Source organism: Acinetobacter sp. LUNF3 (assembly GCF_022699605.1).
Lineage (GTDB): Bacteria > Pseudomonadota > Gammaproteobacteria > Pseudomonadales > Moraxellaceae > Acinetobacter > Acinetobacter johnsonii.
Window position 1 is genome coordinate 2,650,943 of sequence record NZ_CP093968.1, and the last position, 115,343, is coordinate 2,766,285.

98 protein-coding genes, 6 tRNA genes, 3 rRNA genes, 4 pseudogenes and 1 riboswitch (2 of these 112 running past the window's edge) are annotated in these 115,343 nt (G+C 41.9%); of the genes and pseudogenes, 57 read left to right on the forward strand and 54 right to left on the reverse strand.

Going from position 1 to position 115,343, the window contains the following annotated elements; translation table 11 throughout:
• On the forward strand, positions 1 to 630 hold the 3' portion of the coding sequence (locus MN200_RS12895) for a tetratricopeptide repeat protein (protein WP_242759589.1). It extends 177 nt beyond the left edge of the window; the window shows 630 of its 807 coding nt (coding positions 178-807); its start codon lies off the left edge, out of view; it ends in the stop codon at positions 628 to 630.
• A gap of 40 nt (positions 631 to 670) precedes the next feature.
• Here the strand turns inward: MN200_RS12895 and MN200_RS12900 are convergent, their stop codons facing one another.
• The 3 genes from MN200_RS12900 to MN200_RS12910 all read right to left on the reverse strand — a co-directional run bounded on the left by MN200_RS12900 (position 671) and on the right by MN200_RS12910 (position 4,199).
• Positions 671 to 1,594, reverse strand: a complete 924-nt coding sequence (locus MN200_RS12900; RefSeq protein WP_183174358.1) for an AEC family transporter — start codon at positions 1,592 to 1,594, stop codon at positions 671 to 673.
• A 100-nt stretch (positions 1,595 to 1,694) separates the two neighbouring features.
• Positions 1,695 to 2,810 carry an NADH:flavin oxidoreductase/NADH oxidase gene (locus tag MN200_RS12905; RefSeq protein ID WP_148825560.1) on the reverse strand — a complete coding sequence of 372 codons (1,116 nt, stop codon included), beginning with the start codon at positions 2,808 to 2,810 and terminating at the stop codon, positions 1,695 to 1,697.
• A 108-nt stretch (positions 2,811 to 2,918) separates the two neighbouring features.
• Positions 2,919 to 4,199, reverse strand: coding sequence for a carbohydrate porin (locus MN200_RS12910; protein WP_242759590.1), 1,281 nt, complete (start codon positions 4,197 to 4,199; stop codon positions 2,919 to 2,921).
• Between the two features lie 344 nt (positions 4,200 to 4,543).
• Here MN200_RS12910 and mutM point away from each other — a divergent pair, with 344 nt between their 5' ends.
• The gene (gene mutM, locus MN200_RS12915) at positions 4,544 to 5,398 is read left to right on the forward strand and encodes a bifunctional DNA-formamidopyrimidine glycosylase/DNA-(apurinic or apyrimidinic site) lyase (protein ID WP_058870211.1); all 855 of its coding nucleotides are present in this window, start codon (positions 4,544 to 4,546) and stop codon (positions 5,396 to 5,398) included.
• Positions 5,395 to 5,679: a peptidylprolyl isomerase gene (locus MN200_RS12920; RefSeq protein WP_058870212.1), complete on the forward strand. Its 285-nt coding sequence runs from the start codon at positions 5,395 to 5,397 to the stop codon at positions 5,677 to 5,679. The genes mutM and MN200_RS12920 overlap by 4 nt, the downstream gene beginning before the upstream one ends.
• A gap of 58 nt (positions 5,680 to 5,737) precedes the next feature.
• Here the strand turns inward: MN200_RS12920 and MN200_RS12925 are convergent, their stop codons facing one another.
• The 3 genes from MN200_RS12925 to typA form a co-directional block, all read right to left on the reverse strand.
• Entirely contained in the window at positions 5,738 to 6,067 is a 330-nt protein-coding gene (locus MN200_RS12925) for a gamma-glutamylcyclotransferase family protein (RefSeq protein WP_004983113.1), read from the reverse strand.
• Between the two features lie 127 nt (positions 6,068 to 6,194).
• On the reverse strand, positions 6,195 to 6,629 hold the full coding sequence (mscL, locus tag MN200_RS12930; RefSeq protein WP_058870213.1) for a large conductance mechanosensitive channel protein MscL: 435 nt from the start codon (positions 6,627 to 6,629) through the stop codon (positions 6,195 to 6,197).
• Positions 6,630 to 6,831: 202 nt separating this feature from the next.
• Positions 6,832 to 8,670 carry a translational GTPase TypA gene (gene typA, locus MN200_RS12935; RefSeq protein ID WP_010327435.1) on the reverse strand — a complete coding sequence of 613 codons (1,839 nt, stop codon included), beginning with the start codon at positions 8,668 to 8,670 and terminating at the stop codon, positions 6,832 to 6,834.
• A gap of 171 nt (positions 8,671 to 8,841) precedes the next feature.
• On the opposite strand from typA, the gene MN200_RS12940 reads away from it, so the two are divergent.
• The 3 genes from MN200_RS12940 (at position 8,842) to MN200_RS12950 (ending at position 12,778) form a co-directional block, all read left to right on the forward strand.
• Positions 8,842 to 10,212: a uracil-xanthine permease family protein gene (locus MN200_RS12940; protein ID WP_148825557.1), complete on the forward strand. Its 1,371-nt coding sequence runs from the start codon at positions 8,842 to 8,844 to the stop codon at positions 10,210 to 10,212.
• A gap of 67 nt (positions 10,213 to 10,279) precedes the next feature.
• On the forward strand, positions 10,280 to 11,305 hold the full coding sequence (locus tag MN200_RS12945; protein ID WP_159153311.1) for a class I SAM-dependent methyltransferase: 1,026 nt from the start codon (positions 10,280 to 10,282) through the stop codon (positions 11,303 to 11,305).
• A 9-nt stretch (positions 11,306 to 11,314) separates the two neighbouring features.
• Positions 11,315 to 12,778 carry an amino acid permease gene (locus MN200_RS12950; protein ID WP_242759591.1) on the forward strand — a complete coding sequence of 488 codons (1,464 nt, stop codon included), beginning with the start codon at positions 11,315 to 11,317 and terminating at the stop codon, positions 12,776 to 12,778.
• Positions 12,779 to 13,428: 650 nt separating this feature from the next.
• Here the strand turns inward: MN200_RS12950 and omp38 are convergent.
• Positions 13,429 to 14,451, reverse strand: coding sequence for an outer membrane protein Omp38 (omp38, locus tag MN200_RS12955; RefSeq protein WP_058870218.1), 1,023 nt, complete (start codon positions 14,449 to 14,451; stop codon positions 13,429 to 13,431).
• A gap of 373 nt (positions 14,452 to 14,824) precedes the next feature.
• Here omp38 and MN200_RS12960 point away from each other — a divergent pair, with 373 nt between their 5' ends.
• The 3 genes from MN200_RS12960 to MN200_RS12970 all read left to right on the forward strand — a co-directional run bounded on the left by MN200_RS12960 (position 14,825) and on the right by MN200_RS12970 (position 17,261).
• Entirely contained in the window at positions 14,825 to 15,349 is a 525-nt protein-coding gene (locus tag MN200_RS12960) for a GspH/FimT family protein (protein ID WP_178904699.1), read from the forward strand.
• A gap of 100 nt (positions 15,350 to 15,449) precedes the next feature.
• Positions 15,450 to 16,625 carry an acetyl-CoA C-acyltransferase gene (locus MN200_RS12965; protein WP_242759592.1) on the forward strand — a complete coding sequence of 392 codons (1,176 nt, stop codon included), beginning with the start codon at positions 15,450 to 15,452 and terminating at the stop codon, positions 16,623 to 16,625.
• A 183-nt stretch (positions 16,626 to 16,808) separates the two neighbouring features.
• Positions 16,809 to 17,261, forward strand: coding sequence for a VOC family protein (locus MN200_RS12970; RefSeq protein WP_058870221.1), 453 nt, complete (start codon positions 16,809 to 16,811; stop codon positions 17,259 to 17,261).
• A gap of 14 nt (positions 17,262 to 17,275) precedes the next feature.
• On the opposite strand, the gene MN200_RS12975 is transcribed toward MN200_RS12970, so the two are convergent.
• The 6 genes from MN200_RS12975 to MN200_RS13000 all read right to left on the reverse strand — a co-directional run bounded on the left by MN200_RS12975 (position 17,276) and on the right by MN200_RS13000 (position 25,340).
• A complete protein-coding gene (locus tag MN200_RS12975) occupies positions 17,276 to 17,629 on the reverse strand; it encodes an SMR family transporter (RefSeq protein ID WP_058870222.1) in 354 nt (117 codons plus the stop codon).
• A gap of 106 nt (positions 17,630 to 17,735) precedes the next feature.
• Positions 17,736 to 18,221, reverse strand: coding sequence for a DUF934 domain-containing protein (locus MN200_RS12980; protein ID WP_058870223.1), 486 nt, complete (start codon positions 18,219 to 18,221; stop codon positions 17,736 to 17,738).
• On the reverse strand, positions 18,214 to 19,857 hold the full coding sequence (locus tag MN200_RS12985; RefSeq protein WP_058870224.1) for a nitrite/sulfite reductase: 1,644 nt from the start codon (positions 19,855 to 19,857) through the stop codon (positions 18,214 to 18,216). The genes MN200_RS12980 and MN200_RS12985 overlap by 8 nt, the downstream gene beginning before the upstream one ends.
• 380 nt (positions 19,858 to 20,237) lie before the next feature.
• Positions 20,238 to 22,640: a glucose/quinate/shikimate family membrane-bound PQQ-dependent dehydrogenase gene (locus MN200_RS12990; protein WP_058870225.1), complete on the reverse strand. Its 2,403-nt coding sequence runs from the start codon at positions 22,638 to 22,640 to the stop codon at positions 20,238 to 20,240.
• A 184-nt stretch (positions 22,641 to 22,824) separates the two neighbouring features.
• On the reverse strand, positions 22,825 to 24,102 hold the full coding sequence (locus MN200_RS12995) for a carbohydrate porin (protein ID WP_058870226.1): 1,278 nt from the start codon (positions 24,100 to 24,102) through the stop codon (positions 22,825 to 22,827).
• A 119-nt stretch (positions 24,103 to 24,221) separates the two neighbouring features.
• A complete protein-coding gene (locus tag MN200_RS13000; protein WP_058870227.1) occupies positions 24,222 to 25,340 on the reverse strand; it encodes a CaiB/BaiF CoA-transferase family protein in 1,119 nt (372 codons plus the stop codon).
• A 209-nt stretch (positions 25,341 to 25,549) separates the two neighbouring features.
• Here MN200_RS13000 and MN200_RS13005 point away from each other — a divergent pair, with 209 nt between their 5' ends.
• The 4 genes from MN200_RS13005 to MN200_RS13020 all read left to right on the forward strand — a co-directional run bounded on the left by MN200_RS13005 (position 25,550) and on the right by MN200_RS13020 (position 30,631).
• Positions 25,550 to 26,560, forward strand: coding sequence for an AraC family transcriptional regulator (locus MN200_RS13005; RefSeq protein ID WP_004695134.1), 1,011 nt, complete (start codon positions 25,550 to 25,552; stop codon positions 26,558 to 26,560).
• A 191-nt stretch (positions 26,561 to 26,751) separates the two neighbouring features.
• The gene (locus MN200_RS13010) at positions 26,752 to 27,957 is read left to right on the forward strand and encodes an acetyl-CoA C-acetyltransferase (RefSeq protein WP_058870228.1); all 1,206 of its coding nucleotides are present in this window, start codon (positions 26,752 to 26,754) and stop codon (positions 27,955 to 27,957) included.
• A gap of 11 nt (positions 27,958 to 27,968) precedes the next feature.
• Entirely contained in the window at positions 27,969 to 30,101 is a 2,133-nt protein-coding gene (locus MN200_RS13015; protein ID WP_242759593.1) for a 3-hydroxyacyl-CoA dehydrogenase NAD-binding domain-containing protein, read from the forward strand.
• A 188-nt stretch (positions 30,102 to 30,289) separates the two neighbouring features.
• On the forward strand, positions 30,290 to 30,631 hold the full coding sequence (locus MN200_RS13020; protein WP_094148221.1) for a hypothetical protein: 342 nt from the start codon (positions 30,290 to 30,292) through the stop codon (positions 30,629 to 30,631).
• 31 nt (positions 30,632 to 30,662) lie between these two features.
• Here the strand turns inward: MN200_RS13020 and MN200_RS13025 are convergent, their stop codons facing one another.
• A complete protein-coding gene (locus tag MN200_RS13025) occupies positions 30,663 to 31,097 on the reverse strand; it encodes a GNAT family N-acetyltransferase (protein WP_201702543.1) in 435 nt (144 codons plus the stop codon).
• A 59-nt stretch (positions 31,098 to 31,156) separates the two neighbouring features.
• The gene (locus tag MN200_RS13030) at positions 31,157 to 32,371 is read right to left on the reverse strand and encodes an SAM-dependent methyltransferase (RefSeq protein ID WP_058870231.1); all 1,215 of its coding nucleotides are present in this window, start codon (positions 32,369 to 32,371) and stop codon (positions 31,157 to 31,159) included.
• A gap of 106 nt (positions 32,372 to 32,477) precedes the next feature.
• Between MN200_RS13030 and MN200_RS13035 the strand changes: the two genes are divergently transcribed.
• The 3 genes from MN200_RS13035 to MN200_RS13045 all read left to right on the forward strand — a co-directional run bounded on the left by MN200_RS13035 (position 32,478) and on the right by MN200_RS13045 (position 35,140).
• Entirely contained in the window at positions 32,478 to 33,119 is a 642-nt protein-coding gene (locus MN200_RS13035; RefSeq protein WP_058870232.1) for a hemolysin III family protein, read from the forward strand.
• Between the two features lie 143 nt (positions 33,120 to 33,262).
• Positions 33,263 to 34,576, forward strand: a complete 1,314-nt coding sequence (locus MN200_RS13040; RefSeq protein ID WP_242759594.1) for an MFS transporter — start codon at positions 33,263 to 33,265, stop codon at positions 34,574 to 34,576.
• A 141-nt stretch (positions 34,577 to 34,717) separates the two neighbouring features.
• On the forward strand, positions 34,718 to 35,140 hold the full coding sequence (locus MN200_RS13045; protein WP_004695123.1) for a hypothetical protein: 423 nt from the start codon (positions 34,718 to 34,720) through the stop codon (positions 35,138 to 35,140).
• A 7-nt stretch (positions 35,141 to 35,147) separates the two neighbouring features.
• Here MN200_RS13045 and MN200_RS13050 read toward each other — a convergent pair whose 3' ends face one another.
• Positions 35,148 to 36,158 (reverse strand): metallophosphoesterase, encoded by a 1,011-nt coding sequence (locus MN200_RS13050; protein WP_078389021.1) that lies wholly within the window; start codon positions 36,156 to 36,158, stop codon positions 35,148 to 35,150.
• A gap of 101 nt (positions 36,159 to 36,259) precedes the next feature.
• On the opposite strand from MN200_RS13050, the gene MN200_RS13055 reads away from it, so the two are divergent.
• Positions 36,260 to 37,888 carry a phospholipase D family protein gene (locus tag MN200_RS13055; RefSeq protein ID WP_081313264.1) on the forward strand — a complete coding sequence of 543 codons (1,629 nt, stop codon included), beginning with the start codon at positions 36,260 to 36,262 and terminating at the stop codon, positions 37,886 to 37,888.
• Positions 37,889 to 37,892: 4 nt separating this feature from the next.
• Here MN200_RS13055 and MN200_RS13060 read toward each other — a convergent pair whose 3' ends face one another.
• Positions 37,893 to 38,717: a lysophospholipid acyltransferase family protein gene (locus MN200_RS13060; RefSeq protein WP_029575103.1), complete on the reverse strand. Its 825-nt coding sequence runs from the start codon at positions 38,715 to 38,717 to the stop codon at positions 37,893 to 37,895.
• Positions 38,718 to 39,104: 387 nt separating this feature from the next.
• Here MN200_RS13060 and hflX point away from each other — a divergent pair, with 387 nt between their 5' ends.
• The 5 genes from hflX (at position 39,105) to MN200_RS13085 (ending at position 42,797) form a co-directional block, all read left to right on the forward strand.
• Positions 39,105 to 40,436 carry a ribosome rescue GTPase HflX gene (gene hflX / locus MN200_RS13065; RefSeq protein ID WP_058870234.1) on the forward strand — a complete coding sequence of 444 codons (1,332 nt, stop codon included), beginning with the start codon at positions 39,105 to 39,107 and terminating at the stop codon, positions 40,434 to 40,436.
• Between the two features lie 43 nt (positions 40,437 to 40,479).
• Complete coding sequence (locus tag MN200_RS13070) at positions 40,480 to 40,851, forward strand: hypothetical protein (RefSeq protein ID WP_004695106.1); 372 nt, start codon at positions 40,480 to 40,482, stop codon at positions 40,849 to 40,851.
• Positions 40,852 to 40,861: 10 nt separating this feature from the next.
• Entirely contained in the window at positions 40,862 to 41,536 is a 675-nt protein-coding gene (locus tag MN200_RS13075) for an LrgB family protein (protein WP_004695104.1), read from the forward strand.
• Between the two features lie 87 nt (positions 41,537 to 41,623).
• Positions 41,624 to 42,067: a DUF2147 domain-containing protein gene (locus MN200_RS13080; RefSeq protein WP_058870235.1), complete on the forward strand. Its 444-nt coding sequence runs from the start codon at positions 41,624 to 41,626 to the stop codon at positions 42,065 to 42,067.
• 280 nt (positions 42,068 to 42,347) lie between these two features.
• Positions 42,348 to 42,797 (forward strand): DUF2147 domain-containing protein, encoded by a 450-nt coding sequence (locus MN200_RS13085; protein ID WP_004695101.1) that lies wholly within the window; start codon positions 42,348 to 42,350, stop codon positions 42,795 to 42,797.
• Between the two features lie 43 nt (positions 42,798 to 42,840).
• On the opposite strand, the gene MN200_RS13090 is transcribed toward MN200_RS13085, so the two are convergent.
• Genes MN200_RS13090 through pdxA form a run of 3 tightly spaced genes read right to left on the reverse strand, consistent with a single transcriptional unit; the run spans position 42,841 to position 45,504 of the window.
• Positions 42,841 to 43,689, reverse strand: coding sequence for a symmetrical bis(5'-nucleosyl)-tetraphosphatase (locus MN200_RS13090; RefSeq protein ID WP_242759595.1), 849 nt, complete (start codon positions 43,687 to 43,689; stop codon positions 42,841 to 42,843).
• 1 nt (position 43,690) lies between these two features.
• Entirely contained in the window at positions 43,691 to 44,503 is an 813-nt protein-coding gene (gene rsmA, locus MN200_RS13095; RefSeq protein ID WP_004695098.1) for a 16S rRNA (adenine(1518)-N(6)/adenine(1519)-N(6))-dimethyltransferase RsmA, read from the reverse strand.
• Positions 44,504 to 44,535: 32 nt separating this feature from the next.
• The gene (gene pdxA, locus MN200_RS13100; RefSeq protein WP_242759598.1) at positions 44,536 to 45,504 is read right to left on the reverse strand and encodes a 4-hydroxythreonine-4-phosphate dehydrogenase PdxA; all 969 of its coding nucleotides are present in this window, start codon (positions 45,502 to 45,504) and stop codon (positions 44,536 to 44,538) included.
• 490 nt (positions 45,505 to 45,994) lie between these two features.
• Between pdxA and rplM the strand changes: the two genes are divergently transcribed.
• Together rplM and rpsI are read left to right on the forward strand one after the other, a co-directional pair.
• Positions 45,995 to 46,423 carry a 50S ribosomal protein L13 gene (gene rplM / locus MN200_RS13105; RefSeq protein ID WP_004695096.1) on the forward strand — a complete coding sequence of 143 codons (429 nt, stop codon included), beginning with the start codon at positions 45,995 to 45,997 and terminating at the stop codon, positions 46,421 to 46,423.
• Between the two features lie 12 nt (positions 46,424 to 46,435).
• Positions 46,436 to 46,822 (forward strand): 30S ribosomal protein S9, encoded by a 387-nt coding sequence (rpsI, locus tag MN200_RS13110; RefSeq protein ID WP_004695095.1) that lies wholly within the window; start codon positions 46,436 to 46,438, stop codon positions 46,820 to 46,822.
• 125 nt (positions 46,823 to 46,947) lie between these two features.
• Here the strand turns inward: rpsI and MN200_RS13115 are convergent.
• Positions 46,948 to 47,228 (reverse strand): annotated as a pseudogene (locus MN200_RS13115) (hypothetical protein).
• Between the two features lie 171 nt (positions 47,229 to 47,399).
• Here MN200_RS13115 and MN200_RS13120 point away from each other — a divergent pair.
• The 7 genes and pseudogenes from MN200_RS13120 (at position 47,400) to MN200_RS13150 (ending at position 51,955) form a co-directional block, all read left to right on the forward strand.
• Entirely contained in the window at positions 47,400 to 48,053 is a 654-nt protein-coding gene (locus MN200_RS13120; RefSeq protein ID WP_114837878.1) for a glutathione S-transferase N-terminal domain-containing protein, read from the forward strand.
• 8 nt (positions 48,054 to 48,061) lie between these two features.
• On the forward strand, positions 48,062 to 48,493 hold the full coding sequence (locus MN200_RS13125) for a ClpXP protease specificity-enhancing factor (RefSeq protein ID WP_058870240.1): 432 nt from the start codon (positions 48,062 to 48,064) through the stop codon (positions 48,491 to 48,493).
• A 17-nt stretch (positions 48,494 to 48,510) separates the two neighbouring features.
• The gene (locus tag MN200_RS13130) at positions 48,511 to 49,170 is read left to right on the forward strand and encodes a hypothetical protein (protein WP_058870241.1); all 660 of its coding nucleotides are present in this window, start codon (positions 48,511 to 48,513) and stop codon (positions 49,168 to 49,170) included.
• A gap of 394 nt (positions 49,171 to 49,564) precedes the next feature.
• Positions 49,565 to 49,924 (forward strand): annotated as a pseudogene (locus tag MN200_RS13135) (roadblock/LC7 domain-containing protein).
• Between the two features lie 489 nt (positions 49,925 to 50,413).
• On the forward strand, positions 50,414 to 50,971 hold the full coding sequence (locus MN200_RS13140; protein ID WP_227509230.1) for a hypothetical protein: 558 nt from the start codon (positions 50,414 to 50,416) through the stop codon (positions 50,969 to 50,971).
• Positions 50,972 to 50,980: 9 nt separating this feature from the next.
• Complete coding sequence (locus tag MN200_RS13145; RefSeq protein ID WP_058870242.1) at positions 50,981 to 51,529, forward strand: ATP/GTP-binding protein; 549 nt, start codon at positions 50,981 to 50,983, stop codon at positions 51,527 to 51,529.
• 18 nt (positions 51,530 to 51,547) lie between these two features.
• Positions 51,548 to 51,955, forward strand: coding sequence for a roadblock/LC7 domain-containing protein (locus MN200_RS13150; protein ID WP_058870243.1), 408 nt, complete (start codon positions 51,548 to 51,550; stop codon positions 51,953 to 51,955).
• Between the two features lie 154 nt (positions 51,956 to 52,109).
• On the opposite strand, the gene rrf is transcribed toward MN200_RS13150, so the two are convergent.
• The 5 genes from rrf to MN200_RS13175 form a co-directional block, all read right to left on the reverse strand.
• A 5S ribosomal RNA gene (gene rrf / locus MN200_RS13155) occupies positions 52,110 to 52,224 on the reverse strand.
• Positions 52,225 to 52,399: 175 nt separating this feature from the next.
• A 23S ribosomal RNA gene (locus MN200_RS13160) occupies positions 52,400 to 55,293 on the reverse strand.
• A gap of 435 nt (positions 55,294 to 55,728) precedes the next feature.
• Positions 55,729 to 55,804 (reverse strand) — tRNA-Ala (locus MN200_RS13165).
• A 68-nt stretch (positions 55,805 to 55,872) separates the two neighbouring features.
• Positions 55,873 to 55,949, reverse strand: a tRNA-Ile gene (locus tag MN200_RS13170).
• 61 nt (positions 55,950 to 56,010) lie between these two features.
• Positions 56,011 to 57,548: ribosomal RNA gene (locus MN200_RS13175) — 16S ribosomal RNA — on the reverse strand.
• Together the 16S, 23S and 5S rRNA genes with 2 tRNA genes alongside form the textbook arrangement of a ribosomal RNA operon.
• Positions 57,549 to 58,054: 506 nt before the next feature.
• Here MN200_RS13175 and MN200_RS13180 point away from each other — a divergent pair.
• The 3 genes and pseudogenes from MN200_RS13180 to MN200_RS13190 all read left to right on the forward strand — a co-directional run bounded on the left by MN200_RS13180 (position 58,055) and on the right by MN200_RS13190 (position 60,270).
• Positions 58,055 to 58,555 (forward strand): YfiR family protein, encoded by a 501-nt coding sequence (locus tag MN200_RS13180; RefSeq protein WP_058870247.1) that lies wholly within the window; start codon positions 58,055 to 58,057, stop codon positions 58,553 to 58,555.
• A gap of 4 nt (positions 58,556 to 58,559) precedes the next feature.
• A complete protein-coding gene (locus MN200_RS13185; protein WP_058870248.1) occupies positions 58,560 to 59,798 on the forward strand; it encodes a sensor domain-containing diguanylate cyclase in 1,239 nt (412 codons plus the stop codon).
• Positions 59,792 to 60,270, forward strand: a pseudogene (locus MN200_RS13190) (OmpA family protein). The gene MN200_RS13185 and the pseudogene MN200_RS13190 overlap by 7 nt, the downstream one beginning before the upstream one ends.
• 115 nt (positions 60,271 to 60,385) lie before the next feature.
• Here MN200_RS13190 and MN200_RS13195 read toward each other — a convergent pair.
• The 9 genes from MN200_RS13195 to MN200_RS13235 form a co-directional block, all read right to left on the reverse strand.
• Positions 60,386 to 60,462, reverse strand: a tRNA-Pro gene (locus MN200_RS13195).
• Positions 60,463 to 60,480: 18 nt separating this feature from the next.
• Positions 60,481 to 60,556, reverse strand: a tRNA-His gene (locus MN200_RS13200).
• 35 nt (positions 60,557 to 60,591) lie between these two features.
• A tRNA-Arg gene (locus tag MN200_RS13205) sits at positions 60,592 to 60,668 on the reverse strand.
• Positions 60,669 to 60,714: 46 nt separating this feature from the next.
• Positions 60,715 to 60,791: transfer RNA gene (locus MN200_RS13210), tRNA-Pro, on the reverse strand.
• Between the two features lie 153 nt (positions 60,792 to 60,944).
• A complete protein-coding gene (gene nadA / locus MN200_RS13215; protein WP_058870264.1) occupies positions 60,945 to 62,012 on the reverse strand; it encodes a quinolinate synthase NadA in 1,068 nt (355 codons plus the stop codon).
• Positions 62,013 to 62,157: 145 nt separating this feature from the next.
• Positions 62,158 to 63,378, reverse strand: a complete 1,221-nt coding sequence (gene argJ, locus MN200_RS13220) for a bifunctional glutamate N-acetyltransferase/amino-acid acetyltransferase ArgJ (RefSeq protein ID WP_058870249.1) — start codon at positions 63,376 to 63,378, stop codon at positions 62,158 to 62,160.
• 157 nt (positions 63,379 to 63,535) lie between these two features.
• Entirely contained in the window at positions 63,536 to 63,883 is a 348-nt protein-coding gene (locus tag MN200_RS13225; protein ID WP_058870250.1) for a hypothetical protein, read from the reverse strand.
• Positions 63,884 to 64,075: 192 nt separating this feature from the next.
• Positions 64,076 to 66,799, reverse strand: coding sequence for a preprotein translocase subunit SecA (gene secA / locus MN200_RS13230; RefSeq protein ID WP_058870251.1), 2,724 nt, complete (start codon positions 66,797 to 66,799; stop codon positions 64,076 to 64,078).
• 213 nt (positions 66,800 to 67,012) lie between these two features.
• Positions 67,013 to 67,432 carry a hypothetical protein gene (locus MN200_RS13235; RefSeq protein WP_058870252.1) on the reverse strand — a complete coding sequence of 140 codons (420 nt, stop codon included), beginning with the start codon at positions 67,430 to 67,432 and terminating at the stop codon, positions 67,013 to 67,015.
• Positions 67,433 to 67,776: 344 nt separating this feature from the next.
• Between MN200_RS13235 and MN200_RS13240 the strand changes: the two genes are divergently transcribed.
• The 3 genes from MN200_RS13240 (at position 67,777) to MN200_RS13250 (ending at position 70,123) form a co-directional block, all read left to right on the forward strand.
• On the forward strand, positions 67,777 to 68,418 hold the full coding sequence (locus tag MN200_RS13240) for a peroxiredoxin (RefSeq protein ID WP_058870253.1): 642 nt from the start codon (positions 67,777 to 67,779) through the stop codon (positions 68,416 to 68,418).
• A gap of 308 nt (positions 68,419 to 68,726) precedes the next feature.
• On the forward strand, positions 68,727 to 69,551 hold the full coding sequence (locus MN200_RS13245; protein ID WP_058870254.1) for an MBL fold metallo-hydrolase: 825 nt from the start codon (positions 68,727 to 68,729) through the stop codon (positions 69,549 to 69,551).
• Positions 69,548 to 70,123, forward strand: coding sequence for a dual specificity protein phosphatase family protein (locus MN200_RS13250; RefSeq protein ID WP_058870255.1), 576 nt, complete (start codon positions 69,548 to 69,550; stop codon positions 70,121 to 70,123). The genes MN200_RS13245 and MN200_RS13250 overlap by 4 nt, the downstream gene beginning before the upstream one ends.
• Positions 70,124 to 70,149: 26 nt before the next feature.
• On the opposite strand, the gene MN200_RS13255 is transcribed toward MN200_RS13250, so the two are convergent.
• Genes MN200_RS13255 through trpA form a run of 4 tightly spaced genes read right to left on the reverse strand, consistent with a single transcriptional unit; the run spans position 70,150 to position 74,130 of the window.
• A complete protein-coding gene (locus MN200_RS13255) occupies positions 70,150 to 71,157 on the reverse strand; it encodes an SPOR domain-containing protein (RefSeq protein ID WP_058870256.1) in 1,008 nt (335 codons plus the stop codon).
• A complete protein-coding gene (gene folC / locus MN200_RS13260) occupies positions 71,154 to 72,437 on the reverse strand; it encodes a bifunctional tetrahydrofolate synthase/dihydrofolate synthase (RefSeq protein WP_058870257.1) in 1,284 nt (427 codons plus the stop codon). The genes MN200_RS13255 and folC overlap by 4 nt, the downstream gene beginning before the upstream one ends.
• Positions 72,434 to 73,330 (reverse strand): acetyl-CoA carboxylase, carboxyltransferase subunit beta, encoded by an 897-nt coding sequence (accD, locus tag MN200_RS13265; protein ID WP_005401957.1) that lies wholly within the window; start codon positions 73,328 to 73,330, stop codon positions 72,434 to 72,436. The genes folC and accD overlap by 4 nt, the downstream gene beginning before the upstream one ends.
• Complete coding sequence (gene trpA, locus MN200_RS13270; RefSeq protein WP_005401958.1) at positions 73,327 to 74,130, reverse strand: tryptophan synthase subunit alpha; 804 nt, start codon at positions 74,128 to 74,130, stop codon at positions 73,327 to 73,329. The genes accD and trpA overlap by 4 nt, the downstream gene beginning before the upstream one ends.
• 372 nt (positions 74,131 to 74,502) lie before the next feature.
• Here trpA and MN200_RS13275 point away from each other — a divergent pair, with 372 nt between their 5' ends.
• Positions 74,503 to 75,834, forward strand: coding sequence for a Na+/H+ antiporter NhaC family protein (locus tag MN200_RS13275; RefSeq protein WP_058870260.1), 1,332 nt, complete (start codon positions 74,503 to 74,505; stop codon positions 75,832 to 75,834).
• Positions 75,835 to 75,886: 52 nt separating this feature from the next.
• On the opposite strand, the gene MN200_RS13280 is transcribed toward MN200_RS13275, so the two are convergent.
• Positions 75,887 to 76,909 (reverse strand): AraC family transcriptional regulator, encoded by a 1,023-nt coding sequence (locus tag MN200_RS13280; RefSeq protein WP_114392712.1) that lies wholly within the window; start codon positions 76,907 to 76,909, stop codon positions 75,887 to 75,889.
• 135 nt (positions 76,910 to 77,044) lie between these two features.
• Between MN200_RS13280 and MN200_RS13285 the strand changes: the two genes are divergently transcribed.
• Complete coding sequence (locus tag MN200_RS13285) at positions 77,045 to 77,920, forward strand: metal-dependent hydrolase (RefSeq protein ID WP_058870262.1); 876 nt, start codon at positions 77,045 to 77,047, stop codon at positions 77,918 to 77,920.
• A 60-nt stretch (positions 77,921 to 77,980) separates the two neighbouring features.
• On the opposite strand, the gene MN200_RS13290 is transcribed toward MN200_RS13285, so the two are convergent.
• The 4 genes from MN200_RS13290 to MN200_RS13305 all read right to left on the reverse strand — a co-directional run bounded on the left by MN200_RS13290 (position 77,981) and on the right by MN200_RS13305 (position 82,018).
• Complete coding sequence (locus MN200_RS13290) at positions 77,981 to 78,973, reverse strand: DUF2804 domain-containing protein (protein ID WP_058870263.1); 993 nt, start codon at positions 78,971 to 78,973, stop codon at positions 77,981 to 77,983.
• 161 nt (positions 78,974 to 79,134) lie between these two features.
• Positions 79,135 to 79,647 (reverse strand): DUF1543 domain-containing protein, encoded by a 513-nt coding sequence (locus MN200_RS13295; RefSeq protein ID WP_242759601.1) that lies wholly within the window; start codon positions 79,645 to 79,647, stop codon positions 79,135 to 79,137.
• Positions 79,648 to 80,163: 516 nt separating this feature from the next.
• Positions 80,164 to 81,393, reverse strand: coding sequence for a tryptophan synthase subunit beta (gene trpB, locus MN200_RS13300; protein WP_086210407.1), 1,230 nt, complete (start codon positions 81,391 to 81,393; stop codon positions 80,164 to 80,166).
• Positions 81,377 to 82,018 (reverse strand): phosphoribosylanthranilate isomerase, encoded by a 642-nt coding sequence (locus tag MN200_RS13305; protein WP_242759604.1) that lies wholly within the window; start codon positions 82,016 to 82,018, stop codon positions 81,377 to 81,379. The genes trpB and MN200_RS13305 overlap by 17 nt, the downstream gene beginning before the upstream one ends.
• A 144-nt stretch (positions 82,019 to 82,162) precedes the next feature.
• Positions 82,163 to 82,387, forward strand: a riboswitch (cobalamin riboswitch).
• 35 nt (positions 82,388 to 82,422) lie between these two features.
• Here MN200_RS13305 and MN200_RS13310 point away from each other — a divergent pair.
• The 7 genes from MN200_RS13310 (at position 82,423) to MN200_RS13340 (ending at position 89,785) form a co-directional block, all read left to right on the forward strand.
• A complete protein-coding gene (locus tag MN200_RS13310) occupies positions 82,423 to 84,264 on the forward strand; it encodes a TonB-dependent receptor (protein WP_242759607.1) in 1,842 nt (613 codons plus the stop codon).
• A 100-nt stretch (positions 84,265 to 84,364) separates the two neighbouring features.
• The gene (locus tag MN200_RS13315) at positions 84,365 to 84,943 is read left to right on the forward strand and encodes a cob(I)yrinic acid a,c-diamide adenosyltransferase (RefSeq protein ID WP_078388464.1); all 579 of its coding nucleotides are present in this window, start codon (positions 84,365 to 84,367) and stop codon (positions 84,941 to 84,943) included.
• Between the two features lie 306 nt (positions 84,944 to 85,249).
• Complete coding sequence (locus MN200_RS13320) at positions 85,250 to 85,972, forward strand: glycerophosphodiester phosphodiesterase (RefSeq protein WP_058951656.1); 723 nt, start codon at positions 85,250 to 85,252, stop codon at positions 85,970 to 85,972.
• Positions 85,973 to 86,248: 276 nt separating this feature from the next.
• Complete coding sequence (locus tag MN200_RS13325; protein WP_058951655.1) at positions 86,249 to 87,415, forward strand: acyl-CoA desaturase; 1,167 nt, start codon at positions 86,249 to 86,251, stop codon at positions 87,413 to 87,415.
• Positions 87,416 to 87,489: 74 nt separating this feature from the next.
• A complete protein-coding gene (locus MN200_RS13330) occupies positions 87,490 to 87,819 on the forward strand; it encodes a DHCW motif cupin fold protein (RefSeq protein ID WP_242759609.1) in 330 nt (109 codons plus the stop codon).
• A gap of 78 nt (positions 87,820 to 87,897) precedes the next feature.
• Positions 87,898 to 89,343: a protein adenylyltransferase SelO family protein gene (locus MN200_RS13335; protein WP_242759611.1), complete on the forward strand. Its 1,446-nt coding sequence runs from the start codon at positions 87,898 to 87,900 to the stop codon at positions 89,341 to 89,343.
• 70 nt (positions 89,344 to 89,413) lie between these two features.
• Positions 89,414 to 89,785, forward strand: a complete 372-nt coding sequence (locus tag MN200_RS13340) for an MmcQ/YjbR family DNA-binding protein (protein WP_183175166.1) — start codon at positions 89,414 to 89,416, stop codon at positions 89,783 to 89,785.
• 954 nt (positions 89,786 to 90,739) lie between these two features.
• Here MN200_RS13340 and MN200_RS13345 read toward each other — a convergent pair.
• From MN200_RS13345 to baeS, 3 genes are all read right to left on the reverse strand, one after another.
• Positions 90,740 to 92,095: an amino acid permease gene (locus tag MN200_RS13345; protein WP_242759613.1), complete on the reverse strand. Its 1,356-nt coding sequence runs from the start codon at positions 92,093 to 92,095 to the stop codon at positions 90,740 to 90,742.
• 210 nt (positions 92,096 to 92,305) lie between these two features.
• A complete protein-coding gene (locus tag MN200_RS13350; protein ID WP_004697755.1) occupies positions 92,306 to 92,992 on the reverse strand; it encodes a response regulator in 687 nt (228 codons plus the stop codon).
• 19 nt (positions 92,993 to 93,011) lie between these two features.
• The gene (gene baeS / locus MN200_RS13355) at positions 93,012 to 94,664 is read right to left on the reverse strand and encodes a sensor histidine kinase efflux regulator BaeS (RefSeq protein ID WP_242759615.1); all 1,653 of its coding nucleotides are present in this window, start codon (positions 94,662 to 94,664) and stop codon (positions 93,012 to 93,014) included.
• Positions 94,665 to 94,801: 137 nt separating this feature from the next.
• On the opposite strand from baeS, the gene MN200_RS13360 reads away from it, so the two are divergent.
• From MN200_RS13360 to MN200_RS13375, 4 genes are all read left to right on the forward strand, one after another.
• On the forward strand, positions 94,802 to 95,419 hold the full coding sequence (locus MN200_RS13360; RefSeq protein WP_242759618.1) for a hypothetical protein: 618 nt from the start codon (positions 94,802 to 94,804) through the stop codon (positions 95,417 to 95,419).
• 305 nt (positions 95,420 to 95,724) lie between these two features.
• Complete coding sequence (locus MN200_RS13365) at positions 95,725 to 97,527, forward strand: acyl-CoA dehydrogenase C-terminal domain-containing protein (protein WP_242759621.1); 1,803 nt, start codon at positions 95,725 to 95,727, stop codon at positions 97,525 to 97,527.
• Between the two features lie 197 nt (positions 97,528 to 97,724).
• Complete coding sequence (locus MN200_RS13370; protein WP_242759624.1) at positions 97,725 to 99,506, forward strand: acyl-CoA dehydrogenase C-terminal domain-containing protein; 1,782 nt, start codon at positions 97,725 to 97,727, stop codon at positions 99,504 to 99,506.
• A 140-nt stretch (positions 99,507 to 99,646) separates the two neighbouring features.
• A complete protein-coding gene (locus tag MN200_RS13375) occupies positions 99,647 to 100,144 on the forward strand; it encodes a phosphate-starvation-inducible PsiE family protein (RefSeq protein WP_242759626.1) in 498 nt (165 codons plus the stop codon).
• Between the two features lie 70 nt (positions 100,145 to 100,214).
• On the opposite strand, the gene MN200_RS13380 is transcribed toward MN200_RS13375, so the two are convergent.
• A complete protein-coding gene (locus MN200_RS13380; RefSeq protein WP_004697742.1) occupies positions 100,215 to 100,667 on the reverse strand; it encodes an RcnB family protein in 453 nt (150 codons plus the stop codon).
• 196 nt (positions 100,668 to 100,863) lie between these two features.
• Between MN200_RS13380 and MN200_RS13385 the strand changes: the two genes are divergently transcribed.
• Complete coding sequence (locus MN200_RS13385) at positions 100,864 to 101,313, forward strand: hypothetical protein (protein ID WP_242759629.1); 450 nt, start codon at positions 100,864 to 100,866, stop codon at positions 101,311 to 101,313.
• A 135-nt stretch (positions 101,314 to 101,448) separates the two neighbouring features.
• Here the strand turns inward: MN200_RS13385 and MN200_RS13390 are convergent, their stop codons facing one another.
• Both MN200_RS13390 and znuD read right to left on the reverse strand, forming a co-directional pair.
• The gene (locus tag MN200_RS13390; protein WP_242759632.1) at positions 101,449 to 102,912 is read right to left on the reverse strand and encodes a phospholipase D family protein; all 1,464 of its coding nucleotides are present in this window, start codon (positions 102,910 to 102,912) and stop codon (positions 101,449 to 101,451) included.
• Between the two features lie 165 nt (positions 102,913 to 103,077).
• On the reverse strand, positions 103,078 to 105,111 hold the full coding sequence (znuD, locus tag MN200_RS13395) for a zinc piracy TonB-dependent receptor ZnuD (protein WP_242759634.1): 2,034 nt from the start codon (positions 105,109 to 105,111) through the stop codon (positions 103,078 to 103,080).
• 138 nt (positions 105,112 to 105,249) lie between these two features.
• Here znuD and MN200_RS13400 point away from each other — a divergent pair, with 138 nt between their 5' ends.
• The 5 genes and pseudogenes from MN200_RS13400 to MN200_RS13420 all read left to right on the forward strand — a co-directional run bounded on the left by MN200_RS13400 (position 105,250) and on the right by MN200_RS13420 (position 110,420).
• Complete coding sequence (locus MN200_RS13400; RefSeq protein ID WP_242759635.1) at positions 105,250 to 106,014, forward strand: DUF4184 family protein; 765 nt, start codon at positions 105,250 to 105,252, stop codon at positions 106,012 to 106,014.
• Between the two features lie 151 nt (positions 106,015 to 106,165).
• Complete coding sequence (gene aspS / locus MN200_RS13405; RefSeq protein WP_242759636.1) at positions 106,166 to 107,950, forward strand: aspartate--tRNA ligase; 1,785 nt, start codon at positions 106,166 to 106,168, stop codon at positions 107,948 to 107,950.
• A 319-nt stretch (positions 107,951 to 108,269) separates the two neighbouring features.
• Complete coding sequence (locus tag MN200_RS13410; RefSeq protein ID WP_242759637.1) at positions 108,270 to 109,154, forward strand: lysophospholipid acyltransferase family protein; 885 nt, start codon at positions 108,270 to 108,272, stop codon at positions 109,152 to 109,154.
• Between the two features lie 152 nt (positions 109,155 to 109,306).
• Complete coding sequence (locus tag MN200_RS13415) at positions 109,307 to 109,528, forward strand: hypothetical protein (protein ID WP_114837775.1); 222 nt, start codon at positions 109,307 to 109,309, stop codon at positions 109,526 to 109,528.
• Positions 109,529 to 109,546: 18 nt separating this feature from the next.
• Positions 109,547 to 110,420: pseudogene (locus MN200_RS13420) on the forward strand (lysophospholipid acyltransferase family protein).
• On the opposite strand, the gene MN200_RS13425 reads toward MN200_RS13420, so the two are convergent.
• Genes MN200_RS13425 through MN200_RS13440 form a run of 4 tightly spaced genes read right to left on the reverse strand, consistent with a single transcriptional unit; the run spans position 110,417 to position 115,081 of the window.
• Positions 110,417 to 111,244, reverse strand: a complete 828-nt coding sequence (locus tag MN200_RS13425) for a glycosyltransferase (RefSeq protein WP_242759638.1) — start codon at positions 111,242 to 111,244, stop codon at positions 110,417 to 110,419. The pseudogene MN200_RS13420 and the gene MN200_RS13425 overlap by 4 nt on opposite strands.
• A gap of 3 nt (positions 111,245 to 111,247) precedes the next feature.
• Entirely contained in the window at positions 111,248 to 112,660 is a 1,413-nt protein-coding gene (locus MN200_RS13430) for a mannose-1-phosphate guanylyltransferase/mannose-6-phosphate isomerase (RefSeq protein ID WP_242759639.1), read from the reverse strand.
• A gap of 23 nt (positions 112,661 to 112,683) precedes the next feature.
• A complete protein-coding gene (locus MN200_RS13435) occupies positions 112,684 to 114,306 on the reverse strand; it encodes a glycosyltransferase family 2 protein (protein ID WP_242760541.1) in 1,623 nt (540 codons plus the stop codon).
• Positions 114,307 to 114,310: 4 nt separating this feature from the next.
• Complete coding sequence (locus MN200_RS13440) at positions 114,311 to 115,081, reverse strand: glycosyltransferase (RefSeq protein ID WP_242759640.1); 771 nt, start codon at positions 115,079 to 115,081, stop codon at positions 114,311 to 114,313.
• A gap of 174 nt (positions 115,082 to 115,255) precedes the next feature.
• Here MN200_RS13440 and MN200_RS13445 point away from each other — a divergent pair, with 174 nt between their 5' ends.
• Positions 115,256 to 115,343 carry the 5' end (the start) of a nucleotide sugar dehydrogenase gene (locus tag MN200_RS13445; RefSeq protein WP_242759643.1) on the forward strand. 1,082 nt of this gene lie beyond the right edge of the window, so only the first 88 of its 1,170 coding nucleotides appear in the window; it begins with the start codon at positions 115,256 to 115,258; its stop codon lies off the right edge, out of view.

The following is a 115,343-nucleotide window of genomic DNA, read 5'->3' on the forward strand; positions in this document are numbered from 1 at the left end:
GCCATGTATAACTTGGCTTATTTGACTCAGACTGGCCAAGGCACAGCGAAGAATGAGAAGAAAGCCATTCAGCTCTATCAAGATGCTGCAAACAAAGGCTACCCTGTTGCGCATTATGTGCTTGCGAAAAACTATGTCACGGGTACTTTAGGCTTGCCTCAAGACATTAACAAAGCCAAACAACACTTTGAAGCCGCATCTAAACTAGGCTTTGATGATGCAACCGTTGAATATGCCGTGCTGTTATTTTCTGAAAATAAGCCAGAGTCTGAAAAGTTAGCCCTTAAGAAACTTGAGCCTTTGGTGAAAAAAGGCAACTATCAAGCCATTCATGCACAAGCCCTGTACGACATCAGCACAGGCTTTAAAAATAAACAAGAAGCACCCATTCAAAAAGGCCTCAACAGCATTCAAGACTTAGCCAAAAAAGGTTACATTCCTGCCCTGATGGCCGTAGGCAATATGTTTGCCAATGGCAATATCATTCCGCAGAACTTACCTGAAGCGAAGAAAATTTTTACCGCTTTAGCTAAAGAAAATGTGCCACAAGCGAAAGAATCATTAGCGCAGGTTGAAACCATGATGGCGAATCAAGCTAAGTCCCCTGCAACAGCAGCAGTCAAAAAATAAATTGCTTCTTCAAAAAATACTCTCCTCGGAGAGTATTTTTTTACCACCAAAGACCAATCAAGACACTGACCACCACAAAACTCAATAGCGTGCTGATCATCAGTGGAGTGAGTGCTTTTTCATTCAAACCATACACTTGCCCAAAAATTCCAAACAAAGACGGCATCGGCAAAGCCGCAATCAAGGTCCCTGCATAAATCATCTTTAGGTCCAACTCAGTCAAATAGGTCAGCCCTAAATAGACCAAGAGTGGCATACAAATATTTTTAGACACCACCAGATAAACCGTTTGCAGGTTAAAAGACTGAATAGTGAGCCCCACCATTCCCCCACCAATAATAAAGAGCGCTAAAGGTGCAGCAGTCTGGCCTAACATCGCAAACACTTGGTCGATTAAATGTGGAATTTGAATTTCGAAGATCGCACAACTCATACCAAGCATCACCGACAAGAACAGTGGATTTTTAAGTAGCGTAAGAAATGTAGTTTTTAAAATGGAGGCTAAATTGGCTTGTCTTTGTCGCCCTATTTCTGCCAGAGTGAGCATCAGCGGTACAAGAAATACACTTTCAATGATCACCACCAATGAAATATAAATCATCGCTTCACTTCCCATCAGCAGCGTCAAAATTGCTGCTCCCAATAACCCCGTATTGGACATGGATGCACCCAGTGAAAAAACTGCAGCATGGGTAAAGTGATTCTTAAACAGCTTTTGACCTAAAATAAAAGCCGTAATAAATAAGCCAAAGGTCACAGCTGCATAAACATAAAAATAAGAGGGATACCAAATTTCATGCAAATCTTTTGAAGCTAAGGCATGTAACAATAAAGCAGGTAACGCAATTTTGATGACAAAAGCACTGATTGCAGTCATTTGCTCTTTAGCGAGCAACTGGATTTTGACAGAGGCAAAACCGAGAAAGAGCAGGAAAAAAACTGGAAAAATTACCGAAAAAATCATTCAAGCTGTTCCTTTTCCAGATGATGTAAGTAAAGACCTATCCTAGGATACACCTTTACTCAGTTGAAATATTTTAAAAGACCAATGGGCGAATATATGATTAAAACGCAGAAAACAAATCTTTGATCCCATGTGGCTGACACCGTAAATACTGCGGTGCGATAGAGACTTTCCCACCCAGTTCTGCAGCGGCATGCCACGGCCATCGTGGGTCATACAACATGGCACGCGCCAGACCAATTGCATCGGCTTCTTGCGCTTCTAAAATATGTTCAGCCTGCTTAGCTTCTGTAATCAAGCCCACCGCAATGACTGGAATTTTCACCGCTTGTTTCACTGCATGGGCAAAAGGCACTTGATATTTGGGCTTAATCTGAATGTCTTGTTCCACATGCAAGCCACCACTTGAAACATGAATATAAGCCGCACCGAGTTGTTCCAACGCTTTCGACAGCCCAACCGTTGAATCAATATCCCAACTTTCTGTTGCGGTCGACTCCATCCAATCAGTTGCAGATAAACGTATACCTACGGGATAATTTTCAGGAACAGCTTGTTTAATGGCTTGGAATACTTCTAAGGTAAATCGAATGCGGTTTTCAAAACTTCCACCATATTCATCGGTACGTCGGTTCGAAAGGGGTGACATGAATTGATGCAACAAATAGCCATGAGCTGCATGTAATTCGATCAGCTCAAAACCTGCATCTACTGCGCGTACTGCAGCACTGGCAAAGTCTTCGATGATGTCTTGCATCTCCGTCACACTTAAAGCATGTGGTGCATGCTCTTCGGGCTTAAAGGGGACATCACTGGCAGAAACCGTTTGCCAACCATGCGGTTCATTCGGTTTGATCTGACCTTTTCCTGACCAAGGTCGGTCGGTCGATGCTTTACGCCCCGCATGTGCCAGTTGAATGGCAAAAGGCATTGGTGAAAGTGTTTTGACTTTTTGAAGCAAGGCCTTCATTTGTGCACGTTGCAAATCATTCCACAGCCCTAAATCCGCAAAACTGATCCGTCCTACCGCTTGTACGGCTGTCGCTTCAACAATACATAAGCCCGCACCTGACAATGCATAATTGGCCCATTGTTGCTCATGCCAATAGCTCAACTCACCCGCATCATTGGCTGAATATTGGCACATCGGCGCAATCACGATTTTATTTGTTAAGTTTAGATCCCCAAATTGAATGGGTTGAAATAATAATGGCATCACAGCTCTCCCTGTACTCACTATGATCTATAACAAATAAAGTGCCTTGCATTCAACGCTAAAAGTGCAAATCCGCTGTCAAACCTTTGCACTTTTATGGCTATCCATTTAGAAAATAATGCGGCTTCCGAGCCCCAAGACCAGTGCATTATCCACCACATGGCTTGAACCTGAGTTGACCACATACTGAATGTTGGGACGTAACATTAACCACGGCGTAGCGTTATAGCTGTAGTTCAGTTCAATATTGTATTCTGCGCTCGCATCATACTGTGCTTTACCCGCAGTGAATCGATCATTTAGATGTACTCGATTCACACCCAAACCTAGAATATCCGTCGGATGCTGCTCAAATACCCCAATATATTTCAGCCCCACTTGTTGTGAGTTATCTACTTTATTAGTAATGCGGTCATGCCATGTAAAGTTGGCAAAACTATGCAAACCTTGGCGCCCTGCACCCGTTGAAGTCAGTTGCTGTTCGATGGCAAGCCATCCTGCAAATGTCCGGTCTTCGCCAACCACACCTTTGCCATAAGCCACGTCATATTGGTTATTCGGATCATCTGCGGTGTTATAAATCCCACCAACCCGATAGCTCCCCGCCAAACCATTGAACAGTGCTTTCGGTGTCCAAATCACTTCCACAGGAATAGTCACACCATCGGCATGCTCTGTGTCTAGGCTCCAACCTTGTCCTTCGGCTTTTCCATTGCCATTATCTGGATTGAATTCATAAACACCCACTTGAGTTGTCACTTCAGGGGTCAGTTGGTACTTAATACGACCACCCCATTGTGAAACCGGCGTATTCATCCAGATATTACCCTGCCATTTCCCCATTTGCGCGGCACAAAAGGCATTACTGACAAAATCACACGCCATCACATCAAAATCAGAACCCAAACCCAGTCGCCCAACTTTGACACTGAGCCCTTGTTCTTTAAATCGCTTTTCAATCGAAAGCTCAGATAAACGGCTGTCTTGGTTTCCACGGCCATAGGTGGCTTGCACATTGGCTAATTGCGGTGCAGAAGGATCTTGCAAATCTCGAATTGAGGTACTTTGTCCTTGACGCGCAGTCGCAACAAAACGAATGGTGACCCCTTCCCAGCCCGCTAGCTTTTCTAAATCAAATTGTGTACCTAACCAAAACTGCGAAGCGGTACTTGGGCTTGCACCTGCATTATGCCCGCCATCCGCCAAATAGTTGGTATCTGTTAAAGCATTGGCTTCAAACTTAATGCCTTTTTGCGCCAATTCAGTTCGTTTTCCCTGCCAGTCACCAAACAAATACTGACCCTGTACATCTAACATCTGCTCCGCATGACTCACTGTCGCCCAGGCACACATTGCTGTTGCAAATAAAGAGAAAGAAAACTGTCGCATAAAACCTAAGCCCCAAACTAAAATGAAGAACAATCCATTTCATTTAAATGAAAAATTTAATGAAAAGTACATAATTTTTAAACAAAGATCTCAGCAAAATTTTTATCATTAAGTCAAAAAAAAGTTATCAATATCGTCCACAGCTATAAATAGAAGATTGGATTTGGGTGATTCATAGCAGTTTTCACTCAATTCAAGAATGCTATTTAAAGAGGATGATTCCTGATCACACTTGCACTCTAGCTCCGTACAAATGTGCTAAAGGCAAGCCTCTCGTTGAAATCACTTGCAATCTTGCGTGTACACCGCAATATTAGCCTCAAGTTTTATCATCTCATGTTGCCATGCCAGAATTACCCGAAGTTGAAACCACCAAAGCCAGTCTAGCGCCGTTATTAGATCAACAAGTACTCAGTGTTGAAGCTCGCCAGTCGAGCCTGCGCTGGCCGATTCCCGCCGATCTCAGCAAACTGGTGGGTCAGCGTTTAATTCAACTCAAACGCCGTTCTAAATACATTTTGGCCATTTTTGAACAAGACACGATGCTTTGGCATTTGGGTATGTCTGGTAGTTTCCGTATTTGTGAGGTGGGTGAAACCCTGCGTAAACACGATCATTTGATTATTCGTTTTGAAGATGTCGAGCTACGCTACCATGATCCGCGCCGCTTCGGCTGTATTTTATGGTTGGATAAATATTCGCAAACCAAGTTAATCGATACCCTTGGGCCTGAACCACTGAGTGCTGATTTTAACGCTAAATATTTAAGCCAAAAGTTAAAAAGCAAACAGGTCGGCATAAAAGTTGCAATCATGGATAACCATGTGGTGGTTGGTGTCGGAAATATCTATGCCACAGAGAGTTTGTTTAATTTAAGAATACACCCTGCGCAAGTGGCGTCTAGTTTAACACCCAGCCAAATTGAAAAATTGGTGGTCGAGATTAAACGTATTTTGCAGCAGGCCATCGATTTAGGTGGGTCTACCCTGCGGGACTATTCCAACGCAATGGGTGAAAATGGTTACTTTCAACAAACTTTATTGGCTTATGGTCGAGCAGGTGAAATGTGTGTGAACTGCGAGACTACGCTTGAAAACATCAAACTAGGACAGCGTGCTTCTGTGTTTTGTCCCGAATGCCAACCGCTGAAAAAAGTGCAACCTAAGCCCAAAGCCACAGCTCGAGGAAAAACCAAATGAAAACTGCCATTGTTCGTCATATTTTGGTCAAAGACAAAGACCTCGCTGAACAACTGAAAAAGAAAATCCACGATGGCGCCGATTTCGCCAAAATTGCTAAGCAATACTCCACCTGTAATTCAGCTAAACGCGGTGGTGAACTAGGTGAAGTCAAAAAAGGCCAATTGGTGCCTGTGATTGATAAATTGGTTTTTAGTGCAGCTGAAAAAGTACTACATGGCCCCATCAAGAGCCAATTTGGTTTTCATTTAGTAGAAATTAAATTCCGTATGGATTTTTAAAAGGATGCGCGGTATGTGATGTGTTTATGTCTAAGCACATCACAAACACAGTATTTGATTAAGCCTCTTTCATCTCATATGTCCAAGCATCAACGTGTTCGCCAGATTCCAACGTCCCTTGTACCCTCACCCGTTGATACTGTATCCCTTCAAACTCATCCAACGCATCCCAATGTTCGGTTAATTTTTCACTGCTAAAAAAATATCCTTCAACTGCTGCTGCTTGCGGATCTAAAACAATGGCGAATAAGCCTTTGTCGGGTCCCCAATCCAAAATATGCACCACGCCATGCACATAGCCTTTTTGCCATGTCCCACCTATACGCTCTAAAAGATGGGCATTTTCATGATTTGGACGGAGCGTCCCATAGACAAATAATTGGTTCATTCGACATCACCACAGCTATTCAATCATCGCGCATCATAAAACCAAAACTGTACAAAAACCAGTCTTCGGATAAGTCTCAGACATAAAAAAACGGCACTTGATGTGCCGTTTTATTTTAACTGTTCGATTACTGACGTTTTTTCAATTCATCACGAATTTCACGTAGCAACGCGATATCTTCTGGCGTTGCTGCTGGTTCTGGCGCTACTTCTTCTTGTTTACGGCGCATACGATTAATCATTTTCACCATTAAGAACACCACCCATGCCAAAATGATGAAATTAATTAAAATCGTAAGGAAGTTACCATAAGTCAGGACATTTACACCTGCTTTGGTTAACTCATCTAAAGACTGTAAATTGTTTGGGTTATCGCCCAAAACAAAGAACTTTTGTGTGAAATCCACACCACCGCCAGTGATCACAGTAATCAATGGCATGATGATATCTTTCACTAATGAGTCAACAATTTTACCAAATGCCCCACCAATAATCACACCGACAGCCAAGTCGATCATGTTGCCTTTTACCGCAAATTCGCGGAACTCTTGAATAATACTCATTTAAATCTCCAGTTTTTTTTGACTTTAATTTATGTGACGAAGTATACATTTAATTTTATAGCTTCATTTCCACGTAATTTACTCGGAAATCATCTGCTTTTATATATTGGTTTGCTAATTTTAAACAAAAAAATGCCATCAATAAATTGATGGCATTTTTAAATTTTGCTGCCCCGCATGAGGACAACATCATTTTTAAAACTTATTTACCAGAACGGTTACGTTTACGTTCGTTTTCAGTCAAGTAACGCTTACGGATACGGATTGACTTAGGTGTTACTTCAACTAATTCATCATCTTCAATGAATTCAAGCGCTTGTTCAAGCGTATATTCAACAGCAGGAACAAGAGTCAACGCATCATCAGTACCAGAAGCACGTACGTTTGTTAACTGTTTTGCTTTAGTTGGGTTAACTGTCATGTCATCTGAACGAGAGTTAATACCAATGATCATACCTTCGTAAACTTCTAACTGAGGTTTAGCAAATAGACGACCACGGTCTTGCAATGTGAACAATGCATAGCCAAGGCAAGTACCCTGAACCATAGAAATCAACACACCGTTTTGACGTTTCGCAACAGTACCTTGTTTCATTGGACCGTAATGCGAGAAGCTTGAAGTCATGATTCCTGTACCAGAAGTCATGGTCAAGAATTCTGAACGGAAACCAATTAAGCCACGTGAAGGAACAGTTGCTTCAATACGGATACGGCCTTTACCGTCAACTTCCATATTCGTCATTTCGCCTTTACGGTGACCCATTTGTTCCATTACAGAACCTTGGTGCTGTTCTTCAACGTCAAATGTTACGTTTTCGTATGGCTCTTGCTTTTCGCCATCAACTTCTTTCAAGATTACTTGTGGGCGAGATACGCCCATCTCGAAGCCTTCACGACGCATGTTTTCAATAAGAACTGAAAGGTGAAGTTCACCACGACCTGATACTTTAAAGCTATCAGGACTATCAGTATCTTCAACACGAAGCGCAACGTTGTGAATTAATTCGCGGTCTAAACGTTCACGGATATTACGTGAAGTAACAAATTTACCTTCTTTACCCGCAAACGGAGAGTTGTTTACTTGGAAAGTCATGGTTACTGTAGGTTCATCTACAGACAATGCTGGTAAAGCTTCAACATTTTTCGGATCACAAATGGTGTCAGAAATATGAAGTTCATCAATACCTGTGATACACACGATATCGCCTGCTTGAGCAGATTCAACATCAACACGCTCTAAACCATGGTAACCCATGATTTTTAAGATACGACCGTTACGTGTCTTACCGTCTTTATCAATCACAGTTACTGGTGTGTTTAATTTTACAGAACCACGTTGAATACGACCAACACCGATAACACCAACGAAGCTGTTATAGTCAAGTGATGAAATCTGCATTTGGAATGGACCATCAACATCGACTGCTGGTGGTTCAACAATGTCTACAATTGTTTGGAACAACGGCGTCATATCTTCCGCTAATTCTTCTGGAGATGGACCAGCAACACCACGAAGACCTGAAGCGTAAACAACTGGGAAGTCTAACTGTTCGTCAGAACCACCAAGGTTATCAAACAAATCAAATACTTGATCAATAACCCAATCTGGACGCGCGCTTGGCTTGTCGACTTTGTTGATAATTACGATTGGCTTCAAACCACGTGCGAACGCTTTTTGCGTTACGAAACGAGTTTGTGGCATTGGGCCTTCTTGAGAGTCAACAAGAAGAAGTACACAGTCAACCATCGACATTACACGTTCAACTTCACCACCGAAGTCTGCGTGTCCTGGGGTGTCGACGATGTTAATACGGTATTCTGTATTGGTACGTGCATCTAACCATTTGATTGCAGTGTTTTTTGCAAGAATGGTAATACCACGTTCACTTTCAATCGCGCCTGAATCCATGACACGCTCAATCTCGCCTGCACGATCGCCAAGTGCACCTGATTGCTGTAAAAGTTTGTCTACTAGAGTGGTTTTACCGTGGTCAACGTGCGCAATGATGGCAATGTTGCGGAGAGTTTTGATATCTGACATGTAAATTCGATACGCCTAAAGTTTGAGGGCAAATTATACAGAAAAATAATAGGATTTAGTAGTGACAGTTTATTGACAGACTCATTTTTTTTGATAAGTGGTGTGTAATTAATTTTGTAAAGCTGTGTAAAGCGATTAGAATAGCGCCACCTTGCTAACACCCTTTGACATATGTCTGATCAAAATCTCTCTCCCAATCAAACAGATCAACTCGATTTGGTCTATGGTTTAAACGACCGCCCTCGCCCAATCATTGCTTTTCTTGCTGCATTTCAACATCTCCTTGCAATTATTGTCCCAATTGTTACTCCAGGCTTACTCATCTGTCTAGCGCTTGGTGTGTCGAAAGAAGACACCAACATGATTTTATCCATGTCTTTGGTCATTTCAGGGATTGCAACCTTCTTACAATGTAAAAAAGTTGGACCTTTTGGTGCAGGCTTATTGATTGTTCAGGGCACCAGTTTTAACTTTATCGGCCCGATTATTGGAATCGGCTCTGCCATGGTTGCTGCAGGTACTCCAGTAGAATCCGTCATGGCTGCAATTTTTGGTGTGGTAATCGCAGGTTCATTTATTGAAATGGGCGTGTCACGTATTCTGCCTTGGGTTAAAATGCTCATTACCCCATTGGTAACAGGCATTGTGGTGTTATTGATTGGTTTGACTCTTATTAAAGAAGGGCTGATCAGCATGGGTGGTGGCTATCAAGCCATGTCGAACAATACGTTTGCCAATAGCGATAACTTAATTATGTCGTGTACAGTGCTCGGCTTGATTATCTTGTTGAACCGTATCCGTATTACTTGGGTAAAAAGTTCAGCAATCCTGATTGCCTTGGTTGCGGGATATGCCCTTGCTGGCTTTATGGGACATCTGGATTTTTCTGGTCTTAAAGACGCACCTTTAATCCAAGTCCCGACGCCAATGCATTTTGGACTCAGCTTCTCTTGGAGCTTGTTTATTCCAATGGCCTTCATCTATTTAGTGACGTCTTTAGAAGCAATTGGTGATATTACAGCAACCTCTAAACTCTCTAACCAACCTGTCGATGGTGCAACATGGATGGAGCGTATTAAAGGCGGTGTCTTGGTGAATGGTGCAAACTCTTTCCTTGCTGGTATTTTCAATACCTTTCCTAGTTCGGTCTTTGCACAAAATAATGGCGTGATTCAGCTTACTGGCGTTGCGAGCCGTTATGTCGGCATTTGGATTGCTGCTTTATTGGTGATTCTAGGTTTACTCCCTGCTGTTGCAGGTGTGATTCAGGCAGTGCCTCAAGCTGTTTTAGGCGGCGCTGTGATGGTGATGTTTGGAGCTGTAGCAGCCTCTGGAATTAACATTCTGTCAGGTATTCATCTTGACCGCCGCGCACTACTGATTATTGCCATTTCATTGGCACTCGGTTTAGGTGTTGCACAAGTTCCACAAATTTTGGAACACTTACCTGAATTATTCCGTAACATCTTTAGCTCTGGTGTTGCGACAGGTGGTATTGCAGCCTTGTTATTAAATATTATTCTTCCTGAAACGAAGAAATAATTGTTCATTTCAGTATGCACTTTGCCCAGCACTGTCTGGGCATCGTTTTTACAATGGAGTATATAAAATGGATCCACGAAGTGAAGTTGTTCTTCGCCAGCAGGAATTTCTCTCTGGTTCAGTTTTACTGGTCAATGCACCGTGTGACGAATTAAACACACAGCTAATTGGTACTGTAGAACCACATTTTTGGACATGGAATCTTAACGAATTACAATATTTTGAGGCTCAACAAAGCTCGGTACATTTTGGCACAGATTTGCCTGATGCCGCTTTTGATCAAGCCATTGTTTTTGTTCCAAAATCAAAAGAACTACTTAACTATGTGCTACACCAACTGGTCAGTCGTTTGGCCGTAGGCGCATCGATCTTTTTAGTTGGTGAAAAGAAAGGTGGTGTAGAACGCGCGTCTAAACAGCTACAACCTTTTGGTAAAACCCTCAAATTAGACAGTGCTCGACATTGTCAAATGTGGCAACTGGTCACCGAAAAAACCGTAACGGCAAAACCTTTGGCCGATTGGGCACAACACTACACTGTACCAACCCCGAAAGGTGAATTACAGATTTGCGCATTACCGGGTGTATTTAGTCAAAATCGTCTGGACGTGGGTACAGCCGTGTTATTGCCTCATCTTTCACAGGTCACTTCTGGAAAAATTGCAGACTTTGGCTGTGGTGCAGGCGTGATCAGTGCTTATTTAGCCAAGTTAAATCCGAAAAATCGCATTTTTGCACTCGATGTCGATGCCTTTGCATTAGCTTCAACAAAAATGACTTTTGAGAAAAATAACCTTTTACCAGAACAACTTGAGATTAAAGCGGTACACGGAATTGAGGATGCTCCTCTGTTTTTACACGCAATCGTCAGTAACCCCCCATTCCATCAAGGCATTCATACAGATTACAATGCCAGCGAAAATTTATGCAAAACATCCCGTCGCCATCTTAAATCGGATGGCGAGTTGTGGATTGTTGCCAACCGCTTTCTGAATTATCCATTACTCATTGAGCAAAGTTTTGGCCAATGTACAACCAAAGCCGATCAACAAGGCTTTAAAGTGCTGTTTGCCAGCACACAAAAGAAATCTTAAGGAACAATGATGAGCGAAATGACTCAACCAGCTCAACTCAAGCGGAAGCTTGGAGCTCGCCATCTGAATATGATCGCCATTGGTGGTTCAATTGGTACAGGTTTATTCCTTGCCTCAGGTGCAACCATTGCAAATGCTGGCCCTGGCGGGGCGTTATTGGCCTACTGCTTAATTGGTGTGATGATTTACTTTCTCATGACCAGTCTGGGTGAGTTGGCAACACATAACCCAACATCCGGTGCATTTTTTACCTATGGCACCAAGTATGTTGAAGGTGGTTTTGGTTTCGCCCTTGGCTGGAACTATTGGTATAACTGGGCCATTACGGTTGCATTTGAATTGGTTGCAGTCCAATTCATCATGAAATTCTGGTTTCCCGACCTGCCCGGTTTCTACTGGAGTGCTCTCTTCTTAGCCGTTGTCTTTGGGATCAATGCACTGACAGTCAAAGGCTTTGGTGAAAGTGAATTCTTCTTCTCCTTAGTCAAAGTCCTTGCCATCATTGTGTTTATCATCATTGGAATTTTCATGATTGCTAAAATCATGATGACGCCTGGTGTCGCAACTTTTGCCAACTGGACCAAAGGTGAAGCGCCCTTCGTTGGTGGCTTATCTGCACTGATTGGTGTAGCGATGATTGCAGGGTTCTCGTTTCAAGGTACCGAAATGGTCGGTGTTGCTGCAGGTGAATCGAAAGATCCGCAAAAGACGATTCCGATTGCCATCAAACAGATTTTTTGGCGTATTCTACTGTTTTATGTGGTGTGTATTTTCATTATCGGCACGCTCATTTCATATGATGATCCACTTCTGCTACAAGCAGCTTCATCAGAGAATATTGCACTCTCTCCATTTACCTTACTCTATGAAAAAGCGGGGTTTGCCTTTGCAGCCAGCGTGATGAATGCCGTGATTTTAACCGCGATTCTATCGGCAGGTAACTCGGGGATGTATTCATCAACGCGTATGCTGTTCAATATGGCTCAAAATGGCAGTGCACCTAAAGCATTTGCCAAATTAGACCCTCGCGGCGTACCTATGAATGCGCTTTATGCGACAACAGCAATTGCTGCACTTTGCTTCTTAACCACTTTCATTGGTGAAGAACAAGTTTTCAACTGGCTGCTTAACATGTCGGGTATGTGTGGCTTTATTGTTTGGTTAGGGATTGCTGTTTCACATTATCGTTTCCGTAAAGGCTATGTTGCCCAAGGTCATAAGGTTGAAGACTTAGCTTATCGTGCGAAATTCTTTCCCTTTGCACCGTGGTTTGCCTTTATCCTGTGTGCAATTGTTGTTTTAGGTCAAAACTACCAAGCAGTACTTGATGGCGAATGGCTCTCTGTTTTATCGACCTATATCGGTATTTTCTTATTCTTGGCGATTTGGCTAGGCTATAAATGGAAATACAAAACCAAACTGGTTTCTTACCAAGAAATGGATGTCAGTCCAATGAGTCCTGATCGCGAATAAAATCCTTTCATCATAAAAGACAGCCTTCGGGCTGTTTTTTTATTATCATTTATCCATTTGCTAAAGCCGTAAAGCATAAATTAATAACGCAATTTTCAATAAGATAGTTTAATTATTGAAGTTACATAGAATCGATAGTTATGACTCGGATCCATCCTAAACTTAGTTAATATTCTGCAACCAGCATCCGCTCACTTATACGATTAACAATTTACATATCTAGGTTGTAAAAATTTAGCCTCTCAATTCGCACCGCCATAACTAAATGTTACGGTTCATTGAGTACTGATCTCTATCTAATTCCTAGCCCCTAAATATCAAGCCAGAAATATTATCTCGCTGGCAAACAAATCTTTATAAAAATAAATAATTAGAAATATCCATTCATTCTAAAGGCAAAAGTTATGATCGATGTCGTGAAGCATGAGTGACTAAAATCCAATTTTCATTCTTCTTATATTCATCCTCTAAAATGAAATACTTCTAACAGTGTCTTATATCCTATGCGTAAATAAACATGACCACCGTAAGCCTTAAAGGCTCTTGTATTGAGCTTGAGTTTATTTTCAACGATTTGAGTTAACATAAATTTCATTATTTTAGACATAAAAAAACGACTCCGAAGAGTCGTTTTTTAGTTAAAACTCAGATTATTGAGCTTGAACTGTACGGCTGCCGGAAATTGTCGCGAATACACGACGGTTCATAGCACGGCCTTCTTTAGTGTTGTTGTCAGCAATCGGTTGGTCCCAAGCGAAACCTTGAGTAGACAAACGAGCTGGGTCAACGTTGTATTCGTTTACTAGAGACGATTTAACAGAGTTAGCACGAGCTAAAGATAAACGTTCGTTCAATGCACGTGGACCAGTGTTGTCTGTGTGACCTTCGATGCGAGCAGTAGCATTTGGATATTCAACTAACTTCTCAGCAACTTTAGCGATTTCTGGCTTGTATTGATCTTTGATGTTTGATTTGTTTGTATCAAAGAACACACGAAGTTCCATGTTAAGGTCTTCAGTTAACTCTTGTGGTTGAACTGGAGCAACTGGCTCAACTGGAGCAACTTCTACTACTGGAGCAGCAGGTTTCAAGTGACCACCAAGAACTACGTTAAGACCAGCAAGCGCTGTGTAGTTCCAGAAATCTTCATCGATGTTGTAAGTAGCACGAGCTTCAGTACGTAGAGACAAAGCATCGTTCAAGCGCCAGAAAGCACCTAAACCAGCATTACCTAAAGTACCTTCTTCTTTAAGGCCACGACCAGCACGACCTAGATCGTTATCAAACTCGTATTTGTAGTGACCAGCACCTAAAAGTACATATGGCTTGATTTTGCTGTCGTAGTTTTTAGTGATCAAATCAGAAGTAGCATAGAAATTACCGTTGATTTGCGTTTGCTTGTATTCAGCATTCGCTTGGTCAACCATGTCACCTTTAACTTGGTTGTATTCCGCTTCAAAACCTAACCAAGGAGTAAGCTCTACACCAAGTGCAGCACCAACAAATAGGTCATCATCCATTTGAGCTGAATCAGTCAAATGATCACCACCATTATTATGTTTAGTGTCTTGGAAAGTGTAACCAAGCATTAATGGAGTAACAGTTACGCCCGCGTTTGCAGCAGCTAAAGGAGCAGCTACGAGCATTGCTAATGCAATACGACTCATTTTCATGGATTTATCCTCCAGAGATAACAATTGTTTTTCAAGCTAAGCTTAAAATTATTTAACCATTCTGAGATAGGCTTTTTTATACCCCAGTTTTATTTTTAAGCTATTCGCAATGAATCATACAAACACTTTATTTTTTTTCCAAGTGCTTGATAACTTTAATCAAGTAAATTATTGACAAAATTACTTACAATTTCCGTTGTAATTCGGTAATTTTTTACTCAATTTTTACTTGCGAATAGCTTATTTTCACTTGTGCTGCATTTTAACAGCTTTTTAAACAAGTTGAGTACTACTAATTATGTATAAAATTTGTTTGATAAACAAAGCTTTAATAAATAAAAAATAACTCTACAACAAAAAATTGGATAACCATATGTTTTTTATAAATAAAAAAGGGTTCACATTATTTGAACTCCTGATCACTATTAGCATTATTCTGATCATTTGTACAATCGCACTTCCTCATTTTCATCAGTACATGGCCTCGCAAGAGCGAATCAAAACATTGAATACATTAAGGAATAGTATTCAGACAGCCAAAAATATGGCCAACTTACAACGTCAAAATATCACCATTTGCCCAAGTCAAGACCTCGTTCAATGTCAGAATCATCAATGGAACACTGGCTTTATTGTATTTATCGATAATAATAAAAACCGACGAGTAGATACCAGTGAAACGATTATTCGGACAGAACAACAGCAGCTCAAATATGGCAATCTTGATTGGCGTGGCACACTCAGTCTTCCATCATTAAGCTTCAAAGCTGAAAATGGCTTGCCCCTTGGCTCAAATGGAACATTCTATTACTGCTCCTTAGAAAGTCAGGATCACTTTAAACTGGTCATGAGCAGAATGGGACAAGTCCGCCCCGAACCACTCAACACCTGTAACTAGACCCATGAGTCCATAATCACGTTTTCAGCTTTTCTATCTAGCAGATTTGCATATACTGCTTAAGTTTCCAACAAAACGTATAAGTAATTCGGAGTAGAAAATGACAGACATCGTGATTGTGAATGGTGCTCGTACGGCAATGGGCGGTTTTCAAGGCAGTTTAGCAAGTGTGACCGCTCCAGAACTCGGTGCTGTGACGATTAAAGAAGCGATTGCTCGTGCTGGCCTACACGCAAATGATGTAGAAGAAGTAATCATGGGCTGTGTTCTACCTGCGGGATTAAAGCAAGGTCCAGCGCGTCAAGCTATGCGCCAAGCAGGTTTACCTGATTCAACAGGTGCCGTGACCATCAATAAATTATGTGGTTCTGGCATGAAAGCGGTAATGCAAGCTGCAGATATGATCAAAGCAGGTTCAGCAAATATCGTGGTTGCAGGTGGCATGGAGTCGATGACCAATGCACCTTATATTTTAACCAAAGCACGCGCAGGCTACCGTATGGGGCATGGCGATGTTAAAGACCACATGTTCCTTGACGGTTTAGAGGATGCTGAAACAGGTCGTTTGATGGGTTCTTTTGCACAAGATATGGCCAATACCCGTGGCTATACGCGTGAGCAAATGGATGCCTTCGCGATTCGCTCTTTGGAACGTGCACAAACAGCGGTCAACGAAGGTTACTTTGCCGATGAAATTGTGCCTGTGACAGTATCCACACGTAAAGGTGATGTGGTTGTAGATAAAGATGAACAACCGTTCAATGCCAATATTGCAAAAATTCCAAGCCTTCGCCCTGCTTTTGCTAAAGACGGCACCATCACTGCGGCAAATGCAAGCTCAATTTCGGATGGTGCATCCGCACTGGTTTTAACGTCAGCAGAAAATGCATCGAACAAAGGTTTAGCACCATTAGCCAAAATTGTGGCTTATGCATCGAACTCACAACATCCATCAGAGTTCACCATTGCACCAGTCGGTGCAATTGAAAAAGTCCTTAGAAAAACAGGTTGGAATGCACAGGATGTAGATCTTTGGGAAATCAATGAAGCTTTTGCGATGGTAACTATGTGTCCAATCGATGACTTCAAACTTGATCCAGCAAAAGTGAACATCAATGGTGGAGCTTGCGCATTGGGTCACCCTGTCGGTTCAACTGGTTCACGTATTATCCTGACTTTGATTCATGCGCTTAAACGCACAGGTGGTAAAAAAGGGATTGCGGCACTATGCATCGGCGGCGGTGAAGCAACTGCTGTAGCGATTGAATTACTTTAAGATTCAAGCAACCCTCTTTTATTGACATATTTTATACAATAAAACATTGGATAATTAGCTGATATAAAAGCGACATTTATGAAAATCCCTCGACTGCGAGGGATTTTTTATTACAAGATTGTATTAGGGCCGATCTCAACGACTTGTTAAAATAATGACGAAAAAAACAACAAGGATAAGACAATGCAACTGAATCACTACCTCAACTTTGATGGTCAAACTGAAGCCGCTTTTAATTTTTACAAATCTGTCTTTGGTGGAGAGTTTGCAACGTTCATGCGTTATGGAGACTTACCTTCAGATGAAAGTTCAGTTACCCTTTCCGACGCTGACCAACAAAAAATCATGCATGTTTCGCTTCCCATCAATGCCAGCACGATTCTGATGGCTTCGGATACCAATGATCAGTTTTGTGCTCAGAGCAATACTGTTTTTACTGTAGGCAACAACCACTATATTTCGATTAACTTAGATGCCCATGAACAAGCCGATGCAAAACGCTTATTTGATGCACTTTCAGCCAATGGAAAAATAGAGATGCCTCTAGAGAAAACATTTTGGGGCGCACTCTATGGTGCATTTACCGATCAATTTGGAGTGAAGTGGATGGTGAATTGCCAATTAGAAGAAGGATAAAATGCATCTTCTTTTTAAACATCAATATTTGAGAATTGCGCAATAATAGTGAGCCCCAAGGTAATAAAACCGATACCGAGCCATCCAGCCAAATCGATGTTCTGCCCTAAAAATGCTTTAGCAAGGAGTGCTGTAGCGATGACACCAATGCCAGACCACAGCACATATAAAATTCCCGCTTGCATAAATTTCAAGGCATAGGCTGCACACGCAAAAGAAATCATATAAAGCACCAGTGCAATACCTTGATCCAACTTATTGACCAAGCCATTACCTTTGGCGGAATAAAAAGTCGAAAGGACATCTGTAGCAATAGCAATAAGTAACCAAATGACACCGGGATTAATTTTTGCAAAAAGTGCCATCATGTCCAATTTACCTGCTTCTTTTGCTTCAATTTGTTCATCAAAAATGCTGCATATAAATACAAAAAAGCTGAACCGAAGTCCAGCTTTTCATTGCTTGCTTAAAAAATTAAGCGCCCGTTTGATAACTGGCTTGTGCAACGGCTGTTGATGCTTGATATGGATTTCTAAAATCATTTAAACCCACTGCAGCCTCAAGAATGTCTTTACCTTCTTTAATGACAAAGGTATCAAAGCCTGAACGTTTCATGTAGTTCAAGACATCTTTAAACACATCACCTGTTGCACGTAGTTCACCTTGGAAACCTTGGCGACGTAATAGCGCTGCAAATGAATAGCCACGACCATCGTTAAAACCGGCAAAATCAATAAAGATGGCATCTAGCTGATCTAAAGGGAACTCATGCGTTTCAGGAGAAGCATCGACTGTAACCAGTAGTGCTTTTTTACCCGAAACTTCAGCTAATTGATCTAACTGCTCAACCGTTAAAACCACATCACCTTGCGGTAAAACACCATCTTCACCAATCACTTGGTAAGTATTGTCTGCAATCGAACCATCTTTAGAGAGGACTTGTAGTGCTGTATTAAGCATATGCACGCTCCTTAAAAGGTTGAATGCCTACACGGCGATAAGTATCAATGAATTCTTCACCCTCAGCACGAAGGTCAAGATAAGTATTTAAAATTTCTTCAACGATGTCTGGCACAACTTCAGCTGCAAATGAAGGGCCTAAAATGTCACCAATTGAAGCATCATGATCGGCATTACCACCCAAAGTGATTTGGTAGAATTCAGCGCCTTTTTTGTCTACACCTAAAATACCAATGTTGCCCACATGGTGATGACCACATGCATTCATACAACCTGAAATATTCAGATCCAGTTTGCCAAGGTTATAAATGGTATCTAAGTCATCAAAACGGCGTGAAATCGCTTCTGAAATAGGAATCGATTTCGCATTTGCCAGTGAACAGAAGTCACCGCCTGGGCAGCAGATAATGTCGGTTAAGAAACCAATGTGTGCACGCGCTAGATTGTTTTTCTCAAGAATAGTCCACAGTTCAAATAAATCCTTCTGTGGCACATCTACCAAAGAAATATTTTGCTCATGCGTGGTCCGCAGTTCACCAAAGGTGTATTTGTCTGCAAGATCTGCAATCAAATTCATCTCTTCCGTGGTCACGTCACCCGGTGCAATACCCGTACGCTTCAACGAAATCGTTACAATACGGTAGCCCTTCACTTTATGCGCACTGGTATTGATATTGAACCACTGTTTAAATTTCGGATGTGCAGCAAACTGTTCAGAAAAATCTTCATCTGCATAATCTTGATAATCAAACGGTATAAATTCTTCGTCTAATTTCTGCAAAATTTCAGGCTTAATTTTTAAAGTTTTAATGGTGTGCGCAAACTCAGCTTCGACTTTCTCAGCAAAAACTTGAGGCGTCAACGCTTTCACCAAAATCTTAATACGTGCTTTGTATTTGTTATCACGGCGACCGTGTAAGTTATAAACACGCAGTACGGCTTCTAAGTAAGCAATCAGGTCTTCACGTGGCAAGAACTCACGAATGAAACTACCAATCACAGGGGTACGACCTAAGCCACCACCGACTTTAATTTTATAGCCAATTTCGCCCGCTTCATTTTTAACGATATACACCCCAATATCATGGAATGATGTCGCTGCACGATCAGTTTCTTCAAGTGCTGATACAGCAATCTTGAACTTACGTGGCAAGAAGGCAAATTCTGGGTGGAAGGTTGACCATTGACGGATCAATTCACACGTTGGACGTGGGTCAGCCACTTCACCTGCAACCACACCCGCATATTGGTCTGTAGTCGTGTTACGAATACAGTTACCCGAAGTTTGGATCGCATGCATTTGTACAGAAGCTAGCTCTTGAAGCATGTCTGGAACATTTTCTAGCGCAGGCCAGTTAAACTGAATATTCTGACGCGTTGAAACGTGTGCATAACCACGGTCAAACTCAGTTGCAAGTTCTGCAACTTTGCGCAATTGCGTTGAGTTCATTAAGCCATAAGGCACAGCAATACGTAACATTGGCGCATAGCGTTGTACATAGAGACCGTTTTGAAGACGTAATGGGCGGTACTCATCTTCAGTGAGTTTTCCAGCTAAATAACGTTCCGTTTGGTCACGGAACTGTGCAACACGTTCATTGATCAGTTGCTGATCGAAATCAGTATATAAATACATGGCGTACAGCTAGTAGTTTCATTATAACGGCTGACAGCATAACGAGATTTAAACTATCAACAAAATGCGTTTTTTACATATTTCATAGCTGTTTTATTGATAAGGATAAGTAGATGTACTGTTTGTCCCTAATCCTAAAGGTTTTTTCTGATTAAAGTATTTTTTATTAGATACTTATACATTATTCAGCTAACTCCGTTCAGCCTATCACATACACACTAACCCATCCATTGCTACCGCATAAATTTTAAACCTGGCTTTCTGGGCAGATCTCAATTTTTCTATTGCTTCCTCGTTCTCACTTTACACTTTTAAACCGATTGCACATAAAAATAGCCTGACGAATCAGGCTATTTGAAAGTTTAAATGACTACAAAAGATTATTTTGCATCGGGTAAGGCATATGCCACCAAAGCATCTCCCATCTTGGTGCCAAATGAACCATGACCACCCGCCATAATGACCACATACTGTTTGCCATTGGCTTCATAGGTCATTGGTGTTGCTTGACCACCTGCTGGTAGACGACCTTTCCAAAGTTCATCACCATTGGTCACGTTGATGGCACGGATATAATTATCCTGCGTACCACCGACAAACATCACATTACCCGCAGTTGAGATTGAACCACCAAGCATAGGAACCCCCATTTTAAATGGTGGTAATTGAATCCCCGGTAAGCTGTCACGGATCGTACCAATACGACGTTTCCATGCAACTTCGTGAGTATTTAAATCCACACCCGCCACAAAGCCCCAAGCAGGCTGTTTACATGGCAAACCAAATGGAGACAAGAACGCACTGATTTCTACACCGTAAGGCACACCATACATCGGTTGTACACCCGCTTCGGTGCCTGCACCTTTGGCTGTTTTCGGACGGTTTGGATCGGCTGGAATGAGTCGAGAAACAAACGGTAAACCGATTGGGTTCATCACCGCGATTTGACGATCAGGGTTAACGGACATACCGCCCCATTCAAATACACCCAAGTTGCCTGGGAAAACCAAAGTTCCATTTTCTGAAGGTGGGGTATAAATACCGTCATAGTTCAGTTTGTGGAAAGACACACGGCACATCAACTGGTCAAACATGGTTGCACCCCACATTTGCTTATCCGTCAGTTTCTCTTTTGGCGCAAGGTCAAAGTCAGAGAAAGGTTGTGTCGCAGAGTAACGCTCACCTTTGGTTTGCGGCCCACGTTTCACTGTTTGTGGTACAGGTTTTTCTGTAATTGGAACAATGGCTGCACCAGTACGACGGTCTAGAACAAAGGCATTGCCTGTTTTCGTTAACACGTAAATGGCAGGAACCATTTTGCCTGACTTATCTTTAATATCCGTCAATGTCGGTTGTGATGGTACATCCATATCCCACAAATCATGATGCGTAGTTTGGAAATTCCACACCAACTTACCTGTTGAGGCATTCAGTGCCAGCATTGAGTTAGCATAACGCTCATGCAATTCGGTACGGTTACCGCCCCAAATATCTGGCGTACCCACACCCGTTGGAATGTAAACCATATCCAAAGCCGCATCATAGGCTAATGGTGCCCATGCATTCGGTGAGTTTTGAACATACTTTTGACCTGGAGCTGGAATCGCATTTGGATCTTCGGCACCTGTGTCAAAGACCCACAACAATGCACCCGTATTTACATCATAACCACGAATCACACCTGAAGGTTCTTCAGTTGAATAGTTATCTGTGGTTGAACCCGCAATAATAATCGTCGTGCCTGTGACCACAGGTGGAGAAGTTGGGATATAACCGCCCGGATAAGGGAATGGCATATCTTTTTGCAAATCGACTTCACCATTTTTACCAAAGTCAGTACAACGCTCACCAGTATCAGCGTTGATAGCAACCAAACGGCCATCATTCACAGGTAGGATTACTTTACGTGGACATAGCTCAGACGATGACTTTTTATTCTGCAAGCTGGCTTCAAAACCAGCCGTATTGTTCGCATCATAATAAGACACACCACGACAGGTTAAATGCTGAAAAGTATTGTCCGCTTTAAGTTTCGGATCAAAAGTCCATTTCGCCTTACCTGTCGCTGGGTCAAGTGCAACCAGTTTTTGGTGTGTGGTACAGATATACATATTGTCCCCAACTTTAATTGGGGTGACCTGATTGGTGGTTTCACCAGAGTCATTTTCTGTTTTAAAGTCGCCTGTGTTATAGGTCCAAGCGACTTTTAAATCCTTAACATTCTCAGAATTAATTTGCGTTAAAGGAGAATAACGCAAGCCAGATTGAGTACGGCCATATGCAGGCCAGTCGCCATCAGCAACACCCGGAATGGACTGTGCGGTTGCAGGTTGCTTGCTGCTCAGTTCACCTCGAATTTCTTGAGGGTCATTAAATACAGCATAGATCATCACTGCAATAGTAATTGCCAATGAACCTGTTAAAACCAGTTTTGCACTTTTAGCGTTGTCAAAGCCACGTGTGACCGCTGGAATGAGTAGCCATAAGCCAAATAAACCAAGGATATCTAAACGTGGCGCCAAGGCAAAGAAGTCTGAACCCACTTCCCATAAGCCCCAAACCACCGTACCCAAGACCAGCAACGCATAAACGATTAATGCCGTACTTTTTAATTTTTGCAGTAGAACTGCAGTCGCGATGAAGAGTAAACCTGCAATGATGTAGTACCAAGACCCACCAAGTACTGCAAGATAAACCCCTCCTATCAGCAGGACTAAACCAAAGATTACAGCAATCACAGCTGTAAAAGTTTTAAGCCCTGAACCTGAAGACGGAGTACTCATATTGACCACCTTTTTCTTAGATTCTGTTAAAAGCTCATATCGTTTTAATATCGATATGAGCACCTAGACAGTTTTTAGATTTTAAGTATCTGTCCGAACGACTTATTTCGAACAGTTTTATGCTTTGAACAACCGTTAAAAGTATTTATCAACCTTGCTGGACAAATACTTATCGATCTAGAAACTAAAATGCGGTCTGGAATTTAATTCCGCCGACCCATGCATTTTCACCATTTTTATACGCGCCTACATGGCGGATATATTGGATATTGGGACGAATGGTCAACCAGTTAGCTGCATGAATACCGTAGTAAATCTCGACATCATATTCTTCACTTTGTAAGCCACGGGCGTCGACACTGTTATTGGCAATATTTGCGTCATTGACATCATCATTGATATTAATACGGGCTAAGCCAATCGCGATTTCGTCTTGAGGGCGAGCATCAAAAGCGCCTTTATAGACCAAACCAATATTCTGCATGTCGCGAACCGTATTGGTATCTGAATCATGTAGTGTGAGATTCACAAAGCCTGTTAAACCACGTACAGCATCACCGTGATGTGCTGTGAGTTGTTGCTTGGCAACCACCCAGCCGCCTTGTTTATGTGAGGTTTGCTGTGGGTTTTGAATGTCTGTGGCATCTGCCGAACTGTAGTAATAACCCGCACGATATTCACCAGGTAACTTATTTACACCTACAGCAGGTTGCCACACCACTTCAGCAGGAATAATGGCTCCCTGCGAACCGTCAGTACTTAAGTTCCAGCCTTTGCCACGTTCTAAGTTTTCAGGGTTATATTCATACACCCCGACTTGTGCATACAGGTCTGGCCGAAGGTTATATTTGACTCGTGCAGCCCATTGGCTGACAGGCCAGTTGTACCACTGGTCACCGACCCAGTTACCAACTTGAGAGCCACAGAGCGCAAGGTTTTGGAAATCACAGTCGAAACTGTTGAAATCTTCCCCTTCACCAAAACGACCGACTTTGATGTCTAACTTTTGATCCATGAACTTTTTCTTAATCCACAAATCAGTTAAACGCCACGTCTGCCCACGTCCCCACACTTCTTGAGTGGAACTTAAATGTCCATCTAAAGCATCGGATGTTTGAGAAAGTGAACGCCCATTGCGTTCGGTAATGGTGATTTGAGCCTCAGTATCCTGCCAGCCCAAAATCTTGTCTAAATCGAAGTGCGTGCCAAATGCAAACTGGTCTGCATATTCGGTACCATGACTTGAAGAATGTGAGGCATCGAGCAACGTTGCCATTTCACCCGTATAGCCAAAGCTAAAGTCGTAGCCTTTTTGCTGCAATGCACTGCGCTGACCATTCCAGTCACCCAGCATCCAAGGGCTTTCTGCCTCAAAGGCATTTGCAGCATACACACTTTGAAAGCACCAACTGAGGGCTAAGAGACTGAGGTTAAAACACCAACTTCTTTTACATTTATTCATAATTGGTGACCTTTCTTACAAAATTACAACTAATCGATATGATACGCTTTATTTGTATAAAAACCCATTTTATGACGTTTTATTGTTTTAAATCTATTCAAATTATCGCTATATGATATTCACAAAGAATCAAAACCAAGTGGTTTGCCTATAAATTCATATCTTATTTTTGAACGTGAAAACTTAATTGGACAAGCTAATTGTTGTTCGCTTTTTGTACTCCCCTCTTTTAAAGGTACAGAAATAACCCATGCACGATCTTTGGCTAATTGCGAATCGAGTGCTTCATCCAACTTTAATACCGGCTCAACGCAGACATCTTGCTGCTGAAAAATTGCGTTCCACGTGGCAAAATCTTGAGTTTTAATTTTGTCTTTTATTGCTTGTTTCACCACCTGACGGTCATCAGTTGCCAGAGAGGCCCCTTTTTCAGCCACAATCGGCAACTCTAAAATCTGGGCCAGCCCATGTAAAAACTGCGGCTCTAAACTCCCAATCGATAAATAACGTCCATCTTGCGTTTCATAATAGTCATAAAAAGTCGCACCATTGAGATAGCTTTGCTCAGGCCCTTGTTTTTCCTGTCCTGCTAAGCTCGCAGCTGCGGCCATGCTACTGAGCCCCACCACACAGTCGGTCATAGAAATATCAATATACTGTCCCAAACCACTCCGCTGTCTTTCAATCACTGAAGCTAAAATTCCAATCACACTATGCAAAGAGCCGCCTGCAATATCCGCAATTTGAATCCCCATTGGTGGTGGTCCACTGTGCTGTCGGCCACTATGTCCCGCGATACCTGACAAAGCCACATAGTTGATATCGTGTCCTGCTTTATTTTGATACCCTCCTGTTTGCCCATAACCCGTAATGGAACAATAGATCAAGCGCGGATTAATTTCAGATAAGGTCTGATAGTCGAGTCCCAATCTTTGCATCACGCCTGGACGGAATTGTTCAATTACAATGTCATAGTCTGAAATTTTCGATTTGATCAGTTCAATATTGGCAGGATCTTTCAAATCAAGAGCGACAGCATGTTTATTTCTGTTGAGATAACTATGTGCAGTGGCCTGTCCATTGGCATAAGGTGGCATTAAACGGATCAGATCAGGTCGGGTTGGAGACTCGATGTGGATCACTTCTGCACCTAGGTCTGCTAAGTACATTGTTGCAAAAGGTCCGGGTAAAAGTGTAGAAAAATCGAGAACTTTCAATCCTTTCAATGCCATATCCATGTTTATTTTCTCTTTTTATGTTGATTTTTTAGCTATTTTAGAAATATAAAAGCAACAAAACAATGTCATGTTCAGCCATTTACCTTGATCATTTCGGCAATTTAACATGTAAAAAGGCAAAAAACTTTAGTGTAAATTGCCTAAAATACTTTTTTTAGCGTCATTTAGGTCAAACGCAAGTGAATATAAAAGAGACTGAAGGATTAAATATGAGCCGCGATACCATTAGTATCCATTTCGTCAATGCGGCTTTAACTGGCGTAAAACGTCTCGGTATGGATGTCGAAACATTACTTTCTCATGTAGGGATTGAGGCAGAACTGCTGCGTCAACCTAAAGCCCGTATTTCTCCAGAACAATATACTCGCTTCGTTAAAATGTTATGGATGGTGACCCAAGACGAACATGTTGGCTTCGATAAGCAACCACGTCGTTTAGGTACGTTTGCCATCATGTGTCAGCTGATTATTCATGCCAAAACCTTAGGTGATGCTTTAGAACTGTCTTCACAGTTTTATAAATTGTTTGGTGATGAGTGGTCGGTGACATTAGAGCGCGACAAGCATGAAGCTCGTCTTGTTCCTCAGATTCCGAAATCAATGGACCCAGATCACTTCATTACCGAAAGTATGCTGATGATTTGGCATGGTCTCGCGTCGTGGTTGATTGAACGTCGTTTACCACTGGAACGTGTGCACTTTGGTTATGAACGTCCGACCCATGCAGATGAGTACGATGCCCTGTTCTTCGCACCTGTGATGCAGTTCGATATGCCGCGTACAGAAATCACTTTTGCGGCAGATTATTTGGACTTACCAATTCGTCAGAATGAAGAAACGTTAGAAGAGTTCTTAAAAGCCGCTCCTGCACAGTTGTTAGTGAAATTTAAAAACACCAACTCCCTCACTTCACGTATTCGTGATGTGTTGAAGAGTCAAATTGGTGAGGAAATGCCAACCCTGAACGATGTGGCTTCCATGTTGTATTTATCTCCTCAAACGTTGCGTCGCCGCTTAGCCGCTGAAGGTAAAAGTTACCAAGGCGTGAAAGATGCATTACGTCGTGATGCCGCGATCCACCTACTATTGAACCCAGGTTTGACTTTAGAAGATGTGGCACAGCAAGTGGGCTTTAGTGAAACCAGTACCTTCCACCGTGCCTTTAAAAAATGGACTGGGGTCACACCCGGTTTATATCGCCAACTACACGGCTATCACTAATTTTCTAGTTTAACGACGGTTCGGCACATTGCTAAACCCAAGATTTCGATCTTGGGTTTTTTTATGCTCAACTCTTCAGTCTATTGGCAAAAAGACTCATCTGACCTGACCCGTTCTAGTCATTGCAACACAGCCATTAATTTGTACACTCGAAATACATAACAACTTAAAAGTCATAAAAAGGAACAGCTATGAGCGAGGCTTATATTATTGACGCCATTCGCACACCACGCGGAAAAGGAAAGAAAGATGGTTCATTGCATGAAGTGAAGCCGATTACTTTACTGACAACATTATTGAATGAACTCAAAGATCGTCATCACTTAGATACCTCTAAAGTAGACGATATTGTCTTGGGGTGTGTTACTCCAATTGCAGACCAAGGCGGTGATATTGCAAAAACTGCTGCAATTGCGGCAGGTTGGGACAATGATGTTGCCGGTGTGCAAATTAACCGTTTTTGTGCTTCAGGTCTTGAAGCTGTCAATATGGCTGCGCAAAAAGTACGTTCAGGCTGGGAAGATGTGGTTGTTGCAGGTGGTGTTGAGTCAATGTCACGTATTGCAATGGGTTCAGATGGTGGGCCATGGGCATTAGACCCTGAAACAAATTTAAAATCACACTTTGTTCCGCAAGGGATTGGCGCAGATTTAATTGCAACATTGGATGGTTATACACGTTCAGATGTCGACGCATTTGCAGCAAATTCGCAACGCAAAGCAGCAGCTGCGCAAGCTGCGGGTTATTTCAATCAATCAGTGGTTGCGATTAAAGACAAAGCAGGCGTGACCATTTTAGATCAAGATGAATTTATTAAACCGTCAACAACAGCAGAAGGTTTAGCAAAACTCAATCCAAGTTTTGAAATGATGGGTGCTATGGGTTTTGATGCGATTGCATTACAACAATATCCAGAAGCGCAAAAAATTAACCATGTACATCATGCAGGAAACTCATCGGGTATTGTCGATGGTGCGGCACTTGTATTACTTGCTTCCGAGAAAGCGGTCAAAGAACAAGGTTTAAAACCACGAGCCAAAGTATTGGCGACCGCATTGGTGGGTTCAGATCCAACCATTATGCTGACAGGACCTGCACCTGCTGCTCGTAAAGCATTGGCAAAAGCTGGTTTAACGATTGATGATATTGATCTATTTGAAGTCAATGAAGCATTTGCATCAGTGGTGATGCGTTTTATGACGGAGTTAAAAGTTCCTGCTGAGAAAGTTAATGTGAATGGTGGTGCAATTGCGATGGGACATCCACTGGGTGCGACAGGTGCGATGATTCTTGGAACTTTACTGGATGAGTTAGAGCGTCAAGGTAAAAAGCGTGGCTTGGCAACATTATGTGTGGGTGGTGGCATGGGTATTGCGACCATTATTGAGTTGGTATAAGGAGAATAATAATGAGCGCAATTCAATATTTAAAAAATGACGATGGCATTATTATTCTGACTTTAGATTCTCCGAATCAATCAGCAAACACGATGAATGCAGATTTCCGTGTAGCTTTAGAAAATATTGTTTCTAAACTGAAATCTGAAACTTCTATAACAGGGATTATTTTTCGTTCAGCGAAAAAAACTTTCTTTGCAGGCGGCGATTTGGATGAGTTGATTCAAGCTCGTTTGGAAGATGCCACTCCATTTTTTGAAATGATTCAGAAAATGAAAGCAGAGTTCCGTTATATCGAAACTTTAGGTGTTCCTGTCGTTGCAGCATTGAACGGTACGGCTTTAGGTGGTGGTTGGGAAATCGCTTTAGGTTGTCATGCACGTATTGCATTGAATGATCCTAAAACGAAGTTTGGTTTGCCTGAAGTAACTTTAGGTCTACTGCCAGGTGGTGGTGGTATCGTGCGTATGGTACGCCTTTTAGGTCTACAAAATGCTTTTCCATTCTTAATGGAAGGTAAGCAGTTTGGTGTGGATAAAGCAAAAACTCTCGGTTTAATTCAAGATACTGCGGAAACTCCAGAAGAACTGATGGATAAAGCCATTGCTTGGGTAAAAGAGCATCCAAAGTCGCAACAACTTTTTGATGTTAAAGGCTATAAAATTCCGGGTGGTGATCCTAAAACACCTGCGGTTGCGCAAATGCTGGCGATTGCTCCAGCGATGCTACGTGATAAAACCAAAGGTTGCTATCCTGCACCTGAAGCAATCATGGCGGCTGCGGTTGAAGGTGCGCAAGTCGATGTAGATACAGCGCTGACTATTGAATCACGTTACTTTACTTATCTTGCCACAGGTCAAGTTTCAAAAAACATGATCGGTACTTTTTGGCATGGGATGAATGCCATTAAAGCAGGGGCAAGCCGTCCTAAAGATGTTGCAAAATGGCAAGCGACCAAAGTTGGTGTGCTTGGTGCAGGGATGATGGGTGCAGGCATTGCTTACTCTACAGCAATTAAAGGCATTCCCGTTGTACTAAAAGATGTTTCTGTTGAAAATGCAGAAAAAGGCAAAACCTATAGCCAAAAGTTACTGGATAAAAAGGTCTCCCAAGGTCGTATGACGGCTGAAAAACGTGATCAGGTTTTAAGCCTAATTACTGCTACAGCATCTGCGGAAGATTTAAAAGGCTGTGATTTAATTATTGAAGCAGTATTTGAAAATCAAGAACTCAAAGCGAAAGTCACTCAAGAAGCCGAAGCATTCCTTGTAGAAGGTGGTGTGATGGCTTCAAATACTTCGACATTACCAATTACTGGTTTGGCAAATGCATCGAAAGATCAAGCAAACTTTATTGGTCTGCATTTCTTTAGTCCAGTCGATAAGATGCAATTGGTTGAAATCATTAAAGGTAAAAATACCTCTGCTGAAACTTTGGCAAAAGCATATGATTATGTACAGCAAATTGGCAAAATTCCGATTGTTGTGAATGATAGCCGTGGCTTCTTCACCAGTCGTGTATTTGGTACTTTTGTTCAAGAAGGTTTACGTTTACTGCATGAAGGTGTACATCCAGCTCGTATTGAAATGGCAGCACTCAAAGCAGGTATGCCAGTTGGCCCATTAGCCATTCAAGATGAAGTTGCATTAACACTTTCTGAACATGTTGCCAATGAAACACGTAAGGCGCTTCAGGCTGAAGGTAAAGATTTACCTCGTTCAGGTGCAGATGATGTGATTCAAACCATGATTCATACTTTTGACCGTAAAGGTAAAGCTGCTGGTGCAGGTTTCTATGATTACCCGGAAGGTGGTAAAAAGCATCTTTGGGAGGGTTTGAACCATTGGAAGCAAGATGTAGATATTTCTGAACAAGAAATGATAGACCGCTTCCTGTTTGTACAATCACTCGATACCTTACGTTGTTATGAAGAAAATGTTCTTGAGTCTATAATTGACGCCAATATCGGTTCGATCTTTGGGATTGGTTTTGCGCCGTGGACAGGTGGAGCGATTCAGTTTTTAAATCAATATGGTTTAGACCAAGCTGTACAACGTGCCAATGAACTTGAAGCGAAATACGGTGAGCGTTTTAAAGCACCGCAACGTCTGGTTGAATCGGTGTCATCGGGTCAGATTCGCTAAAACTTCAATCTTAAAAAAGGGATCGGCAGATCCCTTTTTCGCGCTCTCAGCACACAACAAAATTAACCTGCTGATTCAGCATCTAATTTTGACTTATTTTAGTGCATTCTTTTCAAGCCCGACACCGTTTTTTGTGTTATAAAGTTACATAGTTTTAGATTTATTTTTATTCAATTGGGCTGTTGCACATGACTGACAATACTTCTCCTGAAAAATCACCATGGGGTTGGAAAGCACTGATTATTGCTTTCATTTTAAGTGGAATTTTCTTAGGTATCTTCTACCTTGCGATTACCAATGAGCCTGACTATATGCCAAGTCAGCAAACGCAGCAAAACTCTCAGCAACATGCTTTTAAAAATGCGCCTGCAATGTCTGAAGAAGCGATGGCCAAAGCACAAGCGGATAAAGATGCGCGCGAAGCAAGAGCTCAAGCAGCTTCTGAAGATACCACAGAACATGCAACCGCTGATGAGCACGACATGAGTGCCGATGAACACGCGAAAATGTCATCTGAACATGGTCACTAATTGCTGTGACTAATAAAAAAGCCCTGAAAGATCAGGGCTTTTTTATGGATGATAAACGCATATGGATATGCGGAATACCACAATCCAAATACTCCTCACCCTCTTGCATAAAGCCCAAAGCCTGATAAAACGCTTGCGCATGCACTTGAGAGGACAAGACTAAAAATGGACGCAGTTGCTGTTGGGCATATGCAATCACCGCCTGCATCAGAACTTTGCCCACGCCCAAACCACGATGTGACTTCAAAACTGCAACACGACCAATACTATGATTTTGCAAAAGTCGTGCGGTGGCGATGGCTTGATCTTGTTCATAGACCACAAAATGAACTGCGATTTCATCTTGCTCATCCCATTCATCTTCAGCAGCAATGTTTTGCTCTTGAATAAAGACCTGCTCACGAATCATTTTCGCAGCCTGTTGTAACTCTTCCCATGTTCCATGCGTAATCTTCAAGCTTGGCATTTTCGTTTCCCTATAAATCATCTCTATATTGGTCATTGCACTAAAAAGTGATGTTCAGATCAGCATTTACAGCCTACATCTTGCTGATCCCATTGATTATTCAACAGCAATTCCAGTGAATGCTTTTGAATACCATACATCTCTTTCAAGGCTTGAATTTGTGCCAAGACAGCAACATCGGGCGCTTGATAATCCTTACGCTTGGTTGCCAAAATCATTTTATTCTTGCTGGTATGCTCAAGTGCTACAAACTCAAACACTTTGGTTTCATAGCCATAGGCTTTGAGTAACAAGGCACGAATAGTATCGGTCAGCATTTCAGCTTGCTGTCCTGCATGAATGCCAAACTGCAACATCGGTTGCAACACGAGCGGAGCTTTCAGCTGTGGGCGTAATTCTTTATGACAACACGGCGCACACATGATCATTTCAGCATTTAAACGAATGCCGGTATGAATCGCAAAGTCCGTCGCGACATCACATGCATGCAGCGCAATCATCACATCGAGGCGTTCAGGTTGGTACGTCCGAACATCACCCTGAAAAAAATCAAGTTGCTGAAAATCCGACTTGTTCGCAACCTCCTGACAAAATTCCACCATTTTGCTGTTTAGCTCTACCCCAGTCATAAAAGGGTTCAAATCTTGCTTCAGCAAATAATCATATAAAGCAAAAGTTAAATAGCCTTTTCCTGAGCCAAAATCGACCACGCGCAGTTGTTCAGGCAGCTGAATATGACTTAATGCCCCTGAGAAAATTTCGACAAACTTATTAATCTGCTTCCACTTACGCGCCATACTGGGAATGATTTGCGCTTTTGCATCGGTAATACCAAGCGGCTGTAAGAAATAACTGTCTTGATCGACAAAACGCTGTTTGACACGGTCATGACCTTGCTGCTCAACAGCTTTGGTTACCGTTTTATTTTTACTTTGCGTCAGTATGGCTTTCTTCTTGTTCTTCTTCAGTTGCAACTCTTGTTCAGTTGTCAGCAGATTGGCTTGTTTACACTGCGCCAAAAGTGCAGTTACCGTATCAAGTGCTGTGTCTAATGAATAATTTTTGGTGACATCTTGGGTTTTATGGCGATATAAACAGCTCAATACAGGCTGTCCTTGCAACATTACGACTCGAAAAGTCATCTTCTCGAGTTGCTCAAGTTCACCCTGATATTGACTCAGAATCATCCGATCAAAACTTTGAGATTCAAGCGCTTGCTGGAAGGCTTGAAGGAATTGCTGCTCTTGCGCAGAGGACGATACCGAAACGGTCATAATAGAAACCAAAAAAAGAATTGCGATTAAATTTTAAAGCGTCTTACGCTAAATGCAAATTTGAATTACGATACAGTTGTATATTTTATGAAAATGCACACGACTTATGAGCACTCACCCTGTTGTCAACTACGATCCTGCTGAAGAAAGAATCAATTTCATTAGCCATGCTATTGGTGCAGCTCTTGCACTCATAGCAGGTATTTTATTGATTATCAAAGGATCTTACTTAGAAACAGCGCAGTGGATCGGGCTGTGGGTCTATGCTTTGAGCCTATTTTTATTGTTCGCAGCATCAAGCTTGTATCATTTTGCCGAATCTCCAGAGCGTCGCGGCTGGTATAAAAAATTAGATCACACTGCCATTTATTATCTGATTGCGGGAACCTACACTCCATTTTTGTCTATCGCACTGCCCACACAAAAAGCTCATTACCTACTCATTGCACTTTGGGTGATTGCAATCATTGGTACACTATTCAAGTTAGTTTTCATTCATCGCTTTGAAAAAATTTCACTGATTGCTTATCTGCTTATGGGTTGGCTGGCTGTACTGGTAATGGATGATATGCAACGCTTTTTATCTAAACCAGCTTTGACTTTTTTAATCATTGGTGGACTTTCCTATACCATCGGTGCATTGTTTTATGCGCTAAAAAAGGTAAGATATACGCACGCTATCTGGCATATTTTTGTATTGATTGGTGCAGGATCACATTTCCTGTCCATCTATCTTTACGTGATATAACCCGCGCACACTACATTTTTTTAGTAACCCTAATTCCGCAGTCTGCCCGAGGAACATTCGTATTTTTTTAAAAATTACGCCTTTTTTAAAAAGATGACGCTTTTAAAACTCAGTTCGACTATTTTTTAAGTGTAAGGTCTACCATGGCGTCATTAAATACTGCTGTTGCTGAACAGCAGCCTGTAAACTCAAAATTCCGCGTACTTACAGCCAGTCTGGTAGGTACAACTATCGAATTCTTCGATTTTTATATTTATGCCACTGCGGCTGTCATTATTTTTCCGTACCTGTTCTTTCCAGCAAGTACTGATCCAATGACTGCAACCATTCAGTCTTTGGCAACCTTCGCCATTGCCTTTATTGCACGCCCGATTGGCGCTGCACTCTTTGGGCATTTAGGTGATCGTATCGGCCGAAAGGCGACCTTGGTTGCAGCTTTGCTGACCATGGGACTTTCAACCGTGTGTATCGGCTTATTACCCACCTATGCACAAATTGGAATTGCCGCGCCATTACTGCTTGCGCTGTGTCGTTTAGGTCAAGGACTCGGCTTAGGTGGTGAATGGTCGGGTGCTGTATTGCTTGCCACAGAAAATGCACCTGAAGGTAAGCGTGCTTGGTATGGCATGTTTCCCCAACTGGGCGCGCCGATTGGCTTTATCTTGGCGACTGGTTCATTCTTAACGCTGGGTCATTTTATGACTGAAGAAGCGTTTATGACATGGGGCTGGCGTATTCCTTTTATCTCAAGTGCGTTATTGGTAATTGTAGGTCTGTGGATTCGTTTGCAACTCCATGAAACCCCCGCGTTCCAGAAAGTTTTAGACAAGCAAAAAGAAGTTAACATTCCATTTAAAGAAGTGATCACCAAGCACTGGGGCATGTTAATTTTAGGTACCATTGCAGCCATCTGCACCTTTGTGGTGTTCTACCTCACGACAGTATTTGCTTTACAATGGGGTACCAAACAGCTAGGTTACACCCGCGAACAGTTCTTAAAACTTCAACTGGTCGCAACCCTGTGCTTTGCTGCATTCATCCCCTTGTCAGCAGTTTTTGCGGAAAAATTTGGTCGTAAAACCACCTCTATTGCAGTCTGTATTGCTGCGGCGTTATTTGGTTTAGTATTCTCAAGCATGTTGGAATCAGGGAGTACACTTATTGTGTTCTTGTTCCTATGTATTGGTTTATCCATCATGGGTTTAACCTATGGACCGATTGGCACCGTGCTCTCTGAAATTTTTCCAATATCCGTTCGTTATACAGGCTCAGCACTGACCTTTAACCTTGCGGGGATCTTTGGGGCATCATTTGCACCTCTCATTGCCACTAAGCTTGCAACCACCTACGGTTTACACGCAGTAGGTTACTACCTCACGGCGGCATCGCTTCTGTCATTATGTGCGTTCTTAATGATTCGTGAAACCAAAAATGATGATGTAAATAATCAAATTTAACCCTGAATTTGATGTCTAAAACCAGCACAATGATGCTGGTTTTTTTATACCAATGCGTTCACAAACGCTACAAAAACCATATTTAAAATCTGTCGTTTTACTTCAAAAATAGAGAGAGATACAGATGAATAGGACCGAAAAATGGATGAAAAAATACAACAACTCACCAATGAACAACTCCTTGATGTCATCGTATTAGTTGAAGAAAATAAAATTATTCAAGCCATTCAATACATCGCCACACATACCGCTTTTCAATACGATGATGCACAAGAGATCGTGACTGAACTCACGAAGCGGCATGATGCTGCGCTAAAAAGCATGTATCGCCATAAACGACATCAACAGCAACGCATATCAACCGCTGAATTAAGACACCACAGCTCCCTTGTGTCTGAAGGACGGAGCTTTACACAACAGCAGCCACAAAGCCCGCATAGCACAGCAGTGAATAACCTCGATGCAATACAAGACCTACAAGCGCTTCATACAAAAAACCACAACCTTTGGATCGTCTTGGCTGTGGTCATTTTGGTTTTAAGCTTTATTTTTTATTGGTTCTAAACCCAACTTAAATCAGTTCAATAATATCGATCGTCGGTGGTACGCGAAAACGAAAAGGCACACCCACCATGCCTGTTCCAACCGTAACAAACACATCCGCATGTTCATGTCGGTACAAGCCTTTTTTATGTCCTAATATAGACACTTTTTTCATTACATAGTCTGTGAGCCATGGCAGCTCAACTTGACCACCATGGGTATGACCTGAAAGCATTAAAGGACGGCTGGGTAAAGCGGGTACCATATCGATCGTGTCTGGATTGTGCGACAGGATGACCCACGGTTTGTCCTGCGGTAAATGCGGCATAAAACGCATATCCGCCTTGCCGGCCCACAAATCTCCGACTCCAATCAGACGAAACTCTTCAAATTCAACAATTTGACCTTCAATATCAATCACATTATTCACCTTCAAAGCATGTCTTAACAAATTTTGAATCGGCGGACCTGGATATTGCTCATCATGATTACCATTGACCGAATAGACTGGGGCATTAATTTCTTGCAACACCTCTAATTCTTCTGCCAGTGTATTTTCAGGTTCATAAGTCCAGTCCCCTGCAACCACCACCAAATCAGGTTTTTGTTCATTCAGTCGTTTGACGATAGTTTTCAGTTGTCGCTCATGCCCTGAAAATAGACCAATATGTAGATCGGCAATTAACGCAATACGAACGGGTTTGAGTAATTTATAATCTTCTTGGATTTGATATTGAGTGGTTTTGACATGTACAAAATGCGGTTCAATAAAACGTGCATAACACAGCACACCACTGACCAAAAACACAAAAATAGCTTCATGCCATGAATAATACCCCTGAAAACCAGCATACAAGCTAAAGAAAAACAAAGGAATGAGTAAATAAGAGAGATAAAAAGCCAACAAATGCACAAAGGCCTTAAACGGATGAATAGTCTCCGTATTGGTTTGACTGATCCATGCCTGATACACCGCCCACCCCGCAAGCAAGGCCATCGCAATATAAAAATAGAACACGACGGAGTGTATATTCATCATAGACTTTTACTCACAAATTGTTCATCAAGAACACATAATCTTCTGTTTATCTTTTCACAGCTCAGAATTATACTCAAACCAAATTTATAGACTTTATGACGATGGAAAAACCTCACGGCTTAGCGAAACAAACTTTATTCCGCTCATCTTCGACTCAGCAAGGTGCTAAACTGATGTTGCTGAGCTGTATGGTTTTGACTGTCCCAGCGTGTAATACCTTACCCAAGCAGATCCCACAGACGCCCGTCTATGCTTTTGATCTACCGACAGATCAAACCAGTTTAGGTAAAATCGTACTGCCTTTACGTGAACAAAATCCAGGGCTTACAGGTTTCCATGTTCTCTACAACCCGCTCGAAGCATTGGCCGCACGTATCCATCTCATTGATAAGGCAGAAAAGACCTTAGATCTACAATACTATATTTGGGATAACGATCGTATTGGTTCTTTAGCGCTTTATTCTATTTTGAAAGCCGCCGATCGTGGGGTGAAAGTTCGATTACTCATCGATGATAACAATGCCAAGAAAATGGAAGGCATTTATTTGGCGCTCGATCAACACGCTAATATCGACATCAAACTGTATAACCCCTACCGCTTCCGTCACTATCGCCCGATGGATATGGTCTTAAATTTAAAACGCATCAACCGTCGTATGCACAATAAAAGTTTCATTGCCGATAATCAAATTTCGTTGATTGGTGGGCGCAACATGAGCAATCAATATTATAACGTCAGCGACAGTTATCAGTTTTCCGATGTTGATGTAATGTTGGTCGGCTCTGCCTCAGATGAAATTGTGCATTCTTTCGATGAATACTGGAATGACGATTATGCCTTTCCAGTGCGTCAAATTGTCAACGCCAACCATTACAGCTTGCGTTATGAAGGTTTAAAAACCCAGTTAGCGCAGCACTATCAGGAAGTGACCGTCCAAAATTATCTCGATCTGGCCAATCGTTCGCAAGCCTTTGAACACTGGTTAAATGATAGTATCCAATTCGATTGGGTCAAAGCCGAAGTGGTGAAAGACTCACCGAGTAAAATCAAATCACGGGCAAAAAAAGAAGAACATTTAAACTTCCAGTTGCAAACCCATTTAGAAAAGCCAATGGAAAGCATCGACATTATTTCAGCCTATTTTGTACCTGAACGTAAAGGCAAAAAACATCTGACAAATCTAGCTCAAAGTGACATTCAAGTTCGCGTACTGACCAACTCATTTAAAGCCAATGATGTGCCGTTGGTCCATGCCTTCTATGGAAAATATCGTGAAGACTTGCTGGAAAGTGGTGTTCAACTCTATGAGTTTTTAGCCACACCTGCGGCCGAAGCCCTAAACGAAAACAATGAAGAAATTTCGAAAAAAGCCAAAGTCAGCATCAAAGGATTAAGCCGCTCGAGTCTGCATGCCAAACTCATGGCCATTGATGAGAAACAGGTTTTTATTGGTTCATTTAATTTTGATCCCCGCTCTGCCAACTTAAATACAGAAATTGGGGTTTTACTGAACAGTCCGCCGCTGGCCAAAGCAGTACACTACACCATGGACCAAAACCTCAGTAAATATGCCTATAAACTGGTTTTAGATGCAAATAAAAACATTAACTGGCAAATCAAACAAGCTGATGGCTCTACCAAAACCTATACCACTGAACCAAAAATGAATTGGTTCAAACGTGCTGGTCTCAAAGTTGTCTCTTGGCTACCGATTGAAGGCTTTATGTAAGCCTTCAAGCTTGTTGCATGTTGGGTTGGGACTTCAAAACTTTGTGATGTAAATCAGCCAAACCTTGCACCATTTTTTGTTGGACCAGTGCCGTTAAACTCTCAACCGTATGTCCTGCGGTACAAATGGCTGGGAGCGCAACTAAATGTGCCGTGACTTGTGGCATTTCTAGTACTTTTTTAACATGCTCGGCAAAACTAATGTTACCGATAAACGGAGAGACTTGGTCAAGTCCGCCCTGTTGATTCACATAGCAAATCAAACAAATTTGCACATCACGCTGGGCCTCAATTGCTGCGCCTAATATACGTCCATGAACCTTTTTCACTTTAGAACCATCGGTCGTGGTCGCTTCCGGAAAAAACAACACAGGAATATCTTGTTTTAAAAACGCTGTAATTTGCTCTCGAATTTTGATGGAATCGCCTGAACCACGTTGAATAAACAAGGTTCCACCACTTTTTGCCAATTTGCCAAACACAGGCCATTTTTCAATTTCAGCCTTGGCCAAAAAGAAAACTCGTGCGCCTGAGCCTAAAACCGCGACATCTAACCACGAAATATGATTGCTGACCCAAAGGGCAGGCTTACGTGGAATATCCCCGTGGACATGAACATCAATGTTAAAAACCTTGCACAGTCGACGACAGAAATACTGCACGTAACGGGTATTTTGTGGATTGTTAATGTCTTTATACAAGCCATGTCGATAGACCAAATAAAACCCTTCGGACACGGCGCCAAGCCCTGAAGCCAGCTTTTTACCATACAGAAAAAGCTTAGAGACACCTTTTATTGATGTTGTTTTTATTTCAGTATTCGATTGCATAGACGGTTCACTTGGCACAGCTTCATTCAACATTTAATCATTGATTTCGGCTCATTCTATACTGATCTTAACTAACTTGCATTGATCATAAAAACCGAAGGCCCAGATGATTATTTTCAATTTTAATCGTTTAAACAAATTAATTAAAATAAATCAATCGAAATACCAAAACATGGTGCGCACATGAACGATCAAATGAATCCTCCAGCTCCGCCGTTAAATCCTGTTCAGGCACTGAAATTTATTATAGGGCTCAGTATTTTATACTTTGGCACCTTGCTGCTTTTGGTTCACTTATTTCGCTCAATGTAAGGCAACAGCATAACTATTTCGCTCAATCTCAACAAATTCATCTACACTAAAGTTTTCAATGTGAGATCGAATTTAGTGGAATATTTTGAGCAGAAGCAAGGTGGCGAAAAAACCATTTTAGTCAGTGTTGCCATCCATATTCTGGAAGACCTTGATGCAGAAGAATTTCGTTTGCTTGCTAAGTCGGCAGGTGCAGAAATTCTGGAGCATATTCACGCTCAAAGATTCAAACCCGATGCTAAATATTTCATTGGTTCAGGCAAAGCAGAAGAAATTGCTGCTCGTGTTGAGGAACTTGAAGCCACGCTGGTGATTATTGACCATGCCCTGACACCCAGTCAGGAACGTAATCTGAGTCGCATTATCAAGTGCCGCGTTATTGACCGTACACGCCTTATTCTAGATATCTTTGCACAACGTGCCCGTACCCATGAAGGGAAACTTCAAGTCGAATTGGCTCAATTGGATCACTTGTCTTCTCGACTGGTCGGTACAGGCATTAGCCTCGATAGCCAAAAAGGCGGGATTGGACTCCGTGGTCCAGGTGAAACGCAACTCGAAACTGACCGCCGTTTACTCCGTGTCCGGGTTGGACAACTTAAAGATAAATTAGAAAAAGTCCGTCAGACCCGTATCCAAGGGCGTGCCGCACGTCAAAAAGCTGCCATTCCAACCGTTTCTTTGGTTGGTTATACCAATGCGGGTAAATCAACCCTGTTTAACACCCTTGCCAAATCTGATGTTTATGCCGCAGATCAGCTATTTGCAACCTTAGATCCAACCTTAAGACGTTTGGAATGGGATGGTATTGGTCCGCTGGTTCTAGCCGACACGGTTGGTTTTGTGCGTAATCTTGCGCATGCTTTAGTGGAATCGTTTAAAGCGACGCTAGAGGAAACATTAGAAGCCAGTTTGCTGTTGCATGTGATTGACTCGAGTAGTCCAGACCATATGGAACAAATTGAAGCTGTTGAAAAAGTGCTCAAAGAAATTGGTGCAGATATTCCGATCCTACGAGTGTATAACAAGATCGATCAAAGTGGCGAACAAGCCAAAATCATTTACGCTGAACCCAATGTACCTGAGCGTGTCTATGTCTCAGCACATACAGGAGAAGGATTTGATCTACTACGCCGAGCGGTACAAGAGTGCTTGATGGGTCAAATTCAAAACTTTGACGTCCTACTCAAACCTGCCTATGGCAAATTGCGTAATCAACTGTACGCCCTAAATGTGATTCAATCTGAAAATTATGATGATGAGGGCAACCTACACCTACAAGTGTATATTGCGCCACATAAACTTGAACAATTGATCAAACAAGCACATTTACCGATTGATGAAATTTTAGGTTTGAAAGCAAAACAATTTCATCGTGAACTCGAAGAATTTGAAATCAAAAGCTAAATCGGTTAAAACGTGATAAGTAAAATGTTAATGACAGAACAAAATGGAATGGATAAAAACTGTTGATTGGAAAGCATGGATCGGCACGGTTGCACTGATCATCATCTTTCGTGAAGCGGCTGTGTGGATCACTGGACGTTTTGGACATCCTGAACTGGGCAATTTAATTGGACTCATTAGTTTATTAATCGTCCTTTTGGGTTGGAGAAAATTTCATAAAATTCCAGCACGTTTGGTCGATACCAACAATAAAATCATGAAAGAAAGTGCCTTTGCTTTTCTACCTATCAGTGCAGGTTCCTTACTAATGATGACGCATTTAGGCAGTGAAATCCCAATGTTTTTGGTGGTGCTATTTGTCAGCACACTAATTCCACTGTGGGTTTACGCAAAAATGTCTAAGAAATGGCTTTAGGAGTAGGCACATGATTCCCATTATTTTCGGTTTTTTCCTAACCCTCGTTGCCTATTTACTGGCAAAGCCACTCAACAAAAAACTGCCACAAATTCCCGTGATTGTGTTTGGCATGTGCTTTGTGATTGCCCTGCTGTTGTTGTTAAACATTCCGTATGAGCAATATATGGCACAGGTAAACCCAGTGTTTAACCATCTGCTCGGTTATGTCACAGTCGCATTGGCTATTCCATTGGCTGCAATGCGCTATGACGACCTCCCCCTCAAAGCCGTGGTGGGTATCTTGGTCTTTGCCAGTATCAGTGCGGTCGGACTGCCGATGGGACTGGCTTATCTACTACATTTGTCCGATCCTACCATTATGGCATTTGCCACACGCGCAGTCACAACGCCAATTGCGATTAACATTGCAACACTGCTGCAAGCCCCTGTGAGTCTGGCAATTTTAATCGTTATTTTATCCGGTGTGATTGGTGCTGCATTTTCACCACTGATCCTCAAACATATTAATGATGAACGAGCATCGGGCTTAGCGCTAGGTCTTGCAGCTCATGCCATCGGTACAGCTCAAGCATGGCAACGGGGAAGTATTGCTGGACGTTATGCAGCCTTTGGAATGGCTGTCAATGCGGTATTTACAGCAATCTGGTTACCGTTGTTTATTCTATACTTGCAAAAAATGTGATATGTTCCTCACATAAACAATTGTATTGTTTAAAAAATCGACTTAAGATGAGTTTGTCGTTGATTAAATGATAAAAGGATTTTGTTCATGAGCAAATTGACACTTGCAATCGCATTCGCTACAACCGTTATAGGTAGTACAGCTTTCGCTGAAGATATTAGCGGCACTTGGAAAAATATTGATGACAAAACTGGGTCGTCAAAAGCCATCCTTGAGATTCGCCAAGAATCAAATGGGACATATACCGCTAAGATCGTTAAAGTTACGCCTCGTCCGGGTTATACACCAAAAGAAACGTGTATTAATTGCCCTGCGCCGTATACCAATAAGCCTATTTTAGGCATGGATGTGATGAAAGGTTTGAAGCACAGCGGTGATACCAATTACACGGGTGGAAAAATCATTGATCCACTGTCTGGTAATATTTATAGCTGTAAAGCAAAACTCAGTTCGAATGGCAAACGCTTAACCTTGCGAGGATACGTGGGCATATCGGCTCTAGGTCGCAGTCAAACTTGGATTCGAGAATAATCTAGGTTCTTATTACTGAACAGGCCTGGTCTACGCAATCACTTGATCAATTCATTTTAGATTTTGTAGACCACCACTGAGTCACTTATACATTGCTCCAAACTTAGTCTGATGGTTTCAAATTCAATGAATAAAAGAGTTTCAGCTAAGCATGTATGATTTTTCAATTTTTAAAGGCAACTGCCTAACTCATATCTAAACACAAAACAGTTTGCCTTGTGCAAACTGTTTATTTTTCTGTGTCTTGGATATCTTTTTGTGAAACTATAGAGAACCTTATATGAAAAGTAAGTTTTTTATCGCGGGATTAACATTGTCCATGCTTTGCGGGGGAGCATTTGCACAGGACTTAACAGGGACATGGCAACAAATTGATGATAAATCAGGCTCACCAAAAGCCATTATCGAAATTCGTAAAGAGTCGAATAATACTTACACTGGAAAAATTGTAAAAATTACACCACGCCCAGGTTATACGCCAAAAGAAACTTGTGTGAATTGCCCTACGCCATATACCAACAAACCAATTTTGGGCATGGACATTATTAAAGGCTTAAAGCATGTCGACGGCACCAATAACTATGAAAAAGGTCGTGTGATTGATCCTTTGTCTGGCAAACTTTATGATGCGAAAATGAAACTGAATGCCACAGGAAAGCGTCTTTCTCTACGTGCATACATCGGTGTTTCTGCTTTAGGTCGTAACCAAACCTGGTTAAGAATCGACTAAGAATAAAAAAGCCACGAACTTCGTGGCTTTTTTAATGCATGTGCTATTGAACTGGATTATCAACTGCAAATAAGGTCTCATCTTCTAAACGGTAAGCCATTAATTGATGCCCCCAAACACAACCGCCATCTACATTTTGAATCGAGTCTGAAATGGTTTTGCCTTGTAAAGCGGCCCAGTGACCAAACACAACTTTATGGGTTTGCGCTGCTTGTGAAGCAAATTCAAACCATGGTTTGAAGCCTTCAGGCATCGGGTCGCTGAGTGAGTCTTTAAAACTAAACTCCAAACGCCCAGCACTATCGGTTAAACGCATGCGGGTCAAATAATTTACGATACAACGTAAACGCGCGTGTCCCGTTAGCTCATCCGACCATAAGGTGGGCTCTTTGCCATACATTTCTTTTAAAAAGGCATCGACAACATCAAAATCATCCGCTGCAATGACCGCCTCAACTTCTGCGGCTAAAGCAGCAGTTTGTTCTGCTGTCCAATTGGTTGGAATGCCTGCATGAGTTAGAACCGCGGTTGCGTTTGGAAACACACACAAAGGTTGTTTACGTAACCAATCAATCAAATCATCACTATCAATCGCATCAATCACATCCCGAATGTTATCTTTGTCTTTGATTGCTTTAATGCCACGTGCAGCCGCCAGCAAAGTTAAATCATGATTGCCTAAAACTGTTGCAGCCGCATTATGCTCTACTAATTTTTTAATAAAGCGTAAAGCACCTAATGAGTTTTCACCACGGGCAACCAAGTCCCCTGCAAACCAAATAAAATCTTGGTCAGGATCAAACTGAATAGTCTTTAACAAGGCTTTGAGTGCTTCAAAACAACCCTGCACATCACCAATGACATAATTGTATCGAATCTCTGCACCTGCCACCTTAAGCCACCATTTGATCTGCTAATGCCACAAATTGAGCCAGTGTCAAAGTCTCTGGACGCGCCATCGGATCAACACCCGCTTGTTCAAAACCATCTTCAACCAACATGCCTTTTAAGCTATTACGCAAAGTTTTACGGCGCTGAGTAAAGACATGCGAGACCAAACGTGCTAAGGCTTTTTCATTTTTTGCCACAATCGGCTTAACCGCATACGGCTCTAGACGAAACACCGCAGAAGTCACTTTTGGTGGCGGATTAAATGAACCCGGTGGTACTTCAAACAAGAACGTAGGTTTGCAGAAATACTGAATCATCACCGACAAACGACCATATTCTTTGCTATTTGGAGAAGCCGTAATACGGTCAACCACTTCTTTTTGTAGCATAAAATGCATGTCTTTAACTTTGTCACCAAACTCCAAGAGATGAAACAAAAGTGGCGTCGAAATGTTATACGGCAAATTACCCACAACCCGTAAAGGACGACCATCTTCAAATAAATTAGTGAAGTCGTACTTCAGTGCATCGGTTTCAATAATGGTTAAACGTTCAGGATGTGGCACACGCCCCGGCAAACCGGCCGCCAAATCACGGTCTAATTCGACCACCGTGAGTGCGTCACACTCTCCAATCAACGGTGATGTTAATGCTGCCAAACCGGGGCCAATTTCCACAATGTTATCACCTGAACGTGGTGCAACTGAACGTACAATCTTGGCAATCACACGTTGGTCATGTAAGAAGTTTTGCCCAAAACGCTTCCGCGTATGGTGCCCTTCATCTTTAGGGTTTAAGGCATTAATTTGATACATAAAATTTTCCAACGTGAGTTAATCACTGAACATTAGTGACGAGCTAATTCTAACGCTAAATCAACAGCGACCTGTAAGCTTGAGCTTTTCGCAAGACCAGTGCCTGCGAGGGAGAGAGCTGTGCCATGATCAACTGAGGTACGAATAAACGGCAAGCCCAAAGTAATATTAATGGCTTCACCAAACCCTTGCGATTTTAACACAGGTAAGCCCTGATCGTGATACATCGCCAAAACAGCATCGGCATCTTTTAAGTTTTCTGGGGTGAATAAGGTATCGGCAGGTAGGCTCAGGCTCATATTTATGCCTTGATAACGGTAGCTTTCCAGCACAGGGTTAATCACCTCAATTTCTTCCATGCCCAAATAACCATCCTCCCCTGCATGTGGGTTTAAGCCACACACTAAAATGTGGGGATGCTCTTTTTTGAATTTTCTTTTTAAGTCCTGAATTAAAATATCAATCACTTGATGCAGTCGCTCTTTGGTAATCGCATCGGGTACAGCTCTTAATGGCAAATGTGTAGTAGCCAGCGCGACACGCAAGGTCTTGGTTGCGAGCATCATCACCACACGTTCAACCCCAGCAAACTCTTGGTAGTATTCGGTGTGTCCACTAAAGTGAATCCCAGCATCATTGATAACTGACTTTTGTACAGGTGCAGTTGCAACACCTACACTTTTACCGGACATAGCATAATCGGCCGAACGTCGTAGCTGCTCTAAGACATAAGGCGCATTTTGAGAATTGAGCTTACCCATTACAACAGCTTCGCTTAACGGTACATGCTCAACATAAAGTTGACCCTGAGTTGATGATGCTTCTTGCCCTGAATATTCAATCAGTTCAATGTCCAATCCCAAACATGCTGCACGTGTACGTAGCAAGTTCATATCACCAAGGACCACGATCGGACGCTCATCTATACGAGCAGCAAGGCTTAAACAAATATCTGGACCAATCCCAGCAGGTTCACCACTGGTGACATATAAAGGCAGCATGATCAACTCAAGTAAAATGCGTTTGGACTATTATACAACGTCTCACCCAGTATCTCCGCATTCACCGTACTCAACTTGAATCTATTCTTTTATATTTAAATCCTCACTTATCCTGTTTTCACATTCCACCGACTTTCAAAGAAAAAATAAAGCCTCAAACATATAAAACATGACAAAGAAATTGCGAGTCGTAACTCCTGTATTATCCGTTATTTTAAAATGATTCTATGGTGATGATCCCGCATTTCATTCAGTAAAGTCATAAAGTTCAATATCGCTGTTTCCTCATTTTTTAAAGTTTGAACTCTTTTGTGGTTTTTTAAAAAGAATAAACTTTGATCTCTTCCTTTATGTAGGGAAATACCTTAAAATACGGCTCTTGAAATTTTATATTTTCATTTGTGATTCTGAGCAACTTCGTTTAGAATCGCGTCTCCTTTTGTTTGGACAGATTCCATAGTCCAAACCAACTATAATAGGTAGTGGTTTAATGAAAACTCTCAGCGCTAAGCCTGCTGAAGTTCAACACGACTGGTACGTTGTTGATGCTTCTGGCAAAACTTTAGGTCGCCTTGCGACTGAAATCGCTCGTCGTCTACGTGGTAAGCACAAGACTTCTTATACTCCTCACGTTGACACTGGCGATTATATCGTTGTAATCAATGCTGAAGAAATTCAAGTGACTGGTAAAAAAGCACTTGATAAAAAATACTATCGCCACACTGGCTTCCCTGGTGGTATCCGTGAGACTAACTTTGAAAAGTTAATCGCTCACAAACCTGAAGCAGTTTTAGAAAAAGCTGTTAAAGGTATGTTACCAAAAGGTCCTCTTGGTTATGCAATGATCAAGAAAATGAAAGTGTATGCAGGTACAGAGCATCCACACGCTGCTCAACAGCCACAAGTTTTGGACATCTAAGGGATACAGCACATGGCTACTAATTATGGTACAGGTCGCCGTAAGACCGCAACTGCACGTGTTTTCTTGTCAGCTGGTACAGGCAAGCTCGTAATTAACAACCGTACTCTTGAGCAATACTTCGGTCGTGAAACTGCTCGTATGGTTGTTCGTCAACCTTTAGAGCTTCTCGAAGTTACTGAAAAGTATGACCTTTACATCACTGTTGCTGGTGGTGGTATCGGTGGTCAAGCTGGCGCTATCCGTCACGGTATTACTCGTGCGTTGATCGCTTCTGACGAAACACTTAAACCTGCTCTTCGTCAAGCTGGTTTCGTTACTCGTGATGCTCGTGAAGTTGAACGTAAGAAACTTGGTTTACGTAAAGCTCGTAAACGTCCTCAATTCTCTAAACGTTAATTCGTTTACCGAATCGGACAAAAAAGCCTTGGTTTATCCAAGGCTTTTTTATGCGTCATTTTCAAGTTTTATGTTCATGCTTTTTGCTTTATTCGTACTACATGCCTGTAGTTACATATTCCAGCTTATTTTGAAAATTGATGATCTTTGGGAGGTGGTGCATTACACGGCTCGTCGGTTTTCTCATCGACCATTTCACAGGCCCATCATTATACACAGTGACCTTACAGCCTTTTACTGTATATTCTTGCTGAATGCCGCCATACATCTCATCCTCAGATACAGAAGTAACAACATCACAGGCTTCATCGGCAATACAAGCTGCATATTCAGCAGTCTGCTGCGCTACATCTACTTGTTCGGCTGCATCTTGATTTTGAGCATAACTACTTGAGATAGAAGTCATTAATATAATAACTGCGATCGACTGGGTAGTTCTGAGCCAAAGCTGCATGGTTCTATCCTTCTTTTTCATTTATTCCAAGTTGTTCTATTGTATAAGCATATTAAAGTTAAGATGATTTTATTGGCTATTTTTAGTATTCTAACCGATTCACTTCACCTAGTTTCTTGAAATATGTCTGTCGAAACTACTCCGCTTCAAGGAATTACGCTGTATAGCCATGCAGATGATTTTCGCTCCCATTGGATTCGTTATGTACTTGCAGAGAAGCAAATCAAATACCATTTGGTTTTAAGTGATGCAGATGATGAAGATCTCGCCAGCTTAAACCCTTATAATCAGCTACCGACGTTGATTGAAAATGATTTAAAACTATTTAATGCCAATATCATCTCCGAGTATTTAGACGATCGTTATCGTCAAAACAAGCTCTATGCCGATGCACCTATGCCTCGTGCGGAACAGCGGCAGTATATTTGGCGCTTTGAACAAGATTGGTTAAAACTTGCCGATATGATGCTGCGACATCCAGATACACTCGATGAACAAGCAAAACTGAAAGCACAAAAAAAACTGAAAGATACGCTCATTTCCTTAACACCATTGTTCCAGCATTTCCCCTATTTCATGTCGGAAAGCTTTAGTATTTTAGATTGCATGCTTGCTCCTATCTTTCTACGCTTAAACAGCATGGGCGTGCATTTACCCAAACAGCAATGCCGCCCAATCTATTTATATTGTCAACGTATTTTTAGTCGTCCTGCATTTTTAAAGTCTTTAACTTTGCAGGAGAAAAACCATTATCAATCTGAATTTAAACAGCCGTAGAGAACATTATGTCTGATCAAGAATTAAACCTTACGCCGACTCGTCCATATTTAGCTCGCGCCATTTATGAATGGATTTGTGATAACCAACTGACACCGCATTTATTGGTCGATGCAACCCAGCCCAATACTCTCGTTCCTGAACAGTTTATTCAAGATGGCCAAATTGTCTTAAACATCGTCCCTCATGCCGTACATGCGCTACATATGAGCAACGAGGCGATTACCTTCTCTGCACGTTTTGGTGGGGTATCTCGTGATATCTATGTACCACTTAATGCTGTGATTGGCATTTATGCCCGTGAAAATGGACAGGGTTTGTTCTTCGATCCAAGTGAGTATGACAATCATACCCAAAGCGAGCAAAATGCTTTAAAATCAGACAATGAAGAAAAAACTGAACCCGCTAAGAAAAAACCAAGTTTAAGGTTATTAGATTAATAAAATGGAGTAATTATATGGCTTTTGATTTAGTACAATATTTTGCAGAGCAGATTAAAATTCAAAAGCCTGAGCTTCTGAGTCAATATTCAGATGAGGAGCGACTTCAATATCTATCTGAGGCCAACACTCTCTCGCTTGGAAAACTCATCACCTTGATGCGTCAAGATGGCACCAAGCTCTATCAAGAGATTCAAACTCAAGATCACCTCTATATTCAAGAACTTGCAAGGCATCTCACCACGTCTCCGCAAAATGAATCACAGTTAGCAAAGGCAGACTTAGAGCACAGCCTAACCAGCATGTTGAGCCTGCAGTTTGCTGAACTCAAACAACTTGATGCCACAGGGAACTTTGGTGAACATGGAATACGCGAGTTGCTTGTCGGTCAAATCGAGCACCTCTCTGGTCTGGCTGATGACTGGGTTTGGACAACAAGTGAGCTAACAGAGCTGATTGGCTCTAAACCAAAGCCTGAAGAAGAGCTATCATTAGAAGAGACGATGAAGGAGTTTAATCAAATGGTAAATCAACACGCAACAGACCACTCAGATCAGCTACACACACAGGTAGCAGAGCAAAATCCAACGCCAACATGGGCAAAACTGATTGAGCCTGCTGTCGCTATCGCGATTTTATGGGGACTTTATTGCGCAGCAAGTCAAATGTTTGTCTAATCTCCAAGGGATGCACTCATTTTGCGCATCCCTTTATTTTTTAATGAAAAATAATTATATGTTTCATCTTTAAAAATCAAAAAAATCGATTTCTTTTTATTTTTATTTGTCCAAATGGTAAAAGTTACATTTTGTTACAATAGCAAATAAATTAAACACTTTTTCAAATAACAATAAACTTTCTCACACTCCTTTTTAAAATACGCAAACTTAATCACAGAATCTGTAGCAAAAACTGACTAAAAGCCTCGGGTTTAATCGTACATTTATTCATCTTTTTTTTGTTACATTTATTTATAATGATAATTTTTTCACGCCGTCCATATAATTAAATCGACTTGTGAAACAACAAGTTAAAAGGATTTCAAAACTCATAAAATTAAAGAGAAAAACTATGGCTAAAGTGTCATTGGAAGCATTAGCAAATATCGATGGATTCTATGCAGCAGCATTGGTCGATGGGGAAAGCGGTTTGGCCCTAGCAACTCAAGGCGGTGGAAGCATCGATTTAGAACTCGCGGCTGCAGGTAATAGTGAAGTCGTTCGCTCAAAACGACGTGTTGCACAAGCATTGAACTTGAATGACACCATCGAAGATATTTTAATTACGCTGGGTAAGTAGTATCACCTTATTCGTCCTTTAGAAGGCAATGACAAAATTTTCTTATATCTTGTCCTTGAACGCTCTAAAGCAAATCTTGCCATGGCTCGCCATGAACTCAAAGGATATGAAAAAGGCCTAGATTTTTCTTAATTTGAATTGCCCCTTTCTCATCCTTTTGGGAAAGGGGTTGTATGCGTTGTCCTCTTCAACCTAATTAAATTAAAGAAACACTATGAATAAGCAATATATTAATATTGCGATTACCGGCCTGAGTTCAAACCATTCTGACGAACTTAAAACACAGCTACGTAATCTCATTCCTTAAGAGTATCAAATTAACTGGAGCTCCGCTGCTGACCCAACTATTGATTGTTTATTTATCCATGAAAGTTTTTATGAAACCGAAGGGATCCAAAAGATCATTCGAAGTCGTCAGTTCCCATGGCTAAAAATTTCTAAGCAAAACTATAACGAAAACCGACTCCACGAAAACATACTTTCTTTACCAATTACACATCTTGAAAGCTTCTCGAATTGGATTATTCAACATCTACTACATCCCTCTTTTAACAATCAACAAATCCTTCCTATCGAAACTCAGAATAAAAAACACCCTATAAATTAGAATATTTCAGCAAAATGCTGGATACCGAACGCAACTCAAAGCTACATCTTTTTGATACTTTGGGCACCATTGCCATTATTGATATTCAGAAAAATATCGCTTGGCTCAATATAGAACGAGAACAAACCTTTACAGATTCTGGTTTTGATTATGACATTGCCAGCACCAGTAACTTCATGAAAGTCTCACGTAAGCAACCCCATATACTTAGCGACTGGTTATGGCAGTTTTTTTGGGACTCACCCATATTTTTGAAAGAAATTGCACCTGAAGATGGGCACTTTAAGATCCATATGTGGCCTAAGCCAGCAAGCAATGTGGACAGGAAAACCATTTTTCAACTTTCCAGCTGCTTTATTCAAGGTGGTAAAGTCTCAAAAATTGCGACGCAATTGAACCTCCCCATTGAAACTGTGCAGCGCTTTATTGCAGCCAATATCGCGACCCATAATCTCTCAAAAATCAATATTTGGGATAAACACTTTAACCCACCAGAAATGCCTCAAGTTACAGAAGAAGCTGGATTAATTAAAAGCTTTTTTGGAAAACTAAGAAAAAAACTAGGCATATAGGATAATAATATGATTTTACAACGCTTTAAAATTGTTTTTGCTGGTGGTATGGGCGCGGGTAAAACGGAGGCGATTCGATCACTCTCAGAAATTCCCGTACTGCAAACGGAGGCTTTCAATACAGATGCACAGCGCCATACTAAATTAGAAACCACCGTTGGTATTGATTATGGTGAAATCACGCTTGATGAAAACCTGACCATTGGGCTATATGGTACACCTGGGCAAAGCCGCTTCGACTTTATTTGGTCTGCCATTACTAAAGGTGCTATTGGTGCTGTGATTTTGATTGACCATCATTCAGATAACCCTATTCAAGAATTAGAAAGCTATCTGGAAACCTTTCAAAATTTTACCGATAATATTGCAATCGGCATTACACATACCGATCTTCTTTCTGAATCAACTAAATCAACCACTATCTATAAAGACTGGTTACTCCAAAATGATCTCTTTTCTCCACTCTTCTTTATCGATGCAAGGAAGAAAGATGACGTTTTGTTATTATTAGTAGCGCTCATTACCTCCATTGAGATCAACTCAAATATTGCCAATTAACCCTTAACGAGGTTCTATATGTTTACTTTAGCGCAAAGCCGCACCGCACCAAAAGAGTTAATTGATTTTGCAAAGAATGAGATTCAAGATGTTCTTATGAATGTCCGCAGTGTCAATTATGTCATGCTGTGTAGCACAGATGGCTTCGAGTTAACCCATGTCTATAAGAGAGATGGTTATAACAGCACTAAACTCGCAGCAGTTAGTAGCTCGATTTTAGCTATGGTTGCAGCCTTTATGAATGAAATTCATCTCGAAGGTTGTCAATCAATTACTTTGGATGCAGACAATGGTAAAGCCATTTTAACCTCGATCCCTTCTTCAAATCACCCAATGATTATCGTGACCTTAACTGAAAAAGATGTACTATTAGGGCAGCTACTCTACACGCTAAAAAATGCCAGCAACCGTGTTATGCAATATTGATATCTCTGATAAAATATAAAAAAATTTAATTTTTATTAAGGACGAAACCTATTAAATTTTAAAGGCTATGTTTTAGCCGCTTCTTCTTATTCTAATCTTCCTTGCATAAAAAAATCCCCCTCTGCATTAAGCGGAGGGGGATTTAGAATTAATGAGCTGGCGATGACTTACTCTCACATGGATAACTCCACACTACCATCAGCGCTAAGAGGTTTCACTTCTGAGTTCGGGAAGGGATCAGGTGGTTCACTCTTGCTATTGTCGCCAGCACAACTGTTTATGACTATTCGTTGGGTCTAACCTCAGAGCAGTGCTCTTCGTGCCTAACTTTCATCAAATGAGTTATTAACAGGTATATTTGAGTTGGATATTTTATCTAGCTTTATAACTAAATCAAGTTGTTTGCAGTGATTTGAACCACAACACCAACTGTTTGGGTGTTGTATAGTCAAGCCTCACGAGCAATTAGTATTGGTCAGCTTCACATATCACTATGCTTCCACATCCAACCTATCAACGTCGTAGTCTTCAACGGCTCTTTAGAGGACATAAAGTCCTAGGGAAATCTTATCTTGAGGTAGGCTTCCCGCTTAGATGCTTTCAGCGGTTATCCCTTCCGAACATAGCTACCCGGCGATGCGACTGGCGTCACAACCGGTACACCAGAGGTTCGTCCACTCTGGTCCTCTCGTACTAGGAGCAGATCCTCTCAAATTTCCAACGCCCACGGTAGATAGGGACCGAACTGTCTCACGACGTTCTAAACCCAGCTCGCGTACCTCTTTAAATGGCGAACAGCCATACCCTTGGGACCTGCTTCAGCCCCAGGATGAGATGAGCCGACATCGAGGTGCCAAACACCGCCGTCGATATGAACTCTTGGGCGGTATCAGCCTGTTATCCCCAGAGTACCTTTTATCCGTTGAGCGATGGCCCTTCCATACAGAACCACCGGATCACTAAGACCTACTTTCGTACCTGCTCGACTTGTGGGTCTCGCAGTTAAGCGCGCTTTTGCCTTTATACTCTACGCGTGATTTCCGACCACGCTGAGCGCACCTTCGTACTCCTCCGTTACTCTTTAGGAGGAGACCGCCCCAGTCAAACTACCCACCAGACATGGTCCTCGTCCCGGATAACGGGACAGAGTTAGAACCTCAATATTACCAGGGTGGTATTTCAAGATTGGCTCCACCGAAACTAGCGTCTCGGTTTCAAAGCCTCCCACCTATCCTACACAAGTAAGATCAAAGTTCAATGTCAAGCTGCAGTAAAGGTTCACGGGGTCTTTCCGTCTAGCCGCGGGTACACCGCATCTTCACGGCGAATTCGATTTCACTGAGTCTCTGCTGGAGACAGCGCCCCCATCATTATGCCATTCGTGCAGGTCGGAACTTACCCGACAAGGAATTTCGCTACCTTAGGACCGTTATAGTTACGGCCGCCGTTTACTGGGGCTTCGATCAAGAGCTTCGCTTACGCTAACCCCATCAATTAACCTTCCAGCACCGGGCAGGCATCACACCCTATACGTCCACTTTCGTGTTTGCAGAGTGCTATGTTTTTAATAAACAGTTGCAGGGGCCTGGTTTCTGTGGCTGCCAATAGCTCAAGGAGTAAATCCTATCACCGTCGGCAGCGTACCTTCTCCCGAAGTTACGGTACCATTTTGCCTAGTTCCTTCAGCAGAGTTCTCTCAAGCGCTTTGGTCTACTCGACCTGACCACCTGTGTCGGTTTCGGGTACGATTCCTATGTAACTGAAGCTTAGAGACTTTTCCTGGAAGCATGGTATCAGCCACTTCACTGTACAAGTACAGCTTGCTATCAGTTCTCAGCATAGAGTACCCCGGATTTGCCTAAGATACATGCCTACAACCTTCCACCTGGACAACCAACGCCAGGCTGACTTAACCTTCTCCGTCCTCTCATCGCATTACATAGAAGTATTGGAATATTAACCAATTTCCCATCGACTACGCCTCTCGGCCTCGCCTTAGGGGTCGACTCACCCAGCCCCGATTAACGTTGGACTGGAACCCTTGGTCTTTCAGCGTGCGAGTTTTTCACTCGCATTGTCGTTACTCACGTCAGCATTCGCACTTCTGATACCTCCAGCATACTTCTCAATACACCTTCATCGGCTTACAGAACGCTCCCCTACCACTTGCAATAAATTGCAAATCCGCAGCTTCGGCATATAGTTTTAGCCCCGTTACATCTTCCGCGCAGGCCGACTCGACTAGTGAGCTATTACGCTTTCTTTAAAGGGTGGCTGCTTCTAAGCCAACCTCCTAGCTGTCTATGCCTTCCCACATCGTTTCCCACTTAACTATAATTTTGGGGCCTTAGCTGGCGGTCTGGATTGTTTTCCTCTTGACTACGGACGTTAGCACCCGCAGTCTGTCTCCCGGATAGTACTCATTGGTATTCGGAGTTTGCATCGGTTTGGTAAGTCGGGATGACCCCCTAGCCGAAACAGTGCTCTACCCCCAATGGTATTCGTCCGAGGCGCTACCTAAATAGCTTTCGGGGAGAACCAGCTATCACCGAGTTTGATTAGCCTTTCACCCCTATCCACAAGTCATCCCCTGGCTTTTCAACGACAGTGGGTTCGGTCCTCCAGTTAGTGTTACCCAACCTTCAACCTGCTCATGGATAGATCACCCGGTTTCGGGTCTACACCCAGCAACTAAACGCCCTATTAAGACTCGATTTCTCTACGGCTCCCCTATGCGGTTAACCTTGCTACTGAATGTAAGTCGCTGACCCATTATACAAAAGGTACGCAGTCACCGAACATGTCGGCTCCCACTGCTTGTATGCATGCGGTTTCAGGATCTATTTCACTCCCCTCACAGGGGTTCTTTTCGCCTTTCCCTCACGGTACTGGTTCACTATCGGTCAGTCAGGAGTATTTAGCCTTGGAGGATGGTCCCCCCATATTCAGACAAGGTTTCACGTGCCCCGCCCTACTCGACATCATCATATCAGCCCTTTCGTGTACAGGACTATCACCCACTATGGTTGCACTTCCCAGAGCATTCCACTAAAACTGATATGACTTAATGGGCTTTTCCCCGTTCGCTCGCCGCTACTGAGGGAATCTCAATTGATTTCTTTTCCTAAGGGTACTGAGATGTTTCACTTCCCCTCGTTCGCCTCGTATGACTATGTATTCATCATACGATACCTGCCTTATGACAGGTGGGTTTCCCCATTCAGAAATCTCCGGATCACAGGATATTTGCCGCCTCCCCGGAGCTTATCGCAGGCTATTACGTCTTTCATCGCCTCTGACTGCCAAGGCATCCACCACATGCACTTAATTACTTGACTATACAACCCCAAACAGTCGTTAATCCCTACAAGTAGGATTAAGACAGTCTATGATGATTTCTCATCACTTCCTTACAGTTTGTTGTTCTGTGTACTTAAACACTGTACAGCTTCAATTCAATTCACATACCAAAACGCTTGATTCAGTTAATTTCGCTAGTAACTCATTTCTTCAATCTTCATCAATCAGTAATAAATCACTGTTAATGTCGATCTTAAAAACGAGTATGAACAAATTATTTCAACTCAAATATATTCTGTTAATGATTTTTCCAGCCTTCGTCAGGTCAGGAAACTGTGATAAATCACAGAAGTTAATAAGTTATCTACTTACTAATTTCTGTAATCCAACCTATCTGCGCGAAGCATAGCTTCTTGCTTAAATTTCAAGGAAAAGCCTTAAAGCAGTGCTTTAAGTTTTCTTGTCTTGAAATTTGGTGGAGACTAGGAGAGTCGAACTCCTGACCTCCTGCGTGCAAAGCAGGCGCTCTACCAACTAAGCTAAGTCCCCAGCTTATCAATAAGTCAATGTTTCTGTTTTTCTGTATTCAGCATTTAACAATGCTTGTTAGTCAGATTTGGTGGGTCTGACAAGACTTGAACTTGTGACCCCACGCTTATCAAGCGTGTGCTCTAACCAACTGAGCTACAGACCCTCAGATACATCGTCATGAAGAACAACTTGTTGTGGATTCTTACCAATCGTCAATCTTTCGTTAAGGAGGTGATCCAGCCGCAGGTTCCCCTACGGCTACCTTGTTACGACTTCACCCCAGTCATCGGCCACACCGTGGTAAGCGTCCTCCTTGCGGTTAGACTACCTACTTCTGGTGCAACAAATTCCCATGGTGTGACGGGCGGTGTGTACAAGGCCCGGGAACGTATTCACCGCGGCATTCTGATCCGCGATTACTAGCGATTCCGACTTCATGGAGTCGAGTTGCAGACTCCAATCCGGACTACGATCGGCTTTTTGAGATTAGCATCCTATCGCTAGGTAGCAACCCTTTGTACCGACCATTGTAGCACGTGTGTAGCCCTGGTCGTAAGGGCCATGATGACTTGACGTCGTCCCCGCCTTCCTCCAGTTTGTCACTGGCAGTATCCTTAAAGTTCCCGGCTTAACCCGCTGGCAAATAAGGAAAAGGGTTGCGCTCGTTGCGGGACTTAACCCAACATCTCACGACACGAGCTGACGACAGCCATGCAGCACCTGTATGTAAGTTCCCGAAGGCACCAATCCATCTCTGGAAAGTTCTTACTATGTCAAGACCAGGTAAGGTTCTTCGCGTTGCATCGAATTAAACCACATGCTCCACCGCTTGTGCGGGCCCCCGTCAATTCATTTGAGTTTTAGTCTTGCGACCGTACTCCCCAGGCGGTCTACTTATCGCGTTAGCTGCGCCACTAAAGCCTCAAAGGCCCCAACGGCTAGTAGACATCGTTTACGGCATGGACTACCAGGGTATCTAATCCTGTTTGCTCCCCATGCTTTCGTACCTCAGCGTCAGTATTAGGCCAGATGGCTGCCTTCGCCATCGGTATTCCTCCAGATCTCTACGCATTTCACCGCTACACCTGGAATTCTACCATCCTCTCCCATACTCTAGCTTCCCAGTATCGAATGCAATTCCTAAGTTAAGCTCAGGGATTTCACATCCGACTTAAGAAGCCGCCTACGCACGCTTTACGCCCAGTAAATCCGATTAACGCTCGCACCCTCTGTATTACCGCGGCTGCTGGCACAGAGTTAGCCGGTGCTTATTCTGCGAGTAACGTCCACTATCCGGTAGTATTAATACCAGTAGCCTCCTCCTCGCTTAAAGTGCTTTACAACCAAAAGGCCTTCTTCACACACGCGGCATGGCTGGATCAGGCTTGCGCCCATTGTCCAATATTCCCCACTGCTGCCTCCCGTAGGAGTCTGGGCCGTGTCTCAGTCCCAGTGTGGCGGATCATCCTCTCAGACCCGCTACAGATCGTCGCCTTGGTAGGCCTTTACCCCACCAACTAGCTAATCTGACTTAGGCTCATCTATTAGCGCAAGGTCCGAAGATCCCCTGCTTTCCCCCGTAGGGCGTATGCGGTATTAGCATTCCTTTCGGAATGTTGTCCCCCACTAATAGGCAGATTCCTAAGCATTACTCACCCGTCCGCCGCTAGGTTAGGTAGCAAGCTACCCTTCCCCGCTCGACTTGCATGTGTTAAGCCTGCCGCCAGCGTTCAATCTGAGCCATGATCAAACTCTTCAGTTAAAATCATTAGTAGCTTATGGCTACAAATCTTGGCTCATCAATTTTCTGACAAATATTTCTCAAATAAACTTCGAGTAATTTTTACCATCAATCAATGAAATATTTTCGATCGATCAATCAGTAAAAATCCACACAAGTTGTTCTTCATAATCTCTTAATGATCTTCTTGCTGATTCGTCATCAGCAAGCTAGGTCGGCTATACTACTCTCTTTCAAGAAGAAGTCAACTGGTTTTGTTAATTATTTTCAAACTTATTCAAGACTTCCAGATTCTACCGCTTGGGCTAAATCCTTGTTTCTCAACAAGTTTTAATCAACATCACCGCCGATGGATGTGCATTCTACAGTATTTCCAACCCCTTGCAACGCCTTTTTCTATTATTTTATTTCAAGCGCATATTTTTTGGTCAAAAATGTGATTTTTGTCGATTATTAAAGCAATTTTAACCATCACTGTTTATTTTTCGTTAAAATAAGCTCACTTTCGCTGCCAAGCAAAATGAATAATGACAGCTTTTAAATACAAAATTTATTTAACCCTTTTGTCCTGCTTAATGATTTCTCAGGTGCAGGCACAACCACAACTAAATCTCCCCGCAACCACATTGACGATTTTGAGCTATGTACGTTGGAATACCCCCAATCCTATTTCTTTATGTATTTTAAATAACAGCCAATTATCCAATCAGTTCATTCAAGCGAATCAGCAACTCAAAAATGCGTATCAAATTCAAGCGGTCAGTTTGTCTGAATTAAATAAGGTTATGTGCAATGCTGTTTTTTTCTCAACCTACACACCACGTGAAGAGCAAAATATTATAAATAACCTAAAAGATACTCCACTGACTTTTAGCTCTAACAATACTGAATGCGAATTAGGTAGCGCATTTTGCTTATATCAAAACAAAACGCGAACTTCCTTTAAGGTAAACTTGGCCAGCCTGTCCCAGTCCCAAGTGCGTGTAGATCCACGTGTTTTATTATTAGCAAAATCTACGGAGCCTTAAGTCAATGTTTCGTAAAAGCTCTAATACTTCCCTACAAAAAATTTTTAGTCAGTCTCAATTGCTGATTTTTGCTCTTACTCTTGGAATTTGTAGTTTAATTTTCGTGGTGATTTCCATCTACACCATGAATACCTACGCCAAGCAAAGCCTTAATATTTTTAGCGCAACCTTAAGTGAGCAAATTCAACCTGCTGTCATTTTCAATGATCCTATTACACTACAGCAAACACTGAATAATCATATTCAGCAATATCCAATTCGTGCTATTCAAGTCATCAACCTACAAGGGAAACCACTGGCCGAAGCATACAAACCTACACCTGAGTTTGCATGGATGGAAAATCTGTTTGATAAGGTCTTCTTTAAACACCCTGTGACACGCACCATCAAACATCAAAATAACCAGTACGGGACATTGATCATTTACGGTAGTGCCACTCAACTCATGAGCTTTTTCTTTCAGCTCTTGATTTGTCTCTCCGCTGGGATTTTTGTCATCCTGTTGATTATGTTGTGGTTGGTACATTCAACCTATCAAAAACTGATGCACTCGATTCAACCCATGGTCAATACCGTTGAAAGCCTTAATCTTGATACTCAATATCAAGCACGTCTTCCATCATCCCCCATTTATGAGTTTCGCGTCATCAGTGGTGCATTTAATAATTTATTAGATAAGGTGCAGCGTACCAATGAAAAGCTACAAAGCGAAAACTCTCAATTATCACATCAAGCATTGCATGATCAGTTAACTGAACTCCCGAATCGTCATTATTTTTACAATATTTTGTTCAATCAATTTGAGCACCCTGAGAAAAACCAGACCGCTCTCTTTTTTATTGACAACAATAACTTTAAAAACATTAATGATGTTTATGGGCACTTAGCAGGTGATGCCGTCCTCAAAGAAATGGCCCAACGTTTGAAAAAGAATGTCAGAAGCCACGATGTGGTTGCGCGCTTAGGCGGTGATGAATTTGCAATTCTGCTCCGCAATATCAAACACTATGATCATTTAGAACTGATTTGTGAGCATTTAATCGAATGCAGTAAAGCACCATTATCTTTTGATGAACATCAGATTCATTTTAGTTTCAGTATTGGCGTTGCTTTTTCAAAATGTGCAACAACGCCTGAAGATTTGATTGCTGAAGCAGACAATGCCATGTATAAAGCCAAAAACTTAGCTCAAGGGTGGTACATCACACCTTGCCTAAATCCTGATCAGGAATCCTCATGTTAAAACATCTTTGTAAATTTATTCTTATCGCAGGTCTTATCACTGCTTTATCTGGCTGCTTGAGTTTAGGACATCTCAACTATAAGCAAGCACGCAGCTGAAGAAACAAGGCTTTACCCTGACCGAAGAAGGCTGGACGCTGAGACTGCCTGAAAAATTATTGTTTGGTTTTGACCAATCCGATATTCAAGCCGCTCAAAAACCTGCACTCGAAGCGCTTTCCAAACAATTGCAGCAGTATAATTTGAATAAAATTAAAGTGGTTGGACATACAGATAATATTGGTGACCCAAGCTACAATCAAACACTCTCCGAGAAACGCGCATCAACGGTTAGCCAGATTTTTATCGAAACAGGGTTTAAAACTCAAAATATTCAGAGCATGGGTCGCGGTGCATCACAACCTCTGGTAGAAAATAGCAGCGAGGAAAATCGAGCGCTAAATCGTCGCGTGAATATTATTATTATTCCATAAATATTTATGTTTTATCTTTAGCCTTCGTCACGAAGGCTTTTTTATGTACTTTACTAAATTTCAGGCATAAAAAAACCGCTTAACGCGGCATCTTTATCTCGACCATTTCAATAAATGGTCGGAGCAGTAGGATTCGAACCTACGACCCCCTGGTCCCAAACCAGGTGCACTACCAGGCTGTGCTATGCTCCGATTTCAACTTTTTAAAGTTGGGGTGAATGACGGGATTCGAACCCGCGACAACTGGAATCACAATCCAGGGCTCTACCAACTGAGCTACATCCACCATAACGTGTCGGTTCTTAATACCAAGCTACCTAATGGCGCGCCTGACAGGATTCGAACCTGTGACCATCCGCTTAGAAGGCGGATGCTCTATCCAACTGAGCTACAGGCGCATGACCAATAATACGAGGTATTATGGATAACCTTGCCTTGAAGAATTGGTCGGAGCAGTAGGATTCGAACCTACGACCCCCTGGTCCCAAACCAGGTGCACTACCAGGCTGTGCTATGCTCCGATTCATCTCAGCTTTTGTATCGAACATCTCGTTCAGTACGGTGTGCATTCTAGGCGTGACGCTTGATAACGTCAACACCTATATTTAAAAAAAATAAAAAAATCACGTCAAATGTATATTAATCAAGCGTTTCAGGCATTTTTTATACAAATTTTAACGTTTTAGCGATGCACTGAAATCCAACATGCGATCTAAAGGTAATTTCGCACGCTCAGCAAGTACCGGGTCTACAAATATTTCCTGATCGCCACGCTGTAATACCTCTAAAATACCATCCAGCTCATTCATTGCCATCCATGGACAATGTGCACAAGAACGACAGGTTGCACCCTCTCCAGCTGTTGGTGCTTCAACCAAAATTTTGTTGGGCACCGCTTGTTGCATTTTGTAGAAAATACCCCGATCAGTTGCCACAATCAGTCGCTCATTGGGTAAAGTTTGCGCAGCTTTGATTAGTTGCGAAGTACTTCCAACGGCATCAGCAACATCCACCACTGACTCAGGTGACTCAGGATGTACCAGCACCGCAGCATCAGGATACAGCGCCTTCATTTGCGCAATCCCACGTGCACGGAATTCTTCATGCACAATACAAGCACCATCCCAAAGCAACATGTCTGCGCCTGTTTTCTTTTGAATATAACGGCCTAAATGCTGATCGGGCGCCCAAATAATCTTTTCACCCAAACTGTCTAAATGCTCAATAATTTCGACTGCACAACTTGAAGTCACCACCCAATCAGCACGAGCTTTAACGGCTGCTGAAGTGTTGGCATAGACCACTACTGTATGGTCTGGATGGGCATCACAAAACTGACTGAATTCTTCAACAGGACAACCCAAATCTAAAGAACATGTAGCCTCTAAAGTTGGCATCAGAATGGTTTTATTCGGTGATAAAATTTTTGAGGTTTCACCCATAAATTTAACGCCCGCCACCACCAAGGTCGATGCTGGATGATCACGACCAAAACGTGCCATTTCCAATGAATCAGAAACACAGCCACCACTTAACTCCGCCAATTCCTGCACTTCAGGATCGCAATAGTAGTGCGCTACCAATACCGCATCGCGCTTTTTCAACTCGGCCAAGATTAAGGCAAATTTTTCTTGCTTCACTTCATCACTGAGCTTTGAGTCTTTGGTTTCACCCAAACGGTCCAAATGCGCCTGCACAATTAATTTTGCGTCATTGGCAATTAAATTGGTCGCATTGTTCATCATTCATTCATCCCTTCATGCTTGTCGGCAAGCAAGTCCCGCACTTAATTTATTGGCCAAATGGCTTCTCGGCTTTTGACCAATCATTCAAAAGTTCTTATGGTAAAAAAGCCTACAAAGGAGGCTTTTTTAAAACTCGTTAAGATTAAGAGCGATAATCCGCATTAATCTTTACATAGTCATAAGATAAGTCACAGGTATACACTGTGTCTTTCGCTGCCCCGCGTCCTAGATCTACACGAATGGTCATTTCAGCTTGCGACATTACACGAGCACCTTCCGCTTCCGTGTAATCGGCAGCTGCGCCACCATCCTTACAGATTTGCACATCATCTAACCAAACTTGAATTTTTTCAACATCTAAATTTTTAACCCCAGCATAACCAATCGCAGCCAAGATACGTCCCCAGTTCGGATCGGAGGCAAATATCGCGGTTTTAACCAAAGGTGAATGCGCAATACTATAAGCAATATCGCAGCATTCTTGCGTGTCATACCCACCTTCAACTGCAACCGTAATAAACTTGGTTGCGCCTTCACCATCACGCACAATCAGTTGTGCAAGGCGCTTCATCATACGCGTGAGTACATCTAGCACTACGGTATAGCGTGGATCTTGGGTTGAGCTAATTTCAACACCACCCGCTTGACCCGTAGCCGCAAAGATACAGGAGTCATTGGTTGAAGTATCACCATCAATGGTAATTCGGTTAAACGAAACATTGACCGTTTCGCTCAACAGTTGCTGAACCAACTCGCGGCTGATAGGTGCATCGGTTGCTACATAGCCCAACATCGTTGCCATGTTGGGACGAATCATGCCTGCACCCTTAGAAATACCCGTCATGGTATACGTGACGCCATCCAATTCGAATTGCTCAGATGCACCTTTTGGTGTGGTGTCTGTGGTCATAATCCCAGTAGCAGCAGCACCCCAAGCATCAGCACACAAACTATTTAATGCAGGCTGTAAACCATTTAACAAACGCTCCAACGGCAATTGTTCACCAATCACCCCTGTTGAAAACGGTAACACTTCCGTTGCTTGCACACCGGCAAGCTCAGCCAATTTTGCACAAGTACGCTCAGCATTCAGCATGCCTGTCTTGCCTGTACCTGCATTGGCATTGCCAGTGTTAATAATGAGGTAGCGCGGATTCGCCACTTGTAAGTGCGCTTTTGACACATGCACAGGTGCTGCACAGAACGCATTTTGAGTGAAAACACCCGCAACATTCGTTCCTTCAGCAAATTCGAAAATGACAAGATCACGTCGGTTCTGATAGCGCACATAAGCTTCAGCCGTTCCGATTCTCACCCCTTTCACCACGTGCATTTGTGGCATTGATACGTCACCTACTGGCATCCTAAACGTCCAATTCATTTGTTAGAAAAAACACAGCTTATTAGAATTTTCAGAAAAAATCGAGCAGAAGACTTTGTTTGCTTTAACTTTTCAATGCACACTCATTTTTGACATAAAAAAACCAATCCGAAGATTGGTTTTATGCAGCAGCATTTGATTAATTTGAAGCAAGCTGTGCTGAGCTAGACAAAAGCGCTTGTTTAGCATTTTCTTGACTTACAGGAGAAAGCGCTGGGTTTGAAGCCACAATACGATTCACCGTTGCTGCATTTACAGGAGCAATAACAGCCGTTTGCAGAACCACTGAGCGTTGATTTGGGTTAGCAAAGGTATAACGAATCCCTGTACGCGGACTTTGTACCGTAATATTGCCATTGGCTTGTGCCGCAGGTGCTGTAGTTGCACCGCGCGCTTGTTGAACTTTAGCTGCGGTAGTGGTATCTGCAAATGCAAAAGTTGGAAGCGCTAAAGCTACAATCATGATTGGTTTTAATACTTTTTTCATTGTCTTTCCACTTTAGAGGTTTAGATGATGAGCAACTAAATAGCATTTAATGCCTAACACTGCAAATGCTATTCACATTATGCAACGCTTTAGCTGTAATCAGAATCGTATTTGGATTGATCTTAACGTCAATTTTTCAGTCATACCAATAAAAAGCAGAACCGAAGTTCTGCTTTTTCACTCGTTTACAGTTTAGATTTTACCGTGACACTGTTTGTATTTTAAGCCTGAACCACATGGGCAAGGCGCGTTACGACTCGCAGGTGCCGTAAACTCTTCTACAGGCTCGTATTGTGCATCTACTTCTGCGAAGTGGCTTTGATCATCGGCCAACAAACCATCAAAGTCTGCATGCGACAAGTTCAATTGCATCGCTTCAGCTTGAGCTTGCTTTTGAGCTTCCATTTCAGCCAGCTCTTCAGCCGTTGGTACATGTACGCGAGATAAGTCAGTCACAACATCTGATTTAATAATCGCCAACATATTTACAAATAAGTTATACGCTTCTTTTTTGTATTCTTGCTCAGGATTTTTCTGTGCATAACCACGTAAATGAATGCCTTGGCGTAAATAATCCATCGCCGCCAAGTGATCTTTCCAGTGACGATCCAGCGAGTTCAGCATGAAGTGACGCTCCAGCATAACTGCTGTTTCATCCCCCATTTGCTCACGGCGGCTACGGTAGCGCTGTACCACTTCATCAGTAATACGCTCAACCAAAGACTCTTCATCTAAACGACGGTCATCTTCCAACCATTGGTTGATTGGCAAATCAATTGCAAGGTCTTCACGTAACGCTTTTTCAAGCCCATCAATATCCCATTGATCATGAATTGACTCAGGTGGGATATAGTTAGAAATCACACCTTTAATCACATCACGTTGCATCTCTTCGATATAATCTTGCAATGTGCTTTCGGCCAAAACTTCATCACGTTGCGAGTAAATAATTTTACGCTGTTCGTTGTTGACGTCATCGTATTTCAATAAGTTCTTACGAATATCGAAGTTACGTGCTTCAACTTTACGCTGCGCATTTTCAATCGAACGTGACACCATTTTATGCTCAATGGCTTCGTCTTCTTGTAAGCCCATCGCACGCATCATGCCCACAACACGATCACCCGCAAAGATACGCATTAAGTCATCTTCAAGTGACAAATAGAAACGTGATACACCAGGGTCACCCTGACGACCTGCACGACCACGAAGCTGGTTATCAATACGACGTGATTCATGACGCTCAGAACCAATGATGTGTAAGCCACCCGAACTCAATACCATTTCATGGTTTTGTTCCCATTCGGCTTTTAAGCGCGCTTCATCTTCAGGGGTTGGGTTTTCAATTTTTGCCAGTAAAGCTTTCCAGTTACCACCGAGCAGAATGTCTGTACCACGACCTGCCATGTTGGTTGCAATGGTTACTGCTCGCGGTGCACCCGCTTGCGCAATGATATCCGCTTCACGTTCGTGTTGTTTTGCGTTCAACACTTCATGCTGAATGCCTGCTTCTTTCAATTTATCCGACAGAATCTCAGACGCTTCAATCGTTGCAGTACCAATCAAAATTGGTGCGACACCAGACTCATGCACGCGTTGAATTTCTTGAATAATCGCGTTGTATTTACCATTACGATTTAAATAGATTAAATCGTTTTGGTCGAGACGAATCATTGGACGATGCGTCGGAATGATCACCACGTCTAGACCATAAATTTCTTTCATTTCCGCAGCTTCAGTATCGGCAGTACCGGTCATACCCGAAAGCTTTTTGTATAGACGGAAATAGTTTTGGAAGGTTGTGGTTGCAAGCGTTTGGTTTTCAGGCTGGATTTCTAAGCCTTCTTTTGCTTCAACTGCTTGGTGTAAACCTTCAGACCAGCGACGACCAGGCATGGTACGTCCTGTGTTTTCATCGACAATGATCACTTCACCATCATTGATGATGTAATGCACATTGCGTTGATACAAGTAATGCGCACGAATGGCAGCAGTAACATGATGAACTAGATTTAGGTTGGTCGATGAATACAGGCTTTCACCTTCAGCCAACAAGCCCATTTCAATCAGTTCATTTTCAACTGTTTCAAAACCAATTTCTGTCATTTCAACAGAACGTTGTTTTTCATCGATCCAGAAATGACCACCATCCGCGACTTTTTCTTCTTTCTGCGCATGCAGTTTGGGCGGAATGCTATTGATTGCGGCATACAACTGTGAAGAATCATCACTTTGGCCTGAAATAATCAAAGGCGTACGCGCTTCATCAATTAAGATCGAATCGACTTCATCGATGATGGCATAGATCAAACCACGTTGTTTTTTCTCAGCAAGCGAGAACACCATGTTGTCACGTAGATAGTCAAAGCCAAATTCGTTGTTGGTACCGTAGGTAATATCGGCACGATAGGCTTCAGCTTTCTCTGTTGGATCTTGCATGGAATAGATAATCCCGATGCTTAAACCCAAGAATTCAAAGAGCGGACGATTTAATTCAGCATCACGCTGTGCCAAGTAGTCATTCACGGTAATGACGTGAACACCTTGAGCACTAATCGCGTTTAAATAACACGCCAAGGTACCCATCAGGGTTTTACCTTCACCTGTACGCATCTCTGCAATTTTACCTTCGTGTAAGGTAATACCACCGATCAGCTGTACATCGTAATGACGCATGCCCATCACACGCTTAGCTGCTTCACGGCAGACGGCAAATGCTTCTGGGAGTAATTTATCGAGGCTTTCACCCTTGTTATATCGTTGTTTAAATTCTTCAGTTTTTGCAGATAAGTCTGCATCGCCAAGAGCGGATATCGTCGGCTCGAGCGCATTAATCTTGTCTACGATTTTACGCATGCGTTTGAGTTCGCGCTCATTTTTGGTACCGAAGATTCCTCCGATCAGACTTGCCAACATGAATAGACTCTCTAAATCTTGCTTGTCAAATGAATATGTTTTCTTAGTCGTTATTATGGTGCTAGAAATTTGAAGTACAAGGGCTTTACACAAAACCATTTAAAAAATCTATTCATTGTTTCTAGCCCGTCGAATCTAAGGCAAACTAATGTAACAAATTTTAAACAGCCGACATAGAGATTTCATCCGACTCATCAGGATTCAAGGCCTTTTTTAAAGTAGTGACTTTAATTGTTTGCAGTTATTCAAGGTTTTGCTTTCAAGTGCTTGATTTTGCCGCAGCGAGGCTTTCACCCCATTATTTGACTGACTTGGATTTATGCTCTGTAGGAAACCCAAGAGTTGTTCATCATTGACTCGCATTGCGGTAAGAATCGGAACAAGCTGTACACAAACAATTTGATAAATATTATTCGCATTCTGACCTCGAGCTAACTCCTGTTCGAGAGCCTGAGATAGCGCCACTTTCCGCTGTGTAAGGCTTTTTTGAGACGCTAGATATTGATCTGTAATTTGTTGTGGCGTTTGACGAGCAGTACTGACTTGGGCTTGTTTCAATTGCCCACCATTCTGCGCATGGGTTACTTCCAGTCCCCATAGCACTAAAGTCAGGGCGATACCTATTTTTTTCATTGTTGGAATGCTCAAGTTTTTATACTTTGTGGAATTGCTTTAAAAAACAACTATAAATCAATCATGAAAATAATTATAGCCGATCGTATGTGCGATCAATTCTATAGAGCGATACACTTCACAAAAGCAGAAAAAATCTCATCTAAACACCGTTACCAAATATGCAAATAAGCGGTGTCTAGAGCAACAATGAGGTCATCTTTGGCATACCAAATACAGAACACGTATCCGATCAATTATGAATATTTTGTATAAACAAATAATAAAACACTATTTTTCATGCAAAAGAAATTGCGCCATAGTGATGTTCATTCCATAGACATAAAGATAATTTGAGGTTCAACATGAGTTTACGTTTAGGCGACATCGCACCCAACTTTCAACAGGCTTCGAGCGAAGGCGAAATTGATTTTTATCAATTTTTAGGTGACAGCTGGGGGGTACTGTTTTCACATCCTGCTGACTACACGCCAGTATGTACCACCGAGCTTGGCTTTACCGCAAAACTCAAAGATGAATTTGAAAAACGTGGAGTAAAAGCCATTGCCCTCTCAGTCGATGATATTGAGTCACATTTAGGTTGGATTAAAGACATCAATGCAACCCAAAATACCACGGTGAATTTCCCGATCATTGCCGACCAAGACCGTAAAGTGTCTGAGCTATATGGTTTTATCCATCCCAATGCCAGTGAAACATTAACGGTTCGCTCTTTAGTGATTATCGACCCAAACAAAAAAGTCCGTTTGATTATCACTTATCCCGCATCAACAGGTCGTAATTTCCATGAAATCTTACGCGTGATTGACTCACTGCAACTGACTGATCATCACAAAGTTGCAACTCCTGCGAACTGGCAACAAGGTGAGGATGTGGTGATTGTGCCATCACTCAAAGATGAAGCTGAAATCGCACAGCGCTTTCCGAAAGGTTATAAAGCAGTCACCCCGTATTTACGCCTGACTCCACAGCCTGAGCAAGGATAAAATAATCTGCTGTTGCAGCAGACAAGCAAAGCCCGAAGTTTTAACCGAGCAGCCCCATTGAAAACAAAAATGGGGCACTGAACTCCAAGTAATCCAGAGAGGAAACTAAACAATAGAAATACGTTCAGAGTCACCTTGTATGATCGTTTCAAACTCCAATGACGAGCCGAGTTTGAACTTTTGAAAGCCTGTCAATCGACAGGCTTTTTTCTTTTAAAGCAGGCATACATGACTCTTTAACAAAATCAAACTGTTAAAACTCAAATCTTCCGCTATAACAGTCAAAACAATACGATAAAAATGACTTTATGATCTATAACATTCACCATTTACATTGCGGCACCATGTGTCCAGTGTGTGCCCCACTCTTTGGTCAAAAAGGTTTTCAAGCTAAGGTCGTGTGCCATTGTCTTTTGGTTGAAACAGATCAAGGGCTGGTGCTGATTGATACGGGCTTAGGCATACAGGACTATCTACACACCAAACAGCGTTTGGGGCAGTTGGTGGCTCGAATTGGAAAAATTGAACAAAACTTAGAATTAACAGCCATTGCACAAATCCAAAAACTTGGCTTTAGCCCAAAGGATGTCAAACACATTTTGGTTTCACATCTGGATTTTGACCATGCGGGGGGTATTTCCGACTTTCCCAATGCAACAGTACATATCCTGTCTAACGAATATAATGCGGCACAAAACCTGAAGTCATTTAAAAATAAAGCCCGTTATAAAACACAACAATTTCAGCAGCATCGCCATTGGCACTTTATTGAGCCAATTCACGGTGACGCATGGTTTAATTTGACTCAAGTGCAAGGATTTGACTTATTTCATAATGAGATTCTTTTGATTCCGCTGTTTGGGCATACTGAAGGTCACTGTGGCATTGCCATTAAAACCCAGCAGGGTTGGAAACTCTTCTGCGGGGATGCCTACTACTCCCACCTTGAACTCAACCCTCAAAATAAACTTCGCAGCTTAAATGCCTTGGAAGTATTTTTTGCCGAAGATAATGCGCAACGTTTAAGCAACCTGCATAAAATTCAACAATTGGCGCAGTCGGAACCACTTATCGAAATCTTTTGCGCACATGATCCTGTTGAACTTTCACACCATCAGAGCCTGATCCTATGACCAAATATCTTGTTATGCTTTCTCTGTGTATCAGTGTTTCTGGCTGTATGACTACGCCTGCGCTGCCCGATGCAGAGCGTCCACAACACTGGGGACAGTCGATGCAGCCTGAGCATAATTTCTATCAAATCAGTGAAACTGTTTTTCGTAGTGAGCAACCCGATCAAGATTTAGTTCCGAGTTTAAAAGCACAAGAAATTGATGTGATCATTAATTTACGCTCGCACAATCAAGACCTGAAAAAACTGTCTAACCAAGGGTTTAAACTGGTACATATCCCGATTCATACATGGGCGATTGACCGAGACGATTTGTTAAAAGTCATGCAACAAATTCAACATGCGCAGCAAAACCAGCAAAAAGTTTTATTGCATTGCTACCATGGTTCAGACCGTACAGGCGCCAGTGTGGCTATGTATCGCATTATTTTTCAAAACTGGTCTACCGCTGATGCCTTGGCTGAGATGAAACATGGCGGTTATGGTTTTCATCCAATTTGGCAAAATATTGAGCCTTTATTTAGCCCCGAAAATATAAAATGGATTCAACAGCAACTGTTGAATCCATCTTAGTAAAGGTAATTGGGTTGAACCCGGTCTTAGCGTTTGTCGAGTGGCACCCAGTCAATCACCCATGCAGATTTCATGCCAAGGCTCGCATCTGAAGTAATCTTCTTGCGGGCTGCATCGGCAGTATCACGGTCTTTAGATGGCCCCACCATAATCCGTACGCCTTTAGAGGTTGGACTTTTAGTGACCTTATAGCCCTTGGCACGAAGCTTAGCAGCCAGTGCATCCGCATTGGCTTCATTGGCAGCCAATGCCACCTGTACCATCCATTGCTTATCGCCATGTTCAAGCAAATCACGTGCTTTTTCAGCTTCCGCCTTTTTCTTGGCTTCATCAGCTTTACGCTTTTCATCTGCCTTACGTTTGTCTTCCGCTTTTTTCTCAGCATCGGCTTTACGTTCAGCTTCTTTTTTCGCTTCAGCCTTACGCTCGTCTTCTGCTTTACGTTTAGCCTCTGCTTCTCGCTTAGCTTTATCTTCAAGCGCTTGCTTTTCTGCTAAGTTTTTTTGCTCAGCCAGTTTTTTTGCAGCCGCTGCTTTTTCAGCCTCAGTACGCGCTTGCAGCTTTTGCTGTTCCAACTTCTTTACTTCAGCCGCTTTGTCAGCAGCAATTCGCTGTTGCTTGGCTTTTTCATCTTCAACCAATTCTGGTGGAATGTTGTCCGAGCTTTGCTGTGCAGCATTACGGTGTGCATTCAACGCGGCATATTCTTCCGCTGCTTTACGCGCAGCATCTGCTTCGGCTTGCTGTTGCATTGCTAAAAATTCGGCCGCACGAGCTTCTTGTTCAGCAACCGATTTTTCACGTGCTACACGTTGTTGTTCCAGTAAACGCTTTTCTGTTTCGACATCAACCGTTAACGGCTGAAGTTGAACCAACTCACCTTCGGCATTGCGTTGCACATTTTGTGTGACTAGCTCTGGTGTTTTAATATTATTTTGATGTATTTCTTCTTTGCCTTTAAGCAGTAATGCCGCCAAAAGGACACCACCACCTAATAAAACAACGCCACCCATCCAACGTTGTTTGCTATTCATTGACATTCTTCCAAATACTCCCATACCGCTTCTAAGGTATGAAATGAACCACATACCAAAATCAGCTGATTATTCTTTGTTTCGTCGAGCGCTGATTTAAAAGCCAATTTCACACTGTCAAAGTGCTGCACATGTTGTCCTTGCAGCGCTTGATCCAATTGTTCAATTGGAGCTGCACGCGGGACCGTTAATGCCGCAATTTTCCACGTTTGTATGGAGTCTTTCAATAACTCTGTGACAGATTTCACATCTTTATCTGCCAACATCGAGAAAACACTGACTACTTCAGTGTACTGTTTATTGTATTTTAGGAAATTTCGCAATTGATTTAATAAAAAAGCAACACCATGCGGGTTATGTCCTGCATCAAAAATTACCGTTTTGTTCTGTATTTGGCGAATTTCAAAACGACCTTGCAGTTTTGCGTTTTGAATTCCTTCAGAAATAGCCGCTTGAGTGACAGTTAAACCACTAAGAAGTACTGCTGCAACTGCTGTTGAAATATTCTCAACCGCCAATGTGCCAAGAGGTAAATTTAAAGTGGTACCACTGGATGCAAACATCCATGACTGACCATGCTCACTACGTTGATAAAAATAGTCACGATTCACTGCATAAAGTTTTGCAGCACAAGCATCCGCTTTATCGATAATCGCTTGAGGGATTTGTTGTAAGCCACCAAACACCACAGGAATATTAGGACGGATGATACCTGCCTTTTCAAAGGCAATCTTTTCAATAGTATCGCCCAGCCAGTCAGTATGGTCTAAACCAATATTGGTGATCACCGCAACATCGGGTTCAATCACATTGACCACATCTAAACGACCACCTAGACCTACTTCAAGCACCCAAACATCACATGCTTGGTCTTTAAAAATGACAAAAGCCGCGAGTGTGGTCGCCTCAAAGAACGAGAGGCTTAAATCACAATCACGGCGCGCTTGATCCACTTGTACAAAAGCATCGACCAAACGTTGGTTATCGACCTCTACACCACGCAATTTAACCCGCTCATTAAAACGGTAAATATGTGGTGACTGATACAATCCCACCTTATAGCCTTGCGCATTTAAAATGGCAGCCAGTGTGGTGGTGGTCGAACCTTTTCCATTGGTTCCCGCTACAGTTAAAACTTTGGCATCGGGACGCGTTACACCGAGCTTTTCAGCTACAGGAATGACCCGTTCCAATCCTAAATCAATCCCCGTAACGTGAACATGGCCCCAATAATCGAGCCATGTTTCTAAAGAGTCTGTTGCAAGTGGTGCTGTGTTCAAGACAAATTCATCAGTTTCGCGACAATACGATAAACTGTATCACGTAATGCGTGACGGTGAACAATTTGATCGATTACACCATGATCAAGCAAATATTCCGCACGCTGGAACGGCTCTTCTAGCTTTTCACGCACAGTTTGTTCAATCACGCGTTTACCTGCAAAACCAATCATCGCTTTCGGCTCTGCAATATGTACATCACCGAGCATCGCTAAAGATGCCGTTACACCGCCGTAAACTGGATGCGTCAACACCACCAAATATGGCAGACCCGCGTCTTTCATTTTTTGGATGGCCGCTGAAGTACGCGCCATTTGCATCAAAGACAACATGCCTTCTTGCATACGCGCACCGCCTGAAGCAGCAAAGCAAATCAGGGGTTGTTTGTCCGCAATGGCTTTTTCAGCCGCTTGCACAAAACGGTCACCAACAACCGTACCCATTGAACCACCCATGAAGTCGAATTCAAAGGCACAGGCAATCAAAGGAATACCTTTGAGTAAACCTTGCATCACCACCAAGGCTTCAGTTTCACCTGTTTTGGTCTGTGCTTCAGACATACGCGCTGGATATGGCTTTGAGTCGACAAATTTCAACGGATCTTTGGCTTTAAATTCTTGTCCCAACTCTGTTTGCACTTGGTCAAAGAACCAATTCAAACGATCACGGGCTTTCATACGCAAATGTTCATCACACTGAGGGCAAACATACGCGTTAAATGACATTGCAGTACGTGTAACAAGTGCATGGCACTCAGGGCATTCAATCGTTGGTTCTGTAAACGTCGCCTTGAGTGAGGTTTGCTCATCAGGTACTTGAATACCAGGTACACCACGTTCAGTCCATGGCGTCGATGGGCTTAGGATTTTCCCTGATTTAACATCTTGACTCATACTAACTCATCGAGCGCTGCTCGAAGCTCCTTGACTTTATTAACCGTTTCAACCACGGCTTGTTCTGGTGCTAAGTTTGCAAATTGCTTAACAAAAGCACTACCAACAATCACAGCATCAGCCACTCCGCCCATTGCTTTGGCAGATGTCGCATCACTGATCCCAAAACCAACACCGACAGGAATATCTGTTTCTGCTTTAATTTTAGCAATTCGGTTTGCAGCTTCAGCAACGTCTAAAGTTGCTGCACCTGTGACCCCTTTTAAAGACACGTAATAGATGAAACCACTCGCCTGTTTCACCACATGTTTAATGCGTTCGTCCGTTGAGGTTGGCGCTAGTAAAAAGATTTGATCCATATCAAATTGCTTCAATACAACATCAAGCTCTGCTGCTTCTTCTGGTGGTAAGTCCACCAGAAGAATGCCATCGACACCACATGCATGCGCAGTCGATACAAACTTTTCATAACCAATGACTTCAACTGGATTCAGATAACCCATCAATACGACTGGGGTCTCTTGATCCTTTTGACGGAACTCTTTGACCATATTCAAAGCATCTAAGGTATTGGTGCCACCTGCCAATGCGCGTTCTGCTGCAAGGGCAATCACAGGACCATCTGCCATAGGGTCTGAAAATGGAAGACCGAGTTCAATCACATCTACACCCGCCTCGACCATCTGATGTAACAAAGGAACTGTTACCTGTGGATGAGGGTCACCAGCCATAACATAAGAAACCAAAGCTTTACGCTGTTGAGATTTAAGCTGTCCAAAACGAGTGGCTAAACGTGACATAGGGTTGTGCTTTCCTTAACTTGTTTAAAATTAAAACTACTGAGGAGTTGGCTTTGTAAAAATACAAGACGCTGCATTGTAACGCTATTTTTTACTCATTGAATAGAGCACATCGCGTTCGCGTTCCAATTCATTTTTCGTCAAATATTTTCAGAACAACCGTAAAGCACCATTTACTGATATTTCAGTTTTTTTCTCAATGATCAAAGATGCCTAATTTTAGGAAATACCAAAATGTCTAAGTTTTAGATAAACTTATTTTTATTTGAAAAAAAATGATAAAAATAGGCGGTTTAGCTTTTACATTTAAAGTTTTATGAAATAGCAAAACCTGCATTATACTACGCACATTCTTTCATTTCCCTATCTCCTATGACCACCGATAACTCAGGTTTAGTGCAAGCACGTGCGCTTTCGCTGTTACCGCTTATTGTTTTTTTAGCCATTTTCTTAGGCAGTGGTATTTACCATTCTGTGATTGGAACCGAGTTTGCGTTCTATCAAATGAAAGCGCCTGTTGCAGCCATTCCTGCCATTATTTTGGCAGTATTGATTTATCGCGGTGAGCTGAATCAAGGCATCGAAACCTTTCTGCGCGGTGCAAGTCACCCGAACCTCATCTTGATGTTCATGGTGTTCATGCTGGCAGGCGCATTTGCCAGTACCACCAGTGCCATTGGTAGTGTAGATGCCACAGTGCAAATGGGCTTGTCTGCGATTCCTCCAGCCTTTGTATTACCGATGCTATTTATTATTTCAGCGTTCATTGCAACAGCAATGGGCACCTCGATGGGCACCATTGCGGCCTGCGCACCCATTGCCTTTGGTTTCTCTCAAGCCACTGATATTGCTGCAGTCTATGCCATAGGTGCGGTCGTGGGCGGTGCGATGTTTGGTGACAATCTTTCAATGATTTCGGATACCACCATTGCAGCCACCACTAGTCAAAACGTTCAGCTTCGAGACAAGTTTCGCGTTAATGTCTGGATTGCAGTACCTGCAGCTTTAGTCACGATCGTGATTTATTTCTTTAGCATTCACCAAACCGAAACCATTCAATCCAAAGACTTTAATCCTTGGCTGGTGTTGCCCTATGTCGTGGTATTTTTCCTCGCCTTCAGTCGTTTACACGTGCTTGCGGTACTTACAGTCGGTGTAGTGCTCTCTGGGGTGATGGGACTGATTACACAGCCAGAATTTACCGTCATTCAACTCAACACAGCCATCTATGATGGTTTTGTTGGTATGTTTGAAGTCGCTTTACTGTCGATGTTCTTGGGCGGTCTTTCGACCATTATGCAAAAAGAAGGTGGTCTCGACTGGCTTATTCAACGTATTTACAGCCTCACCCGTTTATTTAAAGTTGGTCGTGAGCGCGCAGGGGAAATCGGATTGAGCTTTTTAGTGGTGTTTTCCAACATTTTTGTGGCCAACAACACTGTAGCGATTATTTTATCGGGCGATATGGCGCGTGAAGTCGCGAAAGAATATGGCGTAGACCCCAAACGTGCAGCCGCTTTGCTCGACATCTTTTCATGTGTTGTACAAGGGCTTATTCCCTATGGTGCACAACTTCTATTGGCCTGCTCAATTGCAAAGCTTTCACCAGTTGAACTCATCGGCAGCATTTACTACTGTTGGATACTGGCAATCTTTGCCATCCTTGCGATTGCGTTTCGTTTTCCACGACTGAAATCAGTCTGATCATTGCATACATTTTAGCGCCTCCCTGAAGGCGCTTTTTTTATGCTTGCTGTTATTTCAGTTGTCGTTTCAACTGTAATAAGGTCTGTCCACTGTGCTGTTTATAGGCACGTGCTAAAGCAGACTGTCCCGAATAGCCAAGTTGTAAGGCGATTTCAGTCAAACTCAAACCTTGTTGTAATAAATATTCACAGCGCTTCATGCGCTCACATTCAAGCACTTGTTTAAATGAACTGCCTAAGTCTCGTAGCTGGCGCTGTAAGGTCCGCGTAGACAAATGTAACTCACTTGCAATCTGTTCAATTTTAGGAGCTTCCGCATGTGCTTTAAGATAATCAGCCACGGCGCTATGAATCTGTTGCAATACGCTTTCATAACGAGGCTTGAGTGCAATTGCTACCTCTGCTTGTTTCAGTAAAAGCTGTGTTAAAGATGGATCAGCAAAGCCCGATTTTAACGCCAGACTGTCCGCACTCATCACATAGGCATAGCAGCCTTGATTAAAGCTCACTTCACAGCCATAAAATTTTTGATAATGATACTGTGCCATCTGGGCTGAATGCGCCATTTGGATTTTTAAGAACTGTAATTGATCGGGAAAAATTTTCTTGGCCAAATGCACAATAGATGCCATGGTCATTTCATTCAGTGAAGCATATTTCTCATTGAGAAAAGGCCAAGTCAGCCAAATCTCATTGTCCCTTTGCTGCATCTGCATGGGACTAACTTCTGCACCATCAATCACCAAACGACTAAAACGCATCACATAACTCAATGCTTCAGCCACGCTATTACTGCGTGTAGCCATATAGCCTAAAACACCAAAATGCTCAGGTTGAATAAATTTTGCCATCTCCATAATCAACTGAGGGCAATCCAGCTGCTCTCGCGTCAGTTGTAAAATCGTTTGAAAGAATGAAAATGGCGATTGGGTATCGATTGGCAGTTGTAATACATGCTCCAGTTCATACTGATATTGTGCTAAAAAACCGAGTTGATGAAAATCAATTCCTTGCTCTATGAGATACATATTCCAGAGCTGAAAATAACCATTGGGGATTTGTAATTCTTGCATGACGTCCCACCCGCTATTTGACATGCGATATTTTCACATTGGCGTAAAATGTATAAAAAATGGCAATATCTGTCAAAACAAACTGCATTTTCTCCGACATACTGCAATCATCCAAGGCAAATGAAGTAAAACAAAATGAATGCCATTATTACAGCCCCTATTGAACCGATTGTGCGAACCCAACTTAATTTTAAGCTCGATGAAGTGCCCCGTTTTTGGTTTGGCGGTGACCCATTTCGGACGCGCATGTTCGATGCACTCAGCCTCACTTTCCCCGATGGAGAACGCTATTTTATTCAAAGCGTGCGTTTGTTTCGGGACCAAATTACAGACCCAAGCTTAGCTGCACGTGTCACCGATTTTATTAAGCAGGAAGCACAGCATGGGATTGCCCATGACAAAATGAATCAAGTCATGCGAGAACAAGGCATGCCAGTCGATCAGTTTATTCAGCGTTTAAATAAAATTTTTAAATTTGAACTGAGTAAACGCTCACCTCAGTACAACATTGCCATGACGGCTGCGGCAGAGCATTTAACTGCACTGATGGCTGAGACTTTTTATAGCCATAAAGCCACGTTGGCTGAGGCTCATCCTTATGTGCGTGCTTTATTTGCATGGCATGCCATTGAAGAAATGGAACACCGTGATGTGGCATTTGATGTGATGAAACAAGTCGGACATGTACCCGAAACAACGCGTCTATTTGCATTGGCCTTTACCACGGTGATGATGTTTGGTTTCACTACCTATCGTGCAGATGTCATGCTCAAGCATGATGGCTTTAGCCGTATTCAACGCTTGCAAATGATGCGTAAAGGACTGCCCTGGTTCTTTGGGAAAAAAGGGATACTGTCTCGGATGCGTGGTCAATATCTCGATTGGTTTAAGAAAGACTTTCATCCCAATCAACATCCTGTGATTGCACAGTACGATGTTTGGATGGACACCCTAGCAGAAAGTCATGACCCAATTTTAGCAGGTGAAGCTTTTTGGCAAGCAGGGAAATAAATTCATAAACATAACAAAAGAAAAAACCAGCATGATGCTGGTTTTTTTGTTATAGGTCTTTTACCACTTTGCATAGTGCTGTTCGAGCAGTCCATATTCATTTAGCAATACAATTTCTTGATCATCCTGCTGAATCGTACCGCTAATTTTGGCTTGCCACTGACTAAACTGACTGCCCACAAGACGCAAATTTAGGTTTTCAAAACGGCGCCAGCCCGTAGTCACAGTTAAATTTAAGCGCTCATCTAGCGAACGAATGCTCCAACGTCCTTCTTCTTCCATCTGGAACAGCACATCACTCACGGTATAGAGCTTTCCATTTACCCACAGACAGTTTTCATTGCCAAAACTTTCATTCACACCAGAGGCTAAGTTCAGACCAATACGCTTACCCTGTGCATCCCAAAAACTACAAGAGAGCCAAAACCAAGCTGTTTCCGGTCGGAGGAAACCACAGGTATCATCTAGCGCAGCTAAGGTCCGCTCATTAAACTGAATGATCTGCCCCGCTTTATTGGTAAAAAAACCCTCACAAGCTAAGGTGGTCAATTTCTGAGTATAAGTCCAGCCATTAATCCCTGTTGGACTACACATACTCAATGGATCAGTGCCTGCACAGAAAATACGGGCGCTCAGCTTAATTTCACCATACTTGGTGACTTGAACATAACGCACCCCATTGGCATGCTGAATTTCAATTTGAAAAGGTGAATTTGCAAATACACTTTGGTTATATAAAGGCTGTTCATCTAATACGGTTTTACGCGCCAGAAAATTGACGGCGTTCCATTCAAGTACTTCATTTTTGAGATGATCATAAATATAAACGAAACCGTGTCCAGCCCAAGCAATATCAGCAATCGCTAAGCCAATGGTGTAGTGTTCATGTTGAATGCTACAAAACTTAAATTTCTTATATTTTAGCTTTTTCCGCCATCCCGTAAGTACTTCACCATATGGGGTTTTATACTGATACTTATTTAAATCAATGGTTTTTGGAAGTTCGCTAAACCGACCATAATGTGGTTGTCCGTTGGACTGTATCAAATCCATTGATGCTTTATCCTTAAGCAAAAGTTAATTAATATCCATAAGCCTATTATGCCTATAATTTTAAAGGTGAAAAGTATTTAGTTTGTTTTTTCATCAAATTATTCGTTAAACCTGCTTTTCGTTTTAATACATCACTTAAAAGAATTAGGAATAGTTCAAACTTAATTTAACATGAGATATGTATTTTCCCATGTGTTTACATCAAACTCAGCTTCAACCAATGCCACATAACGACCATGTACACAATCAATCGCAATACAGCCATCAACGTCTAAAACACGATCTGTATGTTGCTTTTGCCACTTTTCATCGAAATATTGCTTCCCCTTTTGCTTTGCCTCGACGGCATGCGGAGCAACGACCAGCACATAACGATGAAGCTCACCAAATTCACGCGCATCATAGCCACCTAAATTAATTAGCCACAGCTTTTCATCTGCGACTTTAGGTTGGGCATCACTAAACTGAATCTGGTATTTTTTTCCTGCACTTTCGACACCATTCACTTGCGCCCAAGCATCAATGTGTAAGCCTTTTTGTTCACCAAACCATGCATTTTTTAATTGTGTATACGTGTCTTCTAGGCTGTCACCCACAGCAAATACAACATCATGGACTTCGGTATTGGCACGTACATGACGACCACCAAGCATAACCATAAATAGACTAGGCATTTTCTTTCCTTTTTTTGAGATATTTTTTATAGCTAACAGGCGCTTCACGGAAGCATCATTCGCAATTGTTCGAGGTAAACCACACTTCTAGAGAGATGTTTTTGCGACTCCATTAATCACATGAAAGTATAAGACGAGTTTTGCGAATGACGATGCCTTTGGTTACTTTGGTCTTATCCAAAGTAACATTATGAACTCCTTACATTTGAGGTGTAAGCAGTAAGACTCCGTCAAAATTTAAATAACGTTACGACCAATACAAATAAGATAGATTTGACCAAAGTTTTCATTGGCAGGAAATATCTTACTTTTGTTTTGGCAAAAGTAACAAAAGTATCTTGTTGAGCAGACATTACATCCCTGTAAGGCTGCTCAATGGGCAAGATCCATGTCGCCTTCTCTTATTCATGTTTTGGATAAACTTTTATTTCAACAAAAAACGTGCTGAATTGCTTCAGCACGTTTTTAATATTTGACAACCTTCTCCAAAGAGAGAAGCTTCACATCAGAGGAAAATCACATCTCAACCATTTCCACGCCATCAATACGTGCCACAGTCATCAAATCTTTATCCCCACGACCAGAAACCGTCGCAATAATAATTTGATCCTTAGACATCGTTGGCGCAAGTTTAGTGACATAAGCCATCGCATGAGAACTTTCCAATGCCGGAATAATCCCTTCAATATGAGTCAAATCACGGAAACCTTGTAAAGCTTCATTGTCATTGATCGGCACATATTCAACACGATGCATATCTTTAAGGAAACTATGCTCAGGGCCTACACCTGGATAATCCAAGCCTGCTGAAATCGAATGCGTTTCAATGATTTGACCTTGTTCATCCGACATCAAGTAAGTACGGTTACCGTGTAAAACTCCTACATGACCTGCATTCAATGGTGCAGAGTGTTTACCAGTTTCAATACCATAACCCGCAGCTTCAACACCATACATTTTCACATCAGCATCATTCAAAAATGGATAGAACAAGCCCATTGCATTTGAACCACCACCCACACATGCCACTAAAGCATCAGGTAAACGTCCTGCTTGCTCTTGAATTTGTTTACGAGCTTCACGACCAATAATTGACTGGAAGTCACGAACCAATTGTGGATATGGGTGCGGGCCTGCAACTGTACCAATCACATAGTAAGTTGAGTCAACATTAGTTACCCAGTCACGCATCGCTTCGTTCATAGCATCTTTCAATGTCTTTGAACCGCTTTCTACAGGCACAACTGTTGCACCTAACAAACGCATACGATACACATTCATGGCTTGACGTTTCACGTCTTCAGCACCCATGAACACCACACACTCAAGACCTAAACGCGCTGCGATGGTTGCCGTTGCGACACCGTGCTGACCTGCGCCAGTTTCAGCAATAATGCGTTTTTTACCTGACAGTTTTGCCAATAAAGCCTGACCAATGGTGTTGTTCACTTTATGTGAACCTGTATGATTCAGGTCTTCACGCTTTAAATAAATTTGCGCACCACCCAACTCTTTCGACCATCGCTCAGCATAATATAAAGGACTAGGACGACCTACATAGTAGGCGAGGTCACGGTCGAATTCTGCCAGAAACTGCTCATCATCCTTCATACGGAAATAGAGCTTTTCTAAGTCTTCTAATGCAGCCATTAGAGTTTCTGACACAAAACGTCCGCCATGGATACCAAAATGCCCACGTTCATCTGGGTATTGGGTATAGTCAATCACATTACTTTGCTGATCCACGATGGACTCCTTGCATGAAGTTTTCTATAAGTTGTTGGTCTTTTATACCTTTAGCGGATTCGACGCCTCCGCTGACATCTACAGCATAAGCCCCAGTCGTCTTTATAGCGTCTTCAACATTAGTTGGGGTTAAACCACCAGCTAAAATCAAAGGAATATCCAGTTTGGGGAATTGCGACCAGTCAAAACTATGTCCTGTTCCCCCTTTCAGTTCAGGATGCCATGCATCTAAGAGCACTGCGCTTGCCCCTGCCTGTTGAAAGCGTTGAACTTCTGCCACCACATCCATTTCAGATATTACTTGAATGGCTTTATACCAACGGCGCCCAACCTGTGCCGCAATTGCCTGACAGTCTTCTGGTGTTTCATCACCATGAAATTGAATGATATCCAGCGCTACTAGTTTTAACACATCGGCAATGTCATCCGCAGCGGCATTCACAAAAAGTCCAACAGTTTGCACATAAGCAGGCACATGTTGAATCAATTCTTTGGCTTGAGCTGCACTGACATGACGTGGACTAGGCGGAAAAAATACAAAACCAATGGCATCAGCCCCGGCATGGACCACAGCTTGAATATCTTGGCTACGGGTAATCCCACAAATTTTGGCACGGGTTCGCATAGGTTATGACTCTGGCTCAACCCTATTTATAGCTGATCTATAAATAACAGGGCGAATCATTGTAATGCAATTTTTTCACCTTGCGTAAAGTTCATCCTGAAAAAATCTTTACATAGATTGTTTAATTCGCATACAAACCTTATACTTCGCTCAAATGCAATAAGTCTAAGCACTATGCTTTAGGGAAGTTGGTGAAAGTCCAACACTGCCCCCGCAACGGTAACCATGAAACGTATATCGATTTAAATCTTATGATTTACACCACTGTATGAACAATATGGGAAGGTGGATATACAGCGAAGCAATCATAAATTTGAAGATGCTTGGCACATTGTAGTCCGGAGACCTGCTTGTTGTACCCTTAACTCAATCATTCACGTGGGGTGAATGTATGGAGCAAAGTCATGTCTACTCTTTTTCAGCCTACTGCTTTAGTGGGCGCAATTGCGCTTGCGATGGGTTTCTCTACGTCTGTATCTGCACAAGACAGTTCTAATGTTGTAAATGCATCTTTAGACACTTTAGTCGTTACCGCGACACGTTCTGAAGAAAAAATTGGCAATGTGCCTGCGCGGATTTCTGTGATTGATCAAAATGCGATAAAAAAGAATCCTGCTCTCAATTTATCTGACTTAATCCAACAAGACCCTTCTGTTTATGTGAAACAAAGCGGGGGTATGGGGCAAATTTCAGAAATTGGACTACGTGGAACTAAAGCCGTACATACCCTAGTATTAAAAGATGGTGCTCGCTTAAATAGCCAAAATGAACTTGGTCCACTTTATCCTGCATATTTAGATACGTCGGATGTTCAACAAATTGAAATTTTGAAAGGGCCAGCTTCCGTTCAATATGGTAGTGATGCAATTGGCGGTGTAGTTCAACTTATTTCAAAAAAACCTGTGAAGTCTGGTGCAGAATTAACTGGCATCTATGGTGAACACAATACTTATAAAACCATTGTAAAAGCAGATTTAGTCACAGATCAAGGATTCTATGCTCAAGTAGGTGGACAACGCTTAGAAAGTGATGGAACTCGCATTTTTGAAAGCCAAGATAAAAGCGACAATGCCAGCTACGATCAAAAAGGCTACAATGCTAAAGTAGGCTATTTCCAGGAAAATAAGATTGATGCCTCTGCTTCGATTAGTGAAAATAAAGGAACCAGTATTTTCAGTAATGACTACATTACCAATACAGCTCCTCGTAATTTTGTAAATCGTGTCATTAATGCAAAAGTTGATTACAATATTCTGCAAAATTTAATTTTAGGCGCTCATTTTGCAAACGTTCAAGACAAGCAAGATGTTCCATCATATTCCACACAGTACAACACTGAAAACAACCAAAGTGATTTAAACCTAAAATGGAAATTCACACCAAATCAAAACATTTTAGTTGGTGCAACTTATAATGACGCCAACTACAAAACAAGTTCAATCAAAAACCAAGATCAAAGCGTTAATAGCACAGGTTATTATCTACAACACCAATTTAAAAACGAACTGTTTGACACCCAAGTTGGTCTGCGTGTAGAAGACAATGAGCTTTTTGGAAGCCACACAGTAGGTCAAGGTGCTATTCGCTATCATTTCCTGCCTAATGCAAGCGTTTATGCCAATATTGGCAGTGCGTTCCGTGCTCCAACCCTAAATGAGCTATATTCTCAGTGGGGCGGAAATGAAAATTTAGAACCCGAAGAAAGCATCTCTTATGAACTCGGTTTTGATTATGCTATTACGGATAATCTAGCAACTAGTTTTTCTGTTTATCGCACCAATGTGGATAACTTAATCGTCTATAGCGACAGCATGAATCAAAATGTTGGGGAAGCCAATTTTACAGGCGGTGAGGCAGGTCTTAAATGGAAACAAGACGATTTATTCCTCGCGACAGAATATGCTTATGTTGAAAGTGAAAATAAAGCAACAGGTTTAGAAATTGCCTATCGCCCAAAACAGACGCTTACCTTCACTGCAGGACTAGAAAATGCTGTCTATGGACTTAGTACTTCGGTAATAGCTCGTTCACATGCCAATGCTAGCAATAATGCAAATAGCGTAAAAGTTCCAGGTTATGCAACCGTCGACTTCAATGCTTATTGGAATATTAACCCAACGGTTAAAGTCTTTACCAACATTCAAAACCTTTGGGATAATCAGTACCACCAAGTATCTCGATCTGCAACAGATTGGTACATCAATGGCGGCCGCCTAGCTACCGCAGGAGTCACTTTCCGTTATTAATTTAACGTAAAGACTCAAAAAACAATTTAAAACAGCGCAGTTTATGGATAATGTTTTGACCGACATTATCCTTTTTTTCATTCTTTAGGCAGGACAAATTATGGGCCACCGTTTAAGTAAAATTTATACCCGTACTGGCGACTCAGGCACCACAGGTTTGGGTGATGGATCACGTGTGACTAAAGATGATCTAAGAATTACCGCACTGGGTGATGTCGATGAACTCAATTCAACAATTGGTGTGCTTCGTGCTCAAATTACCGCAAGTCAAATCACGGACAAAGCCACATGGGATAAAAGCTTAAGCCTGATTCAGCATTGGCTTTTCGACTTAGGCGGTGAAGTCTGTATTCCCAACTATCACTTGCTCCAACCTGTTTGTATTGAGTTTCTTGAACAAGAAATTGACCGTATGAATGAAGACTTACCCATGCTGAAAGAATTTATCTTACCTTCGGGTTCTTTAGCATGTAGCTATGCACATCAAGCGAGAGCGGTATGTCGCCGAGCTGAACGTAGCTTAATGTCGGTGCACACTCGTGATCAAAATATTCAAAGCACCGCACTACAGTTACTCAACCGCTTATCTGATTGGCTTTTTGTTGCATCGCGTGCTTTACAGCGTGCTGAAGGTGGCTCGGAAGTACTTTGGCAAAAAAATATCAATGAAACTATTTAAACGATTCTAAGTTTTTAGAACGAAATAGATTTTTTCAGAGTCTTCCTGTGATCAATTCACTGGAAGACTTTTTGATATTATTTTTCTTTTGTGAAAAGAAACCAAAACCATTTTCCAAGCGTAAAACTCGTCTACTACCATCTCTTATCCTAAATATCACAGAAACATTTCATTCAAATTCAGTCCTACCTCAAACCATTACGAATCGCATTTACGCATATCTGATATTTCCACCTTAGAATCTATCCCAATCAGATATTTTTAGCGCTACAATCACGCAAAAGACGTATATAGATCAGGTTCAATATGAGAATCATCGGACATCGTGGTGCACGTGGCGAAGCCCCAGAAAATACACTCGGCGGTTTTCGATATATTCATGATCTAGGCATACGTGCGGTTGAATTTGATGTTCGTCAGCTCAACGACCATGAGCTGATCATTATGCATGATGACAACATGCTCCGAACCACTGGGATCGACCAAGCGCTCTACCCATTAAGCAGCACACAACTCGATAGCTATAACCAAGCACATATTTGGCTAGACTGGGAAAAGCAAAGTACCCCAACACTACGACAAGCACTCCAGATTATGCAGGACTTTGAACATCTTGAAGTTGAAGTCAAAGCTGTAGAAACACAAGCTGAAGCGGAACGACTAACACACCATCTCACACAGCAACTTAGAGGCTTTGAACACAGTGCGGTCATCACCAGTTTTGATCTTAAAATCCTACAAGCACTCCAAGATCAACACTCAACATTTAAACGTGGCTTATTGATTGAAGATGATATTCAACATCTTGCGATTGAACAAGCGCTCAAATACGACTGTTGCCAAATCGGCTGGATGAACCAACTGGCAACCGATGACTTGTTAAAAGCCACACAACAAGCGAATTTAGCCACTAGTGTCTGGACGGTAAATGACATCGAGCGCGCCAAACATTTACGTGACTGCGGCATTGATGGATTAATTACAGATTTTCCTAAAATGATGCTACAACATTTGATAGATGTGCATTGAACAGGCCACAGATTGACTTGAGTTTTACATGAGCAGTGGCACTGAAAATGTTTATTTTTCATATTGATCGCTCTGCTACGATAAAGCCTAGAAATGCTTCGATAATTTCGATATCTAAACATTCGTATTCTGTTACTGTTTAGTACAATACATCTGTACAATAATGCTAGTGAACCAAGGTTCGCTCATGCTAATATGCTGTAGCTTAATCCATGCAAAAAGTAATGGATTGACCTTCCATTTATACCTCCCAAGGTTTCAGGAGTGCTGTTGGAGATGAATGCTCCCCTACCCAAAGCCCCATTTAACTGGGTTGCAATTTTTGCATTGGTTTTTCTTCCCATTGTGGCTGTGATTGCAATTCCCTTATATGCCTTTCAGCATGATTTCAGCTTAGCCGCTTGGATCAGCATGTTTGTATTACTGGGTGTTAGTAGCTTAGGTATTACCGCTGGCTATCACCGCTTATGGGCACACCGTGCTTATGAAGCAAGCTTACCTTTAAAAATCATTTTGATGATTATGGGTACCTTTGCCGTGCAAAACAGTATTTTATTTTGGAGTTCAGGTCACCGGACCCATCACCGCCATGTCGATGATATCGAGAAAGATCCGTACTCGATTAACAATGGCTTTTGGTATGCGCACATGGGTTGGATGCTTCGTGACTATCCATCAGCAGAACCTGACTTTAAAAATGCACCCGATTTACTCAATGACAAATTGGTGATGTTCCAACACAAATACTATGTTCCTTTAGTGATCATCGTCCACACTGGTATTTTATTACCTATTGGTTGGGCTGTAGGCGACTTATGGGGCGTGTTGTTGTTGGGAGGATTAATGCGTTTAATCCTCAGCCACCACGTCACGTTCTTCATTAACTCTTTATGCCACATGTGGGGCAAACGTCCATATACAGATGAAAATACCGCACGTGACAACTTCTGGTTAGCGATTGCGACTTGGGGTGAGGGTTATCATAACTACCACCACATTTTCCAATATGACTACCGTAATGGTGTGAAATGGTGGCAATATGATCCAACCAAATGGTTGATTTGGTCATGCTCAAAACTGGGTTTAGCTAAAAACTTACGTCGTATTCCGAGCTTTAATATTAAAAAAGCTGAACTTGCGATGAAGTTTAAATATGCTGAACAAGACTTAGAAGTTCATGGTCTCAATGTCAGTGATGACATTAGTTCCGCTAAAGCTCGTATTGCACAAGAGTATGATGCGTTCACCCAGACCTTGAATGACTGGGCAAAATTGAAAGAACAAGAAATTCAAGCCAAGAAAACGGCTGTGGCTGAAAAAATCCATCAAATGGATGAGAAGCTCAAAATTGAGTTTCAATTGGTTGAACAGCGCCTAGGTCATCACCGTCAAACCTTGACCACCTTGATGCGTAGCATTAAAAAAGCGCCTGTTTCACAATAATTGATCTCTGATTCAGCATTTCAAAAGAAAGCTCCGCAAGGGGCTTTTTTTAGCAGTTCATAAAGGATAACAACATGGATATTAATAACATTCCTTTCGGTATCACCAACTGGGCCGAGATACCAACCACCCGTCATACAGGTGATCAAGGTTATGCCCTATGGCGTACTCAGCAATTTGACGCGATTCGCGTGCGTATGGTGGAGTATTCTGAGAACTATTTGTCCGACCACTGGTGTTCTAAAGGGCATATTCTGTTGTGCTTAGAAGGTGAACTACACACCGAACTAGATGATGGTCGTAGCTTTACACTCACGGCTGGCATGAGTTACCAAGTTGCAGATCAAGCTGAAGCCCATCGCTCGTCCACCTCAAAGGGTGCCAAGCTGTTTATCGTTGACTAAAACAGTTGGATATATGTCTTAACACTAAAACTTTGCTATATTGATGGGGTCATGGCTTATCCCTTGTGATCCTTCACTATGCAGTTCAATTCACGCTACTCCCTTCTTCCATCAAAGCTTTATCACCATCAACAGCCCTTGCCACTAAAAGGGGCAAAAGCAGGTCATTTCAATGCCGCTTTAGCAGAACAGTTGCAATGGTCTGAAGCCGACAAACAGTCTTGGGTAGAGATTTGTAGCGGACAGAAAACCTTTAGTGAATTTGAACCTTTGGCAATGGTCTATGCTGGACATCAATTTGGTCAGTGGGCAGGACAGCTCGGCGATGGTCGCGGTTTATTGATCGCGCAAATTCTTGATCAACATGGTCAAACCATTGACCTGCATTTAAAGGGTGCAGGCTCTACTCCTTACTCGCGTATGGGAGATGGTCGTGCGGTACTTCGCTCCGTCATTCGTGAGTATTTGGCTGGACATGCGCTGAATAGTTTAGACGTGGCTTCAAGTAACGCGGTGGGCTTTACCTCGTCAGCTCAAGGCGTGCAGCGGGAGAAATTAGAACTCGGCGCAATGATGTTACGTACATCAGACTGTCATATTCGCTTGGGGCACTTTGAGTGGATCAACCAGTACCAACCTGATTTACTTGGCGAATTTACCCAAAAATGCATCGCATGGCATTACCCCGAGTGTTTAGATGCGGAACAACCTGTTTTGGCATTTGCAACCCAAGTAATTCAACGGACTGCGGTAATGATTGCCAAATGGCAACTGATCGGCTTTGCACATGGAGTGATGAATACTGATAATTTAAACATTACAGGTTCAACCCTCGATTTTGGCCCTTATAGTTTTATGGAACGCTTCCGTCCGAATTGGATTAACAATCACTCTGACTATCAAGGCCGCTATACCTATCAGCAGCAGCCAAGCATTGGACACTGGAACTTATGGACATGGTTGAATAACCTCATTCCGCTTTGCCCTCAAGACTATGACAAAGAACAATGGAAGCAAGACCTTGCCACTTGCCTAGAGCACTATGAACCCACGTTCTTGGAACACTACAAACTGGGTTTAAGTCAGAAAATGGGCTTACCTCATTTTCATACTGAAAGTTTTGACTGTGCCATGACCTTCTTACGGATTCTACAAACTGAACAGCTCGACTACACACAAAGCTTTACGCGTTTACAGAATCAACAATATGAAATGATTAAAGATGACTGCCTTGACCGTCGTCAGTTTGAAAGTTTCCTCGCGCAGTATGAACAAATTCGTGCGAATCAAGACACGGTAGAACTTAATACGGCCATGCAACAAGCCAATCCCGTTTATATCCTACGCAATCACATGGCACAAAAAGCGATTGAACTGGCTGAGCGGAATGATTTCTCAGAAGTCGAACGCTTATTTGACCTGCTTAGCCGCCCGTTTGAGCGAAATGTAGCACTAGAGAAAGCGGAAGATTTAGCACCTTTGCCAACGGATGTTCCTGAGGTGATGGTGAGTTGTTCCTCTTAAGCATTTGGCTTAAACTGTGGATAAATTAAACAATATCCACAGGGCTTCGCCCAATAGAGTGATGATCAACATGTCCTTACACCTTATTGCTGCAAAAGCTGCACTTGCCCTGCCAGAAGTGACGTGTAGTCAGCCCTTTGGTGAAGGCGGTGATGTCTATAAAGTCATGGATAAAATGTTTTTGCTCAATTCATCTTTAAGTGGCGCGGCTTTAAGTAATTTAAAAGTCACGCCTGACCACGGCGCGATGTTACGTGATATTTATCCGTATATTCATGCAGGTTGGCATATGAATAAAAAGCATTGGATTTCAATTTATGAAGATGAAGACTTAGATCCTGATTTAGTCATTGATCTGGTACATAGCTCTTATGAGCTCGTGGTATCCAAGCTGAATAAACTACAAAGACAGCGAATCGTTGCACTTCAAGCCATCACCTAAATATGTATTGAATGAAAAAATTTAATTATTCCTTTTACATTTTCTAAACTCAGTGCTATTGCTTCATCAAAGAGGTCATGGATTTGAACGTATATTGTCTCTGCTGAGCAGCTTTTCGACGTATTGCCCACTTTAGAACCCAAAATTCGAAACGAAAAGTGAAATGAGACATTCATAGATCATAAAAAAAGCCCGACATCCTGTCGGGCTTTTTCGTATTGGTTAGCTAGGTATAACTCCTGTCGTACCTCACATCCTAGTGTTGAACTTATCATTTTTGTTTTATGTTTTGGAACTTCCTGTTCTCTATGACTGCATCATATAAAAAATCTTGGGACTGACCTAGACGCAATCCGCTTGAATTGGTGTAAGCCAAAACGTGCATAGAAAAATAAGCTTAATTAGACTTACCCCCAAAATTATCCGCAGAAATTGTGGATAGTTTTCAGGATGACTAAAGCTGAGCCTTACTCCTAAAAATTACTTTTTGCGTGATTTAAAAGCAACTTTATAGCTCAGTACTTCAATCTGTTGGAAATACAATCACTCTTTCTCGATTTTGCCTATTTAATTATCTGTACATATCAATCCGAAAAGATGAAGTCTGAGAGTAGCTCACTCTCCATCCAAGTTAATCAGAAAGCCATGCTGAACTCGTACAAAGACAGACTGAGAATCAGTAAAGTCTTAGTCATTTTCATATTAAGTTGCTTATTTGATTCCATTGTTGAAAAGTTAGAATGCCATCTCACAATCCAACCCTAAGTGGTATGCAAATGGCTAGAAGAATACTTCGCTGATTTGAATACAGACTCATCGACCTTGTCTAAAACAAATGTAAAAGTAAAAAGACAAACTGACACATGATTTGAAATATCTATAATTTATATACCGATCAAAAGCCCAATAAAAAAGGACTCATATTAAGTCCTTTTCAACATCATCACCTAAGCTTTAGCTTTTCTTCGGCTTCAATGTTTTAAATAAAACAAATAACACGAGGATCCACACAGGAAGCATCAACACGGAAAGCATAAAACCCTGATTCCACATGATATATAAAATCATCAGCATAAACACTAAAACAAAATAATTGCTAAACGGTGCAAATAACGCTGGAAACTTGGTTTGAATGCCCTGTTTTTTCATACTCTGTCTAAATTTAAGATGGATCAAACTGATCATCATCCAATTCAGCACAGCCGCACTGACCACAATATAAATCAGATAACTGAGCGCTTTTTCAGGCAAGAAGTAATTTAGCAGCACACACCCAAAAATCAGTAATGCTGAAAATAAAACCGCCGCAATCGGTGTCCCTTGCCGATTCACCTGCTTAAAAACTTGCGGGGCATTGCCCTGTTCCGCTAAACCTAAAAGCATGCGGCTATTGGCATACATCCCACTATTACAAACAGAAACCGATGCAGTCAGAATAATAAAATTGAGTAGATGCGCTGCCCAATCAATGCCAATTTGCTTAAAAATAAGTACGAATGGGCTTTTATCTAAGCCCCCCAAATCCAATTGATTCCAAGGCACTAAAGACAAAAGAATCGCCAGCGAGCAAATATAGAACAGGAAAACCCGAATCACCGTTTGATTGACGGCTTTTGGAATGTTCTTTTCAGGATCTTCGGTTTCCGCAGCCGCCATACTGATCAGCTCAATGCCGCCAAAGGCAAACATCATAAAGGCCAGCATATAAAATAAGCCTTCAAAGCCATGTGGGAAAAACCCGCCATGTGCCCATAAGTTCGTGACAGATGCGGTTGAACCGACATCAGCCGTCAACAACAGGTAAACCCCGAAAATGATCATGGCGATAATCGCCACAACTTTAATCATCGACAGCCAAAACTCAGACTCCGCATACAGTTTGACATTGGCAAGATTGGCCAGTGTGATCACCACAAAAAATACCAGCACCGAGACCCACGCAGGAATATGTGGCCACCAGTAATTCACATACTTACCAATCGCGGTCAGTTCAGTCATCACCACCAAGATATACAGTACCCAGTAGTTCCAGCCCGTTAAAAAGCCTGAAAACCGCCCCCAATATTTAAAGGCAAAGTAGCTGAATGAACCCGTCACTGGCTCATGTACAATCATTTCACCGAGCTGACGCATAATTAAAAATGCAATCAAACCGCCAATCATATAACCCAAAATAATAGATGGGCCAGCAGACTCAATAATATGTGCTGAACCTAAGAACAGCCCTGTGCCAATTGCACCACCCATGGCGATCAATTGAATATGGCGGTTCTTTAAACGGCGCTGAAGTTTAGGCGTCTCACTGCTCAAAACACATGCTCATCTGATAAAAAAATGAATTGTACCGCTTGCACAGATGATCAACCAGTCTTGTCCTTTTAAATTGCAGATTACTCGGTTTCATTTCACCAGTTGGAGATTTAAGTGAACTGCTGATTTTGATTGCCGCTTTGACTCCATCCCATAAAAAAGCGGATAGCCCAAGGCTTATCCGCTTCTTCTATCGTTCAGAAAACTCAATTAATCTTCAGGATATTCAAAACGATAGCCTACTCCATATACCGCCTGCACCCATTCATGACGATTACCTGTTTCAGCAGCATCCGAAATCTTACGACGTAAGTTCTTAATATGACTATCAATCACACGGTCAGCCACTTCAAAGCTGTCTGGATTGATATGATCCAGTAACTGTGCACGTGAATAAACTTGCCCCACATGCTCTAAAAACAACTCCAGTAAACGAAACTCGGTCGGTGTTAGGTTTAAAGGCTTTTGCTGATACCAAATGCGTTGCTGCGCTTTATCCATACGGAACAAAGACTGATCTTCAGGCTCAGCCTTACGTTCTAAACGACGTAACACGGCTTGGACACGCGCCACCAATTCTTTCGGGCTAAAGGGCTTACACACATAGTCGTCTGCCCCCATGTTCAAGCCAAGCACGCGGTCGATTTCTTCCGTACGTGCAGTGACCATAATAATCGGCAAATCCGACTGTTCACGGACTTTACGGCAAATGGTCAAGCCATCCATACGAGGCACCATTAAGTCTAAAATCATCAGACTCGGTTTACGCTGCGTAAAGCTATCGTAGGCTTCCTGACCATCGTGAAACATACTGACTTCAAAGCCCGCTGCTTCAAGATAATCGCGGACCAATTGTGCAAGTTCTACTTCATCTTCAACCAGCATAATATGTTTCATACATACTTCCTTTTGTGTTTCATTTTTTTGGGAACGTTAACTTGCAACGTAAACCACCCAAAGGCGAATGATCAAAACTCAATTCGCCGCCCAAAGCCTGTGCCAGTTTAGCCGATAAAGCCAAACCTAAACCTGTACCACCTGTGCTCCGCGTACGCGAGTCATCGACTCGATAGAAACGCTCACCGAGTCGTGCCAGTTGCTCATCAGTTAAACCATATGGACTGTCATCGACATAGACCGTCCAATCTGTTGCGGACTGTTCCGTATGAATTCGAACCTGACCACCCGCTTCGGTATAACGAATGCTATTGCCCAACAAATTGACCATGATTTGCTTAAAGCGGTCAATATCAAGTTGTAACTCAGCGCCCTCACCTTCGACACTGATGCTTAAATGAGCCTGTTCAAATTTAGGCTTAAAGTTTTCCACTTCTTGCTCAATCACCGCCCACGGGTTCACGGTTGCAAAGTAACAGTTTAATTGTTGTGCTTCCGCTTGTGCCAAATCAGCCAAGTCATGCGTGAGTTTTTTCAAGCTGGTGACTTGGCGTAACATCGATTCAAAATGCTCAGGCGTTGGTTTTCGAATACCGTCTTGCATCGCTTCGATCTGCGCTTGTAACACTGCCAGCGGTGTTTTCAACTCATGTGAAGTATCTGACACCCATTGACGACGTGAAATTTCATGCTGATCTAAAATTACCGCCAGTTGGTTCAACTCATTGGACAAATCACCCAGCTCATCGTTTCGATTCACTTTAACTTGATGCTGAAAATTACCCTTGGTTAATTCACGCGTACCATTCAACAAGCGTTGAATCGGTGTTTTAAAATAAGTCGCAAGTAACAACGCAGCAATTAAACTGGCAAAAACGGTTAAACCATAGACCAGTAATAAATAACGCTTTTGATTACTAAAGAAGTTGATACTTAACGCATCATCTTGATCGAGAACTGGTTTCAGCCCCAAGTAGCCCACCACTTGGTTATTCACCACAATAGGACGGAAAGAAACTTGATCATCCGAAGGTTCACCGACCACGAACTGACGCTGCGTATCGTATAAAGATAAACGCGAGCTCAGACCTAAACGGTCAGGCGTGGAAATAAACTGTTTTTTGCCTGTGTTTTGTTTGCTCTCTTGTTCAATCTCTTCTTTTTTACGATCTGGACGGAACACATTTTGATTGGCGCTGAGCGGGAACTTTAAACCTTCAAAGGGTTGAAACTCCGAAGGTAAGTTTTCCTCCAAAGCTTGCAGTTCTTGTTCGGTTAAAATCTGTTTTTCATGTTTGACTTCAGTGGTAGAGACATCACTGAGTAAGGTTTTGGTATTTTCTTTAAAATAACGCTGTTGCAAAGCAATGTCGTACTGGCGACGTAACCACCAACGAGAGAGACGGTCATAATCATCTGGCGCAGCATGTCCTTCAATCTGCAAAATTTGCGCTTGAATGGCATTGCCCCAGTCATGATAGGTACTATAAACGCCTGCTAAGTTATCAATCAGATGATCAAGCTTCTGCATTTCCACGTCCGCCACATATTTGGCAAAATTCTTTTGCATCGTCCAATGCAGCACACCTAAACTCACCGTGGTAATCACCAAAGTGGTCAGCAATACAGTGAGGAATAAGCGTAAAGCAATCGGTACGCGGCGAATCTTCAAAAGCAATCTCTCGGTCGTTTTTTTGCCTTGTTATTGTATAGAACACTGCATCAAAAAACTCTCCATTGTTTCTACATCTTTATTATTTAATCTTTAATCATCCAAAATCACATGCTCTTGTATGGGGGAGTTGTAGAATGAATAAGATGACAAAAATGGCTTTAGCCACTGCCAGCGTTTTATCTGTAGGTGCGTTGACTGCCTGTCAATCCACCCAAGCACCAAAAGATATGGAGCAGTCGCAACATATGCATGGTCATTATCAAAAAGACCGTCACATGACACCTGAACAACGCGAACAGTTTGAAAAAATGCGTACTGAACGCAAACAGGTCATGCAAGACATTAAAAAAGCCTGCGATGGCAAAGCAGTGGGTTCAGCAGTCCAAGTCAAAGCAGGTGAGCAAACACTAGAAGGCACATGTGCGATTTCGTTTAAACCGAACCGTGATGAAATGAAACGTGGTGAACATCGCCCAATGCGTGGTGATCAAGCCGGTCGTGGTGAATTCCGTGGCATGCATATGCAACGCGGCGAACCACTAACCGATGCGAAACGTGCTGAGTTAACCCAGCAATACGATCAACGTTTAGCTGAACGTCAAGCACGCCAACAAGCCGCAACCAAAGCCTGCCAAGGTCAAACCGATGGTAAAGCCGTGCAGCTAAAAGTCGGCACACAAACAGTAGATGGCAAATGTATGGTTCACTTCCAGCCTAACCCCCCTGTTTCAGCACCGAATAAGGCTGCTTAAACCACTCTAAAAAGCATAAATAGATAAAAAAGGCGCAAATTGCGCCTTTTTTATTGGACATAACTTTTTACGCTTTTTGACTATTTATGTCATGCCAAAAGCAGCAAAACTGTTTACACTCAGTGCACTTAGCGATTTTGAATAATATTTATTTGACTTTACAGTCACCAAGAAAAGCACCTGAACCGCTTGTACCAAATTAGAAGATGTTGCACGATTAAGTTATTCCAATCCGTGTCAAAGAAGACACGTTTTTATGTTTATTAGGATTATAAGCTGGTTAAACCAGTATTGAGGAAACCGATATGCCACAATACAAAGCGCCCTTACGTGATATGCAATTCGTACTGCATGAGCTATTGAATGCAGAAGAACACTATTTTAAATTGCCTGCATTTCAGGAAACCGTAAGCCGTGAATTGGTTGACCAATATTTAGAAGCTGCTGCAGATTTCTGTGAAAACGAATTGTCTCCAATCAACCAAAGTGGCGACCGCGAAGGTTGTACTTGGAATGATGGCGTTGTTACAACTCCAACTGGCTTTAAAGAAGCGTATCAAAAATATATCGAACTAGGCTTCCCGTCTCTTTCTGCTGAAGAGCAATACGGTGGTCAAGCATTACCTGTTTCTTTGGGTAACGTGATTTCAGAAATGGTGGGTACTGCGAACTGGGCATGGGGTATGTACCCAGGTCTTTCTCATGGTGCAGTTCGTACTTTAGAACATCACGGTTCAGCTGAACAAAAAAATGCTTACTTACCAAACCTTGTTTCAGGTGTTTGGACAGGTACGATGTGCTTAACAGAATCTCATGCTGGTTCTGACTTGGGTATTATCCGTACTAAAGCTGAGCCACAAGCTGACGGTAGCTATGCAATCACTGGTGAGAAAATCTTTATCTCAGCGGGTGAACATGACATGGCTGAGAACATTGTTCACATTGTTCTTGCTCGTCTTCCTGGCGCACCTAAAGGCACCAAAGGTATTTCTTTATTCATCGTACCGAAGTTTAACTTAAACGCAGACGGTAGTGTGGGTGAGCGTAACGCGGTGCGTTGTGGTTCTATCGAACACAAAATGGGTATCCATGGTAACTCAACTTGCGTAATCAACTTTGACAATGCAAAAGGTTTCTTGATTGGCCCTGAAAACCGTGGCTTAAACTGCATGTTCACTTTCATGAACACCGCACGTATTGGTACTGCTGTTCAAGGTCTTGCTGCATCTGAAGGTGCATTCCAAGGTGCATTAACCTATGCGAAAGACCGCTTGGCAATGCGTTCTTTAACAGGTCCTAAAGCACCAGAAAAAGAAGCCGATCCAATTATTGTTCACCCTGCTGTTCGTAACATGCTGTTAACTCAAAAAGCATTTGCTGAAGGTGGTCGTGCACTGGTTTACTTATTGTCTCTACATGCGGACGTGGTTGAGCAAGGTGCAACGGAAGAAGAGCGTAAATCTTCTGACAACATCTTGTCACTCCTTACCCCAATTGCAAAAGCATTCTTGACTGAAACAGGTTCTGAATCTGCAAAACACGGTGTTCAAGTGTTTGGTGGTCACGGCTTTATTTCAGAGCATGGTATGGAACAAATCGTTCGTGATACACGTATTGCGTGTCTATACGAAGGGACAACTGAAATCCAAGCGCTTGACTTGTTAGGTCGTAAAGTTTTGGGTACTCAAGGTGCAATGTTGAAAGACTTCACTAAGATTATTCACAAATTTGTTGAAGCAAACAAAGACAATGCGGCAATGAAAGAGTTTGTTGAACCTCTTGCTGCTCTAAACAAAGAGTGGGGCGACTTAACCATGCAAATTGGTATGAAAGCAATGCAAAACCCAGATGAAGTGGGTGCTGCTGCGGTCGATTACCTCTACTTCTCTGGTTATGTAACGCTTGCTTACCTATGGGCACGTATGGCACTTGTAGCACAAGAAACATTGGCTGCAGGTACAACTGACGTTGACTTCTATAATGCTAAAGTCACGACAGCTCGTTTCTACTTCAAGAAGATCCTTCCACGTGTTCGCTCACACGTTGATGTGATTGCTGGTGGCGTAGAACCGTTACTCGCATTAGATGCAGAGCACTTTGCATTCTAAGTAATTAATAACTAATTCGATATTCGAAATAGTTGTACTCTTGAGTACAGAAATGAAAAAGGACAGTCATAGCTTTGGCAGTCCTTTTTCTTTATAAATAGAGCGTTATTTCGCTTGGGTCATTTAACAACACTCTCCGTTGTTAATTAAGCTGTCCTAAGTCTACAGAGATTCAAACAATAAACAGGTGAACGAACATGCCAATTTATAATGCCCCACTTGCGGATATGAAATTTATCCTCAATGACGTTTTCAATGCAGATCAGTTCTGGCAGTCTAATGAAAATCTAGCTCATGTAGACAGTGCGACGGCTGAAGCGATCCTCGAGGAAATGGCTAAATTTGCGCAGAACGTAACCCTACCTTTAAACCGTACAGGTGATGAAGAAGGCGCAACTTTTAGCAATGGCGCAGTGACTACTCCTGCTGGTTTTAAAGAAGCGTTTAAGCAATATGCTGAAGGCGGCTGGATTGGCTTAGCGGCTGATGAAGAATGGGGCGGTCAAGGCATGCCAAAAATGCTGACGGTTCTTGCAGATGAAATGCTGTTCGCAACCAACCCATCATTCATGCTCTACCCGCTTCTTTCTGTCGGTGCAGGTATGGCACTAAACAGCTATGCATCACAAGAACAAAAAGAAACCTATTTGCCTAAAATTTACTCAGGCGAATGGTCTGGGACCATGTGTTTAACCGAGCCACATGCAGGTACAGATTTAGGCATTATCAAAACTAAAGCTGAACGTAACGAAGACGGCACCTATAACATTACAGGGACCAAAATCTTTATTACTGGCGGTGACCACGACTTAGCTGAAAATATCATTCACTTGGTTTTGGCAAAAACTCCTGATGCACCTGCGGGTTCACGTGGTATTTCATTATTCATCGTGCCTAAATTCCTCGTGAATGCAGATGGTTCTGTAGGCGAGCGTAATGCGGCAGGTCCAGGTTCAATTGAACACAAAATGGGGATCAAAGCGTCTGCAACTTGTGTAATGAACTTTGACGGTGCCAAAGGTTACTTGGTCGGTAAAGAAAATGAAGGCCTTGCGGCTATGTTCGTGATGATGAACTACGAACGTTTATCGATGGGTATTCAAGGTTTAGGTGCATCTGAATTTGCTTACCAAAATGCTGCACAGTACGCGACAGACCGTCTACAAGGTCGTAGCGCTTCTGGTGTTCAATCGCCTGCTAAACCTGCAGACAGCATTTTAGTTCATGGTGATGTACGTCGTATGTTGCTGAATGCACGTGCCAATAATGAAGCATCTCGCGCATTTGCAGTTTACGTGGGTCAGCAACTGGATATCACTAAATTCTCAACAGACCCTGAAGCGGTGAAAGCAGCCAATGACCGTGTTGCCTTATTAACCCCAATTGCAAAAGCGTATTTAACTGACACAGCATTCCAAGCAACTTTAGATGCACAAATGGTCTTCGGTGGTCATGGTTATATTCGTGAATGGGGCATGGAGCAATGTGTACGTGACTTACGTATTGCACAAATCTATGAAGGCACCAACGGCGTTCAGTCTCAAGATTTAATCGGTCGTAAAACCATTAAATGTAGTGGTGCATTCATTGCAGACTACATTACTGAAATCCGTGACTTTGCTAACAGCTTAGACGCTGACCTAAACTTCATTAAAGATGCAACACTCGATGCAGCAACTGAAGTGGAAGAAGTGACCAAGTATATCCTTGAACGTGCTGCTGAAAGTGCAGAGTTCCCGAATGCTGCAGCAGTAGATTACTTACATGCAGTCGGCCTACTTAGCTTTGCCTATATGTTTGCAAGAATTGCCAATGCTGCAAAAGCTAAAGATGGTGACTTCTATCAAAACAAACTTGCGCTTGCAGCTTACTTTACACAACGTATTTTGCCTGAAATCGACTTACGTATTGCAAAAGTAAAAGCAGGTGCAGAAGTCATCATGAACTTCTCTGAAGACTACTTCACCAGCCAAGCTTAATCGCTTAAAGACTGAATAAAAAAACGCCTGCTTCGTCAGGCGTTTTTTTATTACTCAGCTTTATTTTTACTTTTATACGTCATGTGCATGAAATTTGCTTATGATGCAATAAACCACCATCAACATATCAGGAGGCAGCCATGACTAACCGTGACCCTAAAATAGAGAAAATAGAAACCCTCCTCGATAAACTGGGCAATACTGCAGTAGAAAGTTTTCACTATGTGGCTTTATTTATTATTGGCTGTATGGTGATTTGGTCGGCTGGTCATACTGTTTATGAGATCCTAACCGTTAAACAGTACGCCTCGATTGATGATATTTTACTGTTATTCATCTACTTAGAGCTGGGTGCAATGGTCGGTATCTACTTTAAAACCAACCACATGCCTGTCCGCTTTTTAATTTATATCGCCATCACCGCCCTCACCCGTCTTTTAATTTCCGATATCCAGCATGACCACAAAGCGGATATGGATTTGGTGATTATTACGGGTTCAATTTTAATTATGGCGATTGCAATCTTAGTGGTGCGTTATGCATCGTGGAATTATCCTTCAGTAATTCGGGATAAACATGCCGACAAGCCTTTGCCTGAAGGAAAAACACCACGCCCACAAGACGATGAGCTTGCTTAATTCTTTATTGACCACTAAAAAACCCTCCATCTAAACAACGGAGGGTTTTCTGTATCAAGCAAAGATTCATTTATTTTGAATCAGGTTCTAAAGCGTAGCGTCCATTTTCATAGATCCAGTGCATACCTTCAGGTGGGTCTGGCAATCCCAAACGTCGCCAATCGGTAATCAATACATAATCACGGCTTTCGATACTAGAGTCGCCATCCCCATACACATAACTATTGGTTTCCTGACTATAAGTTGAATAGCTAGGGGCTCGGTAAATAATACTCACACCTGGTCGCATTGGATATCCGCCATGTGGTGGATGGTGCGGAGGTGGTCTGTGATGAGGGGGCTCAATTTGAGGCGGTGATGTAGGTCTGGGCATTGCACCTTGATACGGTCCAGCATAGGTTGGGAAACGCTGGGTTTGCGAAGTCAACGGTTTTCCATAATAACGCGTCGCGGGTTGAGCAAAACTCAGTGCAGGAAATAAGCTGAGTAAACTAATTCCATAGATTATTTTTAAATATTTCATCATCTTCCTCCACAGAGGTGAATATTATTATTTTAAACCTATTTTATGGATAAAAAATGTACAATTTGTCAATTTTAGATCACTGCCTATTATCATCGCTATGAGGTATGAAGCAGGATTTCTTTGAAAAGCAAAAAATGCATGAGTTTTCAGTTTATACTTAATCTTTGTTTATAAATGTATTGGATGAACAATCGTGGCTGAATTAAGTTTTGATCGACTCTATGAATATTTTGCAAAAGTGCCCAGTATTCAAAAAAATCTGATTGATGCTTATGGCACAGATGGAAAAAGTGCATGGTGGTTTAAGTTTCAAATTGATGTAGATCATCCTTTGGCATGGCAAACGGTACAAGAGTTGGGACATGTACTCAACTATATTTCTAAAAATGAGCGCCTACCGACGCAGTTTTTACCTGTGTCACCGCCGCCGTATATGAATGGTGAAGCCAAGCAATTCTTGGCATGGGTCATTCAGTGTAACCATCCTGACTTTCCACCTGATGTCATTTGTGACTGGTTAGAAGCACGCCTACCAAGCCCTGTAGAAGATATTGAAAAATGGAAAATCAAAACTGATCTGCATGAACTCGATAAAATGACCGATAAAGATTTGGATCAAATTATCCCGCCCAATCCTGAGTAATAAAATCTTAAAAATTAAATCTTAAAAATTAAATCTCCCTAAGTTTCTCTTTAAAAAGAGGGACTTTTCATCTTGTACAACGTAGGAAGTACCGCTTTTCACGAAACGGCAAGAAATGGAAAAAGGAATTCGAAATTAAAACGTCGACAAACCACTCCATTCCATAAAGCGGTAAAGCCCATATTTGAGTTTTGACTCATCTTTATATTGCTCATAGCCCACACTCATTTGACGACCATTTAAGTTCGACCATGCCCCATCAAAATATTGCTGTGTATCTATAAACACCGCTGCATTAGACTGGCCAATCACACGTAAATTGGTCTCTAAGTTATAATTCTTCAAATTCCGTGCGGTAAAATTCGCAGAACCTAAAATAAGCTCGGCTTCTTGCGCATGGCGTTTTAAAATCATTTTGCTATGACACTGCTCTCCTTGAGTATTACACCAACGTACTGTAATACCTGCATCGTTAAGCTCAGACGCAACTTGACGATTAGGAATTCCATTCTTTTGACGACCAAATGCATCTTTATTGGGGTCGAGTAAAATCCGAAGTTTAACTCCACGCTTCTGTGCATCTTTTAAAGCATTGATAATTTGACGCTCAGACAAATAGAACATCGCCAAATCAATCTGGTCATTGGCTTTTGCCGTATTCAACAAATTGAGGGTTGCATCTAGAATTGCTTTTTCAGTCAGCACCTGTACCTGCGGTTGAGATGGATTTCCTGCAATTTCGCCTAGAATCACCATTGGTACATCGCCCTGAGACATATGTGCTACAGTTTGCTCTGTTTTCAACACATCAATTGCGGTATTGCCTGTCACCAATAGCGCTACATTGGAATGTCGCGAACTTCCATCATGTGGATTCGCCGATGTGACCAAGGTTTTCCAACCTTCAACGGTATCGACCACCAAAGTTTTGCGGTGATTGGCTTTAAAGTTAAATAAGTTTAAATAACTACGTAGAGTGATTTTTTCATCCCCAAACGGGTTTCTTAACCAACCACCGTCGGGATTATTGCCTGCATTTTGACAACAGATATACCAAAAACCAGACCAAATGGGATTCGAGGCGCGGAGCGGACGTAAATCGGTTTCAATTACATCCACGCCTGCCTGACGTAACTTACGGTAATGCTCAGGTAATAGTCCGCCATATACTGAGTTAATCGGGTCGGTAATGACTTTGATTTCAATATTCGGATGTAAGCTTCGCTTGACAATTAACGCATCGGTCAGCTGACGAGTCAACGCCCGTTGTGATGCTTGAGATGTCCCCACTTCATCGTTAAACAAGAACATATCCAACACAATCGTGGTTTGTGCATCTTCAATCAGTTGAAACACTGCGTTGAAAATATGATGATCTTGTTGCTGCTTGCCTTGTGCATCGATATAGGTTTGATCTGCAATAAATTTGACATCGGCATGACGTAACTTGCCCGTATAGTCCAGCCCATCAGGCAGTGGTTTAACGCTATGGTAAACTGCGGAGGTTAAATAAGTCAGAGCCAATAAACCCACCACGACACCGACATAACGGGTCGATGTCCAGTTGAGCTTTTGATGTAATTTTCGAAAGATACGCATAACAAAAAACCTAATTCAATATACTCAGACTAGGTTTTATTGTTTGATTTTTCAAGAGGATTTCTGTTGTCAATGTTTTGGCAACCTCTCCCTAACCCTCTCCATTAAGAAGAGGGAGCACCTCCTCTCTACTGAAAAGGTGGGGTTGAAGCTTGAAATAGCACCTTAGAAACTAAAGTCGAGTCCGACCGTGAAGTTACGCCCCACTTGTGGAATGGTCGATAAGAAAGAGGTATGCGAATAAACCGTCTCATCTAAGAGGTTATTGGCTTTGAAATACACGCGATAATCATTGCCCTGCATATACTGTCCATTATACGCCAAGCCGAGATTCACCATGTTATAGCCCTCGGTTTCGGTCTCATAGCTTGCAATTCGATCTTGCTCAAACACATGGTAGTACTCTGCCGTTCCTGACCACGTGTCACTAAAGTTCGCATTCACTTTTGTTCCTAAACGGCCTGCAGGCACCCGTGGCGCATTTTCATTGTCAATTTTGCCACGTACATAGTCACCAAATACGCTCATTTTATAAACATCATTGAGGGTATAAGAGGCTTCTGCTTCAGTCCCATAAAAACGTGCTTTGTCTTGGGTGTAGTCCACTAGACGGAAGTTTTCGTAACGGTCTGCGGTTTGAGCATAAATGTAGTTGTCATACCAGTTGTGGTAAACATGAACGTGATAATCAATTTTATCCGTATCGTAATGGAAACCTAACTCTAGGTTATTGGACTTTTCGACATCGAGATTTTCATTGCCACGCTCGTAGGTATTGGTTGCAAGATGCTTACCATCAGCATAAAGCTCTTGTGCCAAAGGTAAACGCTCTTGATGTGACCCGACCAAAGACAGTTTATAGTTCGGTGCAAACATCCAATTCACAGCACCCGAATAGGAAACAGCATAATCATCATAGTCTTTTCGATCTGACTCAATATCAATCGTCTGCTGATCGACACGTGCCCCTAACTCAAAATGGAAGTCATTCCATTGCTTATGTTCTAAACCAAACACGCTCCACTTTTGCGTCTTGTTCGGTTCTAAAATAGATTCTTCACCCGTGATATCTAATTTTTGTTGATTGTACTGTACGCCAACCACACCTTCCCAATCCGCAATCGGCTGATGCACCATTTCTAGACGCGCATCATAACCTTTACTTTTAAAGGTAGTTGCAACACTATCGCCTTCAATTTCATCATGTTGGTAGTCGGTATAACTGGCATGGGCTCGTAACTTCTCAAACCCTGCAAGCGGATTTAAAATTTCTGTACGGAAGTCATAACGCTCCGACTTTAAATCAACCCAAGGCCCTGTCTCATGTTCGTCGCCATAATCTTCCTCACCACATCCAATTAATAAATTACCTGATACAGTGCAACTTTCATATTCATGGCTGTGCCCAGGTAATCCGTACTGATCTTGACGGTTGGTATAGGCGATACCTGCAAAACCACGCTCACCAATCCATGAACCACCAACACTGACAGTTTCGCCTTTAGCAAAGGTATTTCCGACACGACGTTCTTTTTCGAGTTCACCCTCATGCTCATGGAAATAGTTCGGCGCAATATAGTCATTCGCTTCACGCTTTGAACCTTCAACCCGCAAAGCAAACTGACTGCCCAAAGCAACCGTTGCCCCAGCACTGGCCAATTTTTCATCACTTCCAGAGTTGTAGCGTAATCCCGCCGTACCTTCTAGACCTTTTTCAGGCATGCTGGTTGGAATTTTTTGATCGGTAACATTGACTAAACCGCCCACGGTACCTGCACTATATAACAGGGTTGAAGGGCCACGGATGATTTCAATTTGCTTGGCCAAAATCGGATCTACCGTCACGGCATGGTCTGGCGATAAACTCGAGACATCAGCAGTTTCTGAAGCATGTTGTAAGACTTTCACGCGAGGGCCATCTTGTCCACGAATCACGGGTCGACTTGAACCTGAACCATATTGATTTGAATATACGCCTAGCTCATCAGCCAAAGCATCCCCAATAGTCGGTGCACGTTCTTTTAAGCTTTTTTGCTCGATAACCTGATCGGCGACGGCAAAATCAGCAGCGGTCTGAACGAGTGGATGCGCTTGGCTGGTCAACGTTTCAAGTTGTTGTGTTGTTGTATCATCTGCAAAAACGGCAGGTGTGACCACCGCCAAAATAGAGAGCGTTATCAAATTTTTATGGAAAGACATGGAACTCACTCAAGCGTACAATTTTTGAATTTTGTTATAATATAACATTTCAAATTCATTGCAATAAAAAACATTCCAATCGCAGAAAAAAGATAAACTGCCCTTTCTATCTAAGTCGATGCCAATGCCAACAGCTTAATGCCCTTTACCATTTCACATGCCGTTCTCGCACCCCCTTTAGCCAAACTCAGTGGTGACCGATTACCGATTGCTGCCATTGCGATTGGTAGTATGTCCCCCGATCTTTATCGACTGTTTACGCAAGCCAGTTCAAATACCACCCACTACTGGACTTCACTGATTCACCCCGATCTTTGGATTGGACTCAGTTTTTGTGTTTTGTGGTACGCGCTATTACGGCCCTGTTTTTATCGTTTTTTAGGCATTCAGCATGAATTAAGGCTGAGCAGTATGCTGCGTTTTTTTAAATTTTCTGTGGCCGTTATTCTCGCGATCCTGCTGGGTACAGCAACGCATCTGTTATGGGACGGACTCACCCATGCTGACTTCCGCACCTTGTTTGGACATGCATTTTTAAGCCAAGAGATCTCTTTGTTAGGGCACGGCTATCCGCTACACCGCATTTTACAAATTGGCACATCGGCACTGGCTCTGCCCTTGTTAGCATGGATGGGTTGGCGCTATTACCAAACCTATCAGCAACATTTTCCTGTCAGTTTAAAAATCAAACGCTTTGCAATGGGACTGTTCATACTGAGCCTTTTAGGCGGTTTAGTCAGTGTTTGGGACTATGCACGTTATATCCCCACGCAAGTGTGGCAGTCAGACCTGTATTATTTTACAGGGCGAAGCATTAATGAGTTTAGCCAAGTCGCTTTACTGATTTTAATCTTTGGCTGCATTCTGTTTTTATTTTTAGATCGAGACTATCGTTTGGGTTAAATTTAGATCAATGCTTAAATGCTATTTCATGCCTTTTTTAAGCTATACCTTGAGAGTCAATGCCCAAAGAGGCATAATCCTACCTTTATTTCTGGCGGTACGCTGTTTACGTATTCGCTACCTTTAGCCATATAGTTGGATTTTTAACGCCATGATGCGAACTCATTACTGCGGTTCTTTAACCGAAGCTCAAATTGATGAAACAGTAACCCTCTGCGGTTGGGTACACCGTCGCCGTGACCACGGTGGTGTCATCTTCCTTGATATGCGTGACCGTGATGGTCTTGTGCAAGTGGTTATTGACCCAGATACTCCTGAAGCATTCGCAACTGCAGACAAAGTACGTTCAGAATTCGTATTAAAAATTACAGGTCGTGTACGTCGCCGCTACGCAGGCACAGAAAATGCCAATATGGTGAGCGGTCAAATCGAAGTTTTAGGTAAAGAAATCGAAGTTCTTGCTGCATCAGAAACTCCGCCGTTCCCATTGAATGACGACAACACCAATATTTCTGAAGAAATTCGTTTGAAATACCGTTTCTTGGACATCCGTCGCCCTGAAATGTTAGATCGTTTACGTTTCCGTTCTAAGCTAACCAACCTCATTCGTAACTATTTCGAAGACAATGGTTTCTTAGACGTTGAAACTCCGATTTTAACCCGTGCAACGCCTGAAGGTGCACGTGACTACTTAGTGCCAAGCCGTGTTTCAAATGGTAGCTTCTACGCACTTCCACAATCACCACAATTATTCAAACAATTGTTGATGGTGGGTGGTATCGATCGTTACTACCAAATCGCAAAATGTTTCCGTGATGAAGACTTACGCGCAGACCGTCAGCCTGAATTCACCCAAATCGACGTTGAAACATCGTTCATGAGTGACGATGACATCATGGATTTAATGGAAACCTTGACCGTTAAGATGTTCAAAGAACTTCTTGATGTTCAATTCGATAAATTCCCGCGCATGACGTATACAGATGCTATGCGTGACTATGCATCGGACAAACCAGACTTACGTATTCCTTTGAAATTGGTTGACGTTGCAGACCTGATGCAAGAAGTTGAATTCAAGGTATTCGCAGGTCCAGCGAAAGATCCTAAGGGTCGTATCGTTGCATTACGTGTTCCTGGTGCAGGCTCTTTACCACGTAGCCAAATTGATGAATACACGAAATTTGTCGGCATCTACGGTGCAAAAGGTTTGGCGTACATCAAAGTAAACGAGCTTGAAAAAGGTATCGAAGGTTTACAATCTCCAATCGTGAAATTCATCGAGCCAATCGTGCTTGATCTCTTGAAACGTGTTGGCGCAGAAAATGGCGATATCGTGTTCTTTGGTGCAGACAAAGCTAAAGTTGTGAACGATGCCATGGGTGCTTTACGTATTAAAGTCGGTCATGACTTGAAAATGTCGACTTGCGAGTGGGCACCGCTTTGGGTGGTTGACTTCCCAATGTTTGAAGAAACCGATGATAGCAAATGGACTTCTGTTCACCACCCATTCACACTGCCTAAGTCAAGCGTTGAAGATGTGAAGAATAACCCAGGTGCTGCACTTTCTGTGGCTTATGACATGGTGTTAAACGGTACTGAAATTGGTGGTGGTTCACTACGTATTCATAACCTAGAAATGCAAAAAGCAATCTTCGAAGCTTTAGGTATTGGTGAAGAAGAAGCCGAAGAGAAATTCAGCTTCTTGCTTAATGCTTTACGTTACGGCGCTCCTCCGCATGGTGGTTTAGCATTCGGTCTAGACCGTTTAGTCATGCTCATGACAGGTGGTGCTTCTATTCGTGACGTGATCGCATTCCCGAAAACCAAAACTGCGGAATGTCCATTGACGCAAGCACCGGCACCAGTTGAATCAAACCAACTGCGTGACCTTGGTATTCGCTTACGTGAAAAACCAAAAGCTGAAGAAACCAAATAATCTTTAGATTTTGATTAAAGAAACCCTGCCATGCGCAGGGTTTTTTCATTCACGGCAACACCATCCATTTCATAGATATTATTTTCGCTTCAAATTTTCCAAAATTTCCTTTGAACTTTTGATCTATCCCCCTTACAGTGATTCACGATAGTCTATATTTTATTGCAGCAGTTCTTGCACTGAATCACTCTATTGATTTATTCATTTATTTTGTTCTTAAGACGCTCATCTTTTTTTGATTTTATCTATCTTAGATTTTTAAGTCTCTTTGCAAAATTTTCTCTCATCTCATCTTTTAAAAAGATTTCTGAGTCAAAATATGGCTATTTATTATCTACTTAAAATCATCTCACTTTTTCCCTTGTCCTTTTTACAATACATCGCACGCGGAATTGCGCACCTGCTTCACTATAGTGACTCTTCAATCAAGCGTATCACCACTATTAATCTGCAATTGGCCTACCCTGAGCTCGACCCAATAGCACTCCAGAAACGCGTTCATCTCAGCATTCAAAGCCAATGCCAAACCTATATTGAATTTTTAAAATGTTGGGGAATGCCTCCACAATACAACCTAGATTTATTGAAAAACATTCATGGTGAATCTGTTCTAACCGAGGCTTTAGCCAATAAAAAAGGCGTGATTGTGGTCATTCCGCATTTTGGTTGTTGGGAGCTGTTAAATGCATGGTTAAATGTCTATACGCAACCCATGATTATGTATAAACCCTATAAAATTAAAGGGATTAACCGCTATATTCTAGCTGCACGGCAAAAGTTTAATGCAACCCTTGTTCCTACTGATGAAACAGGGATTCGTCAGATTTTTAAACACCTCAAGCAAGGTGGGTTAACTGTTGTTTTACCAGATCATCTGCCAAAACCGAGTGGCGGTATTTATTCATATTTTTTCCAGCAGAATACTTTGTCCACGACACTGGTCTCTAAAATGGCGGCAAAAACACAATGCAATGTGATCGGATTAAGTTGTATTCGTAATACTGACGCAGCAGGTTTTGATGTGTACTGTACTGAGCTATCTCAAGATATTTTATCGAAAGATCTACAGCTATCTGTAGACAGTTTAAATCTTGCCATGCAAGACATAATTAACCAAGCACCTGAACAGTATATTTGGTCCTATAAACGTTTTAGAAATTGTTATGGCAATATCAATGCTTATCAGATACAGCCACCAATGTAGGCTCCACAAACCAACACGTGATCTCAAGTAATTCGAAAACAATAATGTATGTTATTTCCTAGAGGCCTGAATAGAATACTTTTATTCATTTGAGATCAATTCTCAGCAGTGGCATAATAGCGCACTGTTTTAGATAAGTTGTGAGCAACCAAATGGCTATGCGTCCTGAAGTCCGTCGTCGCGGTATTGTGCTAATTGTGTTTGCAATCGTACAATGGTTTTTCATGCGCTATATTTTAGACAATCAATTATTTAATTTAACCACCTATGACCGTATTGTCTTTTTCTGTGTAAGTAGCTTGGCAGGTGCTTTTGTCATTTTTGTCGGTTTGATTTATATGGTGCTGAAAGGCAATCCAGACAAAGACCTATAATCTGACCATCTGGATACCATGTACACCCTACTTAAAAATTTCTCCAAGCTTCCATTAAGATTCATTCAAAAGCTTGCGCAACCAGCTGGATCTCTTTTGTATTTCAGCCATTCTTCTTCATGCGGAGCGACTGAGATTAATCTGGCCTCTGCTTATCCAGAACTTTCTGAAATTGAATGGGCTGATTTGACCAAACGCAGCCTCAAAAGTCAGTGTATGACGTATGCAGAATCAGTCAAAATTTGGGGTTCATCGACGGATTATGTTTTGTCATTAATTCGCAATATTGATTGTGCGGATCTATTTCTTCAAGCCTTAAAAAATCTACATGGTTGTTTAGCTGTGGTGCCACATTTTGGTACGTGGGAGCTGTTGAATGTCTGGGTGAATCAGCATACCTCTCCTCTGATTATGTATAAGCCCAGCAAGAATCAGGATGTTGACCGTTTTATGCTTGAAGCTCGGCAACGTCTGAATGCGACACTGGTTCCAAACCGATGATTCTGGTGTACGTGCTCTGTTTAAGCATTTAAAACAGGGTGGTTTTTCTGCAATTTTGCCGGATCATGTTCCTAAAGAATCTGGTGGAATCTATTCTTATTTTTATGGTCAAAATGCACTGTCCTCTACGCTTCTTTCCAAACTTGCGGCTAAAACACAATGTTCAGTTGTAGGTTTAAGCTGTCTCAGACGTAATGATTTATCCGGCTATGATATTATTGTTACCCATCTTTCTGACGATATTTTATCGAAAGACCTACAGCTTTCTGTCGATACCTTAAATAAAGAAATGGAGCGCATGATTAATGTCGCTCCAGAACAGTATTTATGGGGATATAAACGGTTTAGGAAGATTATTGGTAATAAAAATTATTATGAAATAAAACGTTAATTTCTCCACAAACCAAAAGTTTTTAAAGTATTTTTAACCAAACGTACACCTAATATATAAGCATTAAATATTAAATTCGATATATTATTTTCCCTAACAATAGGCCCTTTATAACTAGCATAATGATTAGAAAGCACCTTAGTATGAGATTGATCAACTAAAGCATTATAAACAAAACCTAGGTCTCTATCATAACGTTCAAATCTATGAGGATATTTATCCATAACACTATGAATAGCTTTAGTATATGCCACAGGCCCAGTTACAAATAGCACACCTCTTTTCCCATAGCTATGTAATTTATAATGCCATGGTCGATAACTCAAGATATTATTTACTACTGTATTTACCACTTCCTTCAAGAAAGGAGAATTAGCCTCAGAAATAATAAACCATTGCTGATACTCACCATTTTTAATACCTAATTTATGTGTTAACTCTTCAAACAATCCAGCCCCTTCATTTACTTCCCCTTCTTCATTCTGCCATTGTGTAATAATAAAATGTTCATTAGGTTTAATAACTTCATTTAGAGGATAAACACATGTACTTTTAATATCCAAGTACACTCCACCTTCTTTATATAAAACTAAGTATCTAAATAAATCTGCTTTAGCAGCACCATAAACAGGATTAATTTTCAAATAGGCTTGTAATGTACGCTCATCAAAATTAGATTGAATATATTTATAAATATCATCATCTGTATAGAATCGATATTCCCAATCTGTATTTCTAGTTTTTAATTGACCTACAATTTCAGCAATTTCTGTTGGTAACTTTTCAGTTCTGTAAGTTTGATGAATAATTTTAGGTATAGCCATTATTTATACTCTTCCATAAATATCATCAAATCTAATAATATCATCTTCCCCAAGGTAACTACCTGATTGAACTTCAATTAATTCTAAAGGTAATTTACCTGGGTTTTCGAGTGCATGAACTTCACCCACAGGGATATACACTGACTGATTTTCAGTTAATAAAAATGTCTCTGCACCCTTAGATACTTTTGCTGTACCACTAACAACAATCCAATGTTCAGCACGGTGATGATGCATCTGCGTAGAAAGCTTTTGACCCGGCTTTACAGTAATACGCTTGACCTGATAGCGTTCAGATTGATCAATACAATCATATTTACCCCATGGACGATAAACTTCACGATGCGATGATATTTCACCTCGATCTTGTGATTTTAAATCATCAACAATCGCTTTAATTTCTTGAACTTGGTCCTTTGCAGCAATTAATATTGCATCCTGCGTATCAATAATGACCATATTATTTACACCAAGCAAAGAAACCAAGCGTTTTTCACTGTAGCAATAATTCTCACTAGATTTATGTGAAATAACATCACCTTGATAAACGTTACCTTGATGATCTTGCTCTGAAACCTCCCATAAGGCAGACCATGAACCAATATCACTCCACCCTGCATCAAGTTCAACTACAACAGCATTACTTGTTTTCTCCATCACAGCATAATCAATTGATTCTGACCTGCAATTTTTAAATTGATCGTGATCTATTCTAATAAAATCTTTATCATATTCAGTTTTAATCATTGATAGTCGGCAGTTATCTAATATATCAGTGCCATACTGCTCCAACTCATTCAAATAATGGTTCGCTTTAAAAACGAACATCCCACTATTCCACAAGTATTTTTTGGATTCTAAGTACAACTCAGCTGTCTCTCTATTCGGCTTTTCTACAAATTGCTGTATTTTAAAACCACGCTCAAATTGTGTACCTTTTTCAATATATCCATACCCTGTTTCAGGCTGCAAAGGAACAATTCCAAAAGTCACCAATTTATTCTTTTCTGCTAAAGACACCGCATCTAAAATTGCATTTTCAAATACTGCAGTATCTTTTATCAAATGATCAGCAGCTAAAATCAACAGTATTTGATTTGGCTCAGTTTTCTCTAATAATAATGCAGCTAAGGCAATTGCTGGCGCTGTATTTTTACCTTCTGGTTCCAAAATTATTGTTGCATCGATCCCTATCTCACGCATTTGCTCTGCAGCGATAAAACGATGCTCTTCATTACATATTAGAATTGGCTGATCACATTCTAAATTTTTTAAACGTAATACCGTATTCTGCAATAATGTGTAATTCGTTGAGCCAAGTTTTAAAAATTGCTTAGGACTTTGTTTTCTAGATAATGGCCAAAGACGAGTTCCACTTCCACCCGCAAGAATTACTGGTCTAATTTTTTTTGACATTTAAAGCACCATTTTGCTAAATTTTAAAGATCTTTATTTTGTTTATTCATCTGCCAAAGCATTAAATATTTATCAAATGTATAACCCATTGATGCAAATGCTAAGAACAGACCATAAGCTCCACCGAGTATATCTCCTCGAATAATATATTCACGAATAAAAGAGAATATAGATCGGAGTACAACCATCAATAGATTAACTTGTTTTCCATTATTATATTTTTCAGTCGCCCAATCATGACTATAACGAATATTTTTTAATAGAAAATGATGTAAATCATCGTTGGTTAAATGCATCAAATAACCATCTAATCTTTTGACAGGCACACCCTTTGAATCTAAAGACTCATGTACCTCTAAGCTGGAATATTGGAAATGTTCACGTGCATATAAACGAGCAAGTTTATCTGCATACCAAAAGCGTTTCTGTACTTCGATACCACAAAATTGATTTACTCGAGCGACACTAAAAACCTTATCTGTTTGTACAGGTTGACTCAGCACATTCACAATCGCTTGTCTTAAAGGCTGATCTAATCGCTCATCAGCATCTAAAACGAGAACATAATCTCCAGTCGCATAAGTCTGAGCCAATTGTCTTTGCTTACCAAAACCCTGCCAATCTACATTGACGTGCCATTTCGCATTATATTTTTCAGCTATTTCTTTTGTAGAATCAGTACTGCCTGAATCTAAGATAATAATTTCATCAACAATATCAGATACCGTATCTAAACATGCTGCCAAATGTTTAGATTCATTTTTGAGTATCATGACCAAAGATAAAGTCGACTTCTTATTCGCTTTATCAATAGGTTTTAATAGTTGCTGTTTATTATTCAGATCTAAAAAATTCTTTTCCGCTTGGTTATTTTCTAAATCGTATAAAATGGCATATTTATTAAACGTGTATTGTGTAAACAATAATGAATAAACAAAACCATATCGACCTTTTAAAAACCGACCATCAACCAAGTATTGTTTAATAAACGCCCAATTTGCATGCAATATAACAGAAACTATTGAAACATTTTTGCCACGTTGATGTCGATCAATTGCCCATGCTTTTGCATACTGTAAACGTTTATCTAGCCAAAACTGAGGTGTATCTGCCGTATGGTGTAGCATCGTTCCTTTCAAGGTTTTTGTTACTGCGCCATTCAGTTCAACTGATTCATGTACTAAATTATCATTATATTGGAACGTCTTCGGGTATAAGCGCCAATGGGCTTTTAATGCCCAATATGAATTATCAATTTCATGACCAAAGATACAATCGATTCGTTTAATACCATAAACTGTATTGGCAGGTGGCTGCGCAATCACCTCAAGAATGCTTTGCTTCAACTGAGGGGTGATTTCTTCGTCTGCATCTAGTGCTAAAACCCAGTCACCCGTTGCATAACTCTGCGCCAATTGTCGTTGCTTGCCAAAACCTTGCCAATTTGTATTTACGAACCATTGACCACCAGCAGATTCCACTAGTTGCCGACTATCATCAGTACTACCAGAATCAAGAACAATAAGCTCATCGATCCAGCCCTTTAAGGCAGGTAATGATATTGCTAAATTTTTTGCCTCATTTTTTACCATCATCACGACGCTTAAGCGGAATGGGCGAGGTTGTTGATTTAATACAAACGACATAAGATTACTGCCAAGCCTCTTTAATCCAATCTGATGGCAACACATAGCGATACCATTTACCACCACCACCATTTACTGCATCAGGTGGGTTAATTTCCCCATGGAAAACAATAATTTTTGCACCTTCGGGTTTTACTGGTGCTTTAAAGTAAGCCAAAGGTATTTTTTGCAAGCAATGATACTTATAACTTTTACACCAACTGTCAGGCCAGTAAGAGAGCTTTTTCTCTTGATCGACATACCAAGACAAATAAGCTTGCTCATTGCGGAACTTTTGACGAATTTCATCAAAATGCTCACGAAAATATGGCATCAATCCTGGAAAAGCACCCAACTTAAAACGGTAAACTGAACTATTTCCCGTAATACGCCAAGGGCGCTTCCAGTCATGAATAATCAGAAAATCCCCAGAATGGGTAAAGAAACTATCGATGTTATCAACAATCACTACATCTAAGTCTAAAAAGAGCGCATTGCCTTTTAAACCATAAAGATCTGGCTCAAACGTAGACAATTTATTCCAGCCACGTTCAGGGCTTCCCTCTGGAAGTGCTAATGGAGGAATAGGAAAACACTGTACAGCAGGATCAATGCCATCGGTACGGTCCGTTAAACACACCATTTTAAAGTCAATAGTAGTGTGGCGTTTTACCATGTTATACAAACGATTAACGTAGTCCGAACCATATTTGGTTCCCCACTTCATACACAGCACAATATTCTGATTTTGTTGCTCTGTCGTATTTAAAACGTCATCATTTTCATGTACAGACATCTTTGAAACTACCGATCTACATAGTATTTTGCATCATAACATAGTCTAGGTTTGATTGAAGATTAGAGCCATAAAATCCCCAGTAATTACACGGTAATTAAACTGAAATGTATTGTTCATTTACGTGACATCTTGCTCCTGCACCGTATTATAAAATAATTCAGAATCAACAGAATGAAAATTACAGTGGTCGGTTTAGGCTATGTTGGACTCTCTAATGCCTTGATTTTAGCGCAACAGCACTGTGTCACTGCATTTGATA

What these genes read in the sequence shown, in the direction of transcription:
- nadA (WP_058870264.1), bottom strand. Translation starts at nt 62,012, where the DNA reads ATGAACAATGCGACCAATTTAATTGCCAATGACGCAAAATTAATTGTG.
- MN200_RS13340 (WP_183175166.1), top strand. Translation starts at nt 89,414, where the DNA reads ATGTCCTTACACCTTATTGCTGCAAAAGCTGCACTTGCCCTGCCAGAA.
- MN200_RS13180 (WP_058870247.1), top strand. Translation starts at nt 58,055, where the DNA reads ATGACAGCTTTTAAATACAAAATTTATTTAACCCTTTTGTCCTGCTTA.
- MN200_RS13430 (WP_242759639.1), bottom strand. Translation starts at nt 112,660, where the DNA reads ATGTCAAAAAAAATTAGACCAGTAATTCTTGCGGGTGGAAGTGGAACT.
- pdxA (WP_242759598.1), bottom strand. Translation starts at nt 45,504, where the DNA reads ATGCTGCCTTTATATGTCACCAGTGGTGAACCTGCTGGGATTGGTCCA.
- argJ (WP_058870249.1), bottom strand. Translation starts at nt 63,378, where the DNA reads ATGCCAGTAGGTGACGTATCAATGCCACAAATGCACGTGGTGAAAGGG.
- MN200_RS13015 (WP_242759593.1), top strand. Translation starts at nt 27,969, where the DNA reads ATGAGCGCAATTCAATATTTAAAAAATGACGATGGCATTATTATTCTG.
- MN200_RS13410 (WP_242759637.1), top strand. Translation starts at nt 108,270, where the DNA reads ATGGCTATTTATTATCTACTTAAAATCATCTCACTTTTTCCCTTGTCC.
- rplM (WP_004695096.1), top strand. Translation starts at nt 45,995, where the DNA reads ATGAAAACTCTCAGCGCTAAGCCTGCTGAAGTTCAACACGACTGGTAC.
- MN200_RS12910 (WP_242759590.1), bottom strand. Translation starts at nt 4,199, where the DNA reads ATGCGACAGTTTTCTTTCTCTTTATTTGCAACAGCAATGTGTGCCTGG.
- MN200_RS13055 (WP_081313264.1), top strand. Translation starts at nt 36,260, where the DNA reads ATGGAAAAACCTCACGGCTTAGCGAAACAAACTTTATTCCGCTCATCT.
- MN200_RS12925 (WP_004983113.1), bottom strand. Translation starts at nt 6,067, where the DNA reads ATGAACCAATTATTTGTCTATGGGACGCTCCGTCCAAATCATGAAAAT.
- MN200_RS13435 (WP_242760541.1), bottom strand. Translation starts at nt 114,306, where the DNA reads ATGTCGTTTGTATTAAATCAACAACCTCGCCCATTCCGCTTAAGCGTC.
- MN200_RS13380 (WP_004697742.1), bottom strand. Translation starts at nt 100,667, where the DNA reads ATGAAATATTTAAAAATAATCTATGGAATTAGTTTACTCAGCTTATTT.
- MN200_RS12975 (WP_058870222.1), bottom strand. Translation starts at nt 17,629, where the DNA reads ATGATGGCACTTTTTGCAAAAATTAATCCCGGTGTCATTTGGTTACTT.
- aspS (WP_242759636.1), top strand. Translation starts at nt 106,166, where the DNA reads ATGATGCGAACTCATTACTGCGGTTCTTTAACCGAAGCTCAAATTGAT.
- rsmA (WP_004695098.1), bottom strand. Translation starts at nt 44,503, where the DNA reads ATGTATCAAATTAATGCCTTAAACCCTAAAGATGAAGGGCACCATACG.
- mutM (WP_058870211.1), top strand. Translation starts at nt 4,544, where the DNA reads ATGCCAGAATTACCCGAAGTTGAAACCACCAAAGCCAGTCTAGCGCCG.
- MN200_RS12970 (WP_058870221.1), top strand. Translation starts at nt 16,809, where the DNA reads ATGCAACTGAATCACTACCTCAACTTTGATGGTCAAACTGAAGCCGCT.
- MN200_RS13235 (WP_058870252.1), bottom strand. Translation starts at nt 67,432, where the DNA reads ATGAAAAAAATAGGTATCGCCCTGACTTTAGTGCTATGGGGACTGGAA.
- MN200_RS13030 (WP_058870231.1), bottom strand. Translation starts at nt 32,371, where the DNA reads ATGACCGTTTCGGTATCGTCCTCTGCGCAAGAGCAGCAATTCCTTCAA.
- MN200_RS13075 (WP_004695104.1), top strand. Translation starts at nt 40,862, where the DNA reads ATGATTCCCATTATTTTCGGTTTTTTCCTAACCCTCGTTGCCTATTTA.
- MN200_RS13070 (WP_004695106.1), top strand. Translation starts at nt 40,480, where the DNA reads ATGGAATGGATAAAAACTGTTGATTGGAAAGCATGGATCGGCACGGTT.
- MN200_RS13085 (WP_004695101.1), top strand. Translation starts at nt 42,348, where the DNA reads ATGAAAAGTAAGTTTTTTATCGCGGGATTAACATTGTCCATGCTTTGC.
- MN200_RS13390 (WP_242759632.1), bottom strand. Translation starts at nt 102,912, where the DNA reads ATGCGTATCTTTCGAAAATTACATCAAAAGCTCAACTGGACATCGACC.
- MN200_RS13415 (WP_114837775.1), top strand. Translation starts at nt 109,307, where the DNA reads ATGGCTATGCGTCCTGAAGTCCGTCGTCGCGGTATTGTGCTAATTGTG.
- MN200_RS13145 (WP_058870242.1), top strand. Translation starts at nt 50,981, where the DNA reads ATGATTTTACAACGCTTTAAAATTGTTTTTGCTGGTGGTATGGGCGCG.
- MN200_RS13130 (WP_058870241.1), top strand. Translation starts at nt 48,511, where the DNA reads ATGGCTTTTGATTTAGTACAATATTTTGCAGAGCAGATTAAAATTCAA.
- MN200_RS13040 (WP_242759594.1), top strand. Translation starts at nt 33,263, where the DNA reads ATGGCGTCATTAAATACTGCTGTTGCTGAACAGCAGCCTGTAAACTCA.
- rpsI (WP_004695095.1), top strand. Translation starts at nt 46,436, where the DNA reads ATGGCTACTAATTATGGTACAGGTCGCCGTAAGACCGCAACTGCACGT.
- MN200_RS13250 (WP_058870255.1), top strand. Translation starts at nt 69,548, where the DNA reads ATGACCAAATATCTTGTTATGCTTTCTCTGTGTATCAGTGTTTCTGGC.
- MN200_RS12980 (WP_058870223.1), bottom strand. Translation starts at nt 18,221, where the DNA reads ATGCTTAATACAGCACTACAAGTCCTCTCTAAAGATGGTTCGATTGCA.
- MN200_RS13315 (WP_078388464.1), top strand. Translation starts at nt 84,365, where the DNA reads ATGGGCCACCGTTTAAGTAAAATTTATACCCGTACTGGCGACTCAGGC.
- MN200_RS13125 (WP_058870240.1), top strand. Translation starts at nt 48,062, where the DNA reads ATGTCTGATCAAGAATTAAACCTTACGCCGACTCGTCCATATTTAGCT.
- MN200_RS13375 (WP_242759626.1), top strand. Translation starts at nt 99,647, where the DNA reads ATGACTAACCGTGACCCTAAAATAGAGAAAATAGAAACCCTCCTCGAT.
- MN200_RS13035 (WP_058870232.1), top strand. Translation starts at nt 32,478, where the DNA reads ATGAGCACTCACCCTGTTGTCAACTACGATCCTGCTGAAGAAAGAATC.
- MN200_RS13280 (WP_114392712.1), bottom strand. Translation starts at nt 76,909, where the DNA reads ATGCAAGAATTACAAATCCCCAATGGTTATTTTCAGCTCTGGAATATG.
- MN200_RS13285 (WP_058870262.1), top strand. Translation starts at nt 77,045, where the DNA reads ATGAATGCCATTATTACAGCCCCTATTGAACCGATTGTGCGAACCCAA.
- MN200_RS13000 (WP_058870227.1), bottom strand. Translation starts at nt 25,340, where the DNA reads ATGGATATGGCATTGAAAGGATTGAAAGTTCTCGATTTTTCTACACTT.
- MN200_RS13255 (WP_058870256.1), bottom strand. Translation starts at nt 71,157, where the DNA reads ATGAATAGCAAACAACGTTGGATGGGTGGCGTTGTTTTATTAGGTGGT.
- MN200_RS12940 (WP_148825557.1), top strand. Translation starts at nt 8,842, where the DNA reads ATGTCTGATCAAAATCTCTCTCCCAATCAAACAGATCAACTCGATTTG.
- typA (WP_010327435.1), bottom strand. Translation starts at nt 8,670, where the DNA reads ATGTCAGATATCAAAACTCTCCGCAACATTGCCATCATTGCGCACGTT.
- MN200_RS13320 (WP_058951656.1), top strand. Translation starts at nt 85,250, where the DNA reads ATGAGAATCATCGGACATCGTGGTGCACGTGGCGAAGCCCCAGAAAAT.
- MN200_RS13400 (WP_242759635.1), top strand. Translation starts at nt 105,250, where the DNA reads ATGCCCTTTACCATTTCACATGCCGTTCTCGCACCCCCTTTAGCCAAA.
- MN200_RS13045 (WP_004695123.1), top strand. Translation starts at nt 34,718, where the DNA reads ATGGATGAAAAAATACAACAACTCACCAATGAACAACTCCTTGATGTC.
- MN200_RS13325 (WP_058951655.1), top strand. Translation starts at nt 86,249, where the DNA reads ATGAATGCTCCCCTACCCAAAGCCCCATTTAACTGGGTTGCAATTTTT.
- MN200_RS13150 (WP_058870243.1), top strand. Translation starts at nt 51,548, where the DNA reads ATGTTTACTTTAGCGCAAAGCCGCACCGCACCAAAAGAGTTAATTGAT.
- MN200_RS13225 (WP_058870250.1), bottom strand. Translation starts at nt 63,883, where the DNA reads ATGAAAAAAGTATTAAAACCAATCATGATTGTAGCTTTAGCGCTTCCA.
- MN200_RS13440 (WP_242759640.1), bottom strand. Translation starts at nt 115,081, where the DNA reads ATGTCTGTACATGAAAATGATGACGTTTTAAATACGACAGAGCAACAA.
- MN200_RS12945 (WP_159153311.1), top strand. Translation starts at nt 10,280, where the DNA reads ATGGATCCACGAAGTGAAGTTGTTCTTCGCCAGCAGGAATTTCTCTCT.
- secA (WP_058870251.1), bottom strand. Translation starts at nt 66,799, where the DNA reads ATGTTGGCAAGTCTGATCGGAGGAATCTTCGGTACCAAAAATGAGCGC.
- MN200_RS13120 (WP_114837878.1), top strand. Translation starts at nt 47,400, where the DNA reads ATGTCTGTCGAAACTACTCCGCTTCAAGGAATTACGCTGTATAGCCAT.
- MN200_RS12920 (WP_058870212.1), top strand. Translation starts at nt 5,395, where the DNA reads ATGAAAACTGCCATTGTTCGTCATATTTTGGTCAAAGACAAAGACCTC.
- MN200_RS13080 (WP_058870235.1), top strand. Translation starts at nt 41,624, where the DNA reads ATGAGCAAATTGACACTTGCAATCGCATTCGCTACAACCGTTATAGGT.
- MN200_RS13370 (WP_242759624.1), top strand. Translation starts at nt 97,725, where the DNA reads ATGCCAATTTATAATGCCCCACTTGCGGATATGAAATTTATCCTCAAT.
- trpA (WP_005401958.1), bottom strand. Translation starts at nt 74,130, where the DNA reads ATGTCACGTTTAGCCACTCGTTTTGGACAGCTTAAATCTCAACAGCGT.
- MN200_RS12965 (WP_242759592.1), top strand. Translation starts at nt 15,450, where the DNA reads ATGACAGACATCGTGATTGTGAATGGTGCTCGTACGGCAATGGGCGGT.
- MN200_RS13005 (WP_004695134.1), top strand. Translation starts at nt 25,550, where the DNA reads ATGAGCCGCGATACCATTAGTATCCATTTCGTCAATGCGGCTTTAACT.
- omp38 (WP_058870218.1), bottom strand. Translation starts at nt 14,451, where the DNA reads ATGAAAATGAGTCGTATTGCATTAGCAATGCTCGTAGCTGCTCCTTTA.
- mscL (WP_058870213.1), bottom strand. Translation starts at nt 6,629, where the DNA reads ATGAGTATTATTCAAGAGTTCCGCGAATTTGCGGTAAAAGGCAACATG.
- MN200_RS13350 (WP_004697755.1), bottom strand. Translation starts at nt 92,992, where the DNA reads ATGAAACATATTATGCTGGTTGAAGATGAAGTAGAACTTGCACAATTG.
- MN200_RS13310 (WP_242759607.1), top strand. Translation starts at nt 82,423, where the DNA reads ATGTCTACTCTTTTTCAGCCTACTGCTTTAGTGGGCGCAATTGCGCTT.
- MN200_RS13365 (WP_242759621.1), top strand. Translation starts at nt 95,725, where the DNA reads ATGCCACAATACAAAGCGCCCTTACGTGATATGCAATTCGTACTGCAT.
- znuD (WP_242759634.1), bottom strand. Translation starts at nt 105,111, where the DNA reads ATGTCTTTCCATAAAAATTTGATAACGCTCTCTATTTTGGCGGTGGTC.
- MN200_RS13360 (WP_242759618.1), top strand. Translation starts at nt 94,802, where the DNA reads ATGAATAAGATGACAAAAATGGCTTTAGCCACTGCCAGCGTTTTATCT.
- MN200_RS12990 (WP_058870225.1), bottom strand. Translation starts at nt 22,640, where the DNA reads ATGAGTACTCCGTCTTCAGGTTCAGGGCTTAAAACTTTTACAGCTGTG.
- MN200_RS13425 (WP_242759638.1), bottom strand. Translation starts at nt 111,244, where the DNA reads ATGGCTATACCTAAAATTATTCATCAAACTTACAGAACTGAAAAGTTA.
- MN200_RS13330 (WP_242759609.1), top strand. Translation starts at nt 87,490, where the DNA reads ATGGATATTAATAACATTCCTTTCGGTATCACCAACTGGGCCGAGATA.
- MN200_RS13245 (WP_058870254.1), top strand. Translation starts at nt 68,727, where the DNA reads ATGATCTATAACATTCACCATTTACATTGCGGCACCATGTGTCCAGTG.
- MN200_RS12960 (WP_178904699.1), top strand. Translation starts at nt 14,825, where the DNA reads ATGTTTTTTATAAATAAAAAAGGGTTCACATTATTTGAACTCCTGATC.
- MN200_RS13295 (WP_242759601.1), bottom strand. Translation starts at nt 79,647, where the DNA reads ATGCCTAGTCTATTTATGGTTATGCTTGGTGGTCGTCATGTACGTGCC.
- MN200_RS12905 (WP_148825560.1), bottom strand. Translation starts at nt 2,810, where the DNA reads ATGCCATTATTATTTCAACCCATTCAATTTGGGGATCTAAACTTAACA.
- MN200_RS13025 (WP_201702543.1), bottom strand. Translation starts at nt 31,097, where the DNA reads ATGCCAAGCTTGAAGATTACGCATGGAACATGGGAAGAGTTACAACAG.
- MN200_RS13305 (WP_242759604.1), bottom strand. Translation starts at nt 82,018, where the DNA reads ATGCGAACCCGTGCCAAAATTTGTGGGATTACCCGTAGCCAAGATATT.
- MN200_RS12985 (WP_058870224.1), bottom strand. Translation starts at nt 19,857, where the DNA reads ATGTATTTATATACTGATTTCGATCAGCAACTGATCAATGAACGTGTT.
- MN200_RS13140 (WP_227509230.1), top strand. Translation starts at nt 50,414, where the DNA reads ATGCTGGATACCGAACGCAACTCAAAGCTACATCTTTTTGATACTTTG.
- MN200_RS12900 (WP_183174358.1), bottom strand. Translation starts at nt 1,594, where the DNA reads ATGATTTTTTCGGTAATTTTTCCAGTTTTTTTCCTGCTCTTTCTCGGT.
- MN200_RS13335 (WP_242759611.1), top strand. Translation starts at nt 87,898, where the DNA reads ATGCAGTTCAATTCACGCTACTCCCTTCTTCCATCAAAGCTTTATCAC.
- MN200_RS13050 (WP_078389021.1), bottom strand. Translation starts at nt 36,158, where the DNA reads ATGATGAATATACACTCCGTCGTGTTCTATTTTTATATTGCGATGGCC.
- accD (WP_005401957.1), bottom strand. Translation starts at nt 73,330, where the DNA reads ATGAGTCAAGATGTTAAATCAGGGAAAATCCTAAGCCCATCGACGCCA.
- MN200_RS13185 (WP_058870248.1), top strand. Translation starts at nt 58,560, where the DNA reads ATGTTTCGTAAAAGCTCTAATACTTCCCTACAAAAAATTTTTAGTCAG.
- MN200_RS13020 (WP_094148221.1), top strand. Translation starts at nt 30,290, where the DNA reads ATGACTGACAATACTTCTCCTGAAAAATCACCATGGGGTTGGAAAGCA.
- MN200_RS12995 (WP_058870226.1), bottom strand. Translation starts at nt 24,102, where the DNA reads ATGAATAAATGTAAAAGAAGTTGGTGTTTTAACCTCAGTCTCTTAGCC.
- MN200_RS13060 (WP_029575103.1), bottom strand. Translation starts at nt 38,717, where the DNA reads ATGCAATCGAATACTGAAATAAAAACAACATCAATAAAAGGTGTCTCT.
- MN200_RS12950 (WP_242759591.1), top strand. Translation starts at nt 11,315, where the DNA reads ATGAGCGAAATGACTCAACCAGCTCAACTCAAGCGGAAGCTTGGAGCT.
- MN200_RS13275 (WP_058870260.1), top strand. Translation starts at nt 74,503, where the DNA reads ATGACCACCGATAACTCAGGTTTAGTGCAAGCACGTGCGCTTTCGCTG.
- MN200_RS13240 (WP_058870253.1), top strand. Translation starts at nt 67,777, where the DNA reads ATGAGTTTACGTTTAGGCGACATCGCACCCAACTTTCAACAGGCTTCG.
- MN200_RS13010 (WP_058870228.1), top strand. Translation starts at nt 26,752, where the DNA reads ATGAGCGAGGCTTATATTATTGACGCCATTCGCACACCACGCGGAAAA.
- MN200_RS13290 (WP_058870263.1), bottom strand. Translation starts at nt 78,973, where the DNA reads ATGGATTTGATACAGTCCAACGGACAACCACATTATGGTCGGTTTAGC.